At 61.0% G+C, this 113,581-nt stretch carries 105 protein-coding genes and 1 pseudogene; 55 read left to right on the forward strand and 51 right to left on the reverse strand.

What is annotated here, in order from left to right:
* Positions 1-382 precede the first annotated feature (382 nt).
* Genes BLL36_RS03100 through BLL36_RS03115 form a run of 4 tightly spaced genes read left to right on the forward strand, consistent with a single transcriptional unit; the run spans position 383 to position 3,090 of the window.
* Complete coding sequence (locus BLL36_RS03100) at positions 383-673, forward strand: hypothetical protein (RefSeq protein ID WP_076949998.1); 291 nt, start codon at positions 383-385, stop codon at positions 671-673.
* Positions 673-1,533 (forward strand): DUF72 domain-containing protein, encoded by an 861-nt coding sequence (locus BLL36_RS03105; RefSeq protein WP_076949999.1) that lies wholly within the window; start codon positions 673-675, stop codon positions 1,531-1,533. The genes BLL36_RS03100 and BLL36_RS03105 overlap by 1 nt, the downstream gene beginning before the upstream one ends.
* A gap of 27 nt (positions 1,534-1,560) precedes the next feature.
* Positions 1,561-2,388 (forward strand): isocitrate lyase/PEP mutase family protein, encoded by an 828-nt coding sequence (locus BLL36_RS03110; RefSeq protein WP_076950000.1) that lies wholly within the window; start codon positions 1,561-1,563, stop codon positions 2,386-2,388.
* 3 nt (positions 2,389-2,391) lie between these two features.
* Complete coding sequence (locus BLL36_RS03115; RefSeq protein ID WP_076950001.1) at positions 2,392-3,090, forward strand: extensin-like domain-containing protein; 699 nt, start codon at positions 2,392-2,394, stop codon at positions 3,088-3,090.
* A 3-nt stretch (positions 3,091-3,093) separates the two neighbouring features.
* Here BLL36_RS03115 and BLL36_RS03120 read toward each other — a convergent pair whose 3' ends face one another.
* Positions 3,094-3,714 carry an energy transducer TonB gene (locus BLL36_RS03120; protein WP_076950002.1) on the reverse strand — a complete coding sequence of 207 codons (621 nt, stop codon included), beginning with the start codon at positions 3,712-3,714 and terminating at the stop codon, positions 3,094-3,096.
* A gap of 96 nt (positions 3,715-3,810) precedes the next feature.
* On the opposite strand from BLL36_RS03120, the gene BLL36_RS03125 reads away from it, so the two are divergent.
* Positions 3,811-4,593, forward strand: coding sequence for a class I SAM-dependent methyltransferase (locus tag BLL36_RS03125; protein WP_076950003.1), 783 nt, complete (start codon positions 3,811-3,813; stop codon positions 4,591-4,593).
* A 214-nt stretch (positions 4,594-4,807) separates the two neighbouring features.
* Here the strand turns inward: BLL36_RS03125 and BLL36_RS03130 are convergent, their stop codons facing one another.
* Positions 4,808-5,443 (reverse strand): TetR/AcrR family transcriptional regulator, encoded by a 636-nt coding sequence (locus BLL36_RS03130; RefSeq protein WP_076950004.1) that lies wholly within the window; start codon positions 5,441-5,443, stop codon positions 4,808-4,810.
* A 93-nt stretch (positions 5,444-5,536) separates the two neighbouring features.
* Between BLL36_RS03130 and BLL36_RS03135 the strand changes: the two genes are divergently transcribed.
* The 3 genes from BLL36_RS03135 to BLL36_RS03145 all read left to right on the forward strand — a co-directional run bounded on the left by BLL36_RS03135 (position 5,537) and on the right by BLL36_RS03145 (position 10,067).
* Positions 5,537-6,637, forward strand: a complete 1,101-nt coding sequence (locus tag BLL36_RS03135; protein ID WP_076950005.1) for an efflux RND transporter periplasmic adaptor subunit — start codon at positions 5,537-5,539, stop codon at positions 6,635-6,637.
* Between the two features lie 6 nt (positions 6,638-6,643).
* Complete coding sequence (locus BLL36_RS03140; protein ID WP_076950006.1) at positions 6,644-9,709, forward strand: efflux RND transporter permease subunit; 3,066 nt, start codon at positions 6,644-6,646, stop codon at positions 9,707-9,709.
* 154 nt (positions 9,710-9,863) lie between these two features.
* Positions 9,864-10,067 (forward strand): hypothetical protein, encoded by a 204-nt coding sequence (locus tag BLL36_RS03145; protein WP_076950007.1) that lies wholly within the window; start codon positions 9,864-9,866, stop codon positions 10,065-10,067.
* Between the two features lie 66 nt (positions 10,068-10,133).
* Here BLL36_RS03145 and BLL36_RS03150 read toward each other — a convergent pair whose 3' ends face one another.
* The 3 genes from BLL36_RS03150 to plsB are packed head-to-tail and all read right to left on the reverse strand — an operon-like array spanning position 10,134 to position 13,835.
* Positions 10,134-10,823: a DUF4197 domain-containing protein gene (locus BLL36_RS03150; protein ID WP_076950008.1), complete on the reverse strand. Its 690-nt coding sequence runs from the start codon at positions 10,821-10,823 to the stop codon at positions 10,134-10,136.
* 39 nt (positions 10,824-10,862) lie between these two features.
* Entirely contained in the window at positions 10,863-11,264 is a 402-nt protein-coding gene (locus BLL36_RS03155) for a YbaY family lipoprotein (RefSeq protein WP_076950009.1), read from the reverse strand.
* 51 nt (positions 11,265-11,315) lie between these two features.
* Positions 11,316-13,835, reverse strand: a complete 2,520-nt coding sequence (plsB, locus tag BLL36_RS03160; protein WP_076950010.1) for a glycerol-3-phosphate 1-O-acyltransferase PlsB — start codon at positions 13,833-13,835, stop codon at positions 11,316-11,318.
* A 182-nt stretch (positions 13,836-14,017) separates the two neighbouring features.
* Here plsB and BLL36_RS03165 point away from each other — a divergent pair, with 182 nt between their 5' ends.
* Positions 14,018-14,227, forward strand: a complete 210-nt coding sequence (locus BLL36_RS03165; protein ID WP_076950011.1) for a cold-shock protein — start codon at positions 14,018-14,020, stop codon at positions 14,225-14,227.
* Positions 14,228-14,365: 138 nt separating this feature from the next.
* On the opposite strand, the gene BLL36_RS03170 is transcribed toward BLL36_RS03165, so the two are convergent.
* The 4 genes from BLL36_RS03170 to BLL36_RS03185 all read right to left on the reverse strand — a co-directional run bounded on the left by BLL36_RS03170 (position 14,366) and on the right by BLL36_RS03185 (position 19,590).
* Entirely contained in the window at positions 14,366-14,743 is a 378-nt protein-coding gene (locus tag BLL36_RS03170; protein WP_076950012.1) for a hypothetical protein, read from the reverse strand.
* A gap of 50 nt (positions 14,744-14,793) precedes the next feature.
* Positions 14,794-15,603: a putative RNA methyltransferase gene (locus BLL36_RS03175; protein ID WP_076950013.1), complete on the reverse strand. Its 810-nt coding sequence runs from the start codon at positions 15,601-15,603 to the stop codon at positions 14,794-14,796.
* Positions 15,603-16,754, reverse strand: coding sequence for a succinyl-diaminopimelate desuccinylase (dapE, locus tag BLL36_RS03180; protein WP_076950014.1), 1,152 nt, complete (start codon positions 16,752-16,754; stop codon positions 15,603-15,605). The genes BLL36_RS03175 and dapE overlap by 1 nt, the downstream gene beginning before the upstream one ends.
* 244 nt (positions 16,755-16,998) lie before the next feature.
* Entirely contained in the window at positions 16,999-19,590 is a 2,592-nt protein-coding gene (locus BLL36_RS03185; RefSeq protein WP_076950015.1) for a glycosyltransferase, read from the reverse strand.
* Positions 19,591-19,807: 217 nt separating this feature from the next.
* On the opposite strand from BLL36_RS03185, the gene tcdA reads away from it, so the two are divergent.
* Positions 19,808-20,617: a tRNA cyclic N6-threonylcarbamoyladenosine(37) synthase TcdA gene (gene tcdA, locus BLL36_RS03190; protein WP_394329469.1), complete on the forward strand. Its 810-nt coding sequence runs from the start codon at positions 19,808-19,810 to the stop codon at positions 20,615-20,617.
* Positions 20,618-20,732: 115 nt separating this feature from the next.
* Here tcdA and BLL36_RS03195 read toward each other — a convergent pair whose 3' ends face one another.
* The 4 genes from BLL36_RS03195 to BLL36_RS03210 all read right to left on the reverse strand — a co-directional run bounded on the left by BLL36_RS03195 (position 20,733) and on the right by BLL36_RS03210 (position 23,789).
* The gene (locus tag BLL36_RS03195) at positions 20,733-21,146 is read right to left on the reverse strand and encodes a SufE family protein (RefSeq protein ID WP_076950017.1); all 414 of its coding nucleotides are present in this window, start codon (positions 21,144-21,146) and stop codon (positions 20,733-20,735) included.
* Complete coding sequence (locus tag BLL36_RS03200) at positions 21,143-22,348, reverse strand: aminotransferase class V-fold PLP-dependent enzyme (protein WP_076950018.1); 1,206 nt, start codon at positions 22,346-22,348, stop codon at positions 21,143-21,145. Before BLL36_RS03200 ends, BLL36_RS03195 begins: the two co-directional genes overlap by 4 nt.
* A gap of 64 nt (positions 22,349-22,412) precedes the next feature.
* Positions 22,413-23,447, reverse strand: coding sequence for a 2,3,4,5-tetrahydropyridine-2,6-dicarboxylate N-succinyltransferase (gene dapD / locus BLL36_RS03205; RefSeq protein ID WP_076950019.1), 1,035 nt, complete (start codon positions 23,445-23,447; stop codon positions 22,413-22,415).
* Between the two features lie 33 nt (positions 23,448-23,480).
* Positions 23,481-23,789 carry an arsenate reductase gene (locus BLL36_RS03210; protein WP_231998992.1) on the reverse strand — a complete coding sequence of 103 codons (309 nt, stop codon included), beginning with the start codon at positions 23,787-23,789 and terminating at the stop codon, positions 23,481-23,483.
* A gap of 255 nt (positions 23,790-24,044) precedes the next feature.
* Between BLL36_RS03210 and BLL36_RS03215 the strand changes: the two genes are divergently transcribed.
* Complete coding sequence (locus tag BLL36_RS03215; protein ID WP_076950020.1) at positions 24,045-25,688, forward strand: Na+/H+ antiporter; 1,644 nt, start codon at positions 24,045-24,047, stop codon at positions 25,686-25,688.
* Here the strand turns inward: BLL36_RS03215 and BLL36_RS03220 are convergent.
* From BLL36_RS03220 to map, 4 genes are all read right to left on the reverse strand, one after another.
* Entirely contained in the window at positions 25,678-26,406 is a 729-nt protein-coding gene (locus tag BLL36_RS03220; protein ID WP_157697304.1) for a M12 family metallopeptidase, read from the reverse strand. The two genes, BLL36_RS03215 and BLL36_RS03220, sit on opposite strands and share 11 nt — an antisense overlap.
* Before the next feature lie 124 nt (positions 26,407-26,530).
* Positions 26,531-27,730, reverse strand: a complete 1,200-nt coding sequence (gene dapC / locus BLL36_RS03225) for a succinyldiaminopimelate transaminase (RefSeq protein ID WP_076950021.1) — start codon at positions 27,728-27,730, stop codon at positions 26,531-26,533.
* A 134-nt stretch (positions 27,731-27,864) separates the two neighbouring features.
* On the reverse strand, positions 27,865-30,567 hold the full coding sequence (locus BLL36_RS03230; protein ID WP_076950022.1) for a [protein-PII] uridylyltransferase: 2,703 nt from the start codon (positions 30,565-30,567) through the stop codon (positions 27,865-27,867).
* Positions 30,568-30,629: 62 nt separating this feature from the next.
* Complete coding sequence (gene map, locus BLL36_RS03235) at positions 30,630-31,412, reverse strand: type I methionyl aminopeptidase (RefSeq protein WP_076950023.1); 783 nt, start codon at positions 31,410-31,412, stop codon at positions 30,630-30,632.
* A gap of 386 nt (positions 31,413-31,798) precedes the next feature.
* Here map and rpsB point away from each other — a divergent pair, with 386 nt between their 5' ends.
* From rpsB to ispD, 23 genes are all read left to right on the forward strand, one after another.
* A complete protein-coding gene (gene rpsB / locus BLL36_RS03240) occupies positions 31,799-32,536 on the forward strand; it encodes a 30S ribosomal protein S2 (protein ID WP_003219330.1) in 738 nt (245 codons plus the stop codon).
* A 191-nt stretch (positions 32,537-32,727) separates the two neighbouring features.
* Positions 32,728-33,591: a translation elongation factor Ts gene (tsf, locus tag BLL36_RS03245; RefSeq protein WP_024073825.1), complete on the forward strand. Its 864-nt coding sequence runs from the start codon at positions 32,728-32,730 to the stop codon at positions 33,589-33,591.
* 210 nt (positions 33,592-33,801) lie between these two features.
* Entirely contained in the window at positions 33,802-34,545 is a 744-nt protein-coding gene (gene pyrH / locus BLL36_RS03250) for a UMP kinase (protein ID WP_003172271.1), read from the forward strand.
* A complete protein-coding gene (frr, locus tag BLL36_RS03255; protein WP_049709667.1) occupies positions 34,542-35,099 on the forward strand; it encodes a ribosome recycling factor in 558 nt (185 codons plus the stop codon). Before pyrH ends, frr begins: the two co-directional genes overlap by 4 nt.
* Before the next feature lie 17 nt (positions 35,100-35,116).
* Complete coding sequence (gene uppS, locus BLL36_RS03260; protein WP_016974405.1) at positions 35,117-35,872, forward strand: polyprenyl diphosphate synthase; 756 nt, start codon at positions 35,117-35,119, stop codon at positions 35,870-35,872.
* Positions 35,873-36,679, forward strand: coding sequence for a phosphatidate cytidylyltransferase (locus BLL36_RS03265; protein WP_076950024.1), 807 nt, complete (start codon positions 35,873-35,875; stop codon positions 36,677-36,679).
* On the forward strand, positions 36,676-37,866 hold the full coding sequence (gene ispC, locus BLL36_RS03270; RefSeq protein WP_076950025.1) for a 1-deoxy-D-xylulose-5-phosphate reductoisomerase: 1,191 nt from the start codon (positions 36,676-36,678) through the stop codon (positions 37,864-37,866). The genes BLL36_RS03265 and ispC overlap by 4 nt, the downstream gene beginning before the upstream one ends.
* Positions 37,867-37,920: 54 nt before the next feature.
* A complete protein-coding gene (gene rseP, locus BLL36_RS03275; RefSeq protein ID WP_076950026.1) occupies positions 37,921-39,273 on the forward strand; it encodes a sigma E protease regulator RseP in 1,353 nt (450 codons plus the stop codon).
* Between the two features lie 74 nt (positions 39,274-39,347).
* The gene (gene bamA, locus BLL36_RS03280) at positions 39,348-41,735 is read left to right on the forward strand and encodes an outer membrane protein assembly factor BamA (RefSeq protein WP_076950027.1); all 2,388 of its coding nucleotides are present in this window, start codon (positions 39,348-39,350) and stop codon (positions 41,733-41,735) included.
* 45 nt (positions 41,736-41,780) lie between these two features.
* Complete coding sequence (locus BLL36_RS03285; RefSeq protein ID WP_003219314.1) at positions 41,781-42,284, forward strand: OmpH family outer membrane protein; 504 nt, start codon at positions 41,781-41,783, stop codon at positions 42,282-42,284.
* Between the two features lie 3 nt (positions 42,285-42,287).
* Entirely contained in the window at positions 42,288-43,343 is a 1,056-nt protein-coding gene (lpxD, locus tag BLL36_RS03290; RefSeq protein WP_076950028.1) for a UDP-3-O-(3-hydroxymyristoyl)glucosamine N-acyltransferase, read from the forward strand.
* Positions 43,344-43,454: 111 nt separating this feature from the next.
* Complete coding sequence (fabZ, locus tag BLL36_RS03295; protein ID WP_003172281.1) at positions 43,455-43,895, forward strand: 3-hydroxyacyl-ACP dehydratase FabZ; 441 nt, start codon at positions 43,455-43,457, stop codon at positions 43,893-43,895.
* Complete coding sequence (lpxA, locus tag BLL36_RS03300) at positions 43,892-44,668, forward strand: acyl-ACP--UDP-N-acetylglucosamine O-acyltransferase (RefSeq protein ID WP_076950029.1); 777 nt, start codon at positions 43,892-43,894, stop codon at positions 44,666-44,668. Before fabZ ends, lpxA begins: the two co-directional genes overlap by 4 nt.
* Before the next feature lie 2 nt (positions 44,669-44,670).
* Positions 44,671-45,810, forward strand: coding sequence for a lipid-A-disaccharide synthase (gene lpxB, locus BLL36_RS03305; RefSeq protein ID WP_076950030.1), 1,140 nt, complete (start codon positions 44,671-44,673; stop codon positions 45,808-45,810).
* Complete coding sequence (gene rnhB / locus BLL36_RS03310; protein ID WP_076950031.1) at positions 45,807-46,439, forward strand: ribonuclease HII; 633 nt, start codon at positions 45,807-45,809, stop codon at positions 46,437-46,439. The genes lpxB and rnhB overlap by 4 nt, the downstream gene beginning before the upstream one ends.
* 106 nt (positions 46,440-46,545) lie before the next feature.
* Positions 46,546-50,067 carry a DNA polymerase III subunit alpha gene (gene dnaE, locus BLL36_RS03315; protein ID WP_076950032.1) on the forward strand — a complete coding sequence of 1,174 codons (3,522 nt, stop codon included), beginning with the start codon at positions 46,546-46,548 and terminating at the stop codon, positions 50,065-50,067.
* Positions 50,068-50,216: 149 nt separating this feature from the next.
* Positions 50,217-51,164 (forward strand): acetyl-CoA carboxylase carboxyltransferase subunit alpha, encoded by a 948-nt coding sequence (locus tag BLL36_RS03320; RefSeq protein ID WP_012722607.1) that lies wholly within the window; start codon positions 50,217-50,219, stop codon positions 51,162-51,164.
* A 174-nt stretch (positions 51,165-51,338) separates the two neighbouring features.
* The gene (gene tilS, locus BLL36_RS03325; RefSeq protein ID WP_076950033.1) at positions 51,339-52,658 is read left to right on the forward strand and encodes a tRNA lysidine(34) synthetase TilS; all 1,320 of its coding nucleotides are present in this window, start codon (positions 51,339-51,341) and stop codon (positions 52,656-52,658) included.
* Between the two features lie 273 nt (positions 52,659-52,931).
* On the forward strand, positions 52,932-54,563 hold the full coding sequence (locus tag BLL36_RS03330) for a CTP synthase (RefSeq protein WP_076950034.1): 1,632 nt from the start codon (positions 52,932-52,934) through the stop codon (positions 54,561-54,563).
* A 5-nt stretch (positions 54,564-54,568) separates the two neighbouring features.
* The gene (gene kdsA, locus BLL36_RS03335; protein WP_076950035.1) at positions 54,569-55,414 is read left to right on the forward strand and encodes a 3-deoxy-8-phosphooctulonate synthase; all 846 of its coding nucleotides are present in this window, start codon (positions 54,569-54,571) and stop codon (positions 55,412-55,414) included.
* 157 nt (positions 55,415-55,571) lie between these two features.
* Entirely contained in the window at positions 55,572-56,861 is a 1,290-nt protein-coding gene (gene eno / locus BLL36_RS03340) for a phosphopyruvate hydratase (protein ID WP_076950036.1), read from the forward strand.
* A 171-nt stretch (positions 56,862-57,032) separates the two neighbouring features.
* Entirely contained in the window at positions 57,033-57,311 is a 279-nt protein-coding gene (gene ftsB / locus BLL36_RS03345) for a cell division protein FtsB (protein ID WP_049709653.1), read from the forward strand.
* Positions 57,308-58,015, forward strand: a complete 708-nt coding sequence (gene ispD, locus BLL36_RS03350) for a 2-C-methyl-D-erythritol 4-phosphate cytidylyltransferase (protein WP_076950037.1) — start codon at positions 57,308-57,310, stop codon at positions 58,013-58,015. The genes ftsB and ispD overlap by 4 nt, the downstream gene beginning before the upstream one ends.
* Positions 58,016-58,133: 118 nt before the next feature.
* On the opposite strand, the gene BLL36_RS03355 is transcribed toward ispD, so the two are convergent.
* A complete protein-coding gene (locus BLL36_RS03355) occupies positions 58,134-59,030 on the reverse strand; it encodes a LysR substrate-binding domain-containing protein (protein ID WP_076950038.1) in 897 nt (298 codons plus the stop codon).
* A 109-nt stretch (positions 59,031-59,139) separates the two neighbouring features.
* Here BLL36_RS03355 and BLL36_RS03360 point away from each other — a divergent pair, with 109 nt between their 5' ends.
* From BLL36_RS03360 to rpoS, 8 genes are all read left to right on the forward strand, one after another.
* The gene (locus BLL36_RS03360; protein WP_076950039.1) at positions 59,140-60,252 is read left to right on the forward strand and encodes an S-(hydroxymethyl)glutathione dehydrogenase/class III alcohol dehydrogenase; all 1,113 of its coding nucleotides are present in this window, start codon (positions 59,140-59,142) and stop codon (positions 60,250-60,252) included.
* Between the two features lie 8 nt (positions 60,253-60,260).
* A complete protein-coding gene (gene fghA / locus BLL36_RS03365; RefSeq protein ID WP_076950040.1) occupies positions 60,261-61,106 on the forward strand; it encodes an S-formylglutathione hydrolase in 846 nt (281 codons plus the stop codon).
* Positions 61,107-61,160: 54 nt separating this feature from the next.
* Positions 61,161-61,634 carry a 2-C-methyl-D-erythritol 2,4-cyclodiphosphate synthase gene (ispF, locus tag BLL36_RS03370; protein WP_076950041.1) on the forward strand — a complete coding sequence of 158 codons (474 nt, stop codon included), beginning with the start codon at positions 61,161-61,163 and terminating at the stop codon, positions 61,632-61,634.
* The gene (truD, locus tag BLL36_RS03375) at positions 61,631-62,689 is read left to right on the forward strand and encodes a tRNA pseudouridine(13) synthase TruD (protein WP_076950042.1); all 1,059 of its coding nucleotides are present in this window, start codon (positions 61,631-61,633) and stop codon (positions 62,687-62,689) included. The genes ispF and truD overlap by 4 nt, the downstream gene beginning before the upstream one ends.
* Positions 62,677-63,426, forward strand: a complete 750-nt coding sequence (gene surE, locus BLL36_RS03380) for a 5'/3'-nucleotidase SurE (protein WP_076950043.1) — start codon at positions 62,677-62,679, stop codon at positions 63,424-63,426. The genes truD and surE overlap by 13 nt, the downstream gene beginning before the upstream one ends.
* Before the next feature lie 41 nt (positions 63,427-63,467).
* A complete protein-coding gene (locus BLL36_RS03385; RefSeq protein WP_010563544.1) occupies positions 63,468-64,103 on the forward strand; it encodes a protein-L-isoaspartate(D-aspartate) O-methyltransferase in 636 nt (211 codons plus the stop codon).
* 208 nt (positions 64,104-64,311) lie between these two features.
* A complete protein-coding gene (locus BLL36_RS03390) occupies positions 64,312-65,148 on the forward strand; it encodes a peptidoglycan DD-metalloendopeptidase family protein (protein ID WP_076950044.1) in 837 nt (278 codons plus the stop codon).
* Between the two features lie 109 nt (positions 65,149-65,257).
* Complete coding sequence (gene rpoS, locus BLL36_RS03395; protein ID WP_076950045.1) at positions 65,258-66,262, forward strand: RNA polymerase sigma factor RpoS; 1,005 nt, start codon at positions 65,258-65,260, stop codon at positions 66,260-66,262.
* A 234-nt stretch (positions 66,263-66,496) separates the two neighbouring features.
* On the opposite strand, the gene BLL36_RS03400 is transcribed toward rpoS, so the two are convergent.
* Positions 66,497-66,706, reverse strand: coding sequence for a cold-shock protein (locus tag BLL36_RS03400; RefSeq protein WP_002554837.1), 210 nt, complete (start codon positions 66,704-66,706; stop codon positions 66,497-66,499).
* A 516-nt stretch (positions 66,707-67,222) separates the two neighbouring features.
* On the opposite strand from BLL36_RS03400, the gene dcd reads away from it, so the two are divergent.
* Entirely contained in the window at positions 67,223-67,789 is a 567-nt protein-coding gene (dcd, locus tag BLL36_RS03405) for a dCTP deaminase (protein ID WP_076950046.1), read from the forward strand.
* A 108-nt stretch (positions 67,790-67,897) separates the two neighbouring features.
* Positions 67,898-68,095 carry a hypothetical protein gene (locus BLL36_RS03410; protein WP_076950047.1) on the forward strand — a complete coding sequence of 66 codons (198 nt, stop codon included), beginning with the start codon at positions 67,898-67,900 and terminating at the stop codon, positions 68,093-68,095.
* Between the two features lie 3 nt (positions 68,096-68,098).
* Here BLL36_RS03410 and pdeM read toward each other — a convergent pair whose 3' ends face one another.
* The 5 genes from pdeM to BLL36_RS03435 all read right to left on the reverse strand — a co-directional run bounded on the left by pdeM (position 68,099) and on the right by BLL36_RS03435 (position 74,018).
* Positions 68,099-68,749 carry a ligase-associated DNA damage response endonuclease PdeM gene (pdeM, locus tag BLL36_RS03415; protein ID WP_076950048.1) on the reverse strand — a complete coding sequence of 217 codons (651 nt, stop codon included), beginning with the start codon at positions 68,747-68,749 and terminating at the stop codon, positions 68,099-68,101.
* On the reverse strand, positions 68,749-71,229 hold the full coding sequence (locus BLL36_RS03420) for a ligase-associated DNA damage response DEXH box helicase (protein WP_076950049.1): 2,481 nt from the start codon (positions 71,227-71,229) through the stop codon (positions 68,749-68,751). The genes pdeM and BLL36_RS03420 overlap by 1 nt, the downstream gene beginning before the upstream one ends.
* A gap of 65 nt (positions 71,230-71,294) precedes the next feature.
* Complete coding sequence (locus BLL36_RS03425) at positions 71,295-72,707, reverse strand: ArnT family glycosyltransferase (RefSeq protein WP_231998951.1); 1,413 nt, start codon at positions 72,705-72,707, stop codon at positions 71,295-71,297.
* A complete protein-coding gene (locus BLL36_RS03430) occupies positions 72,704-73,639 on the reverse strand; it encodes a glycosyltransferase family 2 protein (protein ID WP_083735253.1) in 936 nt (311 codons plus the stop codon). The genes BLL36_RS03425 and BLL36_RS03430 overlap by 4 nt, the downstream gene beginning before the upstream one ends.
* Positions 73,611-74,018, reverse strand: coding sequence for a GtrA family protein (locus tag BLL36_RS03435; protein ID WP_076950052.1), 408 nt, complete (start codon positions 74,016-74,018; stop codon positions 73,611-73,613). Before BLL36_RS03435 ends, BLL36_RS03430 begins: the two co-directional genes overlap by 29 nt.
* Positions 74,019-74,122: 104 nt before the next feature.
* Here BLL36_RS03435 and BLL36_RS03440 point away from each other — a divergent pair, with 104 nt between their 5' ends.
* Both BLL36_RS03440 and BLL36_RS03445 read left to right on the forward strand, forming a co-directional pair.
* The gene (locus tag BLL36_RS03440) at positions 74,123-74,800 is read left to right on the forward strand and encodes a response regulator transcription factor (protein WP_076950053.1); all 678 of its coding nucleotides are present in this window, start codon (positions 74,123-74,125) and stop codon (positions 74,798-74,800) included.
* Between the two features lie 40 nt (positions 74,801-74,840).
* Positions 74,841-75,989 carry a sensor histidine kinase gene (locus BLL36_RS03445; protein ID WP_076950054.1) on the forward strand — a complete coding sequence of 383 codons (1,149 nt, stop codon included), beginning with the start codon at positions 74,841-74,843 and terminating at the stop codon, positions 75,987-75,989.
* Here BLL36_RS03445 and BLL36_RS03450 read toward each other — a convergent pair.
* The 12 genes from BLL36_RS03450 to BLL36_RS03505 all read right to left on the reverse strand — a co-directional run bounded on the left by BLL36_RS03450 (position 75,982) and on the right by BLL36_RS03505 (position 88,105).
* Positions 75,982-76,746 carry an ABC transporter ATP-binding protein gene (locus BLL36_RS03450; protein ID WP_076950055.1) on the reverse strand — a complete coding sequence of 255 codons (765 nt, stop codon included), beginning with the start codon at positions 76,744-76,746 and terminating at the stop codon, positions 75,982-75,984. The genes BLL36_RS03445 and BLL36_RS03450 overlap by 8 nt on opposite strands.
* A gap of 13 nt (positions 76,747-76,759) precedes the next feature.
* A complete protein-coding gene (locus BLL36_RS03455) occupies positions 76,760-77,878 on the reverse strand; it encodes a succinylglutamate desuccinylase/aspartoacylase family protein (protein WP_076950056.1) in 1,119 nt (372 codons plus the stop codon).
* A gap of 9 nt (positions 77,879-77,887) precedes the next feature.
* Positions 77,888-78,598, reverse strand: a complete 711-nt coding sequence (locus BLL36_RS03460; RefSeq protein ID WP_076950057.1) for an ABC transporter permease — start codon at positions 78,596-78,598, stop codon at positions 77,888-77,890.
* A complete protein-coding gene (locus tag BLL36_RS03465; RefSeq protein ID WP_076950058.1) occupies positions 78,595-79,323 on the reverse strand; it encodes an ABC transporter permease in 729 nt (242 codons plus the stop codon). The genes BLL36_RS03460 and BLL36_RS03465 overlap by 4 nt, the downstream gene beginning before the upstream one ends.
* A gap of 57 nt (positions 79,324-79,380) precedes the next feature.
* Complete coding sequence (locus tag BLL36_RS03470) at positions 79,381-80,160, reverse strand: transporter substrate-binding domain-containing protein (RefSeq protein ID WP_076950059.1); 780 nt, start codon at positions 80,158-80,160, stop codon at positions 79,381-79,383.
* A gap of 313 nt (positions 80,161-80,473) precedes the next feature.
* A complete protein-coding gene (locus BLL36_RS03475) occupies positions 80,474-82,108 on the reverse strand; it encodes an ATP-dependent DNA ligase (RefSeq protein ID WP_076950060.1) in 1,635 nt (544 codons plus the stop codon).
* Positions 82,105-83,109: a ligase-associated DNA damage response exonuclease gene (locus tag BLL36_RS03480; protein WP_076950061.1), complete on the reverse strand. Its 1,005-nt coding sequence runs from the start codon at positions 83,107-83,109 to the stop codon at positions 82,105-82,107. The genes BLL36_RS03475 and BLL36_RS03480 overlap by 4 nt, the downstream gene beginning before the upstream one ends.
* A gap of 649 nt (positions 83,110-83,758) precedes the next feature.
* Positions 83,759-86,200: a penicillin acylase family protein gene (locus tag BLL36_RS03485; RefSeq protein ID WP_076950062.1), complete on the reverse strand. Its 2,442-nt coding sequence runs from the start codon at positions 86,198-86,200 to the stop codon at positions 83,759-83,761.
* A 222-nt stretch (positions 86,201-86,422) separates the two neighbouring features.
* Positions 86,423-86,635: an SEC-C metal-binding domain-containing protein gene (locus BLL36_RS03490; protein WP_076950063.1), complete on the reverse strand. Its 213-nt coding sequence runs from the start codon at positions 86,633-86,635 to the stop codon at positions 86,423-86,425.
* Positions 86,632-87,114: an LEA type 2 family protein gene (locus BLL36_RS03495; RefSeq protein ID WP_076950064.1), complete on the reverse strand. Its 483-nt coding sequence runs from the start codon at positions 87,112-87,114 to the stop codon at positions 86,632-86,634. The genes BLL36_RS03490 and BLL36_RS03495 overlap by 4 nt, the downstream gene beginning before the upstream one ends.
* A gap of 18 nt (positions 87,115-87,132) precedes the next feature.
* Positions 87,133-87,603, reverse strand: a complete 471-nt coding sequence (locus tag BLL36_RS03500; protein WP_076950065.1) for a YchJ family protein — start codon at positions 87,601-87,603, stop codon at positions 87,133-87,135.
* Between the two features lie 4 nt (positions 87,604-87,607).
* Positions 87,608-88,105, reverse strand: coding sequence for a DUF6231 family protein (locus tag BLL36_RS03505; protein ID WP_076950066.1), 498 nt, complete (start codon positions 88,103-88,105; stop codon positions 87,608-87,610).
* Positions 88,106-88,320: 215 nt separating this feature from the next.
* On the opposite strand from BLL36_RS03505, the gene BLL36_RS03510 reads away from it, so the two are divergent.
* Complete coding sequence (locus tag BLL36_RS03510) at positions 88,321-89,079, forward strand: collagen-like triple helix repeat-containing protein (protein ID WP_076950501.1); 759 nt, start codon at positions 88,321-88,323, stop codon at positions 89,077-89,079.
* Positions 89,080-89,212: 133 nt separating this feature from the next.
* Here the strand turns inward: BLL36_RS03510 and BLL36_RS03515 are convergent, their stop codons facing one another.
* A complete protein-coding gene (locus BLL36_RS03515) occupies positions 89,213-89,677 on the reverse strand; it encodes a CopD family protein (RefSeq protein ID WP_076950067.1) in 465 nt (154 codons plus the stop codon).
* A gap of 99 nt (positions 89,678-89,776) precedes the next feature.
* Between BLL36_RS03515 and dinG the strand changes: the two genes are divergently transcribed.
* From dinG to BLL36_RS03545, 6 genes are all read left to right on the forward strand, one after another.
* Positions 89,777-91,921, forward strand: a complete 2,145-nt coding sequence (dinG, locus tag BLL36_RS03520) for an ATP-dependent DNA helicase DinG (protein ID WP_076950068.1) — start codon at positions 89,777-89,779, stop codon at positions 91,919-91,921.
* An 88-nt stretch (positions 91,922-92,009) separates the two neighbouring features.
* Entirely contained in the window at positions 92,010-94,307 is a 2,298-nt protein-coding gene (locus BLL36_RS03525) for a beta-galactosidase (protein WP_076950069.1), read from the forward strand.
* 82 nt (positions 94,308-94,389) lie between these two features.
* A complete protein-coding gene (locus BLL36_RS03530; protein ID WP_076950502.1) occupies positions 94,390-95,535 on the forward strand; it encodes a serine hydrolase domain-containing protein in 1,146 nt (381 codons plus the stop codon).
* A 143-nt stretch (positions 95,536-95,678) separates the two neighbouring features.
* Positions 95,679-96,845 carry an OmpA family protein gene (locus tag BLL36_RS03535; protein WP_076950070.1) on the forward strand — a complete coding sequence of 389 codons (1,167 nt, stop codon included), beginning with the start codon at positions 95,679-95,681 and terminating at the stop codon, positions 96,843-96,845.
* Between the two features lie 27 nt (positions 96,846-96,872).
* The gene (gene pdxH / locus BLL36_RS03540; protein WP_076950071.1) at positions 96,873-97,520 is read left to right on the forward strand and encodes a pyridoxamine 5'-phosphate oxidase; all 648 of its coding nucleotides are present in this window, start codon (positions 96,873-96,875) and stop codon (positions 97,518-97,520) included.
* A 263-nt stretch (positions 97,521-97,783) separates the two neighbouring features.
* A complete protein-coding gene (locus BLL36_RS03545) occupies positions 97,784-98,248 on the forward strand; it encodes an outer membrane lipoprotein (protein ID WP_003231137.1) in 465 nt (154 codons plus the stop codon).
* Positions 98,249-99,011: 763 nt separating this feature from the next.
* Here BLL36_RS03545 and nhaA read toward each other — a convergent pair.
* Entirely contained in the window at positions 99,012-100,199 is a 1,188-nt protein-coding gene (nhaA, locus tag BLL36_RS03550; protein ID WP_076950072.1) for a Na+/H+ antiporter NhaA, read from the reverse strand.
* A gap of 216 nt (positions 100,200-100,415) precedes the next feature.
* Here nhaA and BLL36_RS03555 point away from each other — a divergent pair, with 216 nt between their 5' ends.
* A complete protein-coding gene (locus BLL36_RS03555) occupies positions 100,416-101,510 on the forward strand; it encodes a PLP-dependent cysteine synthase family protein (RefSeq protein WP_076950073.1) in 1,095 nt (364 codons plus the stop codon).
* Positions 101,511-101,661: 151 nt separating this feature from the next.
* Here the strand turns inward: BLL36_RS03555 and BLL36_RS03560 are convergent, their stop codons facing one another.
* The 4 genes and pseudogenes from BLL36_RS03560 to BLL36_RS31230 form a co-directional block, all read right to left on the reverse strand.
* Positions 101,662-103,275 (reverse strand): NAD(P)/FAD-dependent oxidoreductase, encoded by a 1,614-nt coding sequence (locus BLL36_RS03560; RefSeq protein ID WP_076950074.1) that lies wholly within the window; start codon positions 103,273-103,275, stop codon positions 101,662-101,664.
* A 106-nt stretch (positions 103,276-103,381) separates the two neighbouring features.
* Positions 103,382-104,053, reverse strand: a complete 672-nt coding sequence (locus BLL36_RS03565) for a COG3650 family protein (protein ID WP_076950075.1) — start codon at positions 104,051-104,053, stop codon at positions 103,382-103,384.
* 96 nt (positions 104,054-104,149) lie between these two features.
* On the reverse strand, positions 104,150-104,749 hold the full coding sequence (locus tag BLL36_RS03570; RefSeq protein ID WP_076950076.1) for a short chain dehydrogenase: 600 nt from the start codon (positions 104,747-104,749) through the stop codon (positions 104,150-104,152).
* 26 nt (positions 104,750-104,775) lie between these two features.
* Positions 104,776-104,865, reverse strand: a pseudogene (locus tag BLL36_RS31230) (outer membrane lipoprotein carrier protein LolA); the annotation flags it as partial.
* A 101-nt stretch (positions 104,866-104,966) separates the two neighbouring features.
* Here BLL36_RS31230 and BLL36_RS03575 point away from each other — a divergent pair.
* On the forward strand, positions 104,967-105,875 hold the full coding sequence (locus tag BLL36_RS03575) for a LysR family transcriptional regulator (RefSeq protein ID WP_076950077.1): 909 nt from the start codon (positions 104,967-104,969) through the stop codon (positions 105,873-105,875).
* On the opposite strand, the gene BLL36_RS03580 is transcribed toward BLL36_RS03575, so the two are convergent.
* The 9 genes from BLL36_RS03580 to BLL36_RS03620 all read right to left on the reverse strand — a co-directional run bounded on the left by BLL36_RS03580 (position 105,872) and on the right by BLL36_RS03620 (position 113,564).
* A complete protein-coding gene (locus BLL36_RS03580; RefSeq protein ID WP_076950078.1) occupies positions 105,872-106,357 on the reverse strand; it encodes a DoxX family protein in 486 nt (161 codons plus the stop codon). The genes BLL36_RS03575 and BLL36_RS03580 overlap by 4 nt on opposite strands.
* Positions 106,354-107,130 carry an HvfC/BufC N-terminal domain-containing protein gene (locus BLL36_RS03585; protein WP_076950079.1) on the reverse strand — a complete coding sequence of 259 codons (777 nt, stop codon included), beginning with the start codon at positions 107,128-107,130 and terminating at the stop codon, positions 106,354-106,356. The genes BLL36_RS03580 and BLL36_RS03585 overlap by 4 nt, the downstream gene beginning before the upstream one ends.
* Positions 107,127-108,002, reverse strand: coding sequence for an MNIO family bufferin maturase (gene bufB, locus BLL36_RS03590; RefSeq protein ID WP_076950080.1), 876 nt, complete (start codon positions 108,000-108,002; stop codon positions 107,127-107,129). The genes BLL36_RS03585 and bufB overlap by 4 nt, the downstream gene beginning before the upstream one ends.
* 25 nt (positions 108,003-108,027) lie before the next feature.
* Positions 108,028-108,324, reverse strand: a complete 297-nt coding sequence (locus tag BLL36_RS03595) for a BufA1 family periplasmic bufferin-type metallophore (protein WP_076950081.1) — start codon at positions 108,322-108,324, stop codon at positions 108,028-108,030.
* 245 nt (positions 108,325-108,569) lie between these two features.
* On the reverse strand, positions 108,570-109,271 hold the full coding sequence (locus BLL36_RS03600; RefSeq protein WP_017844798.1) for an ABC transporter ATP-binding protein: 702 nt from the start codon (positions 109,269-109,271) through the stop codon (positions 108,570-108,572).
* A gap of 1 nt (position 109,272) precedes the next feature.
* A complete protein-coding gene (gene livG, locus BLL36_RS03605; RefSeq protein ID WP_076950082.1) occupies positions 109,273-110,040 on the reverse strand; it encodes a high-affinity branched-chain amino acid ABC transporter ATP-binding protein LivG in 768 nt (255 codons plus the stop codon).
* Positions 110,037-111,290 (reverse strand): high-affinity branched-chain amino acid ABC transporter permease LivM, encoded by a 1,254-nt coding sequence (locus BLL36_RS03610; protein WP_076950083.1) that lies wholly within the window; start codon positions 111,288-111,290, stop codon positions 110,037-110,039. The genes livG and BLL36_RS03610 overlap by 4 nt, the downstream gene beginning before the upstream one ends.
* Complete coding sequence (gene livH / locus BLL36_RS03615) at positions 111,287-112,210, reverse strand: high-affinity branched-chain amino acid ABC transporter permease LivH (RefSeq protein WP_076950084.1); 924 nt, start codon at positions 112,208-112,210, stop codon at positions 111,287-111,289. The genes BLL36_RS03610 and livH overlap by 4 nt, the downstream gene beginning before the upstream one ends.
* A gap of 226 nt (positions 112,211-112,436) precedes the next feature.
* A complete protein-coding gene (locus tag BLL36_RS03620) occupies positions 112,437-113,564 on the reverse strand; it encodes a branched-chain amino acid ABC transporter substrate-binding protein (RefSeq protein WP_076950085.1) in 1,128 nt (375 codons plus the stop codon).
* Positions 113,565-113,581: the final 17 nt, after the last annotated feature.

Below are 113,581 nucleotides of genomic sequence, written 5' to 3' on the forward strand. Positions count from 1 at the left end.
AATACTCATCAAGGGCCGAGCGTGTACCCGCGCTCACAAGGAGCCCGGATACATTAGCGCAAGCCTGATTTACCGTTCATCGTGACTGGATAGCAAAAGGTGGGCTGACCATACATTTGGTTACTTTGGGGCTCTTTTCCAAAGTGACCCGCTGTAAAAGCGGAACCAATAGTCGCCGTTACCGCAGAAATGGATATGTACTCATAAAGCCCCAACGACCTGGTCGGCCCGAAGGCCGCCACGGCAGCAAGTTGCACCAATCGTCAGAATCTGCCCCCGTTTTTAAACCTTTTTCAAATTATGTGTTCTAGTTATCACCAGAGCATTTGCGCGCAACGGAAGTCGCCACTAAAATGCCATCACTGATACCGAGTTCGCATATATGCGTATAGATGGATTTTCCTCACCGTCCTACCCCGTCAAGCGTAAGCCGCGAAAGGCCAACGTCACGGTAGACGAGTCCGTCGAGGATTCGCCGGACTTCATCGAAGTCCAATCCGAGGCGCAGGCCAACACTCAAGCACGTATCAGCGGTCTTCCCGCCCGTCAGCAAGACATGGTCTTCCCGCGCTCAATGAGCAAAAGCGTCGCCACCGCCCTGGCCAGCTATCTGACCACCGCCGGTTTTGTCGAATGGGATATGGAAGTGCTGGGTCTCGACATCCACATCTGATGCGTCTGCCTTACTACCTCGGTTGCCCGTCCTGGAGCGAAAACGCCTGGCGCGAATACCTGTACCCGGCCGATGCGCGTTCCACCGATTACCTCGCGCTGTATTCCCAAGTCTTCAATGCCGTTGAAGGCAACACCACGTTTTATGCCAGACCCTCGGCCGCCACTGTGCAGCGCTGGGCCGAGATCATGCCTGCCGATTTTCGCTTCACCGCCAAGTTTCCCGGCGATATCAGCCACAGCGGCAACCTGATTGAACAATTGCCGGCTGCCGAGAGCTTCGTCGGGCTGATGAGCCCTCTGGGTGAGCGGGTTTCGCCGCTCTGGCTGCAACTGCCCGCGACGTTCACGGCGCAGCGCCTGGGCGAGTTGGCAGGCTTCATCGATGGGGTCGAGCGTCCTATGGCCGTCGAAGTGCGGCATTCGGAATTCTTCGCCAAGGGCGATGCCGAACGCAGGCTCAACCGTTTGTTGCGTGACCGTGGCGTCGAGCGGATTTGCCTGGATCCACGTGCCTTGTTCAGTTGCACCTCCACCTCGCCGGCTGTGCTGCATGCGCAGTCAAGAAAGCCCAAGGTGCCAACCCGTCCGGCCGCGCTGACGCAGTTTCCCCAAGTGCGTTTTATCGGCCATCCCGACTTGGAAGCCAACGACCCGTTCCTCAAGTCCTGGGTCGAAAAGGTCGCAGGGTGGATCGAAGAAGGCCGCACCCCTTACGTGTTCCTGCACACCTCGGACAACCGCCTCGCCGCGCAACTGGCCCTGCGTTTCCACGATCAATTGATGGCACGCCTGCCTGGCCTGCCGCCACTGCCAACCCTGGATCGAGCTCCCGTAGCGGAGCAACTGGGGTTACTCTAGGGCTCCTTTTCCGCCCAGGAGCCCGACATGGATGCCCAAACCCTTCGCGCCGACACCTTCAAGGCCTTGCATGAACGCGGCCGTGCATTCGTGATGCCCAACCCGTGGGACGCAGGCTCCGCCGTGATGCTGGCCAGCCTGGGTTTTGAAGCATTGGCCACCACCAGTGCGGGCTACGCGTTCAGCTTGGCGCGGCCCGATGCGGAGGGGGCGTTGTCCCTGGAAGACACGTTGCTCAATGCCGGCATGATCGCCCAGGCCACTGCGTTGCCGGTGGCCGCCGACCTGGAAAACGGTTTCAGCGACACACCCGAAGGCTGCGCCCGGACCATCCTGCGTGCCGCTGCCAGCGGTATCGTCGGGGGCTCCATCGAAGATGCCACAGGCATTGCCGCCGAGCCGATCTATCCTTTCGAGCTGTCCGTCGAGCGCGTGGAAGCCGCCGTTGCCGCCGCCCGCAGCCTGCCATTCACCTTTACATTGACGGCCCGCGCGGAAAATCTCCTGCATGGGCGCCTGGATTTGCCGGACACCATCCGCCGGCTGCAAGCCTACGCCGAGGCCGGGGCCGACGTGTTGTATGCGCCGGGCCTGAGCACTGCCGAGGAGGTGCTCGCAGTGGTCAAGGCGGTGGCGCCCAAGCCGGTGAATGTGTTGATGTCCGGCGGCTTGAACCTCAGCGTCGCGCAGCTCAGCGCGATGGGCGTACGGCGGATCAGCGTCGGCTCGGCGCTGGCATTGGCCGCCTATGGTGAGTTCTACCGCGCGGCCCGGGAAATGTATGAGCTGGGCACATTCACGTTTACCGAGCGCAAGATGCCGTTCAGTCAGGCCAACCAGTTCTTCAAGGGGTAGGCGGTGCGTTTCTTCAACACGGTTGGCGTGCTGCTGATCCTGGTGGGTGCTTTTGCCGTTGGCGTCTGGCGCGGCTGGGTGCCGCTGCCTGCGCAGTGGAACCCGTGGGCGCCGCTTGATGTACGCGCCAACCCGAATCTGCTGACGCGCTATAAGCTGGGGCGCCTGCAGGACGACCCGGCACTGTGCGACCAGGTGCTGAAAACATCGGGCCTGCGCGTCAGCCACCAGGCCGATTCGCCTGCCGATACCGCTTGCCCGCTGCGCAACACCTTGCGCGTACAGGGCGCGGCGGTTGGGCTAAGCAGCAGCTTTCTCGCCAGTTGCCCGCTGGCGGTGGCCTTCGCCTTGTTTGAGCGCCACAGCCTGCAACCGGCGGCCCAGACGATCTTCGGCCAGGCGGTAACGCGGGTCGATCACCTCGGCAGCTTTGCCTGCCGCAATATGTATAACCGTGCCGACGGGCGACTCAGCCAGCATGCCTCGGCGAATGCGTTGGACATCGCCGGTTTCCGCCTGGCGGATGGGCGCAGCATCAGTGTGCTCAAGGATTGGCCGGGGGAGGGCGATAATGCACGGTTCCTGCGCCGGGTACGCGAGGGAGCCTGCGACAATTTCAACGTGGTGCTGGGTCCCGACTACAACGCGGCGCACCGCAATCACTTTCATCTGGACATGGGGCGTTGGTGGGTGTGTCGCTGAGGTTCAAGCGGCCAGGCGCAGGTTGTGAGCGACCAGCGGGCGTGCCCAGTAGCAATCGAAGTCCAGCGCCTTTTGTTGCGCGATCAGCTCTTCGGTCGAGTACGGCGTGGCGGCGGGAGGCAGCAGGTCCAACTCGAATTCGGCGATGGGCAGGTGCAATGGGCGTGGCTGCGGCGCCGGACCCGGTTCTGGCAATGGAAGGCCGGCGGTCAGTACGATCGGCCGTACCCAGCCGCTTTCGAAGTCCTGCTGGTGTTGCTGGGCGACGATTTCTTCTGCCGGGAACGGCGTGGCGGCTGGCGGCAGCAGTTCGGTCTCGAACTCGGCGATTGGCAGGAACAACGGCTCCGGCGGGGCGATCTCGGTATCTTTTACGTCGCACTCACGCTGGGTGAGGATCTGCGACAGCAGGTCGGCGCCTTCGCTGGGTTCTACTGCCGGGTCCACCGCAGCCGGTGCTCGAACCGTGAGCGCGTCCGGCGTATCGCCGAGCTGCTCGGCCAATGCCCGGGCGAAGAAGTCCTGCCACACATGACTCACCCCGGCCAGCGCTTGAGTATTGCGCAGGCCGTAGTGGTTGTGGGTCGGCAGTACACCGATGGTTAGGGGGAGAATGTCTGACATTTTTCTCGGTCGACGCTCAGCTCTGGCAAAATACCTGACTGTTGTTTTTATCGGCCGGTATTGGCCGATCCTTAATATTTTTGAGCGTAGCGATTGATGAGCGAACAACCAGCGGCCAGCCGCATCCAGGTCGAGGCTTTGGGCGAAGGGTTCAAGCACCGTGCCGAGCAATGGGCGCAGCAGCTTGGCTTGCCGTTAGCGGTAGCGGATGCGGAGTTTTCCTTGCAGGTTGGCGAACATGGGCTGCAATTGCAGCAGCTCGGGCCGGATGCGCCAGGGCCCGTGCGTGTGGACTTTGTCGAAGGCGGCGCGGCGCATCGACGCCTTTATGGCGGCGGCAGCGGGCAGATGATCGCCAAGGCCGTGGGCATCGCCCAAGGCGTGCGCCCACGGGTGCTTGATGCAACGGCCGGCCTGGGCAAGGACGCCTTTGTGCTGGCCAGCCTGGGCTGCGAGATGAGCCTGATCGAGCGCCAACCTCTGATCTGCGCCCTGCTCGAAGACGGCTTGGCGCGCGGTGCGCAGGATCGTGAGGTGGCGCCCATCGTCGCGCGCATGAAGTTGCTCAAGGGCAACTCCATCGACGTGATGCGCAGTTGGGAAGGCGAGCCGCCCCAGGTGATCTACCTCGACCCGATGTTCCCACACCGTGAGAAAACCGCCCTGGTGAAGAAGGAAATGCGTCTGTTCCGGCCGCTGGTCGGCGACGATCCGGATGCCCCCGCGCTGTTGGCCGCCGCCCTGGCCCTGGCCAGCCACCGCGTGGTGGTCAAGCGTCCACGCAAGGCGCCGTGCATTGAGGGGCCCAAGCCAAGCCATGCGCTGGATGGCAAGTCCAGCCGGTATGACATTTATCCCAGGAAAGCCCTCAAGCCTTGAGACTTCACTGGTCTTGAGAAGGCCTGGGTATCTGCACAACTTTCTGTAGTGAGCGGGCTTGTCCCGCGCTGGGTGGCGAAGCCGCCCCAAAACCAGACGCCTGAGTTCTGCCTGGAAGAATGCGCTGGCCGGATTAGGGCGGCTTCGCCCCCCAGCGCGGGACAAGCCCGCTCACTACAAATAATGTGTAGAGGCCTGGGCTCATCGCCGGGCTTCAAGGCCGATAAGCCCGCATAAACAACCCCACCACCTCCCGCACATGCTCCTCGGCGGCTTCTTCACTCAACTGCCCACCGCAGCCATATAACAAGCAGAAGTTCGCCGTGCCCTTGAGCAGGCAGAAGAAGTGCTCGGCCGCCGTAAACGGTTTGTCGATGCTCAACGCGCCGCTCTGGTCGATCTTGCCGAGCAGGCGCTCCATGCCCTGCAGCATGCGCATGGGCCCTGCCTCGAAGAAGATCTGCGAGAGTTTCACGTCCTGGTTGCCGGTGGTCATCATCAGGCGATGCAGGTTGACCGACTCTTCGCTGTTGATCAGGCGATGGAACCCCCGCGCGATATTCAACAACACAGTCTCTACGGGCATGCCCGCGGGCAGCTCGAAGTACATCACCGGCAGTTGCTCCTCACACTTGGCCACCACCGCAGCGGTAAACAGCGTCTCCTTGTCGTTGAAGTGGCTGTAGACCGTCAGTTTCGACACGCCGGCCTCCAGTGCTACGGCATCCATGCTCGTACTGGCGTAGCCATTGCTCAAAAAAAGAATTTTTGCGGCTTCGAGGATAGCCTGGCGTTTTGCCATGTCCTTGGGGCGCCCGGGGCTATTGGTGTTCACAGGATTGTCGGACATTTTCACCTTTAATACTGGACTGGTGAGTTTGGTATTAATAACATACCCGCCAGTATAATTATTCCTAGCTTCATTTGCGAAAGGTCCTACAGCATGCGCAGCACTTTCCTGCCCTTTGCGTTGCCTATCAGTCTGGTCTTCCTGCTGGCCGGTTGTGGCCATGAGGAAGCGGTCCAGACCGCCGTCCGCCCGGCAATGGTGGTGCAGCCACAGCCTTCTTCGCAGTCGATGGACAGCTATCCCGGCGAAGTGCGCGCCCGCTATGAGCCGGACCTGGCCTTTCGCATTGGCGGCAAGGTCAGCAAGCGCCTGGTGGAGGAGGGCGAGCGGGTCAAGGCCAACCAGGCGCTGGCGGAACTCGACCCGCAGGATGTGCGCTTGCAACTGGAAGCAAGCCGCGCCCAGGTCGCCGCCGCCGAGGCCAACCTGAGCCTGGTGCGTGCCGAGCGCGACCGCTACAAGACCCTGATGGACCGTCAGATGGTCAGCCGTTCCCAGTACGACAATGCCGAAAACCTCTACCGGGCAGGTGTTGCACGCCTCAAGCAGATCAAGGCCGAGTTCGACGTGGCCGGCAACCAGGCGGGCTATGCCGTGCTGCGTGCGCCACAGGACGGGTTGGTGGCCAGGCGCGCGGTGGAGGTCGGCCAGGTGGTGTCCGCCGGCCAGACCGTGTTCACCCTGGCCACCGATGGCGAACGCGAAGTGCTGATCAGTCTGCCGGAACAGGGTTTTGGTCGCTTCAAGATCGGTCAGCCGGTATCGGTTGAACTCTGGAGCCAGCCCGACCAGCGCTTTGCCGGACGTATCCGTGAGCTGTCGCCGGCGGCCGACCCGAAATCGCGTACGTTTGCTGCGCGGGTGGCGTTCACCGGCGGCAAGGTCCCGGCTGAATTGGGCCAGAGCGCTCGCGTGTTCATACAGGCTGACGGTGTTATCCCGCTGTCAGTGCCGCTGTCCGCCGTCAGCGCCGAGAACGGTGCGTCCTATGTCTGGCGGGTGCAGCGAGGCAACACCCTCGAGCGCGTGCCGGTTCGTATCGGCGCCTTTGGTGAAAAAACCGTCCCGGTGCTCGAAGGCCTGGCCCCGACCGATTGGGTCATCGCCGCCGGCGTGCATGTGCTCCACGAGGGCCAGCAAGTGCGCCCGGTGGATCGCTCCAACCGTGTGGTGAATCTGGCGGCCAAGGAGTAGTCCCCGATGGGTTTCAATCTTTCCGAATGGGCGTTGCGTAATCGCCAGATCGTACTGTTCCTGATGATCCTGCTGGCAGTGGTCGGCACTTTGTCCTACTCCAAGCTGGGACAAAGTGAAGACCCGCCGTTCACCTTCAAGGCGATGGTGATCAAGACCAACTGGCCCGGCGCGACGGCCCAGGAAGTCTCGCGGCAAGTCACCGAACGCATCGAGAAAAAACTCATGGAGACCGGTGAGTACGAACGCATTGTCTCCTTCTCGCGCCCCGGTGAGTCCCAGGTCACTTTTATAGCGCGTGACGCCATGCATTCGGCGCAGATCCCCGAGTTGTGGTACCAGGTGCGCAAGAAGATCAGCGACATCCGCCAGACCCTGCCGCCGGATATCCAGGGGCCGTTTTTCAACGATGAATTCGGCACCACCTTTGGCAATATCTACGCCCTGACCGGCGATGGGTTCGACTACGCCGTGCTCAAGGACTACGCAGACCGCATCCAGATACAACTGCAGCGTGTAGCGGATGTGGGTAAGGTCGAGCTGCTCGGCCAGCAGGACGAAAAGATCTGGATCGAACTGTCCAACCTCAAACTCGCCACCCTCGGCTTGCCCTTGGCGGCGGTGCAACAGGCGCTGCAGGAACAGAATGCGGTCTCCACCGCCGGCTTCTTTGAAACGCCGAGCGAACGCGTGCAACTGCGGGTGTCGGGTAACTTCCAGACCGTCGAAGAAATCCGCGACTTCCCGTTACGCGTAGGTGACCGAACCTTGCGCATCGGCGATGTGGCCGAGATCCACCGTGGTTTCAATGACCCACCGGCACCGCGCATGCGCTTCATGGGGGCTGACGCCATTGGCCTGGCCGTGGCCATGCGTGACGGCGGTGACATTCTGGTCCTGGGCAAAGCGCTGGAGGGCGAGTTCGCACGCCTGCAGAAGAACCTTCCGGCGGGCATGGAGCTGCGCAAGGTGTCGGACCAACCGGCGGCGGTGAAAACCAGCGTCGGCGAATTCGTGCAGGTGTTGGCCGAAGCCTTGGCCATCGTGCTGCTGGTGAGTTTCTTCTCCCTCGGCGTTCGCACCGGCATGGTAGTGGCCCTGGCGATTCCGCTGGTGCTGGCGATGACGTTCGCCGCCATGTATTACTTCGGCATCGGCCTGCACAAGATCTCGCTCGGGGCCCTGGTGCTGGCGTTGGGCTTGCTGGTGGATGACGCCATCATCGCCGTGGAAATGATGGCGATCAAAATGGAGCAAGGTTACGACCGTCTCAAAGCCGCCAGCTTCGCCTGGACCAGCACCGCGTTCCCGATGCTCACGGGTACGCTGATCACGGCGGCGGGCTTCCTGCCGATTGCCACCGCGCAGTCGAGCACCGGCGAATACACCCGTTCGATTTTCCAAGTAGTGACCATTGCGTTGCTCGCTTCCTGGGTCGCCGCCGTGGTGTTCGTGCCTTACCTGGGGGAAAAACTCCTGCCGGACCTGGCGAAAATTCATGCAGCCAAGCATGGCACCGATGGCCCGGATCCCTACGGCACACCCTTCTACCAGCGCGTCAGACGTGTGGTGGAGTGGTGCGTGCGGCGGCGTAAAACCGTGATCGTGCTGACCTTGCTGCTGTTTATCGGCTCGGTCGCTCTGTTCCGTTTCGTGCCGCAGCAGTTCTTTCCGGCGTCCGGCCGTCTGGAGCTGATGGTTGACCTGAAGCTGGCCGAAGGCACCTCGTTGAGCAACACCGCCGAGCAGGTCAAGCGCCTGGAAGCGCTGCTCAAGGAGCACGCCGGCATCGACAACTACGTGGCCTATGTGGGCACCGGTTCGCCGCGCTTTTACTTGCCGCTGGACCAGCAGTTGCCGGCCGCCAGTTTTGCCCAGTTTGTCGTTGTGGCTAAAACCATCGAGGAACGTGAAACCCTGCGCACCTGGTTGATCGAAACCCTCAATGAACAATTCCCCGACCTGCGCTCAAGGGTCACGCGCCTGGAAAACGGCCCGCCCGTGGGCTACCCGGTGCAGTTTCGCGTGACCGGCGAGCATATCGAAGAGGTGCGTGCCCTCGCACGCAAAGTGGCGGCCAGGGTTCGCGAGAATACCCATGTGGTCAATGTGCACCTGGACTGGGAAGAGCCCAGCAAGATCGTCTATCTCAATATTGACCAGGACCGCGCCCGTGCCCTCGGCGTGAGCACGGCCGACCTGTCGAAATTCCTGCAGCGTTCGTTGACCGGCTCCAGCGTCAGTCAATACCGGGAGGACAACGAGTTGATCGAGATTCTCCTGCGCGGCACTGTGCAGGAACGTACCGAACTGTCATTGCTGCCCAGCCTGGCCGTGCCTACCGCCAACGGCAAGAGCGTAGCCTTGTCACAGATCGCCACCCTCGAATACGGCTTCGAAGAGGGCATTATCTGGCACCGCAACCGCCTGCCAACGGTGACCGTCCGCGCGGACATCTATGGCAAGGAGCAACCGGCGACGTTGGTCCAGCAGATCCTGCCGACCCTCGAAGGCGTGCGTGCCGAGCTGCCGGACGGTTACCTGCTGGATGTCGGCGGTACGGTCGAGGACTCCGCCCGTGGCCAGAACTCGGTCAAGGCCGGCGTGCCGCTGTTTATCGTGGTGGTGCTGACCCTGCTGATGCTGCAACTGCGCAGCTTCTCGCGCACGGCCATGGTGTTTCTGACCGCGCCGCTGGGGCTGATCGGTGTGACCTTGTTCCTGCTGGTATTCCGCCAGCCTTTCGGCTTCGTGGCGATGCTGGGCACCATCGCGCTGTCCGGCATGATCATGCGTAACTCGGTGATTCTGGTGGATCAGATCGAACAGGACATCAAGGCCGGCCTGGCACCCTGGCAAGCGATCATCGAAGCCACCGTTCGACGTTTCCGCCCGATTGTACTGACCGCCCTGGCGGCGGTGCTGGCCATGATCCCGCTGTCGCGCAGTGTGTTCTTCGGGCCAATGGCCGTGGCGATCATGGGCGGGTTGATTGTGGCGACGGCATTGACGCTGTTGTTTTTGCCGGCGTTGTACGCGGCATGGTTTCGGGTCAAACCCCAGGCCGTGTAAAAGTTTGTCGTAGGGGTTTTCACAAAGGGATTCAGAAGCCGGGAACGTTTGCTGGGCAAGGGCCACTCATGCATTACCTGATTGCCAGGTCTTTTGCCGGCAGGGCTTCACCCCTGTTGGTGGGAGCTTAAATCTGATGATTCAAGGAGTGTTTATGAAAATTGATATCAATGTCAGCGCTTCCCGGCCAGCCTGCAGCAGCAACCCCTGCGAGCCTGGCAAACCTGAACCGGCCAAGCCGAGCAACCCCTGCAAGGATGCGTGCAAGCCCGGCAAGAGCCTGGCGATAGGCTTCGGCGTCATGCCTTTGGGTGCGATCGCTTTTGGTGGTATCGGTCTTCTAGGGAAGATTTTCTAATTACACGAGGACTTCTTGGGGCCGGGCAAGCGAGCATCCCGCGCTTGCCCGGACTCATGCGTGGCTTTACAGGGCGCCGAAGACTTTCTTCGCCAGGCTGGTCGCGGCAGCCGCAGGGTTCTCGCGGATGGTTTCTTCCTGCTTGGCTATCATCTTGAACAACCCATCCAGCGCCTGTTCGGTCACGTAGTTTTCGACGTTGGCGCTCTTGGCGTCCAGCGCGCCAAAGGCTGCGGCCTTGCCGGCCAGGGCATTGTACTGCTGGGCGACACCCACCTTATCGGTAGCAGCCTTGACGATCGGCAGGAACTTGGCGCGGATCTGGTCGCGGCTGCTTTTGTTCAGGTACTGTGTGGCGGAGTCCTGACCACCACTGAGGATGCCCTTGGCGTCGGTCACGCTCATGTTCTTGACGGCGTTGACCAGGATCGGCTGAGCCTGGGTCACGGCGGTTTCGGCCGCCTTGTTCATGCTGGTTTCCAACTGCGTGACCTGGTCACCCATGCCGAACATTTTCAGCTTGTCGGCGACCTTTCCCAGTTTGCCAGGCAGGCCGATCTTCACCTCCGGGTTATTGCTGAAACCACCGGGAACGCCCAGTTGTTTCACGGCGATCTGCGCACCTTGGGTCAATGCGTCCTTGAGGCCGCCGCTGGCGTCGCCCTGGGACAGGCTGCTCAAGTCCAGGGCCATGGCGTTGGCGCCGAACAGCAGGCCGGCACACAGGGCAGTGAGACGAAGGGATTTACGGAGCATGGGTGCTTCCTTTTGCTATGGCTTATGTTCTAGAGGCTATCAATGGGTCACAGCGTCAACGCGCACGCGCAACGGTTGCGGATCCTGGCCGTTGAGCTGCACGGCGTGGCGTTCGGTGGTGATGAACATTAGCTTGCCATCCACCTCGATGCGAGCGCTCACCGAATAACGGTGGCCGGGTTTGATTTGGGCCGGGTCATAGCTCAGTTGAAACGGCAGCGGCACCTGGCCTTTGACCGGGCCTTTCTGCTCGGCCAGGGTGACGGCCGGGGCGTCCATCAGCGACACATCCTGCAGGCTGACGCTCAAGGTCGCGGTCGGCGGCAAGGCGATGCGTTGCAGATAAAACACTTCGCCTGCGAGGCTGGCCTTGGGGGTAGGGCTCATGGACTGGCAGGCTCCAAGCAGGGCGGTGAGGCCCAGGAGGATGATCTTTTTCATGGTGCAGCTCCTTTTCAACGGCGCCGGCATTTCACCGGCTCCGGTTTAAATCTAGCGGGTTTCCTCAGGATCGAGCGCTTGTGGTTCCACCGGCGCTTCGGCTGCACCATCTACACGATGCAGGGCTACCTGGCGGATCGACAGGCGAATCTCCGCCGGCAATACGCGCTTGGCGGCGCCTTCGGCCAGTTCGCCGAGCAGGTCGTGGTAGCTCAACTTGCCGGCCTCATCGCGGCGCAGCACATCTTGCTCCAGCAAGGTCTGGATGAAATGTCGGAAAAGGCTCTTGTCGAAGAACTCCGGGGCATTGAGGCCATGCAGGATCGACAGTCGCTGGGCCATGATCGTGCACAGGTCTTCCAGTTCCTCGGCGCTGATGCTGTTCTGGCCGCTGTTGAGCAGCAGCGAAATCGCCATGTAGAAGCGTTGCAGGGTCTGGGCGATGCTCTTGGAGAGCAACGTCAGCAATACGAAATGCCGCGAACTCGGCGCCGGGCGCAGGTAGACGTCTTTCTCGAAACGCAGCAGGCCTTGCTCGACAAACGCGTCCAGCCACTGGTCGATCACAGTGTCCAGCTCCTCCAGCGACCAACGGATAAACAGCTCCGATTGCAGATACGGATACAGCGCGTGGGTGTAGCGCAGGACCTGGTCGCGGCTCATCCGCGAGCTGCTCTGGAAGAAGCTCGCCAGCAATGCCGGCAGGGCAAAGATGTGCAGCACGTTATTGCGGTAGTAGGTCATCAGGACAGCGTTCTGCTCGTCCAGGTACAGAATCTTACCCAGGGCATCACTCTGTTCCGACAGCAGGTTCATGTCTTTCACATACTTGATCAGCGCCAGGCCATCGCCCTCGGGCAGGGTGGTATGGGGCGAATAAGGCACGCGACGCAGCAAGGCCAGGTACAGATCCAACTGGCGCGCCATGGCTTGTTCGTCCAGCGCCAGGCGCGTGGTGGACAGCAGCGCCAGCGCCACCAGGTTCACCGGGTTCACCGCCGCGGCTTCGTTCAAATGGCGCGCTACTTGTTCGCTGAGGCGGTGGGTGGTTGCGTTGAGCCAGGCCGGCTTGTAGTTCGGGCCCAGCTCCTGCGTGCGCCAGTCCGGTTGCTCGGCGTCGAGGAATTCGGCCAGCTTGATCGGCTCGCCGAAGTTGACCGCGACCTGGCCAAAGCGCTGCTTGAGCGCGCCGACCACTTTGAAAATATCGAAAATCGACTCTTTCTTCTTGCTCGCGCCGCGCAGCTCACCCAGGTAGGTGCGGCCTTCGAGCACGCGCTCATAGCCGATATACACCGGCACAAACACGATGGGCATGCGCGAGGAGCGCAAGAAACTGCGCAGCGTAATCGCGAGCATCCCGGTCTTCGGCTGCAGCATGCGCCCGGTGCGCGAGCGGCCGCCTTCGACGAAGTACTCCACCGGAAAGCCCTTGGTGAACAGGGTGTGCAGGTATTCATTGAACACCGAGGTGTACAACGGGTTGCCCTTGAAGGTGCGGCGCATGAAAAACGCACCACCACGGCGCAGCAGGCTGCCGATCACCGGCATGTTCAGGTTGATCCCGGCGGCGATATGCGGCGGCGTCAGGCCGTTCTTGAACAGCAGGTAGGACAGCAACAGATAGTCGATATGGCTGCGGTGGCAAGGCACATAGATCACCTCGTAACCCTGGGCAACCTTTTGCACACCTTCGATGTTGTTGACCTTGATGCCGTCGTAGATCTTGTTCCAGAACCAGCTCAGCACCACCTCCAGAAAGCGGATCGCCGTGTAGGTGTAGTCCGAAGCGATCTCGTTGCCGTAGCGCAGGGCCTGGGACTTGGCTTTCTCCGGGGAGATTTTCTCCCGCTCGGCTTCGTCCGCAATGGCCTGGCGCACCAGTGGCATGTTGACCAATCCCTTCACCAGGTTACGCCGGTGGGACAGGTCGGGGCCGATTACCGCGGTCTTCAGGTTACGAAAGTGCACACGCAGGATGCGTTGGGCCATGCGCACCGTACGTTCGTGGCCTTTATTGTGCTCGATCAATTCACGCAGGTTGATAGGCGCGGAGAATTGCACACGGGTCTTGCGCCCGAGGATCAGGATGCTCAACAACCGGCGCAGACGCCCGGTGACCGCCCAGCTATCGGCAAACAACAGCTTCCACGGGCTGGACTCGCTCTCGGGAGATTGCCCCCAGAACACGCTGACGGGAATGATTTGTGCATTCTCTTCGGCGTGCTCGGCAAGGGTGTTGACCAGACGGGTCAGGGTTGGCGGTGCGCCGCGCTTGTCCTGGCGGCCGAGCCAGTCCGGTTCCGGCGTGAGGTAGAAGAACGCCGCCGGTTCCATCAGCGGCCCTACCGATACCGGCAGCACCGGGCGCGGCAGGCCGGCCTTGGTGCACTCGGCGTCGACCACGGCCAACTCGCTGAGGGAGGGCGATTGCAGGACGTAGAACACCGGCCGGCTGCGGTCCAGGTTGAGGGTTAGGGACGACTGGTTGATCGTCTCTGAGCGAACCCAGAGGTACAACAGTCGGCGCAAGGTGCCAAACACTAGACGGCGGAACGGAGAGCGGGTCATAGGCGTGCTGCTTCAAGTGGAAAAAACCGAGCAGGCGCTCGGGCGCGTAGTGTGCCGTATTCGCCGAAAATCGGCAAAAAAGCAGCGATGTAAACTTGAGTTGATCGTTTTTGAGCCTGTCTTATACTCGGCAGTTCAACACCGCTCACTCAACAATAAAAATGCATGTGGGAGTAAGACAGATGGCAGAGCGCGAAACCGGCAATGTGAAGTGGTTCAACGATGCAAAGGGCTATGGGTTCATCCAGCGCGAAGACGGCATGGATGTGTTCGTGCACTACCGCGCCATTCGCGGTGAGGGCCACCGTTCCCTGGCTGAAGGCCAGCAGGTGGAATACGCCGTGGTGACCGGCGAGAAGGGCTTGCAGGCGGAGGATGTGGTGGGCCTGTAAAGACCTCGGGCTGGTAACCCAACCCATGTGGGAGCTGGCTTGCCTGCGATAGCATCACTGCGGTCTTACTGACAGACCGAGGTGTCTGCATCGCAGGCAAGCCAGCTCCCACATTTCGATTGGGTTTGCAGGTTTGAGTCAGGCAGTTTTCCAGGTGATCTCTTCTTCACCGTCCGCGCTGATGCGCATCCAGCGATCGGCACTGTCCTCGCCTTCTTCCTCAACCCAGGTCCCCGGTGCGCAACGCACTTCCACGTTCAGTGCGGCAAAAGCGGCGCGGGCGCAGGCGATGTCGTCTTCCCATGGGGTCTGGTCGCTTTCCAGGTACAGGCTGTTCCATTTGCCTACCGCTTTGGGTAGCCAGGTTACCGGCACGTTGCCAGCCTTGCACTTGTAGGTCTGGCCCCTCTGGACCCAGTCGGTACACGGGCCCAGGGCGGCGCCCAGCCAGGCCGCGATGGCTTTGTGGTCGACGTCGGCGTCCTTCAGGTAAATCTCGATATCGGGTTGGCGCATGGATGTTCCTCGTTGCGGGATTCGAAAATCCATTCGCGGAAAAAAGTCGTTTATTGAAGCACGAAATAGTCATAGCGCATCGACACAGTGACCAGCAGCGGTTCGGCGGCCTCGATCACTTCCTTGCGGCGCTCGGCACTGGCGCGCCAGCCGTGAGGCGTCATGGCCAGCAGGTTGGCGCGGTCCTGGGGTTCGGCCAGGCTCAGCGTGAACGTCAGGGTTTCGCTGTGCGCCAGGCTCATGCCGTCCGGTACCAGGGCCAGGTGCTTATCGTCGGTGTACTCGCGTACTTCGTCGTAAAGGCGTTCGCGCAGTTCCATCAGGTGGCCGCTGGTCGGCCCGACCTTCATCAAGCCGCCGCCGGGGCTGAGCAGGCGCTTGGCCTCCTGCCAGTCCAGCGGGCTGAATACGCTGGCCAGGAACTGGCAGCTGGCATCGGCCAACGGCACCCGGGCCATGCTCGCGATCAACCAGGTCAGCGCCGGGTTGCGCTTGCAGGCGCGCTTGACCGCTTCCCTGGAGATATCCAGCGCGTAGCCGTCGGCGTGGGGCAGGGCCGCGGCGATTTGCGCGGTGTAGTAACCCTCGCCACAACCGATGTCGACCCAACGCGCCGGGGCACGTTCAGCGGCCAGCTCGGCCAGGCGCCTGGCCACCGGGGCGTAGTGCCCGGCGTTGAGGAAGTCGCGGCGGGCCTCGACCATGGCCAGGTTGTCGCCCGGGTCGCGGCTGTTCTTGTGCTGCACCGGCAACAGGTTCAGGTAACCCTGGCGCGCGCGGTCGAAACGGTGCCCGGCCGGGCAGGCCACGCCATTGTCCACCGCGTTGAGCGGTGCGCTGCAAAGGGGGCAGGCGAGCATCAGGCGAGCAACTTGATCAGGGTCTGGTAATAGATTTCGGTCAGCACATCGAGGTCGCTGGCGAGAATGCGCTCGTTGACCTGGTGGATCGTCGCGTTGACCGGGCCCAGCTCGACCACCTGGGTGCCGAGGGTCGCGATAAAGCGCCCGTCGGACGTGCCGCCGCTGGTGGAAGCCTTGGTTTCGCGCCCCGTAATGGCCTTGATGCTTGCCGATACCGCATCCAGCAGCGCACCCGGTTCGGTGAGGAAGGGCAGGCCCGACAGTGCCCACTCCACGTGCCAGTCCAGGCCATGCTTGTCGAGAATCGCCGCAACGCGTTGTTGCAGGCCTTCAACGGTCGATTCGGTCGAGAAGCGGAAGTTGAACACCGCTGCCAGGTCGCCGGGGATCACGTTGGTCGCGCCGGTGCCGGAATTGAGGTTGGAGATCTGGAAGCTGGTCGGCGGGAAAAAGGTATTGCCGTCATCCCAATGCTCGGCGGCCAGTTCGGCCAAGGCGGGCGCCGCCAGGTGGATCGGGTTCTTCGCCAGGTGCGGGTAGGCCACGTGACCCTGCACACCGCGTACGGTCAGGGTGGCGCCGAGGGAGCCGCGACGGCCGTTCTTGACCACATCGCCCACCAGCGTGGTGCTCGAGGGTTCGCCGACGATGCACCAGTCCAGGCGCTCCTTGCGTGCGGCCAGGCGTTCGATCACGGCCTTGGTGCCGTGATGCGCCGGGCCTTCTTCATCGCTGGTGATCAGGAACGCCACCGAACCCTTGTGGTCGGGATAGTCGCTGACGAAACGCTCCGCAGCGACCAGCATGGCTGCCAGGCTGCCTTTCATGTCCGCCGCGCCACGCCCGCAGAGCATGCCGTGTTCATCGATCAGTGCGTCGAACGGGTCGTTCTGCCATGCCTGCACCGGACCGGTCGGCACCACGTCGGTATGGCCGGCGAAGCACAGCACCGGGCCGTCGTGTTTGCCATGGGTGGCCCAGAAGTTGTCCACCTCGAAGATGCGCATCGGCTCGAGCGCAAACCCGGCGTCGCCCAGGCGCTGCATCATCAGCTTCTGGCAATCGGCGTCGATCGGCGTGACCGACGGGCGACGGATCAGGTCGATGGCAAGTTGAAGGGTCGGCGAAAGGTCGGCATGGGCCGTCATGGGAAAACTCCGGGAAGCGTGTAGTGGGCGCAGGACGAATATGGACTTGAAACGGCGCAGGTCCACTGTGGGAGCTGGCTTGCCTGCGATGCAAACGCCGCGGTCCGGCAGGTAAACCGCGGCGATGCCATCGCAGGCAAGCCAGCTCCCACAGGGAGCAGCGTCAGGCCAGGTCTCACAAACGGCCGTTATCTTATAGCAAAACGGCGGCCAGAGGCCGCCGTTTAGTGCATGGCGCAGGTTTTTACAGCGCTGTAACAGGCTCAACCTTCACCGAAGGTTTCGGCAGTGAAGACAGGAACGCCATGATCAACGCCGCCACGTAGGGCAGCGACTGCACCAGCAACATCACCACCCAGAAGCGCATGTCATTGCTTGGCAGGCCCTGCACCAGGTAGATCCCCAGCGCCGCGCCCCACAACAGCAGCATGATGAACATTTCTTCGCGGGCTTCGGAAATCGCCACCCAGAAGCCGTGGTTATCCGCGTTTTTCGGTGTGCGAAAGAACGGAATGCTGGTAGTGAAGAACCCATACAGCACCGCCTTGGCGATGGTGTGCGACAACGCCAGGCCGGCCAGGGCCGCACAGAACGCGTCCTTGAGATTCACGCCGACGGCGCGGCGGTACAGGAAGATGATCTTGCCCACCTTGAACACGAACAGCGCCAATGGCGGGATCGCGAAGATCAGCAGCGGTGGATCGACCCGCGTCGGCACGATGATCATCGCCGCCGACCACAACAGCGCGCCGACGGTGAAGAAGATGTTCATGCCATCCGCCACCCACGGCAGCCAGCCCGCGAGGAAGTGATAGCGCTGGCCACGGGTCAGCTCGGTGTCCTTGCCGCGCAGCAGGCTGGCGGTGTGGCGCTTGATGATCTGGATCGCGCCGTAGGCCCAGCGGAAACGCTGTTTCTTGAAGTCGATGAAGGTATCCGGCATCAACCCCTTGCCGTAGCTGTCGTGGTAATACGCCGCCGACAGGCCTTTCTCGAATACCCGCAGGCCCAGTTCGGCGTCTTCGCAGATACACCAGTCGGCCCAGCCCAGCTCCTCGAGCACCGAGCGGCGGGTCATGGTCATGGTGCCGTGCTGAATGATCGCGTCACGGTCGTTGCGGGTGACCATGCCGATGTGGAAGAAACCCTTATATTCGGCGTAGCAGAGCTTCTTGAAGGTGCTTTCGTTCTGGTCGCGATAATCCTGGGGCGATTGCACCACGGCGATCTTCGGGTCGGCGAAATGCGGCACCATGTGCTTGAGCCAATTGGGCGACACGCAGTAGTCGGAGTCGATCACTGCGATCACTTCGGCATCCTTGGCGGTGTGCGGGATCAGGTAGTTCAACGCGCCACCCTTGAAACCGGCCAGGGGTGCGACGTGGAAGAACTTGAAGCGCGGGCCGAGGGTTTCGCAGTAGTCGCGCACCGGTTCCCACACCGCCGGGTCCTTGGTGTTGTTGTCGATGATCAGGACTTCGTAGTCCGGGTAATCGAGGGCGGCCAGGGCGTCGAGGGTCTGTTTGACCATGTCCGGCGGCTCGTTGTAGCACGGCACATGGATCGATACTTTCGGGCGGTAGTCCGAATCCCCCACGACCGGCAGGAATTCACGCCGGCGCTTGTGGGTCCACACCGCTTCCGCCAGTTCGTGGGCCTCGGTCAGCAGCACGATAAACACGCCCAGGGCGCCAAGGGCCAAGAGAATGCCCACGGTGACGCTGAACCAGGTGCTGTATTGCTGGCTGTAGTCGTAGCCGATCCACACCAGCACCGAACCGCACAGGAACGCGATAAAGGTGAGGAAGGTCCGGCCACGCTGGCGCAGCGCCGAGCCGTCGATCATCAACAGCGTCAGGGACAGCAGCGCGAGTACCACCGAACCGATGGCCAATACGCGCCATTGCGGGATCGCGACCACCGGGCCTTCAAAATTGAATTTCTGCTGGCGCGCGGCGTTGAACACGCCCCAGTAAGCGCCCGCCGAGCCTTCGTCGCTGACTTTCCAGGGCTGGTCGAAGGCCTCGATCACGAAGTAGTTGAACCCCTGGCGGTTGAGCTTGTTCACCAGGGTGCGCAGATAAACCGCCTGGTCCGCCGGCGAGGTTTCATTGCCACCGCGCATGCGCCCGTTGCTCGGCCAGCCAACCTCCGACAGCAGCAGCGGCTTTTTCGGGAACAACTTCTTCAGGTCCTTGGCGCGGTCGAGCACGTACTGGCCGGCCTTGTCCATCGGGATGTATTCCCAGAACGGCAGGATGTGCGCGGCGATCAGGTCGACGTGCTTGGCCAGTTCCGGGTGCTTTTCCCAGATGTGCCATTGCTCGGACGTCGTCACCGGTACTTTCACGGCGGCGCGCACCCGGTCCAGCAGCACGATCAGCGCTTCGGGGGTAATCTCTTCACGGAACAGGGCTTCGTTACCGACCACCACGCGCACGACACTGCGCGAGCTGTTGGCGATGTCGATGGCGCGCTGGATTTCCCGCTCGTTGCGTTCAAGGTCCGGGCTGATCCAGATTCCCAGGGTCACACGCAGGCCGAATTCTTCCGCCAGCTTGGGAATATCGCCCAGGGTGCCGTCGACCGAGTAGGTACGGATGTTATCCGTCAGCTTGCTCATGATCTCGAGGTCGCGACGCATCTCGTCGTCGCTCGGGTACTGGGCTTTCTGTGGGTACTGGCCTTGCTGGAACGGCGAGTAGGAGAACCCGGAGATCTGTTCAGGCCAGTTGGGGGCGGTGACCGGGCGGTTGATCAACGCCCAGAAACCGGTGAAGAGCGCGGCAATTGCCAGCACGATCACCAGGTTGAGTCCAAATTTACGCGATGCCATGGCTATTTCGGGTTCCAAAGGGTGTGGAACGAAAAGAGGTGTCGGCCTGCGCCGAGCGGCGCGCATCCTACACCGGTCTTTCCCTGGGCGTACAGCAAGCAGAGAAAAACCGGACGTTAGTCCGCGAAAGGTCATCTAAGTTCTTCACTTGTAGCCTGTCGCTTCGAACTTGTCGCTGTGTAGTCCATAATGCGCGCCGGTTTTTAGGGTAATGGTCATGAGCACAGAAGATCCGCGGTTTGCAGGCGTCGCCCGCTTGTATGGCATTGAAGGCCTGGAACGCTTGAAAGCGGCCCATGTGGCGATCGTCGGCGTCGGCGGCGTAGGCTCGTGGGCGGCGGAAGCGATGGCCCGTTGCGGGGTGGGCGAGATTTCGCTGTTTGACCTGGACGACGTCTGCGTGAGCAACAGCAACCGCCAGTTGCATGCACTGGATAGCACTGTCGGCAAGCCCAAGGTCGACGTGATGGCCGAGCGCCTGCGCGGCATCAACCCCGATTGCACGGTGCATGCGGTGGCGGACTTTGTGACCCGCGACACCATGGCCGAGTACATCACGCCCAATATCGATTGCGTAATCGACTGCATCGACGCCGTCAACGCCAAGGCCGCGCTGATTGCCTGGTGCAAGCGGCGCAAGATCCAGATCATCACTACTGGCGGCGCGGGTGGGCAGATCGACCCGACGCTGATCCAGGTGTGCGACCTGAACCGGACGTTCAATGACCCGCTGGCGTCTAAAGTGCGTTCTACCTTGCGCCGTGATTACGGCTTTTCGCGCACCGTTACCCGCCATTACAGCGTGCCTTGCGTGTTTTCCACCGAGCAGCTGCGTTATCCCAAGCCGGATGGCAGCATCTGTTTGCAGAAGAGTTTTGTCGGGGACGGGGTGAAGCTGGACTGCGCCGGAGGGTTTGGTGCGGTGATGATGGTGACGGCCACGTTCGGCATGGTGGCGGCGACCAAGGCGGTGGACAAGATCGTGGCCGGGGTGCGCAGGCCGTCGGAGCGGGTCAAGCCCACCTAATCCTAAATATCTACACCGTTCAAAATGTGGGAGCTGGCTTGCCTGCGATAGCGGTGGGTCAGTCACTACTACTGTGACTGATAGACCGCTATCGCAGGCAAGCCAGCTCCCACATTCAATTTTGTGTAAGGCTCAATTCGCGCATACGTTGCAGGACGGCATTCAGGCCGTTACTGCGTGAGGGTGATAGCTGCCGCGACAGCCCCAGTTGTGCAAACCACTCCGGCAAATCAACCGCCTGCAACTCAGCCGCCGACAACCCGTTGACCCGCGCCAGCAGCAACGCCACCAACCCGCGAATCATCCGCGCGTCGCTGCTGGCGGTGAACTGCCAATGGCCATCCTGAAGACGACCCACCAGCCACACCAGGCTTTCACAGCCCTGCACCAGGTTGGCCTCGACTTTTTCCTCATCGGCCAAGGCGGGCAAGCGTTCGCCCCATTGCATCAGCATGCGCGCGCGTTGTTCCCAACTGCCGACAGCTTGAAAAGCCTCAAGCGCGTTGGCGGCTTCCCTGGGCAAGCTCATCGCAGCATGTCCAACGCCTGGTCCAGCGCCTCAAAGAAACGTTCCAGGTCATCGGAGTCGTTATACAGCGCCAGGGACACCCGAATGGCCCCCGACAGCTGCATCGCCTTGAGCAGCGGCATCGCACAGTGGTGGCCGGCGCGTACGGCAATGCCTTGCTCGGTAAGCAAGTGCGCAAGATCCGCGTTATGCACACCTTCGACGACAAAGCTGACCAGGGCCACCTGGGGCGACCCGAGCACGTGGACGCCATTGCGCGCTTTCAGGCCGCGTAGCAGGTAGTCGTGCAGGGACGCTTCATGGGCGATCACGGCCTGTTGATCAAGAGAGCTGAGATAGTCCAGGCTCGCACCCAGGCCGATCACGCCGGCAATCGGCGGGGTACCGGCCTCGAAGCCCAACGGCGCGGGGCGAAAACTCGCGCTGTGGTAATCCGCCTGTTGCACCATCTCGCCGCCAAACTGCCAGTGGCGCAGGTGGTGCAGGGCTTCGTTGCGGCCGAACAACACGCCGACGCCGTCCGGGCCGTACAGCTTGTGGCTGGAAAACACATAGAAGTCGCAGCCCAGGGCCCGCACGTCATGGCGGCCGTGGACGATGCCCTGGGCGCCGTCGACCACGCTCAACGCGCCGTGCGCCTGGGCCAGCGCCAGCAGGGCTGGCAGCGGCTGCCAGGTGCCGAGCACGTTGGACAGTTGGCTCACCGCCAGCAGACGGGTGCGTGGGCCGATCAGCTCGGCGGCCGCTTGCAGGTCAATCACGCCGTCATCATCCAGCTGCAATACCACCAGCGTCAGCGCGCGACGTTTGGCCAGTTGCTGCCAGGGCAGCAGGTTGGCGTGGTGTTCAAGGGCGCTGATGACAATCTCATCGCCCGCATTGAATAAGTGCTCCAGGCCGTAGGCCAAGAGGTTCAGCGCAGAGGTCGCGCCATGGGTGAACACGATCTGCCCACTGTCAGCTGCGTTCAACCACTGTGCGACCTTGCTGCGGCTGTCTTCGAACGCCTGGGTCGCATGGGCACCGGGCAAATGCTGGGCACGGTGCACATTGGCTGCGCCATTGGCGTAGTAATGGCTGATGGCATCCAGCAGGGCCTGGGGTTTTTGCGTGGTAGCGGCGTTGTCCAGGTAAGTCTGGTCTTGCCGTTGCAGGGTGGCGATGGCCGGGAAATCGGCGCGCCAGGGGGAGGGCACTAGCATGGTGTTCAAGACTCGTATAAGCGAGCCCCAGGGTCGGGGCCCGCCAGTGGCATCGAGTGGCTGCTTAGTTGTGAGCGTGCAGCGCTTCGTTCAGTTCGATGGCCGATTTATGGGTTTTGCATTCCACGGCACCGGTCTCGGAGTTGCGGCGGAACAGCAGGTCCGGCTGGCCGGCCAATTCGCGCGCCTTGACCACCTTGACCAGTTGGTTCTGCTCGTCCAGCAGCGCGACCTTGGTGCCGGCCGTGACATACAGGCCCGATTCCACGGTGTTGCGGTCGCCCAGCGGGATACCGATACCGGCGTTGGCGCCGATCAGGCAGCCTTCGCCGACCTTGATCACGATGTTGCCGCCGCCCGACAGGGTGCCCATGGTGGAGCAGCCGCCGCCCAGGTCCGAACCCTTGCCCACGAACACGCCAGCCGACACACGGCCTTCGATCATGCCCGGGCCTTCGGTGCCGGCGTTGAAGTTGACGAAACCTTCGTGCATCACAGTGGTGCCTTCGCCCACATACGCACCCAGGCGGATACGCGCGGCGTCAGCGATACGCACACCGCTCGGCACCACGTAGTCGGTCATTTTCGGGAACTTGTCCACCGAGAACACTTCCAGCAGCTCGCCACGCAGGCGTGCTTCCAGCTGGCGCTCGGCCAGTTCGTTGATGTCGATTGCGCCCTGGCTGGTCCAGGCCACGTTCGGCAGCTGGGGGAACACACCGGCCAGGCTCAGGCCATGGGGCTTGACCAAACGGTGGGACAGCAGATGCAGCTTGAGGTAGGCCTCGGGCGTGGACGTCAGCGCGGCGTCTTCGGCCAGCAGAGTCGCCACCAGCGGCGTGTGGCTTTCAGCCAGGCGGCTGAGCAGGGCGGCTTGGGCAGTGTCGACGCCCTTGAGCGCGTCAGCCATTTGCAGGGCCTGGGTCACGGTGAAGGTGATTGCCTGGTTGCCTGCGGTGTAGCCCAGGACCGGCGCGATGGCCGCGACGATTTCAGCCGATGGATTGAGCAACGGTTGTGCGTAAAACACTTCCAGCCAAGCACCTTGGCGGTTCTGAGTGCCGACGCCGAAGCCCAGGCTGAACAGGGAATTGGACATGCGTTTACCTCTACAAAAATGGTAAGGGCTGGCCTACTTGAGGGCCGCCGAATAACTATCTGGCTTGAAGCCAATCAGGGTTCTGTCACCGAGATCAAGCACCGGGCGCTTGATCATCGAGGGTTGCGCGAGCATCAATTCAATGGCTTTCGACTGATCGAGATCGGCTTTGCGTTCGTCTTCGAGTTTGCGAAAGGTGGTGCCCGCACGGTTCAAAACCACCTGCCAACCGTGCTCATTGCACCATTGGGTCAAGTGTTCGCGGTCGATACCGACTGTTTTGTAATCGTGAAATTCATAGCTCACAGCGTGTTCATCGAGCCAGGTGCGCGCCTTTTTCATGGTGTCGCAGGCTTTGATGCCGAAAAGGTGCAACGTTTTGCTTGAAGCGGTCAAGGAATTGCTCTCTTTGAGCGAAGGAAAACGAAAGGTCACGGATTATGCCACGACCAGCGGCGTTGGGTGCCGATCGTCATGTCGGGCGTGCGACTTATGTGTAAATGCCCGCCGGCAGCATAGGCCACTAATATGGCACTTCAACGGCCAGTTGTTGCCTGATGTGTGTCGTTGCTTGTTGATTGTCCTGGAACCTGCGTTATGCAAACCGCCTACACCGTGCTTATCCTGCTGATGCTGGTCAGCGTTTCGCGTCTGGTCGGACGTGTCATTCCCCTGCCGTTACCCTTGGTGCAGATCGCCGCAGGTGCCTTGCTGGCCTGGCCGACGCTGGGGTTGCATGTGGCGCTGGATCCGGAGTTGTTCCTCTTTCTATTCCTGCCTCCACTGTTGTTTTCCGATGGTTGGCGCATGCCCAAGCGTGAGTTGTGGCGCCTGCGCGGGCCGATCCTGACGCTGGCGGTGGGGCTCGTGCTCTTTACCGTGGTCGGTGCCGGTTACTTTATCCATTGGATTGTGCCGACCATCCCGCTACCGGTGGCCTTCGCTCTGGCGGCGGTGTTGTCACCGACGGATGCCGTGGCCGTGTCGGCCATTTCCCAGAACCGCTTGCCCAAGCCATTGATGCACATGCTCCAGGGCGAGGCGTTGATGAATGACGCGTCGGGCCTGGTGACGTTCAAGTTTGCGCTGGCGGCCGCATTGACCGGGGTATTTTCCCTGGCCGATGCAAGCCTCACGTTCGTCCTCGTCGCCGTCGGTGGCCTGGCGGTCGGCGTGGCATTGAGCTGGTTGGTCGGGCGCCTGCGTGCCTGGATGATTGCGCGGGGGTGGGACGATCCGGCGACTCACGTGGTGTTTATGTTGCTGCTGCCATTCGCAGCCTACGTGCTGGCCGAGCGTTTGGGCGCATCGGGTATTTTGTCGGCGGTGGCGGCGGGCATGATGCAAAGCTGGCTCGATCTGCTGCCGCGCCAGACCAGCACGCGCTTGCTCAATCGCAGCGTGTGGGCGTTGCTGGAATTTGCGTTCAACGGCTTGATCTTCCTGCTGCTGGGACTGCAATTGCCGGACATCATCAAGGCGGTGGTGAGCCACGAGCCGACATTGTGGCCGGCGTTGTTCTATCGCTGCCTGGATGTGATCGCGATCTTCCTGGTGCTGGTGGTGTTGCGGTTTATCTGGGTGCAAAGCATCTGGCGATTGTCCGGGCTGCTGCGCAGGTTGCGCGGCAAGAGTGAATTGACGCTGGTACCGACGGCCCGTTCCTGCTGGTTGTTGACGGTAGGCGGCGTGCGCGGTGCCGTGACCCTGGCCGGTGTGATGTCGGTACCTTTGCTGTTGGCGCCGGGCCAGGATTTCCCCGAGCGCGACCTGCTGATTTTCATTGCCGCCGGGGTGATCCTGCTGTCGCTGGTCGCCGCCTGCATTGCCCTGCCGTTACTGTTGCGCGGCATTGAAAAGAGCCCGGACGAAAAGCGCCATAACGAAGTCCGCGAAGCCTGGAAGAAAACGGCCGTGGCCGCCATCCACGCCCTGGAGGCCGAGGAACCTGCGCAAACCGAAACCCAGGACGCCGCCCAGGCCGCGCTCGCGACTGAGCTCAAGGCACGATTGATGTCGGAATATCGCCATCAGTTGGACGTGTTCAACGACTCGGCCGAAGCCCAGGCGCTGGCGCAGCAGATGGACCTCCTTGAACGCAAATTGCGCTTGAAGGCCCTGCGGGCGCAACGGTTGGAGTTGTACAGCCTGAGCCGTCACCACCAGATTGGTGATGACGTGTTGCGCGAGGTACTGGCTGAACTGGATTTGAGCGAGGCGAACCTGGGACTCAAGAAGTAGCGGGTACCGCTTTGGGGTAGGCTTTTTTTGCCCAGGCGATGTCGCCATCGCTCAGGGACCAGGATTCGGACTGGCCCCAGCTTCCGTCGGTCAGATGGGGACTGACTTCGTAGTGCATGACCGAGTCGCCATCGTAAGGCATGAAGTCGTATTGGCTGGAGCGAGGCAGCGGGAGCACGTTGTTTTGCACCTGTTGCCGGTCCAATCCGTAGGTACGTCCGAAACTCTCATACACTTTGCCCATATCCCATGGAATGTTGGCATCCGGATGTTGATGAGCGTGATGCGCGCCGAGCATGTGTCCGAATTCGTGTATCACCGTGTGTGCGAATGCAGGGTCCTGGTGGTCTCGTGGCAGTGACATGGTTGGGTGTGAGGGGAGGGCATCGAGTGCTTCCGTTCCTATTGAGGAGGAGCCACCCTTTTTGTTGTTTATATTCTGTGTGATGCGCACGTCGCCATCCTCTCCAGAAACAAACTCGAACTTGAGATTGATGTGGGGCAGCCATTCGCTGGCGGCTTTTTTGACAGCCTGCACGTATTCATCGTCCATGTCATACATGGCGATTTTTATCGTGCTGTTTTGCGGCCAGTATCTGGCGGGTTCGCCAATGTTGCGCCGGCTTCTGGAAAGGCGTTCCGCCGAAGCGACGGCATTTTCGGCGGATGAGACCGCCGGCGGGTACTGGAAGGTGGTTTGCGGGGTGGCGCTTATCATGAGGCTCTCCTGCGACGTGGGGGACGAATGTATGGATTTATTCGTCCAAGTCGCAGCAAAGTTCCGATCGTATTGCCTGGGCATGTAAGCCCGCGTTACCTGAGGTTAACGCAGGCCCGCGTGCTCAGCGGCGGCGCAGAATGAAATCCCGGATCCGCTGTGCGGCTTCCACGCATTCCGCCAATGGGGCAACCAGCGCCAGGCGTACACGCCCGGCGCCAGGGTTGACCCCATCCACTTCCCGTGACAGGTACGAGCCCGGCACCACAGTCACATGTTCTTCAACGAACAGGTCGCGGCAGAACGCGGCGTCGTCGCCATTCACCTTCGGCCACAGGTAGAACCCGCCATCCGGGCTCTGCACGTCCAATACAGGTTTGAGGATCGCCAGCACCGCGTCGAATTTTTCGCGGTACAGGTCGCGGTTGGCCAAGACGTGGGCCTCGTCCTGCCAGGCCGCGATGCTGGCCAGTTGGGTTTGCACCGGCATCGCGCAGCCGTGGTAAGTGCGGTAGAGCAGAAACGCCTTGAGGATTTCGGCGTCGCCAGCCACGAAACCGGAGCGCAGCCCAGGGAGGTTGGAGCGTTTGGACAGGCTGTGGAACACCACGCAACGCTTGAAATCCTGGCGGCCCAGTTCGACGCAGGCGCTCAGCAGGCCCGGCGGCGGGGTCTGTTCGTCGAAGTACAGCTCGCTGTAGCACTCGTCGGCGGCGATCACGAAGTCATGTTCGTCGGCCAGGGCGATGAGCTTTTTCAGGGTGTCGACCGGGATCAGTGCGCCGGTCGGGTTGCCGGGTGAACACAGGAACAGGATCTGGCAGCGTTTCCAGATGTCCGGCGAGACCGCATCGAAATCCGGATTGAAGCCATTGGCGTCCAGGCACGGCAGGTAGTGCGGCTTGGCTCCGGCCAGGAACGCGGCGCCTTCGTAGATCTGGTAGAACGGGTTCGGGCTGACCACCAGTGCGTCGTCGCCACGGTTGACCACGGTTTGGGTGAAGGCGAACAGGGCTTCGCGGGTGCCGTTGACGGGCAAAATATTACGCGCCGGGTCGAGCCAGCCCTTGGGCACGTGGAAACGGCGTTCGCACCAGGCGCCGATGGCCTCGCGCAATGCGGGAATACCCAAGGTGGTCGGGTAGACGGCCATTTGATCGAGATTGTTGCTCAGCGCTTCTGCCACGAACGTCGGAGATTTATGCTTGGGTTCGCCGATAGACAGTGCAATCGGGCGTTTATCCGGGTTCGGCGTGACACTGCCGAGCAGGGCGCGCAGTTTCTCGAAGGGGTAGGGCTGCAGTTGGTTCAGGGCGTTGTTCATGTAAACCTCTATTAGGGTAAACACAGACCTTGTGGGAGCTGGCTTGCCTGCGATTGCAGTGTGTCAGTCATTGGAGATGTTGACTGATCCACCGCTATCGCAGGCAAGCCAGCTCCCACAGGGATCGCGTTCAATCAAATGCTCAGGCGCGTCAGTTCGACGCCAGTTTCCAGGGTCACGCTCAACTGCTGCACGATCGCATCCTGCAGGCGGCGACACAGTTCCGGGTCGGACAACGGCTGGTTGTCGGCATCGGTAATGAAGAACACGTCTTCCACGCGCTCGCCGAGGGTGGCGATCTTGGCGTTCTGCAGCGACAGGTCGAACTCCAGGAAAATACCGCCGATGCGGGCCAGCAGGCCGGGGCGATCCGGGGCGCTGAGTTCCAATACCGTCACCGGGCGCTGGGCGTCATTGGAAATGGTCACCTGAGGCGCAAACGCAAAATGCTTGAGCTGGCGCGGCACCCGGCGCTGGATGATGGTCGGGTAGTCGTCAGGGTTGCGCAGGGCCTCGGTCAGGCCTTCGCGGATCTTTTTCACACGCGCCGGGTTGTCGCCAATCGACTCGCCCTCGGTGTCGAGCACGATGTAGGTGTCGAGGGTGAACTGGCTGCTGGAGGTGATGACCCGTGCGTCATGAATGTTGAGGTTGAGCTGGTCCATGGCGGCCACGGTCACGGCGAAGAAATCATGCTGGTCGGGCGCATAGATGAAGATTTGCGTACCGCCCTCGAACTCGCGCTGCGTGGTTTCCTTGATCAGCACCAGCGGGCCGCCATCGGCGGGCTGTTGCAGGATCGCGTCGGTGTGCCAGGCCACGTCGCCGGCGGTGTGGCGCAGGAAGTAATCATCGCCCAGTTGCGACCACAATTGCTCGACATCGTCCGGGTCGTTGCCGCCGCGCACCAATATATCCAGGGCCGCGCTTTGGGTGCGGCGGATCTGCTCTTCGCGGTCCACCGGGTTTTCCAGGCCGCGGCGCAAGGCGCGTTTGGTCTCGGTGTACAGCTGGCGCAGCAGGCTGGCGCGCCAGGAGTTCCAGAGCGTCGGGTTGGTGGCGTTGATGTCGGAGACGGTCAGCACGTAGAGATAATCGAGGTGAGTTTCATCGCCAACAATCTGCGCAAAATCGTGGATCACCTGCGGATCGGACAAGTCTTTGCGCTGGGCAGTGGTCGACATCACCAGGTGGTTCTGTACCAGCCAGACGATCAGGCGGCTGTCCCACAACGGCAACTGATGGCGCTGGCAGAAGGCCTCGGCATCCACCGCGCCAATTTCAGAGTGATCGCCATGCCGGCCCTTGCCGATGTCGTGGTACAGACCGGCCAGGTAGATCAGCTCGGGCTTGGGCAGCTTGGCCATGAGCTTGCTGGCCAGCGGGAATTTCTCTGACACCTGGGTGTATTGCAGCTTACGCAGGTGCTTGATCAGGTTCAGCGTGTGGGCGTCCACGGTATAAATGTGGAACAGGTCATGCTGCATCTGCCCGACGATAAAACCGAACTCCGGCAGGTAGCGCCCGAGGATGCCGTAGCGGTTCATGCGCCGCAGGTTGCGGTGGATGCCGATCTTGCACTTGAACAGCTCGATAAACAGGCTGGTGTTACGGATATCGTTGCGGAAGTCGTCGTCGATCAGGTGTCGGTTTTCCCGCAGCAGGCGAATGGTGTCGGCGCGCACGCCTTTGATCTCCGGCTGCTGGGCCATCAGCACGAAGATTTCCAGCATGGCGAACGGCGTGCGGCGGAACACGTTGTCGTTGCGTGCCTCGATATAGCCGTCGTGCAGCTGGAAGCGCGAATTGATCGGTTGCGGCGGTGCTTCGTCTTCGGGGGCGAGGATCACCTCTTCGAAGTGCTGGATAATCAGGTCGCTGAGCTGGGCAATGCTCATGACCACGCGGTAATACTGCTGCATGAAGCTTTCGATGCTGGTCTTTGCGTCTTCGCCCTCAAAACCCAACAAGGTCGCGATGGAGCGTTGATGGTCGAACAGCAGGCGGTCTTCGGAGCGCCCGGCAAGCATGTGCAGGGCGTAGCGCACTTTCCAGAGGAATTCCTGGGACGAGGCCAGCAGGGCGTTTTCGCTCTCCACCAAAAAGCCTTCGCCGGCCAAGGCGCGCAGGTTAAGGGTGCCGTACTGGCGCCTTGCAACCCACAGAATCGTCTGGATATCGCGCAGCCCGCCCGGTGAGCCCTTGACGTTGGGCTCCAGGTTGTACTCGGTGTCGTTGTACTTGTGGTGCCGGGCCTTCTGCTCGGCCCGCTTGGCCAGGAAAAAGTCTTTGCTCGGCCACATGTGCGCGGTGCTGGTGACCTCCAGCATGCGCTGGCGCAGGCGCTCGGGGCCGGCGATGGTGCGGCTCTCCATCAGGTTGGTAATGACCGTCAGGTCGGCGCGGGCCTCCTGGGCGCACTCGTCGACCGAGCGCACGCTTTGGCCGACTTCCAGGCCGATGTCCCACAACAGCGTGAGAAAACGCTCGATGGAATCGCGAAAGAGCTCGTGGTCGGCGCTTTCCAGCAGGATCAGCAAGTCGATGTCGGAGTAGGGGTGCAACTCACCGCGACCGTAGCCGCCGACCGCCACCAGCGCGATGTTGGCGTCTTCGCTCCAACTGAACTGCTCCCAGGCCTTCTGCAGGATGTTGTCAACGAACCAGGCGCGGTCCTCGATCAGCCGGCGGATGTCCCGGCCGCTGCGAAATCGCGCATCAAGCACCTCGCGGGCCTGGCGGATAGCCTTTTTGAATGCGGCGATGGGGCTTGCCTTCAAGGCCAGCTCGGCCTGGAACTGGCCACGGTCGAAGAGTTCGGGATCCACCTGGGGCATCGATCGGCTTTCCTTTCTATCTGTCAGTCAGTCATTACGCGGTGGGAAAACCTTTCCTGCCTTCACGCTGATACGCGTGGGATCGTGTCGTCGGCGCGCAGGGTGAAGATCTCATAGCCGGTTTCGGTCACCAGCAGGGTGTGTTCCCACTGGGCCGAGAGCTTGCGGTCCTTGGTGATGGCGGTCCAGCCGTCGCCCAGCACCTTGGTGTCGGCCTTGCCCTGGTTGATCATCGGCTCGATGGTAAAGGTCATGCCTGCCTTGAGCTCCATGCCGGTGCCGGCGCGGCCGTAGTGCAGGATCTGCGGCTCTTCATGGAATACGGTGCCGATACCGTGGCCGCAGAATTCGCGCACCACCGAGAAACCGTTCTTTTCCGCGTGCTTCTGGATCACTTCGCCGATGTCGCCCAGGCGGCAGCCGGGCTTGACGATTTCGATGGCCTTGTACATGCATTCCTGGGTGACCTGGGACAAGCGCTCGGCCCACGGCGCAACGGTGCCGACATGGAACATGCGGCTGGTGTCGCCGAAGTAGCGGTCCTTGATCACGGTGACGTCGATGTTCAGGGTGTCGCCGTCCTTCAGCGGCTTGTCAGCCGGAATCCCGTGGCAGACCACGTGGTTGACCGAGGTGCAGATCGATTTGGGGAAGCCCTTGTAGTTCAGCGGCGCAGGGATGGCGCCTTGCACGTTGACTATATAGTCGTGGCAGATCTGGTTCAGGGTTTCGGTGGTGACGCCGGGCTTGACGTGCTCGGCGATCATTTCCAGCACATCGGCGGCCAGTTTGCCGGCAATGCGCATGCCGGCGATGTCTTCGGCGGTTTTCAAACTCACGGTCATACAGGCTCTCTCTGGCGTAATACGCCGAAATCAATTCGGTTTACGGGCGTGCGACAAAAGGTTGCAGAATTCGCACAAGCCACAAAAAACGCGATTCTAACAGACGATGGCGTCAAATCATGAGCCTCTGATGATCGCTTCTCTCTATGAGGTAGGGGTATGTCGGCTCTATTCAAGGGGTTACATGAGGGCCGCCGGCGGCAAATGTGATTGCGTGTTCCGTTTTAACCGATGCTGTGGTATAAAATGCGCCGCTTTCCGGGGATACCCCGCAGAGCTTAAATCCACACACGTGTCGACACGATGACCTGGGTGCCGGAGGCTTGAAGCCGCTGGTTGGTCATTGGGATACGTGGAGGCCAAACCCGACTTATTAAGGAACTATCATGTCCCAAGTCAACATGCGCGATATGCTGAAGGCCGGTGTGCACTTCGGCCACCAGACCCGTTACTGGAACCCGAAAATGGGCAAGTACATTTTCGGCGCACGTAACAAGATCCACATCATCAACCTTGAAAAAACCCTGCCGATGTTCAACGAAGCTTTGACTTTCGTAGAGCGCCTGGCCCAGGGCAAAAACAAGATTCTGTTCGTCGGCACCAAGCGTTCCGCTGGCAAGATCGTTGCTGAAGAAGCAGCACGTTGCGGCTCGCCGTACGTCGATCACCGCTGGTTGGGCGGCATGCTGACCAACTTCAAGACCATCCGTGCTTCCATCAAGCGTCTGCGTGACCTTGAAGTGCAAGCCGAAGACGGTACCTTCGCCAAGCTGACCAAGAAAGAGGCGCTGATGCGCACTCGCGACCTGGAAAAGCTCGATCGTTCCCTGGGTGGTATCAAGGACATGGGCGGTCTGCCTGACGCACTGTTCGTTATCGACGTTGATCACGAGCGCATCGCGATCACCGAAGCCAACAAGCTGGGCATCCCGGTTATCGGCGTAGTCGATACCAACAGCAGCCCGGAAGGCGTTGACTACATCATCCCAGGCAACGATGACGCAATCCGCGCTATCCAGCTGTACATGGGTTCGATGGCTGACGCTGTAATCCGTGGCCGCAACCACGTTGCTGGTGGTACCGAGCAGTTCGTTGAAGAAGCTCCGGTAGCTGCCGCTGAGTAACTGACGCCCTGGCGTTGACTCAGTAAGCAAAAAGGGGGCTTGGCCCCCTTTTTGCCACCTCGAAAACCATTTGTCGGCAGCGCAGCTACATCATCTGTAACGTGCAGCGGCCTACAAGGGTGATTCGGGAAGAATTGATCGCCCGTTTGATCGGGTGGAATGGTTGAAAACCTATCCAAGAGGATTTTGAAATGGCAGAGATTACTGCAGCGTTGGTCAAAGAACTGCGTGAGCGTACCGGCGAAGGCATGATGGATTGCAAAAAGGCCTTGACCAAGGCCGGCGGCGACATCGAAAAAGCCATCGACGACATGCGTGCTTCCGGCGCCATCAAGGCTGCCAAGAAAGCAGGCAACGTAGCGGCTGAAGGCGCTATCGCTCTGAAAGAAGACGGCAAATCCGCCGTTCTGCTGGAAGTGAACTCCCAGACCGACTTCCTGGCTCTGCAGGACGACTTCAAGGCATTTGTTGCTGCAAGCGTTGAAAAAGCGTTTGCCGACAAACTGACTGACGCCGCTCCGCTGATCGAAGCTCAAGAAGCGGATCGCCTGGTACTGGTCGGCAAGGTTGGCGAAAACGTCAACATCCGTCGCCTGGTTCGCGTTGAAGGTGACGTAGTTGGTGGTTACCTGCACGGCAACAAGATCGGTGTAGCGGTTGTTCTGAAGGGCGGCACCGTTGAGCTGGCCAAAGACATCGCTATGCACGTAGCGGCCAGCAACCCTGAGTTCCTGCTGCCTTCGGAAGTGTCCGCTGACGCAATCGAACGTGAAAAAGCTGTGTTCCTGAGCCTGAACGCCGACAAGATCGCCGGCAAGCCAGAGAACATCGTTGAAAACATGATCAAGGGCCGTATCAGCAAGTTCCTGGCTGAAGCGAGCCTGGTTGAGCAGGCGTTCGTCAAGAACCCTGAAATCAAGGTCGGCGAACTGGCCAAGAAAGCCGGTGCTGAAATCGTTTCCTTCACTTACTTCAAAGTAGGCGAAGGCATCGAGAAGCCGGTCGACAACTTCGCTGAAGAAGTTGCCGCCCAGCTGGCTGCCGCCAAGCAATAAGACAGTTTCCAACTGTCGCCCGAAAGAGGCTGCCCGCTTACGCGCGCAGCCTCTTTTCAAATGGGAGGGCCGATTTTGATTGGCTTCCCTTCGGAACTGGCTTACAAAGCCGTGTTCCGATGGCGCTGTAGCAGCGTCCGCTGGAGTGAACGCAAGCCGTAAACGGCTCGCCATGAATTTTTAAAAAATACGCCGCAGGAGAGATTCGCAATGGCTCAGCAGGGCAGTGGTTATCAGGCTCGCTATAAACGCATTCTACTCAAGCTTAGCGGCGAGGCCCTGATGGGCTCGGAAGAGTTCGGGATCGATCCCAAGGTACTCGACCGCATGGCGCTGGAAGTCGGCCAACTGGTCGGCATCGGCGTACAGGTCGGCCTGGTGATCGGCGGCGGCAACCTGTTCCGTGGCGCGGCACTGAGTGCGGCCGGCATGGATCGGGTTACCGGCGACCACATGGGCATGCTGGCCACTGTGATGAACGCCCTGGCCATGCGCGACGCCCTGGAGCGTGCCAATATCTCGGCTATCGTGATGTCGGCTATTTCCATGGTGGGTGTGACCGATCACTATGATCGCCGCAAAGCCATGCGCCACCTGAACGCCAAGGAAGTGGTGATCTTCGCCGCCGGCACGGGTAACCCGTTCTTTACCACCGACTCGGCGGCGTGCCTGCGCGCGATCGAAATCGACGCCGATGTGGTGCTCAAGGCCACCAAGGTGGATGGCGTATACACCGCAGATCCGTTCAAAGACCCGCATGCCGAGAAGTTCGATCATCTGACCTACGATGAAGTACTGGATCGCAAGCTGGGCGTGATGGACCTGACGGCTATCTGCCTGTGCCGCGACCACAAGATGCCGTTGCGCGTATTTAACATGAACAAGCCCGGCGCCCTGCTGAATATCGTACACGGCGGCGCAGAAGGGACTCTGATCGAGGAAGGCCAACAATGATCAACGAAATCAAGAAAGACGCTCAAGAGCGTATGCAGAAATCCCTGGACTCCCTGAACCATGCATTTGGTCAGATTCGTACAGGCAAGGCTCACCCCAGCATCCTGGGTAGCGTGATGGTGCCGTACTACGGCGCAGATACCTCCATCACCCAAGTAGCCAACATCACCGTAAAAGACTCGCGCACCCTGCAGGTCGTGGCCTTCGAGCGCAACATGCTCGGCGCCGTCGACAAGGCCATCCAGAGCGCGGGCCTGAACCTCAACCCGACCAACCTGGGCGAGTTGCTGCTGATCTCCATGCCGGCGCTGACCGAAGAAACCCGCAAGGGCTTCACCAAGCAGGCCCGCAGTGCAGCCGAAGATGCGCGCGTTGCCGTGCGCAACATCCGTCGCGATGCGCTGGGCGACCTGAAGAAGCTGGTCAAGGACAAGGAGATCAGCGAAGACGAAGAGCGTCGTGCGGTTGCTGATATCGACAAGTTGACCAAGGACGCCGAGGCCCAGATCACCAAGGCCACGGAAGAAAAAGAAAAGGACCTGATGGCCGTATAAGGGGTCAGGAAGCCTTCATGGAAAAGACCAAGCAGACTGTACCCTCCGTGGTGCCGCGCCATGTCGCGATCATCATGGATGGGAATAATCGCTGGGCGAAGAAACGCTTCATGCCGGGCGTCGCCGGGCATAAGGCGGGTGTCGATGCGGTACGGGCTGTGATCGAGGTGTGTGCCGAGGCCAAGGTCGAAGTGTTGACCTTGTTCGCCTTCTCCAGTGAAAACTGGCAACGGCCGGCCGAAGAAGTCAGTGCCTTGATGGACCTGTTCTTCAAGGCCTTGCGTCGTGAGGCCAAGCGCCTCAACGACAACAACATCAGCCTGCGCATCATTGGCGACCGCTCGCGCTTCCACCCGGAACTGCAGGCCGCCATGCGTGAAGCCGAGGCGATTACTGCCGGTGCCAATCGTTTTGTGCTGCAGATCGCAGCCAATTACGGTGGCCAGTGGGATATCGCCCAGGCCGCACAGCGTCTGGCCCGTGAAGTGCAAGCCGGTCATCTGCGACCGGACGACATCACGCCCGAACTGTTGCAAACCTGCCTGGTCACCGGCGACCTGCCGCTGCCGGACTTGTGCATCCGTACCGGTGGCGAGCACCGCATCAGCAATTTCCTGTTGTGGCAGCTGGCCTACACTGAGCTGTACTTCTCCGACCTGTTCTGGCCGGACTTCAAACACGATGCCATGCGTAATGCATTGGCCGATTTCGCTTCCCGTCAGCGTCGCTTCGGTAAAACGAGTGAGCAGATCGAAGCTGGAGCCCGGGTTTAAATGCTTAAACAACGAATCATCACAGCCCTGATCCTGTTGCCGATCGCCTTGTGCGGGTTTTTCCTGCTCGAGGGTTCCGGCTTTGCGCTGTTTATCGGCCTGGTCGTCACCCTGGGTGCCTGGGAATGGGCGCGCCTGGCGGGTTTCAATGCCCAATTGCCGCGCGTGGTGTATGCCGCCGTCGTGGCCGTCCTGGCGTTTCTCCTGTACATCCTGCCGGACCTTGCGCCGTGGGTGTTGGGGGCGGCAGTCCTGTGGTGGGCGCTGGCGACATTCCTGGTATTGACCTATCCGCGTACCAGCGGCAAGTGGTCCAGTGTGGCCTGCAAGCTGGTGATCGGGCTATTGATCCTGCTGCCGGCGTGGCAAGGGCTGGTGGAGATCAAGCGTTATCCGATGGGTAACTGGCTGATCCTGGCGGTCATGGTGCTGGTCTGGGGTGCCGACATCGGTGCGTATTTCTCGGGTCGGGCGTTCGGCAAGCGCAAGCTGGCACCCGCGGTCAGCCCGGGCAAGAGCTGGGAGGGTGTGTACGGCGGCCTGGCATTGACGCTGGTGATCGCGTTGGTGGTCGGCGTTGTGCGTGGTTGGTCGGTGAAGGAGATCTTCCTGGCGCTGCTGGCCACCGCCATCGTCGTGTTCATCTCCGTAGTGGGTGACCTCACCGAAAGCATGTTCAAGCGTCAGGCCGGGGTCAAGGACAGCAGTAACCTGCTGCCGGGCCATGGCGGCGTGCTGGACCGTATCGATAGCCTGACGGCCGCGATCCCGATCTTCGCCGTGCTGTTGTGGATGACGGCTTCGTGAGCCGCCTGCAACAGGTGACCGTGCTGGGTGCAACCGGCTCGGTGGGGCTGAGCACCCTGGACGTGATTGCTCGTCATCCTGATCGCTATCAAGTCTTCGCCCTCACCGGTTTCAGCCGTTTGAGCGAGTTGCTGGCGTTGTGCGTTCGACATGCGCCGCGCTTCGCCGTAGTACCTGAGGCCGCTGCGGCCCGGGGGCTGCAGGACGATCTGCGGGCTGCCGGGCTGGCTACTCAAGTCTTGGTCGGGGAGGCGGGGCTGTGCCAGGTGTCGGCCGCTGCCGAAGTGGATACCGTGGTCGCCGCTATCGTGGGGGCTGCGGGCTTGCGCCCGACACTGGCCGCCGTCGATGCGGGCAAGAAGATTCTGTTGGCCAACAAAGAGGCGCTGGTCATGTCCGGCGCACTTTTCATGCAGGCGGTGCGTAAAAGCGGCGCCGTGCTGCTGCCCCTCGACAGCGAACACAACGCAATCTTCCAGTGCATGCCCGGTGACTATGCTCGCGGCTTGAGCCAGGTGGGCGTGCGTCGGATTCTGCTGACCGCCTCCGGCGGGCCGTTTCGGCAAACCCCACCGGCGGAGCTTGAGCATGTGTCGCCCGACCAGGCGTGCGCCCACCCGAACTGGTCCATGGGGCGCAAGATTTCAGTCGACTCGGCCAGCATGATGAACAAGGGATTGGAGCTGATCGAGGCGTGCTGGTTGTTCGATGCACGTGCGGAGCAGATTGAAGTGGTGATTCACCCGCAGAGTGTGATTCATTCCCTGGTCGACTACGTGGACGGTTCGGTCCTGGCGCAGTTGGGCAACCCCGATATGCGCACGCCGATTGCCAATGCCTTGGCCTGGCCGGAGCGGATCGACTCCGGCGTGGCGCCCCTGGACCTGTTTGCGGTGGCCCGTCTGGACTTCGAGGCGCCGGACGAACAGCGCTTCCCTTGTTTGCGCCTGGCGCGGCAAGCTGCGCAAGTGGGTAACAGTGCGCCGGCGATGCTCAATGCGGCCAATGAAGTGGCGGTGGCGGCGTTTCTTGAGCGGCGCATCCGCTTTCCGCAGATCGCGAGTATCATCGAGGACGTCCTGGCGCTCGAACCTGTCGTGCCGGTGGATGATCTGGGCACGGTATTCGAAGTCGACACCAAGGCCCGAGCCCTGGCGGGGCAATGGCTGAGCCGCAATGCGCGTTAGTTTGCAGGCGGGTTTTCAGCCGTCAGGCACTGGATTGGAATGCGGAGAAATTAGATGAGTGCGCTTTACATGATTGTCGGCACCCTGGTTGCTCTGGGCGTGCTGGTTACCTTCCACGAATTCGGCCACTTCTGGGTGGCGCGTCGGTGCGGCGTCAAGGTATTGCGCTTTTCAGTCGGTTTCGGCATGCCGCTGTTGCGCTGGCATGACCGCCGTGGCACCGAGTTCGTGATTGCGGCCATTCCGTTGGGTGGCTACGTCAAGATGCTCGATGAGCGCGAAGGCGAAGTGCCTGCCGACCAGCTGGACCAGTCCTTCAATCGCAAGACCGTTCGTCAGCGTATTGCCATTGTCGCCGCCGGCCCGATTGCCAACTTCCTGTTGGCGATGGTGTTTTTCTGGGTCTTGGCCATGCTGGGCAGCGAGCAGGTACGTCCGGTCATCGGCGCGGTCGAGCCGGACAGTATTGCCGCCAAGGCCGGTTTGGTAGCCGGGCAGGAAATTGTATCCATTGATGGCGAACCCACCACGGGCTGGGGCGCGGTCAATTTGCAGCTGGTGCGTCGTCTCGGCGAAAGCGGCACGGTCAATGTTGTGGTGCGCGAGCAGGATTCCACCACCGAAACCCCGCGGGAGCTGGCTCTCGATCAGTGGCTCAAGGGCGCTGACGAGCCTGATCCGATCAAGTCCCTGGGCATACGTCCATGGCGTCCGGCCCTGCCGCCGGTGTTGGCTGAGCTGGATCCGAAAGGTCCGGCCCAGGCCGCAGGCCTCAAGACCGGTGATCGCCTGCTGGCCCTCGATGGCCAGGCGCTGGGTGACTGGCAGCAGGTGGTCGACCTGGTTCGTGTACGTCCTGATACTAAAATTGTGCTGAAAGTTGAGCGCGAAGGTGCTCAAATCGACGTCCCCGTGACCCTGTCGGTGCGTGGGGAGGCCAAGGCGGCTGGGGGTTACCTGGGTGCCGGGGTCAAAGCAGTCGATTGGCCGCCATCGATGGTGCGCGAGGTCAGTTACGGGCCGTTGGCAGCGATTGGCGAGGGTGCAAAACGCACCTGGACCATGAGTGTGCTGACCCTCGACTCCCTCAAGAAAATGTTGTTCGGCGAGCTCTCGGTAAAAAACTTGAGTGGACCGATAACCATTGCTAAAGTGGCGGGCGCTTCTGCCCAGTCGGGTGTCGCGGATTTCCTGAATTTCCTGGCTTATCTGAGTATCAGCCTGGGTGTTCTGAATTTGTTGCCCATTCCAGTATTGGATGGGGGGCATCTGTTGTTTTATCTGGTCGAGTGGGCGCGTGGTCGTCCCTTGTCGGATCGGGTGCAGGGTTGGGGGATACAGATCGGTATCAGTTTGGTGGTCGGGGTGATGTTATTAGCCTTGGTCAACGATCTGGGTCGACTGTAACGCTTCGCTGAATTGCGAATCTGCCGCATTTTGCGGCAGTTTGTTTATTGCCAGTTGGAATAAGAAAGGACTTCATGAAACGTCTGCTGCTAACTGCGGTTCTCACCGTATTGATGATCGCCGAAGTTCACGCCGAGTCCTTCACCATCTCCGATATTCGCGTCAACGGCCTCCAGCGGGTTTCCGCGGGTAGCGTCTTTGGTGCCTTACCGTTGAACGTCGGTGAACAGGCTGATGACCGTCGCCTGGTGGAATCCACTCGTGCGCTGTTCAAAACCGGTTTCTTTCAAGACATCCAGCTGGGTCGCGAAGGCAACGTCCTGGTCATCACCGTGGTCGAGCGGCCTTCCGTCGCCAGTATCGAGATCGAAGGCAACAAGGCGATCTCCACTGAAGACCTCATGAAAGGCCTGAAGCAATCCGGCCTGGCCGAGGGCGAGATCTTCCAGCGCGCCACCCTCGAAGGTGTACGTAACGAGCTGCAACGCCAGTACGTTGCCCAGGGTCGCTATTCCGCGACCGTGGAAACGGAAGTGGTGCCGCAGCCGCGCAACCGTGTCGGCCTCAAGGTCAACATCAACGAAGGCACCGTGGCGGCCATCCAGCACATCAACGTGGTGGGCAATACCAAGTTCGCCGACGATGACCTGATCGACCTGTTCGAACTCAAGACCACCAACTGGCTGTCGTTCTTCAAGAACGATGACAAGTACGCCCGTGAAAAACTCTCTGGTGACCTGGAGCGCCTGCGTTCCTACTACCTGGACCGTGGCTATATCAACATGGATATCGCTTCGACCCAGGTGTCCATCACCCCGGACAAAAAGCACGTCTACATTACGGTCAACGTCAACGAAGGCGAGAAGTACAAGGTTCGTGACGTGAAGCTCAGCGGCGACCTGAAAGTGCCTGAAGACCAGGTCAAGGCGCTGCTGCTGGTGCAGAAGGACCAGGTGTTCTCGCGCAAGCTGATGACCACTACGTCCGAACTGATCACCCGCCGCCTGGGTAACGAAGGTTATACCTTCGCCAACGTCAACGGCGTACCGACCCCGCACGATGACGACCACACAGTGGACATCACTTTCGTGGTCGATCCAGGCAAGCGTGCCTACGTGAACCGCATCAACTTCCGTGGCAACACCAAGTCCTCGGACGAAGTGCTGCGTCGGGAAATGCGCCAGATGGAAGGTGGCTGGGCCTCGACGTACCTGATCGACCAGTCCAAGACCCGTCTTGAGCGCCTGGGCTTCTTCAAGGAAGTCAACGTCGAAACCCCGGCCGTACCGGGTGTGGATGACCAGGTTGACGTGAACTACGCCGTCGAAGAGCAGGCATCGGGCTCGATCACCGCCAGCGTGGGCTTCGCACAAAGTGCCGGCCTTATCCTGGGTGGTTCGATCACCCAGAACAACTTCCTGGGTACCGGTAACCGAGTGTCCATCGGCCTGACCCGAAGCGAATACCAGAGCCGATACAACTTCGGTTATACCGACCCCTACTGGACTGCAGACGGTGTGAGCCTGGGCTACAACGCCTTCTACCGCACCACCGACTACAAAGACCTCGACGTCGACGTTGCAAGCTATGCAATCGACAGCCTGGGTGCCGGTGTCAACGTGGGTTACCCGATCAGTGAGACCTCGCGCCTGACCTTCGGCCTCACTGCGCAACAGGATGAGATCAAGACCGGCGTCTACACCGTGGACGAAATCTTTGACTTCACCCGTCGTGAAGGTGACAAGTTCCTCAACTTCAAGGCGTCTGCCGGCTGGTCCGAGTCGACCCTGAATAAAGGTGTATTGGCGACCCGTGGTCATTCCCAGAGCCTGACCCTGGAAACCACCACGCCGGGCAGCGACCTGTCGTTCTTCAAGCTCGACTACCGCGGCCAGTTGTTCACGCCGTTGAGCGACAACTACACCATGCGCCTGCACACTGAACTGGGTTATGGCGACGGTTACGGCTCCACCAACGGTCTGCCGTTCTACGAGAACTACTACGCGGGTGGCTTCAACTCCGTACGTGGTTTCAAGGACAGCACCCTGGGTCCGCGCGGTACGCCTAGCCGTGGCGTTGGTGTAACCGGTAACCAGGGTACAAATCTCGACTCGGATAATGACCCGCTGCCATTCGGTGGTAACGTCCTGATCCAGGGTGGTGCGGAAATCCTGTTCCCGCTTCCATTCGTGAAGGACCAACGTTCCCTGCGGACCTCGGTTTTCTGGGATGTGGGTAACGTGTTCGACTCCAAGTGCGAGCAGATCACCAACCCTAGCGGCGTGAAGTCCAACACCAAGTGCAACGACGTGAGCCTCAGCAACCTGGCAAGCTCCGTGGGTGTGGGTGTGACTTGGGTGACCGCGCTTGGCCCATTGAGCTTTGCTCTGGCCATGCCGATCAAGAAACCGGATAACGCTGAAACCCAGATTTTCCAATTCTCCCTCGGCCAGACGTTCTAAGCGTCTGACCCAAGATAACGACAACGGATTCTGTAGGAGTACATCGTGCGTAAGTTGACTCAATTGGTTCTGCTGGCAACCGTGCTGGTAGCGACCCCGGCGTTCGCCGAAATGAAAATCGCCGTGCTGAACTATCAGATGGCGCTGCTGGAATCCGATGCGGCCAAGAAATACGCCGTGGATGCCGAGAAAAAATTTGGTCCGCAACTGACCAAGCTCAAGACGCTGGAAAGCAGCGCCAAAGGCATCCAGGATCGTCTGGTAGCCGGTGGCGACAAGATGCAGCAAGGCGAGCGCGAGCGTCTGGAGCTTGAGTTCAAGCAAAAGGCCCGTGACTACCAGTTCCAGTCCAAAGAGCTGAACGAAGCCAAAGCTGTTGCCGACCGTGAAATGCTGAAACAGCTGAAGCCGAAACTCGACAGCGCCGTGGAAGAAGTCATCAAGAAGGGTGCCTTTGACCTGGTGTTCGAGCGTGGCGCTGTGATCGACGTCAAGCCTCAATACGACATCACCCGTCAGGTGATCGAGCGCATGAACCAGCTGAAGTAAGCCATGACTGCGACTATCAAGCTCGGCGAGTTGGCCGAGTTCCTGGGGGCTACCTTGCGTGGCTCCCCGGAGAAGGAAATTACTGGGCTAGCCACCTTGCAGGAGGCTGGCCCAGCTCAGTTGAGCTTCCTCGCAAATCCTCAATACCGTAAATACCTGGTCGACAGCAGAGCCGCCGCCGTGTTGCTCAAAGCCGCTGACGCCGAGGGGTTTGCCGGGGAGGCGCTGGTGGTGGACGACCCGTACCTGGCTTATGCGCGGGTGTCGCACCTGTTCGATCCAAAACCCAAGGCCTGCGGCGGTACTCATCCGTCTGCGGTGATTGCCGATGATGCCCAGGTTGACCCAACGGCCAGCATCGGTGCCTTTGCGGTGATCGAGAGCGGTGCGCGCATTGCTGCGGGCGTCACGGTCGGTGCTCATTGCTTTATCGGTGCGCGCTGTGAAATCGGCGCCGACGGTTGGCTCGCACCGCGCGTCACCCTGTACCACGATGTGCGTATCGGTGAGCGTGTGGTCATCCAATCGGGTGCCGTGATTGGTGGCGAAGGCTTTGGCTTTGCCAACGCCAAGGGCATCTGGAACAAGATTGCCCAGGTCGGCGGCGTAGTGATCGGCGACGACGTGGAGATTGGCGTGAACACGGCTGTCGATCGCGGTGCCCTGGCCGACACCGTGATCGGCAACGGCGTGAAGCTCGATAACCAGATCCAGATCGCCCATAACGTGCAGATTGGCGATCACACCGCCATGGCCGCCTGTGTGGGCATCTCCGGCAGCACCCGGATCGGCAAGCATTGCATGCTCGCCGGTGGCGTAGGGCTGGTGGGGCATATCGATATTTGCGACAACGTCTTCATCACTGGCATGACCATGGTCACCCACTCGATTACCGAACCCGGGGCCTATTCTTCCGGTACCGCCATGCAGCCTGCGGCTGAATGGCGCAAGAGTGCAGCGCGGTTGAGGCAGCTCGACGACATGGCGCGACGTCTCAAACAGCTGGAAAAGCGTGTTGGGGACGTGACCCCTGGCGGTAATGCTTCATCAGAAGGCTGATACCATTTCCATATCAAGTGTGCACAGCCGCTAGACTGCCTCCTTGATTTGCTAGCGGGGCGTGCGTTTAGTTCGCCCGCCCCCAATCTTTATTACAGGCTTCCCCCCGAAATGATGGACATCAACGAGATTCGCGAATACCTGCCTCACCGTTACCCGTTCCTGCTGGTGGATCGCGTAGTGGACCTCAACGTCGAGGAAAAGCGCATTCGTGCCTACAAGAATGTCAGCATCAACGAACCTTTCTTCAATGGTCACTTTCCCGCGCATCCCATCATGCCGGGCGTGCTGATCATCGAGGCGATGGCCCAGGCTGCCGGTATCCTTGGTTTCAAAATGCTCGACCTCAAGCCTGCCGATGGCACGCTCTACTATTTCGTGGGCTCCGACAAGCTGCGTTTCCGCAACCCGGTGACCCCGGGCGACCAGCTGATCCTGGAAGCCAAGTTCATCAGCTGCAAGCGCCAGATCTGGAAGTTCGAATGCCAGGCCTCGGTGGACGGCAAGCCAGTGTGCTCCGCCGAGATCATCTGTGCGGAACGCAAACTATGAGTTTGATTGACCCTCGCGCAATCATCGATCCGTCGGCCGTACTGGCCGCCGACGTTGAGGTCGGCCCCTGGTCGATCATCGGCGCAGGTGTGGAAATCGGCGAGGGGACTGTCATCGGGCCGCACGTGATCCTCAAAGGTCCGACCCGCATTGGCAAACACAATCGCATCTACCAGTTCTCCTCGGTAGGCGAAGACACCCCGGACATGAAGTACAAGGGTGAAGAAACGCGCCTGGTAATCGGTGATCACAACATCATCCGTGAAGGCGTGACCATTCACCGTGGCACCGTGCAGGATCGGGCCGAGACCACCCTGGGTGATCACAACCTGGTGATGGCCTACGCGCACATCGGCCACGACAGCGTGATCGGCAACCACTGCATCCTGGTCAACAACACCGCGTTGGCCGGCCATGTGCACGTTGATGACTGGGCAATCCTGTCCGGGTTCACCCTGGTGCATCAGTACTGTCATATCGGCGCCCACAGCTTTTCCGGCATGGGCACCGCCATCGGCAAGGACGTTCCGGCGTTCGTCACGGTATTCGGCAACCCGGCCGAGGCCCGCAGCATGAACTTCGAGGGCATGCGCCGTCGCGGGTTCAGCGAAGAGGCCATCCATGCGTTGCGCCGCGCCTACAAGGTGGTTTACCGCCAGGGGCTCACCGTGGACCAGGCGTTGCTCCAACTGGCCGAGCCGGCAGCGGCGTTCTCGGAAGTTGCGGTGTTCCGTGACTCGATCCAGGCGTCGACTCGCGGCATCACCCGCTGATCATGGCTAATCTGCGTATCGCGCTGGTGGCCGGAGAAGCTTCCGGTGACATTCTGGGCGCAGGTCTTATGCGGGCCCTCAAAGCCCAGCATCCGGCGGTGGAGTTCATCGGGGTCGGCGGCCCGCTGATGCAGGCCGAAGGGCTCGTTTCCTATTTCCCCATGGAGCGCTTGTCGGTCATGGGGCTGGTGGAGGTGCTGGGCCGCCTGCGCGAGCTGCTGGCGCGGCGCAAGTTGCTGATCCAGACCCTGATCGAAGAAAAGCCCGACGTGTTTATCGGGATCGACGCGCCGGACTTCACCCTCACTATCGAACTCAAGTTGCGTCAGGCCGGGATCAAGACCGTGCACTACGTCAGCCCGTCCGTGTGGGCGTGGCGGCAGAAACGCGTGCTCAAGATCCGCGAAGGCTGCGACTTGATGCTGACCCTGCTGCCGTTCGAAGCCAGGTTCTACGAAGAAAAGGGCGTGCCGGTACGGTTTGTCGGGCATACCCTGGCCGACACCATTCCATTGGAGGCTGACCGCGCCGCGGCGCGCGCCGAACTTGGCTTGCCCGCCGGCCCGCTGGTCGCGCTGATGCCCGGCAGTCGTGGTGGCGAAGTCGGGCGCCTTGCCTCGGTATTCTTTGACGCTGCCGAGCGCCTGCAAGCCTTGAAGCCAGGCGTCCGTTTCGTACTGCCCTGCGCGAGTCCGCAACGTCGTGCACAGATCGAAACGCTGCTTGAAGGCCGCAACCTGCCATTGACCTTGCTCGACGGCCAATCGCACCTGGCCCTGGCGGCCTGTGATGCGGTGCTGATCGCTTCGGGTACGGCAACGCTGGAGGCCTTGCTGTACAAGCGACCGATGGTCGTGGCTTACCGCCTGGCGCCGTTTACCTTCTGGATCCTAAAGCGCATGGTCAAAAGCCCTTATATTTCCTTGCCAAACTTGCTGGCCCAGCGCCTGTTGGTGCCGGAGTTGTTGCAGGACGATGCAACACCCGAGGCCCTCGCGAAAACCCTACTACCCTTGATTGACGGCGGTGAAGAACAGACCCGCGGTTTTGACGACATCCACCGCACCCTGCGCCGTGATGCGTCGAATCAGGCGGCGGACGCCGTATTGACCTTGATCGGCAAAAAACAGGAAGCTTTATGACGACGCAAATGGGCCTGGATTTCAGTCTGGTTGCCGAAGCCCACGAGCTGGTGGCCGGTGTTGACGAAGTCGGTCGCGGGCCTTTGTGCGGCGCCGTTGTCACGGCGGCGGTGATCCTCGATCCGAACCGCCCGATCCTGGGTCTCAACGACTCGAAGAAACTCACCGAAGCGCGCCGCGAAAAGCTGTACGACGAAATTTGTGAGAAGGCCCTGAGCTGGCATATCGCCCGTGCCGAGGTCGAAGAGATCGACGAGCTGAACATTCTCCATGCCACCATGCTTGCCATGCAGCGCGCGGTGGAAGGCCTGCACATCACCCCCAAGCTGGCGAAGATCGACGGCAACCGCTGTCCGAAACTGTCGATGCCGGCCGAGGCGGTCATTCAGGGCGACGGCAAGGTACCTGCCATCGCTGCGGCGTCGATCCTGGCCAAGGTCAGTCGCGACCGTGAAATGGCGGCGTTTGAACTGATCTACCCCGGCTACGGCATCGGTGGTCATAAAGGCTACCCGACGCCCGTTCATCTGGAAGCCCTGGCTCGCCTCGGCCCGACGCCGATCCATCGCCGCTCCTTCGCCCCGGTGCGCCAGGCTTACGAGCTGCGCGAGAGCCTCATCGAGGTATAGCCGCAAGGCTGATGTTTTTGCCAGGGCCCGGTACAATCCGGGCCTTGCTGTCTTCAAAAACAGTTGTTTTCACCCAGTTGTCTCCACGTATAAGCACAGGATCATCATGCCGGCTTCATTCGTTCATCTACGCCTGCACACTGAATACTCCCTGGTCGACGGCCTGGTACGGATCAAACCGCTGGTCAAAACCCTGGTGGGCATGAATATGCCTGCGGTAGCGGTTACCGATCAGAACAACATGTGTTCCCTGGTCAAGTTCTACAAGAACGCCATGGGCGCCGGCATCAAGCCGATCTGCGGCGTCGACCTGTGGCTGTCGAACAAAGACCCTGACAACGCGTTGAGCCGCATCAGCCTGCTGGCGATGAATGGCGTGGGCTATCGCAACCTCACCGAATTGATTTCCCGTGGCTTTATCGACGGCCAGCGCAACGGCTCGATCATCATCGAGCGCGAATGGGTCGCCGAGGCCAGCGAGGGCGTGATCATGCTCTCGGCGGCCAAAGAGGGTGAGATCGGTCTCGCGCTGCTCGGCGGCAACCCGCACGAAGCCGAGGTGCTGGCCCGTGAGTGGATGCAGGTGTTCCCTGATCGTTTCTACCTGGAAGTGCAGCGCACCAACCGCCCCAATGACGAAGAGCACCTGCACGCCGCCGTGGCCCTGGCCGACAAGCTGGGCGCGCCGCTGGTGGCCACCAACGATGTGCGCTTCATCAAGAAGGAAGACTTCGAGGCCCACGAAACCCGCGTGTGCATCGGCGAGGGCCGGGCCCTGGACGACCCGCGTCGCTCGAAAAACTACAGCGAAGAGCAGTACCTCAAAAGCGCCGAAGAAATGGCCGAGTTGTTCAGCGACTTGCCCGAGGCCTTGGAAAACTCCGTCGAAATTGCCAAGCGCTGCAATATCGAAGTGAAACTGGGCAAGCACTTCCTGCCCAACTTCCCGATTCCCGATGGTATGACCATCGATGAGTACTTCCGCAAGGTGTCGTTCGATGGCCTGGAGGATCGCCTCAGCGTCCTGTTGCCCAAAGACACCACCGAAGACTACGAGGCCAAACGCCAGGTCTACGTCGACCGGTTGAATTTCGAGCTGGATATCATCATCCAGATGGGCTTCCCCGGTTACTTCCTGATCGTGATGGACTTTATCCAATGGGCCAAGAACAACGGCGTGCCGGTTGGCCCGGGCCGGGGGTCAGGTGCGGGCTCGCTGGTCGCCTATGTGCAGAAGATCACCGACCTCGACCCGTTGGAATATGACCTGCTGTTCGAACGCTTCCTGAACCCGGAACGGGTGTCCATGCCCGACTTCGACGTCGACTTCTGCATGGACGGCCGTGACCGCGTGATCGAATACGTGGCCGAGAAATACGGCCGCAACGCGGTCAGCCAGATCATCACCTTCGGTTCCATGGCCGCCAAGGCGGTGATCCGCGACGTGGCCCGGGTGCAGGGCAAGTCCTACGGCCTGGCCGATCGCCTGTCGAAGATGATCCCGTTCGAAGTTGGCATGACCCTCGAAAAGGCCTACGAGCAGGAAGAAATCCTGCGCGACTTCATCAAGGTCGATGAAGAAGCCGCCGAAATCTGGGACATGGCGCGCAAACTCGAAGGCGTGGTGCGTAACGTCGGTAAACACGCCGGTGGTGTGGTTATCGCCCCGACCAAGCTCACCGACTTTTCGCCGATCTATTGCGATGAAGAAGGCGACGGCCTGGTCACCCAGTTCGACAAGGACGACGTGGAGGCGGCCGGCCTGGTGAAGTTCGACTTCCTCGGCCTGCGGACCCTGACGATCATCGACTGGGCGCTCAAGACCATCAACCGCGACCGCGCCAAGGTGGGTGAAGCACCGCTGGATATCGCCTTTATCCCACTGGACGACAAGCCGACCTACAGCCTGTTGCAGAAAGCCGAAACCACTGCGGTGTTCCAGCTTGAGTCGCGCGGCATGAAGGAGCTGATCAAAAAGCTCAAGCCCGACTGCCTGGAAGACTTGATCGCACTGGTGGCCCTGTTCCGTCCGGGCCCGTTGCAATCGGGCATGGTGGACGACTTCATCAACCGTAAGCACGGCCGCGCCGAACTGGCATACCCGCACTCCGACTATCAATACGAAGGCCTCAAGCCCGTACTGGCACCGACCTACGGCATCATCCTGTATCAAGAGCAGGTGATGCAGATCGCCCAGGTGATGGCGGGTTACACCCTCGGCGGCGCGGACATGTTGCGTCGTGCCATGGGTAAGAAAAAACCCGAGGAAATGGCCAAGCAGCGCGGCGGTTTCATCGAGGGTTGCGCCACCAACAATATCGATGCGGACCTGGCCGGCAACATCTTCGACCTGGTGGAAAAATTCGCCGGTTACGGCTTCAACAAATCCCACTCCGCCGCCTACGGCCTGGTGTCGTACCAGACCGCCTGGCTGAAAGCCCACTACCCGGCGCCGTTCATGGCCGCGGTACTCTCGGCGGATATGCACAACACCGACAAGGTCGTGACCTTGATCGAGGAAGTGCGCACCATGAAGCTGCGCCTCGATGCGCCGGACGTGAACGCCTCGGAGTTCAAGTTCACGGTGAACGACGAAGGCCGCATCATCTATGGCCTCGGTGCGATCAAGGGCGTGGGCGAGGGCCCGGTGGAAGCCATCACCGAAGCGCGCCAGGACGGGCCGTTCAAGGACTTGTTCGACTTCTGCGCGCGGGTGGACCTCAAGCGCATCAACAAGCGAACCCTCGATGGCCTGATCCGCAGTGGCGCGCTCGACCGTCTCGGCCCGTATTTCCATGACGAGCCGAAGGCTTACCAGGCGAATATCGACCGCAACCGCGCGGTTTTGCTTGCCGCAATGGAAGAGGCGATCAAGGCCGCCGAACAGACCGCTCGCACCCATGACAGCGGCCACGCCGACCTGTTTGGCGGGTTGTTCGTCGAAGAAGATGCGGATGTGTACGCTAACCACCGCAAGGCCAAGGATCTGACCCTCAAGGAGCGTCTCAAGGGCGAGAAAGACACCCTGGGCCTGTACCTTACCGGCCATCCGATTGACGAATACGAAGGTGAAATCCGCCGGTTCGCGCGTCAGCGCATCATCGACCTCAAGCCTGCACGGGACACCCAGACCGTCGCCGGCATGATCATCGCCCTGCGGGTGATGAAAAACAAAAAGGGCGACAAGATGGGCTTCATCACCCTCGACGACCGCTCGGGCCGCATCGAAGCGTCACTGTTTGCCGACGCGTTCCACTCCGCCCAGTCGCTGCTGCAGACCGACGCCATGGTGGTGGTGGAAGGGGAAGTCAGCAACGATGATTTCTCCGGCGGCCTGCGCCTGCGGATCAAGCGGGTGATGAGCATGGAAGATGCGCGCACCAATTTGGCCGAGAGCCTGCGTTTGAAGGTCAAGACCGAAGCGCTCAAGGGCGATCAGCTACGCTGGTTGGGGGATTTGCTCAAACGCCACCGTGGCGCGTGCCCGGTGACCATGGAGTACACCGGCAACGACGCCAAGGCCATGCTGCAGTTTGGCGAGGCCTGGCGAATTGATCCCGCTGATGGCTTGATTCAGGCATTGCGTGACCAGTTCGGTCGTGACAACGTCTTCCTCCAATACCGTTGATGGCCAGGCGCTTTCTTTTTAAGCAGAAATCGCCTGATCTCGACGAAACATTTAATCTCGACCTGGACGCGCCTCTCCCTTAAGGTAAGGCGCGAACAGACAACCGGCTGGCCAGGCACCCCCTGGCCGTCGACCCAAGACGGACGCTTATGAACCCGAATTTTCTTGATTTCGAACAGCCGATCGCTGACCTGCAAGCCAAGATCGAAGAACTGCGCCTGGTCGGCAATGACAATTCGCTGAACATTGGCGATGAGATCGCTCGCCTGCAAGACAAGAGCAGCACGCTCACCGAAGACATCTTCGGCAAGCTGACCAGCTGGCAGATCGCGCGCCTGGCTCGCCACCCGCGCCGTCCTTATACCCTGGATTACATCCAGCACATCTTTACTGAATTCGACGAGCTGCACGGCGACCGCCACTTCTCCGACGACGCGGCCATCGTGGGCGGTATCGCTCGCCTGGACGACCAGCCGGTGATGGTGATCGGTCACCAGAAAGGTCGCGAAGTGCGCGAAAAAGTGCGCCGCAACTTCGGCATGCCGCGTCCGGAAGGCTACCGCAAGGCGTGCCGCCTGATGGAAATGGCCGAACGCTTCAAGATGCCGATTCTGACCTTCATCGACACACCGGGTGCCTACCCGGGTATCGATGCCGAAGAGCGCAACCAGAGCGAAGCCATCGCCTGGAACCTGCGCGTCATGTCGCGCCTGAAAACCCCGATCATCGCCACCGTGATTGGTGAAGGGGGTTCCGGCGGTGCACTGGCCATTGGCGTCTGCGACCAACTGAACATGCTGCAATATTCGACCTACGCGGTGATCTCGCCGGAAGGTTGCGCCTCGATCCTGTGGAAAACCGCCGAAAAGGCGCCGGACGCTGCCGAAGCCATGGGCATCACTGCCGATCGCCTCAAAGGCCTGGGCATTGTCGACAAAGTGATCGCCGAGCCACTGGGCGGCGCCCACCGCGACCCGGCCGCCGCCGCCGCGACTATCCGTGGTGAGCTGGCTTCGCAACTGGCAATGCTCAAGAAGCTGGATAACGAAGCGCTGCTGGCCCGTCGTTATGAGCGTTTGATGAGCTACGGTCTCTAAGACCAACGCAGGACCAAAATGTGGGAGCGGGCTATGTGGGAGCTGGCTTGCCTGCGATAGCATCACCTCGGTGCAACTGATAGACCGAGGTGCCTGCATCGCGGGCAAGCCCACTCCCACATTTGCTTGCATAGGCTGGGGTAGTGCATTCCAGATGGATGGCGGTACTTTGCTATGAAACCCACCTTAATCGCCCAACTCCTGCAAACCCTGGCCCCCTGGCGCAATGCCCCGGCCTGGCACGTCGCGTTCTCGGGCGGACTTGACTCTACCGTCCTGCTGCACCTCCTGGCCTGCCTGGCAAAAACCGAAACCCTGCCGCCCCTCGGCGCTGTCCATGTCCATCATGGCCTGCAAGCTGCCGCTGACGCCTGGCCGAGTCATTGCCAATCGGTCTGCGACAGCCTGCGCGTGCCTCTGCGCATCCTGCGTGTGCAAGTGCGGCCGGGTGGCAGTCTTGAGGGGGCCGCCCGTGACGCACGTTATCAGGCGTTCACTCAGGTGACCGGCGCAGGGCAGGTGTTGTTCACGGGCCAGCATCGCAATGATCAGGCTGAAACCTTGTTATTCCGTCTGCTGCGTGGGGCTGGTTTACGAGGATTAGCGGCAATGCCAGCACAGCGCCCCCTGGCCGCTGGCTATCTGGTGCGGCCTTTGCTGGATGTATCACGGGGCGAGTTGGAGGCCTACGCCAACGAGCATCAGCTCAACTGGATCGAGGACCCGTCTAACGCCGATTCACGCTTCTCACGCAACTACCTGCGTCATCAGGTCTTCCCTGTGCTGACGGAGCGTTGGCCGCAAGCCGTATCCGGCCTGGCGCGCACCGCCGAGCATCTGAGTGAAGCCCAAGGCTTGCTCGATGAGCTGGCGCAGATGGATTTGCACGCCGCTGACCAGTCTGCGCCGTTTCCCTGGCTGCACTTGCCGTCCCTGGCGCTTGCGCCGTTGCGCGAGCTATCCGACGCCCGTCAGCGCAACGCCCTGCGCCATTGGCTGGCGCCGCTGACACGCCTTCCCGACAGCGACCACTGGGCCAGTTGGCATTCCCTGCGCGATGCCAAGGGTGACGCACAGCCTGTATGGCGCCTGGCCGACGGCGAGTTGCACCGTAGCGGCGAGCGTCTCTGGTGGTTGCCCGCCACTTGGTCGGAATTTTCCGACGCATCGCTGGGCTGGCTCGATCCGCAAAACCCACTAGAGTTACCCGGCAACGGTCAGTTGAAATTCACTGGCAACGCCCCCGAAGGTCCGTTGCAGGTCCGTTACCGGCAGGGCGGTGAAGTCATCGAAGTGCCAGGTCGCGGCCGGCGCGACCTGAAGCGGCTGCTTAACGAAAGCGGGCTGCCGCGCTTCGTGCGTGGCAGATTGCCGCTGCTGTATCGGGGCGAGCAATTGCTGGGGGTGCCCAGCATCGCTGGACGCTGGGCGGTGCCGAGTGAGGGCTGGCAATTACATTGGATGCCACAGACCTGCGATCAAGGTTTGAGCTGATAGCGCCTTTCCGGTAGACTACGCTCCCTTCTTGATACAACTTCTGTGGATTCAACTGAATCGCAGCAGTTGCCGATTACCAAGCAGTCTTTGCTGGGCGATTCCAAAAAATGTGTAGCGATCAACGTACCGGTGTTCCATTGCTGGTCTGTCACCACGCGGCGGTTTTTTTGAAAGGTGCACTGTGATTAATGCAGGTGATCGGGGGCTTCGGCCTCTCTTCGCTTTCCCCGGCGGCTCGGACCGCTTTAACGCAGACTTCTAGGGTTTTTCATGACGCGCTACATATTCGTCACGGGCGGTGTTGTTTCTTCATTGGGGAAAGGCATTGCCTCCGCTTCATTGGCGGCCATCCTGGAGGCGCGGGGGCTTAAAGTCACCATGCTCAAGCTGGACCCGTACATCAACGTCGACCCGGGCACCATGAGCCCGTTCCAGCACGGTGAAGTGTTCGTCACCCATGACGGCGCCGAGACTGACCTGGACCTGGGCCACTACGAGCGGTTCATCCGCACGACCATGACCCAGAACAACAACTTCACCACTGGCCGTGTCTACGAGCACGTGCTGCGCAAGGAGCGCCGTGGCGACTACCTGGGTGCAACCATCCAGGTGATTCCGCACATCACCGACGAAATCAAGCGCCGCATCATCAAGGGTGCAGGCGATGCCGACGTGGCGATGGTCGAGATCGGCGGCACCGTGGGTGACATCGAATCCCAGCCGTTCCTCGAAGCCATCCGCCAGTTGCGTTTCGAAGTCGGCGCCAAGCGCGCGATGCTGATGCACCTGACCCTGGTGCCCTACATCGCCACCGCCGGCGAAACCAAAACCAAGCCTACCCAGCACTCGGTCAAGGAACTGCGTTCCATCGGCCTGCAGCCGGACGTGCTGGTGTGCCGCTCCGATCACCCGATCGACATTTCCTCGCGTCGCAAGATTGCGCAATTCACCAACGTTGAAGAACGTGCGGTGATCGCGCTGGAAGACGCCGACACCATCTACAAGATCCCGGGCATCCTGCATTCGCAAGGCCTGGACGATTTTGTGGTCGAGCGTTTCGGCCTGCAATGCAACGGTGCGGACCTGTCCGAGTGGGAAGCCGTGGTCGACGCCAAGCTCAACCCCGAGCACGAAGTCACCATCGCCATGGTCGGCAAGTACATGGAGCTGCTGGACGCGTACAAGTCGCTGATCGAAGCGATGAGCCACGCCGGCATCAGCAACCGTACCAAGGTCAACCTGCGCTACATCGATTCCGAAGACATCGAGAACCAGGGCACCGCGCTGCTCGAAGGCGTTGACGCGATCCTCGTGCCCGGCGGTTTCGGCCTGCGTGGCGTGGAAGGCAAGATCACCGCGGTGCAGTACGCTCGCGAAAACAAGGTGCCGTACCTGGGCATCTGCCTGGGCATGCAAGTGGCCGTCATCGAGTTCGCCCGTAACGTGATGGGCTGGAAAGACGCCAACTCCACCGAGTTCGACAGCAAGAGCGGCCACCCGGTCGTGGGCCTGATCACCGAGTGGGAAGATGCCACCGGTGCCGTCGAGACCCGCACCGAAGCCTCCGACCTGGGCGGCACCATGCGCCTTGGCGCGCAGGATTGCCTGCTGGAGCCGGGCTCGCTGGTGCACGACTGCTACGGCAAGGACGTGATCGTCGAGCGCCACCGTCACCGCTACGAAGTGAACAACAACCTGCTGCCGCAAATCAAAGAGGCCGGCCTGAAAATCTCCGGTCGCTCCGGTGATGGCGCGCTGGTTGAAGTGGTCGAGGCGCCGGATCATCCTTGGTTCGTGGCCTGCCAGTTCCACCCTGAGTTCACCTCGACGCCGCGCGACGGTCACCCGTTGTTCAGCGGTTTCGTTAAAGCAGCACTGACCCAACATCAGAAGAAGGCGTAACCCTGATGGCCCAGAAGATCATTCGCGTAGGCGACATCGAGATTGCCAACGACAAGCCCATGGTGCTGTTCGGCGGCATGAACGTGCTGGAAAGCCGTGACATGGCGATGCAGGTCTGTGAAGAGTACGTCAAGGTGACCGAGAAACTCGGTATCCCCTACGTGTTCAAGGCCAGCTTCGACAAGGCCAACCGTTCGTCCGTGACTTCCTATCGCGGGCCAGGCCTCGAGGAAGGCATGCGGATCTTCCAGGACATCAAGCAAGCCTTCGGCGTGCCGGTCATCACCGACGTCCACGAGCCTGAACAGGCTGCCGTGGTCGCCGAGGTGTGCGACATCATCCAGTTGCCGGCCTTTCTGTCGCGCCAGACCGATCTGGTCGTTGCGATGGCCAAGACTGGCGCGGTGATCAATATCAAGAAAGCCCAGTTCCTCGCACCCCAGGAAATGAAACACATCCTGAACAAGTGCGTGGAAGCGGGTAACGACCAGTTGATCCTCTGCGAGCGTGGTTCGAGCTTCGGCTACAACAACCTTGTGGTGGACATGCTCGGTTTCGGCATCATGAAACAGTTCGAGTACCCGGTGTTTTTCGACGTGACCCACGCGCTGCAAATGCCCGGTGGTCGCGCCGATTCCGCTGGCGGGCGCCGTGCCCAGGTACTGGACCTGGCCAAGGCGGGTATCAGCCAGTCCCTGGCCGGCCTGTTCCTGGAAGCCCACCCGGACCCGGACAACGCCAAATGCGACGGCCCATGCGCCCTGCGCCTGGACAAGCTGGAACCGTTCCTGGCCCAGCTCAAGCAGTTGGACGAACTGGTCAAGAGTTTTCCGACGGTAGAGACCGCGTAAGCGCGGTTTCTCCGGTAGACTTTCCTACGCTTTTCGCTCAGGCCCGAGGGCCTGGGTCTTGTCGCCTGCAAGCCTGCCCCGTTGTTCCACCCTTGCGGTCGGTCAAAAGATTTCCTTCAGCTGCGTCGTTTTCGTCAACTTTGGAGTGTTTACAACAATGGCAAAAATCGTCGACATCAAAGGTCGTGAAGTTCTCGACTCCCGTGGCAACCCCACCGTCGAAGCCGACGTGCTTCTCGATAACGGCATCATCGGCAGCGCCTGTGCGCCGTCCGGTGCTTCCACCGGTTCGCGCGAAGCGCTGGAACTGCGTGATGGCGACAAGAGCCGTTACCTGGGCAAGGGTGTACTCAAGGCGGTAGCCAACATCAACGGTCCGATCCGTGACCTGTTGCTGGGCAAGGACCCGCTGGACCAGAAAGTCCTGGACCACGCGATGATCCAGCTCGACGGCACCGAAAACAAAGGCAGCCTGGGCGCCAACGCCATCCTGGCCGTGTCCCTGGCCGCTGCCAAGGCGGCCGCACAGGACCAGGACCTGCCGCTGTATGCCCACATCGCCAACCTGAACGGCACCCCGGGTGTGTATTCGATGCCGGTCCCGATGATGAACATCATCAACGGTGGCGAGCACGCCGATAACAACGTCGACATCCAGGAATTCATGGTCCAGCCGGTGGGCGCCAAGTCGTTCTCCGAAGGTCTGCGCATGGGCACCGAGATTTTCCACCACCTCAAGGCCGTGCTGAAGGCCCGTGGCCTGAGCACTGCCGTGGGTGACGAAGGCGGTTTCGCACCGAACCTGGCGTCCAACGAAGATGCACTCAAAGTGATCTCCGAAGCCGTGGCCAACGCCGGCTACACGCTGGGCACCGACGTGACCCTGGCCCTGGACTGCGCGGCCAGCGAGTTCTATGAAGACGGCAAATACAACCTGTCCGGCGAAGGCCAGGTGTTCAACTCCGAAGGTTTCGCTGACTACCTGAAGGGCCTGACCGAGCGCTACCCGATCATCTCGATCGAAGACGGCCTGGACGAGTCCGACTGGGATGGCTGGAAAGTCCTCACCGACAAGATCGGCGAGAAAATCCAGCTGGTGGGCGACGACCTGTTCGTGACCAACACCAAGATCCTGAAAGAAGGCATCGATAAAAAGATCGCCAACTCGATCCTGATCAAGTTCAACCAGATCGGCACGCTGACCGAAACCCTGGAAGCCATCCAGATGGCCAAGGCCGCGGGCTACACGGCAGTGATCTCGCACCGCTCCGGCGAAACCGAAGATTCGACCATTGCCGACCTGGCCGTGGGCACGTCGGCAGGCCAGATCAAGACCGGTTCGCTGTGCCGTTCCGACCGAGTCTCCAAGTACAACCAGTTGTTGCGTATCGAAGAGCAACTGGCTGGCAAGGCCAAGTACAACGGTCGCGGCGAGTTTCGCGGCTGATCGATAAGTGATAAAAAGTCGGCGGATTGCGTCGGAAAACTCACGACAGTGTGGTTTTCGACGCTAATCTGAGGGCTACCATGCACAAGCCTGGTTCTTCCAGGCTTCGTGCTATCAGTTGCTTTGAAAGTTTTGCATGGCTGTCTTTTTTCACTGGATACCCGATATTCGATGCGCAGTCCCAATTGGTTGTTCCTCGTCTTGCTCTTGTTGCTGGCTGGCCTGCAATACCGCCTATGGGTGGGTAATGGCAGCTTTGCGCAGGTAAAAGACCTGACCGAGCAAATTGCTGCACAGCACGCCGAAAACGAAGTCCTGCTGGAGCGTAACCGCGTCCTCGATGCCGAAGTGCTTGAGCTGAAAAAAGGTACGGAGACCGTTGAAGAGCGGGCTCGTCATGAATTGGGCATGGTCAAGGAGGGCGAAACCCTCTACCAGCTGGCCCAATGAGCAACAGCTTGCCGGCCTTCTGGGCCGTGATTCCTGCCGCGGGCGTCGGTGCCCGTATGGCGGCGGACCGTCCCAAGCAATATTTGCAACTGGGCGGGCGCACTATTCTCGAACACAGCCTTGGCTGTTTTCTCGATCATCCATCGCTCAAGGGCCTGGTGCTCAGCCTGGCTGGCGATGATCCCTATTGGCCTACCCTGGCATGTGCCACAGACCCGCGCATCCAGCGTGCAGACGGCGGTTCGGAGCGTTCGGGCTCTGTGCTCAACGCGTTGTTGCACCTGCACGGGCAGGGTGCAAGCGATGACGATTGGGTGCTGGTGCACGATGCTGCACGGCCCAACCTCAGTCGGGACGACCTGGACAAGCTATTAAGCGAACTGGCTGACGACCCGGTCGGCGGCCTGTTGGCTGTGCCGGCCCGTGACACCCTCAAGCGCGTCGACAAGCACGGCCGCGTCGTCGAGACCGTCGACCGTAGCTTGATCTGGCAGGCTTATACGCCGCAGATGTTCCGCCTGGGTGCATTGCATCGTGCCTTGGCCGACAGCCTGGTGGCGGACGCGCTGATTACCGACGAAGCCTCGGCCATGGAATGGTCCGGCCAGGCGCCGCGCCTGATTGAAGGGCGCTCGGACAATATCAAGGTGACACGGCCGGAGGATCTTGAGTGGCTCAGGTTGCGGTGGGCTAATCGGCGGTAGCCAATTGCACCGAGTCGACTTCATCGCAGGCAAGCCAGCTCCCACCTTCGATCACCTTTTCTCGGTTACTGTGGGAGTCGGGCTTGCCCGCGATGGGGCCGGTACAGGCAACCCATGATCAACCGCTGTACTCCGGCCGCCCAGCCAACCCTTCCTTCAAGAAATCCACCAACTTCCTGACCTTCGGCGACAAATGCCGCTGTTGCGGGTACAGCGCCCACACCGCCGTATTCGGCGGCTGATGCGCCTCCAGCAACGACACCAGCGCGCCGCTGTCCAGATGTTCCAGCACATAATAATCCGGCAACTGGCACAACCCCACACCTTGCAACGCCGCGTCGAGCACCGCTTGCCCGCTGTTGCAGCGCCAGTTTCCCTGCACACGCTGGGAAAATTCGCGTCCGCCCTGGGCCAGTTGCCAGATATCCGAGCTGCCGATCAGACAGTTATGCCGACTCAATTCCGACACGCTATGGGGCCGACCATACCGCGTCAGGTAGGAGGGCGACGCGCACACATACATGCGTCTGGGCGCCAGTCGGCTGGCGACCATGCGCGAATCCTGCAAGCGCCCCAAGCGGATCGCCAGGTCGAGGCCTTCGTGCACCAGGTCCAGCTGGCGGTTGCTCAATTCGATATCCACGCGCAACTGCGGGTAAAGCCCCATGAAGCGGGTGACCAGCGGCACGATAAAGCGCTCGCCGTATGCCACGGCGCAGGTCATGCGCAACATGCCCTTGGGTTCGCTGGCCAGGTCGCCTACCGCGCGCAGGGCTTCTTCGCGGCCGTCTTGCAGGCGCTGGCAATGTTGCAGGAAGGTCTGGCCCGCTTCGGTCAGGGTGACCTTGCGCGTGCTGCGATACAGCAACCGTGTTTGCAGGCGCTCCTCTAAGCGCGCCACCTGCCGGCTGATATGGGACGACGACACGCCCAGCCGTTCCGCCGCAGCGGTGAATTGGCTGCATTCGGCGACGGCGACGAACTCATCGATGCCTTCCCAGCGGTTTTCCAGCATGTCGATTATCCCTGTACAGCAATAAAGTTTTGCTTTTGCCTGGATTATTAATCAATCGGCCATGTTTTACACTCACCGTCTCAGTTTTCAATTCCCTGGAGAAACTCGGATGATCAAGTCCCGCGCCGCCGTAGCCTTCGAAGCCAAAAAGCCCCTTGAGATCGTTGAAGTGGATGTCGCCATGCCCAAGGCCGGCGAGGTGCTGCTGCGGGTCGTTGCGTCCGGCGTGTGCCACACCGACGCCTACACCCTGTCGGGCGCGGATCCGGAAGGTATCTTCCCGTCTATCCTCGGCCACGAAGGCGGTGCGGTGGTGGAAGCGATCGGCGAGGGCGTGACTTCGGTGGCTGTTGGCGACCATGTGATCCCGCTGTACACCCCGGAATGCGGCCAGTGCAAATTCTGCCTGTCGGGCAAGACCAACCTGTGCCAGGCGATTCGTTCCACCCAGGGCAAAGGCCTGATGCCGGACGGCACCACGCGTTTTTCCTACAAGGGCCAGCCGATTTTCCACTACATGGGCACCTCGACCTTCTCCGAGTACACCGTGCTGCCGGAAATTTCCGTCGCCAAGATTCCTAAAGAAGCGCCGCTGGAAAAAGTCTGCCTGCTGGGTTGCGGCGTCACCACCGGCATCGGTGCGGTGCTCAACACCGCCAAGGTCAAGCCGGGCGACACCGTGGCCATCTTCGGCCTGGGCGGTATTGGCTTGTCGGCGGTGATCGGCGCGGTCAAGGCCAAGGCCGGCCGCATCATTGCTATCGACATCAACCCGGCCAAGTTCGAAATTGCCAAGCAACTGGGCGCGACCGACTGCATCAACCCGAAAGACTACGATCGTCCGATCCAGGACGTGATCGTCGACCTCACCGACGGCGGCGTGGACTTCTCCTTCGAATGCATCGGCAACGTGCACCTGATGCGCGCCGCCCTTGAGTGCTGCCACAAAGGTTGGGGCGAGTCGGTGATTATCGGCGTGGCCGGCGCCGGCCAGGAAATCGCCACCCGTCCCTTCCAGCTGGTGACCGGCCGCGTCTGGCGCGGCTCGGCCTTCGGCGGCGTACGCGGCCGTACCGAACTGCCAAGCTACGTGGAAATGGCCCAGACCGGCGAGATCCCGCTGGACACCTTCATTACCCACACCATGGGCCTGGAAGACATCAACAAAGCGTTTGACCTGATGCATGAAGGCAAGAGCATTCGTACCGTCATCCACTTCTGAGGTCGGCCATGAGTCTGGAAAACCTGTCGTGCCAGAAAAGCTTCGGCGGCTGGCATAAACGCTACAAGCATCATTCCGATGTGCTCGGTTGCGACATGACCTTCGCCGTCTACCTGCCGCCGCAAGCGGAGCAGGGCGGCAAGCTGCCAGTGCTGTACTGGCTATCGGGCCTGACCTGCACCGATGAAAACTTCATGCAGAAGGCAGGCGCCCAGCGCATGGCCGCCGAGCTGGGACTGATCATCGTCGCGCCGGACACCAGCCCGCGTGGACCGGGTGTGCCGGATGATCCGGATAACGCCTGGGATTTCGGTCTTGGCGCGGGTTTCTATCTGAATGCCACCCAGGAACCCTGGGCCAAGCACTATCGGATGCATGACTACGTGGTGCAGGAATTGCCCGCGTTGGTTGAAGCGCATTTCCCGGCTTCCGATAAGCGCGGCATCAGCGGCCACTCCATGGGCGGCCACGGGGCGCTGGTTTGCGCGCTGCGCAACCCCGGGCGTTACCAGTCGGTGTCGGCGTTTTCGCCGATCAGCAATCCGATGGATTGCCCGTGGGGCCAGAAAGCCTTCTCTCGCTACTTGGGCGAAGAGCGCTCCAAGTGGCGCGAATGGGACGCCTGCGTGTTGATCAGCGAAGCCACGGAAAAGCTGCCATTGCTGGTGGATCAGGGCGACCGCGACGATTTTCTCGCCGTGCAACTCAAGCCTGAAGCCCTGCAACAAGCGGCCAAGGCGGCCAACCATCCGCTGGAACTGCGCCTGCAACCCGGCTATGACCACAGCTACTTCTTTATCGCCAGCTTCATTGAAGATCATTTGCGACACCATGGCCGCGCTTTGCTCGGTTAATCTGCGGCAAAAGTAGGTAGAATCACGCCCTGAATTAAATCGGGGCGTTTTTTTATGCGTATTGGCCACGGCTACGATGTGCACCGTTTCGCTGAAGGCGATTTCATCACCCTGGGCGGCGTGCGTATCGAGCACCATCATGGGCTGCTGGCTCATTCCGACGGCGACGTTGTACTGCATGCCTTGAGCGATGCCTTGCTCGGCGCGGCGGCGTTGGGCGATATCGGCAAGCACTTTCCGGACACCGACCCGACGTTCAAGGGCGCGGACAGTCGTGTATTGCTGCGCCACGTGGTCGGCCTGATCCATGCCAAGGGCTGGAAGGTTGGCAATGTCGACAACACAATCGTGGCCCAGGCGCCGAAGATGGCCCCCCATATCGAGTCGATGCGCGCGCTGATTGCCGCGGATCTGCAAATAGAACTGGATCAAGTGAACGTGAAAGCCACCACCACCGAAAAGCTCGGGTTCACCGGTCGTGAAGAGGGCATCGCCGTGCACTCCGTCGCCTTGTTGCTGCGCGCATGAATGACTTGCAACTGCTGGGTCCGCGAGCCTATGGCGAAGCCTTGGGCAGCGCGGTGCTGAAGGCCACGGCTGAAGATTTCCAGGTTGACGAAGTGCTCGATATTCCACTCACGGGTGAAGGCGAGCACCTGTGGTTGTGGGTCGAGAAGCGTGGCCTCAATACCGAGGAAGCCGCGCGGCGTATCGCCAAGGCCGCCGGGGTGCCGTTGCGTACCGTCAGCTATGCGGGGCTGAAGGATCGCCAGGCGTTGACCCGCCAATGGTTCAGTGTGCAACTGCCGGGCAAGGCCGATCCGGACATGAGCGCAGCGCAAAACGACACCCTCAAGATCCTCAAGACCGCCCGCCACAAGCGCAAGCTGCAGCGCGGCGCGCATGCGGCCAATGGCTTCACCTTGCGCCTGACCCAACTGGCCGGTGATACCGCCGCCATTGACGCGCGGCTGCAACTGATTGCACAACACGGCATTCCCAACTATTTCGGCACCCAGCGCTTCGGCCACAACGGCGGCAACGTCGTCGACGCTCGGGAGTGGGCTGCGCGCAAAGCTTTGCCGGAGCAGCGCAACGTACGTTCGCGGCTGCTCTCCACCGCCCGTAGCTTGCTGTTCAACAAAGTGCTGGCGGCACGCGTGGCTGATGGTTCATGGCAGCGTGCCCAGGTCGGCGACCTGCTGGCCTTTACCGACAGCCGCAGTTTTTTCCCGGCGGGGGAGGCTGAGTGCAGCGACCCGCGCCTGGCAATCCTGGACCTGCACCCGACGGGGCCGCAGTGGGGCGAAGGCGACTCGCCCGCCGGTGGCGCAACCTTCGAGCTGGAACAGGCGGTTGCCGCCGGTGAAGCCGACCTGCGCGATTGGCTGGTGAATGCCGGCATGAGCCAGGAACGTCGCATTCTGCGACTGCCCATTGGCGGTTTGACGTGGCATTATCCCTCGCTGGACATTCTGCAATTGGAATTCGTCCTGCCGGCCGGATGCTTCGCCACTGTCTTGGTGCGCGAGCTTGTTGATCTGGTGCCGGTGGGGCAGACGGACAACCCATGCGTATTCTGATATCAAACGATGACGGTGCCACCGCACCCGGTCTTGCCGCGCTCTATGCTGCGCTGCAGGATTATGCCGAGTGCGTGGTGGTTGCCCCCGACCAGGACAGGAGCGGCGCCAGCAGTTCGCTGACGATCAACCGTCCGCTGCACCCGCACATCCTGGACAATGGCTTTATCAGCGTGGACGGCACGCCCACCGACTGCGTTCACCTGGCGATCAACAGCCTGCTGGAGCCGGCGCCGGACCTGGTGGTGTCGGGCATCAACCTCGGTGCGAACCTGGGTGATGACGTGCTGTATTCCGGTACCGTGGCGGCGGCCCTCGAAGGGCGTTTCCTGGGGCGTACCGGGTTTGCCTTTTCGTTCGCTTCGCGCCAACTGGATAACCTGCCGACTGCCGCCTATTACGCGCGCAAGCTGGTGGAGGCTCATGGTTCCCTGGAGCTGCCGCCGCGCACAGTGCTCAACGTCAATATCCCGAATTTGCCCCTCGACCGTATTCGCGGCATCCAGCTGACGCGCCTGGGCCATCGTGCCCGTGCGGCGGCGCCGTTGAAAGTGGTCGACCCGCGCGGCAGGGAAGGCTATTGGATTGCCGCGGCGGGGGATGCCGAGGATGGTGGTGAGGGAACGGACTTTCATGCGGTGATGCAAGGCTATGTATCGATTACCCCATTGCAGTTTGATCGCACCTTCAGTGATGCCTTCAGTGGTCTCGATGGCTGGCTGGAGGGGTTGCGCTGATGGGCCGTGAACAAGACGACTTGCTGCGTCGCGGTATCGGGATGACGTCCCAGCGTACCCGCGAACGCTTGATCCAGCGCCTTTACGAGGAAGGCCTGTCCAACGCCCAGGTACTGGAAGTGATCCGGCGCACGCCTCGGCATCTGTTTGTCGATGAAGCCCTGGCCCACCGTGCCTACGAAGACACGGCGCTGCCCATCGGCCATAACCAGACCATCTCCCAGCCGTACATGGTGGCGCGCATGAGCGAGCTGCTGCTGGCGGCGGGCCCCCTGGACAAGGTGCTCGAGATCGGCACCGGCTCCGGCTACCAGACCGCCGTGCTGGCGCAACTGGTTGAACGGGTGTTCTCCGTCGAGCGTATCAAGGTGCTGCAGGATCGCGCCAAGGAGCGCCTGGTGGAGTTGAACCTGCGCAACGTGGTGTTTCGCTGGGGTGACGGTTGGGAAGGCTGGCCTGCGCTGGCGCCGTACAACGGCATCATCGTGACCGCCGTGGCCACCGATGTTCCACAAGCGTTGCTCGACCAACTCGCTCCCGGTGGGCGCCTGGTGATCCCGGTTGGCTCCGGTGAAGTGCAACAATTGATGCTCATCATCCGTGAGGACGAAGGCTTTTCGCGGCATGTACTGGGCGCTGTTCGTTTTGTGCCGTTGCTCAACGGCCCGCTGGCCTGATCAATTTTTGCCTGCGGTGAATTCCGCTGGCGGGGATGTGTCTTACATCGGGGTCTATTGAGTCAACATCATCGGTGCGACGATTCAACACGCAGAATGATTCGTTTCAGGCGTGTGCCCGTAAAACTCCAATGCCCAGTTATACTTGCGTCATATATCAAGCCTGATACAGGCATTCCATGTTCAGCCACCACAAAGGGAGCGGCGGGTGAGTCTCACAGGTCTTGCGCAGCGTATGAGTAAAACAAGCTTTCAGCGACTGGTGCTTGGCCTCGTCTTCAGTTCTGTGTTGGTAGGGTGTTCCAGCTCGCCAAGCAGCGGCGCGCGGGTAGTTGACCGCAATAATGCGGCGCCGCAACGACCGACGGTCACCACCGGGCAATATGTGGTGCGCAAGGGCGACACGCTGTTTTCCATTGCCTTCCGTTATGGGTGGGACTACAAGGCGCTCGCGGCTCGTAACAATATTCCCGTGCCCTACACGATCCATCCGGGCCAGACGATTCGCTTCGACGGACGCACCGGTTCAGCGCCCACGGCAGTTGTGACAAACACTGGATCTTCGCCATCGTCCTCAAGCAAAACCACCATCATCACCCGCCCTGCCGGCACCGCCGCGCCGGCGCCTTCGAGCAAGCCCGCAGCCGCGCCGCTGCCACCTGCAGGGCCCGCGCCGACCGGCTGGGGATGGCCTTCAAACGGAGTGTTGATTGGAAAATTCTCTTCAAACGGTAGTTTGAATAAAGGCATTGATATCGCCGGGGATTTGGGACAGCCTGTTTTAGCTGCGTCTGATGGGACAGTGGTGTACGCCGGGAGTGGTTTACGGGGCTACGGCGAGCTGGTCATCATCAAGCACAGCGATACCTACGTCAGTGCCTACGGTCATAACCGCAGGTTGTTGGTTCGGGAGGGACAGCAAGTCAAAGTCGGGCAGACAATTGCCGAAATGGGATCAACGGGTACAGACCGGGTGAAACTGCACTTTGAGATTCGCCGTCAAGGGAAGCCTGTAGATCCGCTGCAATTTTTACCCCGTCGTTGATGTTGTTGTTGCCAGCCTGTTCCCTCACGTAGAAGGAACAGGCTCCAGCGTTGCCAAGGATAAAGGCGCCGCTTGAGCTTGAGGTCGAACTCACCAAAGGACTATAACAATGGCTCTCAGTAAAGAAGCGCCGGAGTTTGACATCGACGATGAGGTTCTCCTGATGGAGGCCGGTATCGATACGGAATCGATGTCGAATGAGGGACCTGCTGTACCTTCAGTTCGAACCAAATCCAAGAACTCCACCGCGTTAAAGCAACACAAATACATTGATTACACGCGGGCGCTCGATGCGACCCAGTTGTATCTCAATGAAATCGGTTTTTCCCCTCTGCTGACCCCCGAAGAAGAAGTCCATTTTGCGCGCTTGTCGCAAAAGGGTGATCCGGCTGGGCGCAAGCGCATGATTGAAAGCAACCTGCGCCTGGTGGTGAAAATCGCCCGACGCTATGTCAATCGTGGATTGTCCCTGTTGGACTTGATCGAGGAAGGCAACCTGGGCCTGATCCGGGCCGTGGAGAAGTTCGACCCCGAGCGGGGTTTCCGCTTCTCGACCTATGCCACCTGGTGGATTCGCCAGACCATCGAACGGGCGATCATGAATCAGACCCGCACGATCCGGTTGCCGATCCATGTGGTCAAGGAGCTCAACGTCTACCTGCGGGCGGCGCGTGAGCTTACCCAGAAACTCGACCATGAACCTTCCCCTGAAGAAATCGCCAACCTGCTGGAAAAACCGGTAGCGGAGGTCAAGCGCATGCTGGGCCTTAACGAGCGTGTGTCTTCAGTTGACGTCTCGCTGGGTCCGGATTCGGATAAAACCCTGCTGGACACCCTGACCGATGATCGTCCGACGGATCCTTGCGAGCTGTTGCAGGACGATGATCTTTCCCAAAGTATTGATCAGTGGCTGTCGGAGCTCACGGACAAGCAGCGTGAGGTGGTGATTCGCCGCTTCGGCCTGCGCGGCCATGAGAGCAGCACCCTGGAAGATGTAGGCCTGGAGATCGGCCTGACCCGGGAGCGGGTGCGGCAGATCCAGGTGGAAGGGCTCAAGCGCTTGCGTGAGATCCTGGAGAAGAATGGCTTGTCGAGTGAGTCGTTGTTTCAATAACGCCGCACCATGAAATGTGGGAGCTGGGCTTGTGTGGGAGCTGGCTTGCCTGCGATAGCATCACCGCGGTGTAACTGATACACCGAGGCGTCAGCATCGCAGGCAAGCCAGCTCCCACATAAAGCGCTTTTCCACTTTTTTTGTGCCGGGCATTTACAGTGGTTGACACCAAATCCCAGGCATAAAAAAACCCCGCTTTTGAGGGCGGGGTCTTTTCGACTAAGTCAGTACAAGTTAGATAACTTGAACTTCTTCAGCTTGCATGCCTTTCTGACCGCGGGTAGCGATGAAAGAAACCTGTTGGCCTTCTTTCAGGCTTTTGAAGCCGTCGGATTGGATAGCTTTGAAGTGAACGAACAGGTCGTCACCGGATTGTGGAGTGATGAAGCCGAAGCCTTTTTCATCGTTGAACCACTTAACGGTACCAGTTTGGCGATTAGACATGGTGTAACTCCTTGAACAAAGTTAACTGCGACTCAGGAAAAGCCCTGGCCGAGACTGAGTGCAAAGAGCAGGAAAAATTCTTGGAGATGGTTGGATCGAAATTCAACATATCGTGTAGAGATTCTCAGTGACACAAGCAACACAGTGACGTCACCTTAACCGTTTTTACCGGACGTGCCAATGGTATTTCCGAAGGTTTCTCTATTTTCGTGACTGGCGGTGGTGTTTGCGCACACCGTTCGCAGCGACGCGAGCCTTGTAGTGAGCGGGCTTGCCCCGCGCTGGGTGGCGAAGCCGCCCCAATCAAGACACCGCCGATCTCCAGATAGAATCAATCGCCTGGACTGGGGCGGCTTCGCCGCCCAGCGCGGGGCAAGCCCGCTCACTACAGGGTTCTTGCGCCCTATGGCAGAGTGCACGTTCATCAAGAAAAGGCCCAGGGCCTTTGAACCCCAACGCCTGCCCCGGTAAGATGCCCCACAGAATTTTTCCACCTCGCTATTCAGGACACACGCCATGAGCATCAAATCGGACAAGTGGATTCGCCGCATGGCGCAAGAGCACGGCATGATCGAACCGTTCGTCGAGCGCCAGGTTCGTGGCCAAAGCGATGCCCCGGTGATTTCCTACGGCGTTTCCAGCTACGGTTACGACGTGCGCTGCGCCGATGAATTCAAGGTGTTCACCAACATCAATTCGGCGATCGTCGATCCGAAGAACTTCGACGAAAAGAGCTTCGTCGACGTCAAGAGCGACGTGTGCATCATCCCGCCAAACTCCTTCGCCCTGGCGCGTACTGTGGAGTTCTTCCGTATTCCCCGCGACGTGCTGACCATCTGCCTGGGTAAGAGCACCTACGCGCGTTGCGGCATTATCGTCAACGTGACACCACTCGAGCCTGAGTGGGAAGGCCACGTGACCCTGGAGTTCTCCAATACCACCACGCTGCCGGCGAAAATCTATGCCAACGAAGGCGTGGCGCAGATGCTGTTCCTGCAGTCCGACGAGGCCTGCGAAGTGTCCTACAAAGACCGCGCAGGCAAGTATCAGGGCCAGCGCGGCGTCACCCTCCCACGCGCTTGATCGAAAGGTCTTACGTAGTAAGGGAATTAGTCTGCATAAATCGACTCTATCTAGGTGTACTGCCTCGGCGCGTGTAAAACGCGCCGAGCCACGCTTGAGGAGTACCCTATGAAGATCAACCCGCGAATCAGCGCTGAACTCGCCCGGCTTGAACCCAACCAGATCGGCGTTCTGGCCTGGTCCCTGATGGCCGACCCTGCTTATGCAGGCGGCATCCCCGGCCAACCCGAGCCGGATTACCCGCAGCCCGCCGAACCCGGTGAGCCGACCCTGCCGGATGAGCCGCCACCCGCACCTGTCGCCTGATAGTCAGCCCAGTGGCCAGACTTCACGGTCGCCGATCACGAATATTCGGCGATCATTGTCCTGTTCGACTGCAAAGCCACCGGTAAACGCACCAAACGCCGGCAGCAGGCTGATCCGCGGCCCGATCTGAAAGCATGACAAGCGCAGGCTTTGCCGGCCCTTGCCGCGCAAGCGATACACCGGATGCACATGCCCTGCCAACACGTGGTGGCTGGGATGTGCGTCCGGTTCGTGCTGCAGGGCGAAAGGGCCCATCAGCAGCGGCTCCGGGACGACCTCAACCCCCAAGTCGACCGGTGGGTCACCTGCGCGCTTGTCGTGATTACCGCGAATCAAGGTCATGCGCAGGCCCGGATTCAGCGCTCGCCAAGTCCTCAGCGCGCTGAGCGTGCCGCTGGCGTGTGAGCCGGGGCCGTGCAGGAAGTCGCCAAGAAAGATCACTTGGGCGCATGGATACGCCGATAGCACGCGGTCCAGGCGTTGCAGGTTCTCGGTGGTCGTCCCCTGTGGCACCGGTTGCCCGAGGCTGCGGTACGCCGAAGCCTTGCCGAAATGCGCGTCGGCAATCAACAGGCACTGGCGTGCCGGCCAATACACCGCCTTGTCCGCCAGCAACCAGAGTTCCTCTCCCTCAAGTATTACCGAGCAAACCATCAGCGCTTCCCGTTATCCGCGACTTTTTCCAGGTCTTTGACCATCCGCGCGATGCGCTCCGAAAGTTTTTCCGAACTCATGCTTTCGCGCATGCGCTCAACCAGCAGCGGAAAGGCCAGGGGCGTAGGCCGTTCGATGAGATGCAGGTCCAGTTCCAGCGCCGATAGCGTGCGCAATGTCTCTTCCAACCGACGAATATCCAGTTCGTCACGCAGGACTTCTTCCCCGGCCTGGGTCAGCAGCAGGTTCTGTGGGTCATACTGCTTGAACACCTCAAAGAACAACCCGCTGGACGCTTGCACCTGGCGCGTACTTTTAGGCGCTCCCGGATAACCGGCAAACACCAGCCCGGCGATACGCGCGATTTCGCGGAAGCGGCGCAGGGCCAACTCCCCGGCATTCAGGCTGGCGGCGACATCCTCCAACAGATTCTCGGGACTCAACAGTGCCTGGTTCAGCAGTACTGGCCAGTTCACTTCAGTGGCGCTCAGCAATTCCAGTCCGTAGTCATTCACCGCAATCGAGAAGGTCACCGGCTGTGCCTGGCTCACGCGCCACGCCAACAGACTCGCCAGCCCCAGGTGCACCTGGCGCCCGGCAAAGGGGTAGAGGAACAGGTGCCAGCCCTCGCGTGACTTCAGCGCCTCGGCCAGCAAATGCCCGCGTGTCGGCAGGCCGGACCAGCGCAACTGCGTCTGCAGCAACGGGTAAACCGCCTGCATTTCCGGCCCTTCATAGCGCCCCTGCGCCGCCGCATCAAAGCGCTCCACCACGGCTTGAGCCAGTTCATTGGAAAGCGGCATGCGCCCGCCATTCCAGCGCGGCACGGCGGCTTTTTTCGCGGTGCTGCGCCGCACATAAGCGGTCATGTTTTCCACGCGCACCAATTCCAGCAAGCGGCCGGCGAACAGGAATCCGTCCCCCGGCTTGAGCCGAGCGATAAAACCTTCCTCGACACTGCCAAGGTTTTTGCCGCCACCGCCTTTGCTCCAGAATTTGAGCTGGATACTGGCATCACTGACGATGGTGCCCACGCTCATGCGATGCCGGCGTGCCAGCCTCGCATCCGGAACCCGCCAGATACCGTGCTCGTCCGGTTCCACGCGACGGTAATCCGGGTAGGCGGTCAGCGACAGGCCACCATGGCGTACAAACCCCAGGGCCCAGGCCCAGTCGGCGTCGTTGAGGCCCTGATAGGCCCACGCGCCGCGTACTTCCTGCAACAATGCATCCGGCGTAAACCCGCCACCCAGCGCCATGCTCACCAGATGTTGTACGAGTACATCCAATGGCTTGTAGGGTGATTCGCGGGCTTCGATGCGTCGCTGCGCAATCGCATCCTGGGCCGCGGCGGCTTCAACCAGTTCCAGGCTATGGGTTGGCACCAGCGTCACCCGTGAAGGTCGTCCCGGCGCATGCCCCGAGCGCCCCGCACGCTGCATCAGGCGCGCCACGCCTTTGGCCGAGCCGATCTGCAGCACCCGCTCGACCGGCAGGAAATCCACCCCCAGGTCCAGGCTTGACGTGCACACCACCGCCTTGAGCTGACCGTCCTTGAGCGCTCGTTCCACCCAGTCACGGGTTTCCCGCGACAGAGAACCGTGGTGCAGCGCGATCACCCCGGCCCAATCGGCACGGGCCTCGAGCAACGCCTGATACCAGATCTCGGATTGCGCCCGCGTATTGGTAAACACCAGGCAACTGCTGCTGGCGTCCACCTCGGCCACCACTTGCGGCAGCATCTTCAAACCGATATGCCCGGCCCAGGGAAAGCGCTCGGTGACGGGTGGCAGCAGCGTGTCGATGAGCAACTGTTTGGCGGTTTGCCCCTGCACATTGATCCCCTCACCCTGTGGGACCAAGACCTCCAACGCGTGAGCCTGATTACCCAAGGTCGCCGAGATACCCCAGACGATCAACCCGGGATGCCAGCGCCGCAACCGTGCCAACGCCAGTTGCAGTTGCACGCCACGTTTATTGCCGATCAGTTCGTGCCACTCATCCACGATTACCATGCGCAGGTGGCCCAGGCTGGCTTCGCTGTCAGCGCGCGCGAGCATCAGCGTCAGGCTTTCGGGCGTGGTGACCAGGGCGGTGGGCTGGCGGCGGGTCTGCCGTGCGCGTTCGCTGCTGCTGGTATCGCCGGTGCGCAGGCCGACGCTCCAGGGAATCTGCAACGCTTCAAGCGGCGCCTGGAGCGCGCGCGCGGTGTCGGCGGCGAGGGCGCGCATGGGGGTGATCCACAGCACGGTCAGCGGTTCAGCGGGCGGTTTGCGTTTACCGGTAACGGGCGCTCGACTGATGGCGAAACGATTGAGCGCGGCAAACCACAGTGCGTAGGTCTTGCCGGCGCCAGTGCTCGCATGCAGCAACCCGGAGCGGCCCGATTTGACCGCCGCCCATACCTCCTTTTGAAAGGTAAACGGCTTCCAGCCCTTGGCGGCAAACCATGTCTTGGCGAAATTGCGGGAAGTTGCCATACAGCAGCTGATGCTCAGGAGGGCCTATCACACAGACCCTCCGGGCACGCCAAAGGTTTAACCCATCAGGGTGGCCCGACGCGGCAATAGTACATTTCGCTGGCATTGGCCTGGCCTACCAGGTCGCAACTGGCGTAGGCCGGCAGGGCCAGCGGTTGATCACCCAGGCGGTGGACCAGATAAAAGTTCTCCGAACGTGGCAGCTGCCTGGTGTGGCGTGCCCAGCCGCTGCTGTAGAACTGCGCCGAGAAGGAGCGCGAGCCTGGATAGATCAAATCGCCAGGCGCCGCCGCCTGTTGTGCCTTCCACAGCGCAACCATGGTTTTTTGGTTTTGCGGGCGATCATCGACTTTGCCGCTGAAGAGCATGGCGCAGCCCGCCACGGGAAGTGCCAGTGCCACGGCGGTGATAAGCGCGGTGCGCACCTTGCGCCAGACCACATCGGCCAGCAACAGCGCCCAGGCCGGCAGCGCGGGCAGCACATAGGTCCAGAGGATGTTGGTGGACATGGTAAAGAACAGCGGCGTCGAAACCGCCCATGCCAGCACGAAGAGCACATATTCACGCTGGCCCTGCAGCGAGGCGCGCCACTTCACCAGCAACGGCAAGAAAAACGCCCAGGGTAAAAGCCCACCCAGCAGGTGCACCCAGATCATCGCCAAGGGTTCGGCATGTGCGCTGCCGTAAAGGTCACCCTGCCAATTGCTGATGACATAGCGACTGAAATGTTCGCCGACGATGAAGTAGTGCAGGAACCCCGGGGTCTTCTGTTCCGCCAACCCATACCAAGGCAAGGCCACGGCGCTCATCAAGGCGATGCCAGGCAGCCAAGGCAAGCTGAGTAACCGTCGCCAGTGGCCAGTGAGCGCCAGCCACAGGGCGGTCGGCAACGCAATCAACACCAGTGCCAGGGGGCCTTTGGCGAGCAGGCCCAGTCCCAATCCGAAAAAACCGAGCAGCGCCCAGCCTCGATCCGCGTGCGCCAACCCACGCCACAGGCCAAGGTGTGCCAGCAGAAGGGCGAACGCCAGCGCGCTGTCGGTCAGGACCGCGCCGCTTGCAAAGAAGCCCAGGGAGCATGTCGAATAGATAACGGCAGCGGTCAAGCCGACCTGCAGGCTGCGTTCGCGGGCGGCGAGATGCACGATGAGCAAGCAGCTCGCGACATGCAGCAGCCAGGACGAGAAACGGCTGGCGAATTCGTTGATGCCCAATACCTTCATGCTCAACGCCTGTAGCCAGAATGACAGCGGGGGTTTGCCCCAGAACGGTACGTCATGGTCGAACATCGGCGTGATCCAGTCATTGGACACCAGCATCTTGCGGGCGATTTCCGCGTAGCGGGCTTCCGATGTGTCCATGATCGGATACAGGCCGAGCGTACCCAGGCGCACCAGCAGCACAGTCAACAGGATCGCCCAGAGCAAACGTATGGACGCGCGAGGGTTCATGCCGGCGGCCTTTATGGGTGGATTCATGGTTGATGACGTTTATGCAGGGCGTTGGGTCTTGGATTCACCACCGTCAGCACCCGGCCGACGTATTCGCCGACCACGGCGGTACCCAGGCACAACAGCAGGAGTGATTGCGCCAGAAGATGCAGTTGGGTCAGTTGGCTGAGCGTCGCGTCCACTGCGATCCACAGTGAGCCGAGCAGAAAGCTGGTGACGCTCAGGTAGCTGTACATCCGCAGCGGGCGTGTGGAAAAGGCGAGAATCGAGTCCACGCACAGGTCGAGCAATGACAGTGGGCTCCACTTGGTCCTGCCCGCCTGGCGCGGCTTGCGGTCGTAGTTCACTTCGGTGCTTGGGTAGCCAAGCCAGCTGACCAGCAGCTTCAACACCCCCGCGTTGTCATCCATGGCGCGAATGGCGGCCAGGGCGTTCGGCCCGATCAGCCTGAAATCACTGACTTGCCGGGGCACTTCGAAGTCGTCGATCAACTGGTCCATGGTGACGTAATAGAGCTGTGCGGCCATACGCTTTGCCCAGGAGTCGCAGCGCCGCGAGCGGCGTTGCATGTTCACGATCTCATGGCCCTTGCGCCATTCCTGCACCATCAGCGGGATCAATTCGGGCGGGTCCTGCAGGTCGCAGTCCATGATGATCACCGCGCCGCCTTGTACGGCGTTGATACCTGCGCGCATGGCCGCTTCCTTGCCGAAGTTGCGGCTCAAGTGCAGGCTGGTGACGCGAGGGTCCTGGGCAAATTGATCGATGATTGCGCCTGTCTGGTCTTGACTGCCGTCATTGATATAAAGCACTTCGGTGTTTGTATTTAACCGTTCAATGATCGCCATCAGGCGCGAATGAAATTCCGTTATAACGCACTGCTCGTTAAAGCAAGGGACCAGTATCGTAAGTTTCATGGCAGGCAACGGCTCAGCGCAAAGGCGCGCGCTTGATGTCATGTTTGAATACCCAGAAGTGATTAATCATAAACCCCTGAAGGGTCACGGCTGTCGTTGCCACTATTTGCGCGCTTAACGCGGGTGCGCCCCAGTGGGTCAGTAAGTTGACAATCAGTGTGTTGCATAAAACCTGGCTGGTGGCAGTTATCACGAACCGCCAGGAATTGCAGTCCCGCTGTGCAAAGACCCAATGCCTGGACAGGCAGTAGGCGACCAGTGCGCCCGTAATGGCGGCGCAGAGCGTGGATGAGGTCGGGCTGTAGTAACGCAGCAAACAGATAAACACCACGAAGTGAACCAACGTGGCAATGACGCCTGCGCTCAAGTAACGAATAAACAATCGAAGTATTTTTTGCATGGCCAAAGTGTATAAAATCAAATGTGAACCAGTTGTCACGTCATGAAATGAAATTTATGTTCGTGTTTTAGTTATTTGTTGAAGGAATTTTCTTAATTGTTTGTATGACTTTGGAGTTTGTACTAGTGGAAATATTACTGGTGGAAGATGACCATGAATTGGCGGGGTCGTTGGGGGATTATCTCGGCGAGTTTGGCTATGAAGTAGACTTCGCGCGCGATGGCCGAAGTTGCCTGGCGCGTGTGCAGCAGCAGGCATATGACCTGATTGTCCTGGATGTCGCCATGCCCCGGATGAGCGGTTTTGACACCTGTCGCCAATTGCGGCGCGAGCAGAATCACACCCCCGTTATATTCTTGACCGCGCGTGACGCACTGCCCGATAAACAAGAAGGGTACGAGGCCGGCGGCGACGATTACCTGGTCAAGCCCTTCGAGCCCCAGGAGTTGCTATGGCGCATTCGCGCGCTGATCCGGCGAGGCTCGCCGCGTCAGCCGCGCTGCGCGAAACAACTGGGTGACCTGGTGATCGATCCGGTCTCGCAGGCGTTGATCCACAACGGTGTGGTCACGGTTTTGCCCGCGTTGCCGTTCAGCTTGCTGAGCCTGCTGGCCGATGAGGCGCCGGAACCCGTCAGCCGACGCAAACTGGAGACGGCGTTGTGGCCCGATGGCGATCCGCCGGACAGTGATGCGTTGCGCACCTATATCTACCGGCTCCGGCAAGCCCTGGGGAAACCCTACGGTAACGATCTGATTCGCACCGTTCACGGTAAGGGCTATCGCCTTGCGATTCCCTACTGATTCCTTCTTTGCGCGAATCCTTTGCGCGCTGCTGCCGTTCATGGCAACCATCACCTTGTTTTACAGCGCCCTGATCTGGGCCACCGTCAATCTGACGGAGGACTACATCATTGCCAGTTATCTGAAGCTTGAGGCCCAGGCGTTCGAGGAACGGCACGCCCTGCAAGGGGCGGCTACCGCCATGCCCAACAGCATCTACCTTCAAGGCTACTGGTCGGGTGACGTTGAAGTGCCTGGCTTTGCGCGGCAATTGCCCGCAGGCCATCATGAAGTGGATGGCGAGGATGTGCATGTGTTCGTGAGTCAGGTGCCAGGGGCGTCGCAGCGCTTGATTCTGGTACTGAACGAGTCCGAGCTCAGTCAGACCGAAGGCTACCGCGCGCAGATTTTCGGCTTGTTGTGCGCGTTGGCCGGGTTGATCCTGATCCTGGGGACGGTTCTGGCCATCGCGATTGCCCGCGCCATCGCCCAGCCCGTCAGCCAGTTGGCGGCGGACATGGCGGCTGCACCGCCAGCTTCATCCCGGTTCAGCGGGTTTGACCGCCAGGATGAAATTGGCATGTTGAGCCGCACGCTGTCGTCGCTGGTGACCCAGCAGAACGCCGCGCTGCAGCGCGAGCGTGCGTTTACCCGGCACGTCAGCCACGAGTTGCGTACCCCCTTGAGTATCTTGAACAACAGCCTGGCGGTCCTGCGCTTGCCGGGCTGTGATGCCCAAAAGCATGCGCGCAGCCTGCTGCGCATGGAGGGCGCGCTGGCCGGGATGAAGATGACCATCGAGCTGTTTTTATCCCTGGCCCGTGAGCCGCGTAAAGTGCCTCATGAGGCGATTGACCTGGCCGCTGTCGTCACCGAGCAGATCGAAAAATACCAGCAGCTCTACCCCCTTGCGGCAGGCGCGCTGGTGTATGCCGGTGCACCGACAATCACCTTGCAGGTCCATGAAGCAATCGCCCGCAGCGTGGTGCAGAACCTGCTCGGCAACGCTGTGCAGCATGGCGCCGGAAAGATCCGGGTGGTCCTCACCGGGCAGCGTTTGGTGATCATCAATAACCGTGTGGAACAGCTAACGTCGCCAGGCTTCGGCTTCGGCCTGGAAATCGTCACCCGGGCCTGCACCCATGCCGGCTGGCGCCTTGAAACCCGGCGCGCCCTTCATACGTTCCGGGCGCACGTCACGTTCACTTGAGGTTGCCGCTGAGGAACTGCTGCAAGCGCTCGCTCCTGGGGTTGCCCAGTACCTCCTGCGGCGCGCCTTGTTCTTCCACCAGGCCCTTGTGCAGGAACAGCACCTGGCTCGACACCTTGCGTGCAAAGCTCATCTCGTGGGTCACCATGATCATGGTGCGGCCTTCCTCGGCCAGGCCCTGGATCACTTTCAGCACTTCGCCCACCAACTCCGGGTCGAGGGCCGAGGTGGGTTCGTCAAACAGCATCACCTCCGGTTCCATGGCCAGCGCGCGGGCGATGGCGACCCGTTGCTGCTGGCCTCCGGAGAGGAACGCCGGGTACTGATCGGCTACGCGCGCCGGCAGGCCGACCTTGTCCAGGTAGCGACGGGCCCGGTCCTCGGCGTCCTTCTTGCTGCATCCCAGCACCCGGCGCGGGGCCGTGGTGATGTTTTCCAGCACGCTCATGTGGCTCCACAGGTTGAAATGCTGGAATACCATGGCCAGCCGCGTGCGCAGGCGCTGCAGCTCGGCATCATCGGCCACGCGCATGCCATGGCGGTCGCTGACCATGCGGATCACTTGGCCATCGAGCGTCATGGCGCCGTCATTGGGGGTTTCCAGGAAGTTGATGCAGCGCAAAAAGGTGCTCTTGCCCGAGCCGCTGGCGCCGATCAGGCTGATCACGTCACCGGTCTTGGCCTTGAGCGAAACACCTTTGAGCACCTCATTGTCGCCATAGCTTTTATGCAGGCCTTCAACGGTCAATTTGTACATGGGGCATGCATCCTCAAGGCGAAAGTAGATAGCCGCTGCGGTAGGCTTCGGTGCCTGCGACATGGGCGATGACCATCCCGGCAGTGGCCATGCGACGTAGCGAACGGGCGTAAAGCAGGCCGGCCTTGCGGCAGTGCACGGGCGTTACGCGGTCGGAAATGGGGTCGATGATTTCGGCGATCAATTGCCCGGCTTCCAGGTACTCGCCAGGCAGGGCACTGAACACCAGCAAGCCGCCCACCGGGGTCGCTACCGGTTCAACGCCGGCCAGCGGGGTGGCCGGGTAAGGCAAGTCGGGCAGTGGTGCGGCATCCCCGGCAATGGCGCCGAAGCGAATCAGGTAATCGATGATCGCCTGGCAGTCGAGGCTGGCCAGGCCGTGGTTGACGTCCCCTTGGCCGCGCAGTTCGACGGTCACCGAAAAGCTGCCCATGGGAATCGGGAAGCGCTCGCCGAAGCGTTGCTGCAATTGCCACCACACCAGGGTGAAACATTCATCGAAGGATTGGCCGCCGGAATCGGTGGCCAGCAAGTTCGCCTCCGAGCCGATATACCGCGCCAGCGGCTCCACCTGCGGCCACGCCTCGGGTGTGGTGTACAGGTGCGCCACGGCTTCGAAATCGCAATGCAGGTCCAGCACCATGTCGGCATTGCAGGCCAGGCGTTGCAGCACCAGGCGCTGGGATTGCAGTTGGGTGTCGGCGGTTTGCGCGGCGAGGGCGGCGGCCAGCGCGGTGCGAATCAGAGCGACGTTGCGCCGCGGATCAGCCCCGAGCAGATCTTCGACGTGGTTCCCCACCTGTTCACTGAGGTCGACAAACAGCCGGTTGAAGTTCTGCCCGCTTTCCAGCTCGTAGCGGCCCAGCGGGATATCCATCAATACCTGTTCCAGGCCCACCGGGTTGGCGATGGGCACCAGCACGATCTCGCTGCGCAAGCGGCCGGCAGCTGCCAGCTCGGCCAGGCGCAGCTTGAGGTGCCAGGCCACCAGCATGCCGGGCAGTTCGTCGGCATGCAGCGACGACTGGATGTAAATCTTGCCCTCGGCCTGCTCCGGGCCAAAGTGAAAACTGTGGATCTGCCGCGCCGTGCCGGGCACCGGCGCGATCAGTGGATGGACCTGATGACGCATGAAGGCTCCTTAATGGCTCGGCCCGAGAAACGCCAGCCAGCGGCGCTCCGCCAGACGAAACAGACCCACCAAAGCAAAGGTCACGCTCAGGTAGATCAGCGCGGCGATACCGAATGATTGAAAGGTCATGAAGGTTGCGGAGTTGGCATCCCGCGCCACTTTGAGGATATCTGGAATCGTCGCGGTAAAGGCCACGGTGGTTGAGTGCAGCATCAGGATCACTTCATTGCTGTAGTAGGGCAACGAACGGCGCAGCGCCGAGGGCATGATCACGTAGGCGTACAGCTTCCAGCCGCTCAAACCGTAGGCCTTGGCCGCTTCGACTTCGCCATGGGCCATGCTGCGAATCGCCCCGGCGAAAATCTCCGTGGTGTAGGCGCAGGTGTTGAGGGCGAAGGCCAGGATGGTGCAGTTCATTGCATCGCGAAAGAACGCGTCCAGCAAGGGTTGTTCGCGCACGGCGGCGATGCTGTAGATGCCGGTGTAGCAGATCAGCAGCTGGATATAGAGCGGCGTGCCCCGGAACAGATAGGTATAGAACTGCACCGGCCAACGCACCAGGCGCTTGCGCGACACACGGGCGATGGACAACGGGATCGACACCAGAAAACCGATGACCAGGGCGGCGCTGAGCAGCCACATCGTCATGGCCAGGCCAGTAATGTGCTGGCCGTCGCTATAAAGGAACGGCCTCCAGTATTCCTGCAAAAGTTCGATCATCGCACGGCCTCCCGGGCACCAGCGGAGTAGCGACGTTCGAGGCGACGCAGGACGAAGTTGGACGCGCTGGTGATCATCAGATAGATCAGTGCAGCGAGTACCAGGAAATAGAACAGCTGGTAGGTGCTCTTGCCCGCATCCTGGGCCGCCTTGACCAGATCGGCCAGGCCGATGATCGACACCAGCGCCGTGGCCTTGAGCATCACCATCCAGTTATTGCCGATACCCGGCAGGGCGAAGCGCATCATTTGCGGAAAGGTCACGTAGCGAAACCGCTGGCCGCGCTTGAGGCCATAGGCCGTGGCGGCTTCCAGTTGGCCACGGGGCACTGCGAGGATCGCGCCGCGAAAGGTCTCGGTGAAGTAGGCGCCGTAAATAAAGCCCAGGGTGATGACCCCGGCGCTGAAGGGGTCGATTTCAATGTATTCCCATTCCATGAAATCGGTAAAACCGGAGAGCCAGGTTTGCAGGCTGTAGAAAATCAGCAGCATCAGCACCAGGTCGGGTACACCGCGAATCAACGTGGTGTAGAGCTGGGCGGGGATACGCAGGAAGGGCAGGCTGGAGAGTTTTGCGCTGGCGCCGAGCAGACCAAGCAATACGCTGACGGCCAGGGACAGCACCGACAATTTGATCGTCATCCAGGTGCCTTGCAGCAACAGCGGGCCGAAACCCTTCAAGCTGAACGCGCTCAGCCCGAGGGTTTGCAACAGATCTTCGAACATAAATCAGGACCTATGGCGATAAAAAAGCGCCCCTGCATTAGAAGGGGCGCCCGGGCATTATTTGCCGCTGTACAGGTTCAGATCGCCAAAGTGTTTCTTCTGGATGGTGGCGTAGGTGCCATCATCGTGTAACGCTTTGATACCTTTATCCAAAAGCGCCTTCAACTCAGTGTTACCTTGTTTGATACCGATGGCGGTTTTCGACGGCAGCAATGGGTCATCGATCGCGGCGCCCACTTCATAGCCGGCACCGGCTGGCGACTTCAAAAAGCCCAGTTCGGCTTGCAGCATGTCTTGCACCGAAGCGTCGAGACGGCCGGAAGTCAGGTCGGCATACACCTGATCCTGGTTGGCGTAGGCCTTGGTGGTCACACCGGCTTTATCCAGTACGGCCTTGGCATAGGCTTCCTGGATGGTGCCTTGCTCGTAGCCCACGGATTTGCCCTTGAGCGACTCTGGCGTCGAGTAGCCGGCGCCTTTCTTGAACACCAGCGAAGTAGGGCCGGAGAACAGCTCGTTGGAGAAGTCGATGGCCTTTTCACGCACCGGGGTCACGGTCATGGACGAAATCACGCCGTCGAATTTATTGGCCTTGAGGCCTGGAATCATGCCGTCGAAATCGCTTTCGACCCATTTGCACTTCACTTTCAGCTCGGCACAGATCGCATTGCCCAGGTCGATATCAAAGCCCACCAGGCTGCCGTCGGCCGCCTTGGATTCAAACGGCGCGTAGGACGGATCGACACCAAAACGCAGTTCCTTGTATTCCTTGGCCAGCGCGGTACCGGCGGCCATGCACAGAGCCAGTGCAGAAAGGGTCAGCAATGCTTTTTTCATTATGTAATCCCTGGAAACCAAGATAAGCGCTTGTGGCGCGTTTAGGACTGTTACTGAACGGTGTCAGACGCATCACCGGAAGCAAGTTCTGCACCATAGTTCCGAATGGGTGTTTTAAAAGGTGGGATAAGGGCGTGGTGAGTGTAGGTTATGCCCGAAAATGGGCGCTGAAAAATCAGTGCACCATTTCAGATCGCATGAAGATCTAAAACTGTGGGAGCTGGCTTGCCTGCGATAGCGGTATGTCAGCCAACCCATCTGTAACTGACCTGCAGCTATCGCAGGCAAGCCAGCTCCCACAGGGGAATCGTGTTCAGGCCAGCAGGTCCTGCAGTGTGGCCAGGTTGTCGGCTTCTTCCACAGACTTATCCTGGCGCCAGCGCAACATCCGCGGAAACCGCACCGCAATCCCGCTCTTGTGCCGCTTGGACAGTGCAATTCCCTCAAAGCCCAACTCAAACACCATGCTCGGCGTCACGCTGCTCACCGGGCCGAATTTTTCAACCGTGGTCTTGCGCACAATGGCATCGACCTTGCGCATCTCTTCGTCGGTCAGCCCTGAATACGCCTTTGCGAACGGCACCAAGGTGCGTTCGCTGCCGGGTGGGCCGTCCCACACCGCGAAGGTGTAGTCGCTGTAGAGACTGGCGCGTCGGCCGTGGCCGCGTTGGGCGTAGATCAGCACCGCGTCGACGCTGAACGGGTCGACTTTCCACTTCCACCACAGGCCCATGTCCTTGGTGCGACCCACACCATAGAGACCCTTGCGGTCCTTGATCATCATGCCTTCCACGCCAAGGCTGCGTGAGGCTTCGCGTTGTTCGGCCAGGTCCTGCCAGCTGCCGCCCGTCAGCAAGGGTGATTCGCGCAACACGGGCTGGTTGCACTGGTCGATCACCTGTTCCAGTTGCGTGCGGCGTTCAGCCTGGGTGTGGTTGCGCCAATCATCATTGGCATACTCCAGTAAGTCGTACGCCAGGACTGCGACGGGGGCATCCTCAAGCACTTTTTTGCTCAGGGTCTTGCGGCCAATCCGCTGTTGCAGCAGTGCGAAAGGTTGCACCGCGTCTTTCCACACGACGATCTCCCCGTCGATCACGGTGCCGTCGGGCAACCCACTCACCAGGCTGTGAAGTTCGGGGAAGCGCTCCGTCACCAATTCTTCGCCCCGGGACCAGACCCACAGGCGGCCTTCACGTTTGACCAGTTGCGCGCGGATGCCATCGTACTTCCATTCCACCTGCCAATCCGTGGGAGGGCCGAGCAGCGTGTCGAATTGCTCCACGGGTTGCGCCAACCCATGCGCAAGAAAAAACGGATAAGGCTGCCCGCCCCGTTGCGCATGTTCGTCGGATGATTCGGCGGCGATCAGCTTCAGGTAGCCTTCAGACGTAGGACGGTTGGACAGGTCGGTGTAGCCCACCAACCGCTGTGCCACGCGCTTGCTGTCCAGGCCAGCCATCGCAGCCAGCGCGCGGGTGACCAACAGCTTGGACACACCGACGCGGAAACTGCCGGTGATCAACTTGATGCACACCATCAGGCTGGGCTGGTCCAGTTGCGCCCACAGCGCGGGTAGACGTTCAGCCAACTCCAGGGGAGGCAGGCCACGCAGGGGCAGGAGTTTTTCTTCCAGCCACACCGCCAAGCCGTCCTGCGAGGTGTAGGTCGACTCCGGTAACAACAGGGAAATGGTCTCCGCCAAGTCCCCCACCGACTGGTAGCTTTCTTCGAACAGCCACGGCTCGATGCCGGACGCTTCGGTAGCCATGTCCCGCAGCAGACGCGTCGGCACCAATTGCCGAGGCCGACCGCCGGACAAGAAATACACGGCCCACGCGGCATCGTCCGGTGCCGCTTGCCGGAAGTAGGTCTGCAACGCGGCAAGCTTGGCGTTGCTGGAGGTGGTAGCGTCGAGGTTGGCGTAGAGTTCGGCAAAGGCCTTCATGTGCTGGGTTCCTCTTCGTCATCGCCGTATTCGGTGACGAAGCCTTGGGCATCCAGGCCTTTTTCCCGCAGATGACGCACCAGAACGCCGACAGAACCGTGGGTAACCATCACCCGTTCGGCGCCGGTTTGCTCGATGGCCCACAACAGGCCGGGCCAGTCGGCGTGGTCCGACAGCACAAAGCCCCGGTCCACACCGCGCCGCCGCCGAGTGCCGCGCAGGCGCATCCAGCCGCTGGCGAACGCGTCGCTGTAGTCGCCGAAGCGCTTGATCCAACTGCTGCCGCCCGCGGACGGCGGGGCGATGATCAAGGCTTGGCGCAACAGCGGGTCGGTCTTGTTGAAGTCGCCAGCATAGAGGGTTTCAGGGATGTAGACCCCTGCCTCGCGGTACACCCGGTTCAACGGTTCGACCGCGCCGTGGCTGAGGATCGGGCCGATGCTGGCGTCGATGCCATGCAGGATGCGCTGGGCCTTGCCGAAGGAGTAACAGAACAACACGCTGGCTTTGCCTGCCGCGATATTCGCCTGCCACCATTCGTTGATCCCGGCGAAGATCTGCGCCTGGGGTTGCCAGCGATAGATCGGCAAGCCGAAGGTGGACTCGGTGATGAACGTGTGGCAACGCACCGGTTCGAACGGCGCGCAGGTGCCGTCGGGCTCCACCTTATAGTCGCCGGATGCGACCCAGACTTCGCCCTTGTATTCCAGGCGCACCTGGGCCGAGCCGAGCACATGCCCGGCCGGGTGAAAACTCAAGGTCACGCCGTGATGAACCAATGGCTCGCCGTAGGCCAGGGTTTGCAGGTTGATGTCCTGGCCCAGGCGCGAACGCAGGATGCCTTCGCCCGGCGCGGCGGCGAGGTAATGCTCGTTGCCGGTGCGGGCGTGGTCGCCGTGGGCGTGAGTGATGACCGAACGTTCAACCGGGCGCCAGGGATCGATGTAGAAATCACCGGCGGGGCAGTAGAGGCCTTCGGGCCGGGCGATGACAAGGTCCATGGGGTGACCGGGGCGGTGGGCTTGTTACTTATGAGGCGGGGGTGGGCGCGGAAGTTCTATTTGAATGCATGCAGGACACAGGTGGGAGCTGGCTTGCCTGCGATAGCCATAGGTATCTACACAACTGCTTGCTGTTGCTGTTGCTGTTGCTCTGGCTTTTGATCTTGATCTCAGGCGCCCCGTCAAACACGCTGGCCGAACGCAGGCTTGAATCCGTGGGTAACCCGGCAGGACGCCGGGTTAGCCGCCCCGCGCCATGGATGGCGCGTGGCGGCGGCCCACGGATTCAAGCCTGCGTTCGGGCACACCGAGCCTAAGCGAGGTGCCGAGTGTTGGGGCAAGAGCGTTTTGCTTACTTTTGCGCTTTTCAAAAGTGAGCCGCCGTAAGGGCGGAACCAATAGCAGTCGTTACCGCAGAAATGGATATGTACTCGGTCAGATCCAAAAAAATAGTCGCCTGACAGACTGCCATCGCAGGCAAGCCAGCTCCCACATTTGGACCGGGATCGACATAAGAAATCGGTCGGCCCGAAGACCGCCACGGAAGATTTTTCAGCCTGAAAGATGTGTAGATACCTATGCTGCGATAGCGGTGTATCAGTGCCAAAGATGCAAGCTGACCCACCGCTTTCGCAGCTAGGGGGAACCGTTACTTGCCGGGCGTCAGCGTCAACCGAGCCTTGCCATACACCTTCTCAAAGTTCTGCGGCTGCATCGGGAAGCTCAGGTATTGCGCCTTGAGCGACGGGTCGATGCCATTGGCATAGTTCGGGCTGGCAGGGTTGCCGGACTGGCCGATGCCACCCTGGCCCATCATCGGTTCCACCTGGCCGAAGTCGACAATCATGCGCAGCGCCGGTACCTGGCTGGTGTTGAAGTCCTGGCCCCAGCGGTACGGTGCCGGGTTCAAGGTGTTGTGATCACCGCCCGACGCCATCGGGCCGCGAATCACCTGGCCATCGGCGCTTTTCCAGGTGGTCATGTGCAATTTGCCCCACTGCCAGGCTTTGTGATCGGCACCCAGTTGGCTGTCCCCGGCGCTCATTGCGGCGGCCAGGCTGCGGGCGAGGATCGCCGGTTTGTCTTCTTTCAGCGGGGTGCGCACATCGTCCCAGAACGGGCTGTCTTCACGGCCCAGCAAGTGGTCGGCCTGGGCGGCGTAGGACAGGCCGGCGTTGCTGACAAACGCTTTCCAGCTCGCGCTGTTTTCCGGGCCCAGTTCGTCGAGGAAGGTCTGCCGGGTGCTTTCCAGCAGGAACAGTTCGTAGATTGCGGCGTCGGCGGAGGTTGCCGACAGCCGGCCGTCGAAGGCCATCAGGCGATTCAGCGCTTCGCGCGCCTTGGCCTGCTCGGCAGACGGCAGCGCGTCGATCGCCTGTTTCAGCGGCTGGGCCATGCCCGGTGCCTGGAACATGGTCTTGAGCTTGGCGGCGAAGGGGGTGGTCTGGTCGTATTGCATGGCGATCATGCTGCGGCTGTCATGCTTGCCGGCATTGGCCAGTTGCGCCAGGCGCTCGCTGCGCTCCGGCGCATCCCAGGAATTGGATAACTGCATGCCGTAGCCACGTGGCGCGGTGCGTTGGTTGGCGGTGCCGATCCAGCCTTGGGCCGGGTCCTGGTCATAGGGGTGCAGCATTGCGTCGGCGTAACCGTCCCAGTCAAAGCGCGTGTCCCAACCCGGCGATGGCAGCAAGCCTTCGCCTTCGCGGCGGTTGGGGAAACGGCCGGTGACTTGCCAGCCAATGTTGCTGGCGTCGGCGAATATCATGTTCAGCGCTATGGCGCGAATCTCGCGGGTCGCGTCCGAGGCCTTGGCGACGTTTTGCGCGCGGGACAGGTCGAAGAACGCATCCAGGCTCTTGTCGTCTTTGAGGTCGGCGGTCTGCAGGGCCAGGCCCAGGCCGGTGGTCAGTGCCTGGCTGCTGTTGAGCAGGGCACCATGACGGGTTTCGTACACCACTTCACGAATGGAGCGCTGGCCCTTGATGAAGAAGGTCTCGTTACGTACGCCCGCAGGGAGCCATTTGCCGTTGTTTTCGTAGTACAACGCGCTGCCCTGGCGCCTGACTTTTTCCAGGAACAGGTCCTGGGTATCGCCCTTGACCGCGCTCATGCTCCACGCGACTTTGCCGTTGAAGCCCGAAAGCAGGGTCGGCAGGCCGGCAATCGAGGCGCCGACGGCCTGGTACTTCGGTGCACGGATTTGCACATAGCTCCAGGGCGACGGTGCCAGCGGCTGGGCGGCGAGGTCGCCAGCCAACAGGCTTTTACCGCTGCGGCTGCGTTGCGGGCCAATCGCCCAGTTGTTCGACGTGGTCACAGCCAGCGCGTTGAGGCTGCCCAGTTGCTGGCTGACCGCGTCCAGCCCGGCCAGGCCGGTGACCTGGCCGAGGTTCACGCCCTTGAGTTTCTCGGCCTCGGCCACGGGGATCGGTTCATCCGGCGCGCTGGGCGTGAGCCAGGCGAGTTTGTCGCTGCCGACTTTCTGTGCCAGCACCAGGGAGGCTATTTCTTCCTGCAGGTTGGCCGATTCGCTGAAATTCAGCAGGCAGAACAGCAGTGCCGAATCTTCTGGCTTCCAGTATTCGGGCTTGTAGCCGGTCTGGGCCAGGTCCGGCGGCAGCTTGTCGCGGTAGCGGAACAGGTAGGCGTTGACGCCACGGGCATACACTTCAAAGAAGCGCTTGAGGCGCGGGCTCGATGCGTTATACAGCTCGCCGGCGCTTTTTTTCAGGTTGACCGCGCGCATGAACCGGTCGACGTCCAGCACTTCAGGGCCAGACATTTCCGCCAGGCGGCCCTGGGCCAAGAGGCGCAGGGTGACCATCTGGGTGATGCGATCACTGGCGTGCACATAACCGAGGCTGAACAACGCGTCATGGAAGGTGTTGCTTTCGATCAGCGGCATGCCTTGGGCATTGCGTCGCACGGAAACATTCTGTGCCAGGCCCTTGATCGGCTGCACGCCGGCAATCGGCGGCAGGGTGTCCTGGGTGCTCTGGAGCTGGCAACCGGCCAGGCTTAACGCACTGGCCACTGCCGCGGCTACGCCGAACCGGGGAAGAAAACGTGAGAGGGCTGGCGAGGCCATGGCAAAGCTCCTGCGGGGGTGGCGTCAGTAAAGGCGCTACGTTAGTGAGCGCGGCGAAACGACGCAAGCGGGAGTTTTGGCAATTGCATGAGAACTTGAAACAGACACTGATCAATGTGGGAGCTGGCTTGCCTGCGATGGCGGCGGTTCAGTAACTGATGGGCTAACTGGCAGGACGCTATCGCAGGCAAGCCAGCTCCCACACTGACCGCATTCAAGAGGTTACGCCCCGTGGCACTTCTTGAATTTCTTCTCGCTGCCGCACGGGCAAGGGTCGTTGCGACCCACGTCCTTCAGGGCGTTGCGCACCGGCTCCTGGTGAGCGTGGCCGCAGTTCGGGCCGTGGACATGGCCGTGCTCGTGGTCGTGGCTGTGATCATGGTGATCGTGATCGTGGTTGCAGTCAGGACCATGGACATGGGGTTGCTGAGTCATCGATGTCGCTCCGGAATAAAATCGCCGGGGATTATCTCGCCATTGTGGTTCACCTGCACGTCATAACCGATGAATAATCCGGTTTTCAGTTCACCTTCCAGGCGATACGGCACAGGCTGGTCGGGATTTTTCAGCATCCGCACCACATCACGGATCTGCGGCCAGAGGTTGGTGCGCACCGAAACCCGAAAGAACTTATGGCCGCGCGGCGGCACGGTCAGCCACTCGTCGGACTCGCCCTCGGTCAACACGAAATCGCCCAGGGAGACCTTGTAGATCAGGCCGCGCACGGTCAGGTCGGCGTCGTCGCGGTTGTCCACGCGAAAGTAGAGCTTGAACTTCTGTTCCAGCAACTTGGCGCGCACCACTTCGACCTTCACCAGGGAGACATGGGGCGGTGGCGAATCGTCCTCGAACCACGACGTGCAGCCGGTCAGGCCAAGGGTTAACGCCAGCATCAAGCTGTACATCCGGAGCATGGCGTCAGTCCTGAGGGGTTAGAGGTAGCTGGAACAACACTTCTTGAATTTCTGCCCACTGCCGCACAAGCAGGCATCGTTGCGCCCGGCCTTCACTTCCACCGTCGGATCGATGAAGTACCAGCGCCCGTCATTCTGTACGAAAGACGAGCGTTCGCGGTGGCTATGTTCGCCGGTCGCGTCATGCCAGCGCGCGGTGAAGGTCACGAAGGCGTGTTCGGGCTGGCCGCCGAACACTTCGGAGCTTTCCACTTCAAGGCCGAGCCAGGTGCTCTGCGCGCTCCAGGCTCCGATGGCGTTGCGATCCAGGCCGGCTTGTTGCGCCGGTAGCGTCGTGGCGACCAGATAGTCCACCAGGCCCAGCACGTAGGCGCTGTAGCGTGAACGCATCAGCGCGGCGGCGCAGGGGGCCGGGTGCCCGGCGTGATAATGGCCGCAGCAGGCATCCAGCAGGTTGCCACTGCCGCAGGGACAAATGGATGTACTCATTGGGTTACCACCAGTACTTTCCGAAATTTTCCGGGTTGGCCCAGAAGCGGGCGTTGAGCCAGTCCGGCACCTGTTTATAGTCAAGCAGATCATAGGTAAACAACGTCAGAACCTGCTCATCACGCTGGAAACGTTCGCCGGCCTGCAAGGCCAGGGAGAAAAAGTCAGTGTCTTTCCAGTCGCAGGCGGCCAGGTCCACCAGCACCGCGATGCGGCTGGCATTGAGGTTGCGGATGCCCCCAAGCAGCGTCAAGCCTTGCGGTTTTGACAGGTGCTCCAGGCAGTCGACCACCAGCGCCAGGTCAAACCGTTGCGCGGCAAGCGCTGCCGGCAACGCGCCCGGCGCCGCGACCGATACTTGGGTATCCGGGTGGGCTTGTTGAAAAGCCTCCAGCGCCGGGAACTGGCTGGCACCCAACAGCAACAGGCGTTTTGGCCGGTGCAGATCAAGCAAGGCTGCCAAGGCTTGCTGGGGTGTACGGGCAGAAATACCAGCGGTCATCAGAGATCCTCGCATCAGGACCCAACAGACTAGCGCGGCTGAGCGTGCGGGCCTAGAGCCGGTGACTGCGAAAATCCTACAGGTTGCGCAGACCCGTCAGACAGAAGCCTTCCCTTTATTAACTTTTTTGATCCTTCACTGGCAAAGCGCCTGTGGAAGTCGTTACTGTGCGTCCAAAGAAAAAAATAGAAACTAAAAATTAGGGGAGCCCCATGATGCGTAAGGTTTTACTGTTGGCCCTGCTGGTCAGCCCCGTTGTCCTGGCCCAGAGCGTCAGTGTCGAAACCAATTCGTTGATGCGCCTGCCCAGCAGCACCAGCGTGCTGCAACTGGAACGACTGGATGTGGCGGACTACGGCACCTTGCTGATTCCCGCCACCATCAGCCAGGTCACGGTGGATGAGCTGCATCTTGGGCGCGACGCGCGCATCGCCATTGTGCCCGGTAACACCGCGCTGCAATTGCAGGTACGTCATGCGCAGTTGGACCAGGGCAGCCAGATCACCTCGCGCGGCGCGCCCGGTACCCACGAAAAGCCGGCGAAGGCCGGGCGTGACCTGACCTTGCGCATCGATTCGCTGAACGCTGAAGAACTTTCCGTGGACGCCCGGGGTGGGGCCGGTGCCAAAGGTTACGCCGGGCTGGACGGCGCCAACGGCGAAGACCCGGGTTGTACCTGGGGCTCGGCGGGACGTGGTTTCAATGGCGACAACGGTGGCGATGGCCTGCCGGGGGCTGCGGGCGCGACCGTGCGGGTTGAATTGCCACGGGACTTCCCTGCGGGTCAGATCAAGGTTTGGGTTGACGGTGGGCCCGGCGGTTTGGCCGGTACTGCGGGCAAACCGGGCAAAGGCGGGCAATCCAAAGGCTGTGTCGTGTACCGCGCCGACGGCGGCGAGAAGGGCCGCCCAGGCTTGGAAGGGCAACCTGGACCGGCGGGGCCAGCGGGTTCCGTGACCATTCAGCGGCTTTGAGTCGCCTGGCCTGACGCCATCGCGGGCAAGCCCGGCTCCCACATTTGACCGCGTTCCAAAGGGCGTACGCGGTTAAATGTGGGAGCGGCGGTGCGACGATTCGACTTGCTCGCGAAAGCGGTGTCCGGTCGCCTCAGAACATCGGCCGAGCCGAAGCAATTGCCACCACCACCAACCCCACAATCAAATTGATCCCCACCAACCTGCGAATCTGCCCCAGCACCGCGGCCCCCGCCGGCCAGTCCTCAGCCGCTACCGCATTGCGCAACGCCGGAAGCTTCAATGCCTGGACACGGATAAACAACGCCGTCATCACCAGATACAAACCCATCATCACCTGCACATAACGCGGCGCGGTCTCAAACCCATTGAAGCGCAACTGCAGCAGGCCGATGCCGCTGATCGGCAAAACCGCCACCGCAACCCACACCCACACGAAAAAACGTTGAAACACATTCGCCCATAGCTTTAGCCGTGCAGGGCCTTCAAGCGCCGCCCCGGCGGCGGGGCGCAGGATCATCCAGGCGAAAAACATACCGCCGACCCACACCAGGGCGGCCAATACGTGCAGCGTATAAGCGAGGTTGAACACGGTCATTGAAGTACTCCGTTCTGCGCGGGATTAATTAGCGGGGTATGATAGCGGCCGATCCGAACCACTGAAAATTTATCCAGCGTTTTTTGCGCCCGACTATCCATGATCAGCACTGAACTCAAAACCACGATCCAGGGTGCCTATTCGCGTTTTCTCGAAGCCAAGAGCTTGAAACCGCGCTACGGCCAACGCCTGATGATCGCCGAAGTGGCCAAGGTCCTCGGGGATATCGACACCGACGACGAAGGCCGCCGCGAGGGCGAGCCCGCGGTCGTGGCCGTCGAGGCCGGCACCGGTACCGGCAAGACCGTGGCCTATAGCCTGGCCGCGATCCCGACCGCCAAGGCCGCCGGCAAGCGCCTGGTGATCGCCACCGCCACCGTGGCCCTGCAGGAACAGATTGTCTATAAAGACTTGCCCGACCTCATGCGCAACAGCGGCCTGAACTTCACCTTCGCCCTGGCCAAGGGCCGCGGCCGCTACATGTGCCTGTCCAAGCTCGACGTGCTGTTGCAGGAAGGCCATGCGCAAACCGCCACGGCGTCGCTGTTCGAGGAAGAAGGCTTCAAGATCGAAGTTGATGAAGTCAGCCAGAAGCTGTTCACCAGCATGATCGAGAAACTCGCCGGCAATAAATGGGACGGCGACCGCGACAGCTGGCCCACCGCCCTGGAAGATGCCGATTGGGCGCGCCTGACCACCGACCACAGCCAGTGCACCAACCGCCATTGCCCCAACTTCGGCCAATGCGCCTTCTACAAGGCGCGCGAAGGCATGGGCAAGGTCGACGTGATCGTCACCAACCACGACATGGTCCTGGCCGACCTGGCCCTGGGCGGCGGCGCCGTGCTGCCCGACCCGCGCGACACCCTGTATGTCTTCGACGAAGGCCACCACCTGCCGGACAAGGCCATCGGCCACTTTGCCCACTACACGCGCCTGCGTTCCACCGCCGACTGGCTGGAAACCACCGCGAAGAACCTTACCAAGCTGCTGGCCCAGCACCCGCTGCCCGGCGACCTGGGCAAGCTGATCGAACAGGTGCCGGAGCTGGCACGGGAAATCAAGACCCAGCAGCAGTTCATGTTCAGCGCCTGCGAGCAGGTGGCCGACTTCAAGCCCGGTGAAGACGTCGAGGGCCGTGAGCGGCCACGTCATCGGTTCGTCGGCGGGTTGATCCCCGAGCATATGCGCGAGATGGGCATCGAGTTGAAGAAAGGCTTCTCACGCCTGACCGACCTGTTCACCCGTCTCACCGACCTGCTCAAAGAGGGCATGGATGGCGAGGTCAACATCGGCATCGCCAGCAACCAGGCCGAGGAATGGTACCCGCTGTTCGGCAGCCTGTTGTCCCGCTCCCAGGGCAATTGGGAGCTGTGGACCGCCTTCACCGTCGAAGACCCGGAAGACAACCCGCCCATGGCCCGCTGGCTGACCCTATCGGAAAGCGGTGCGCTGTTCGACATCGAGGTCAACGCCAGCCCGATCCTGGCGGCGGAAATGCTGCGGCGCAATTTGTGGAACGTGGCCTATGGCTGCCTGGTGACCTCGGCCACGCTGACGGCCCTGGGCACTTTCGACCGCTTCCGCATGCGTGCCGGCCTGCCGAAAAAAGCCGTCACCGCCGTGGTGCCGAGCCCGTTCCACCACGCCGACGCAGGCGTACTGCGGGTGCCGGACCTCAAGGCCGACCCACGGGACGCGCCAGCGCACACCGCTGCAATCATTCGTGAGCTGCCGGGGTTGGTGGAAGGCTCGCGCGGCACCCTGGTGCTGTTTTCGTCGCGCAAACAGATGCAGGACGTATTCGATGGCCTCGACCGCGACTGGCGCAAGCAGGTGTTTATCCAGGGCAACCTGTCCAAGCAGGAAACCCTGAACAAGCACAAGGCGCGCGTCGATGGAGGTGACTCCAGCGTGCTGTTCGGCCTGGCGAGTTTCGCCGAAGGTGTGGACTTGCCCGGCGCCTACTGCGAACACGTGGTGATTGCCAAGATCCCGTTTTCGGTGCCGGACGATCCGGTCGAGGCCGCGCTGGCCGAGTGGATCGAAGCGCGGGGCGGCAACCCGTTCATGGAAATCTCGGTGCCGGATGCTTCGTTGAAGCTGGTCCAGGCCTGCGGTCGTTTGCTGCGCACTGAGGAAGACCGGGGCACCATCACCTTGCTGGACCGCCGTCTGGTCACCCAGCGCTATGGCAAGGCCATCCTCAACGCCTTGCCGCCGTTCAGGCGCGAAATTTCTTAAGCCACCGTGGGCGAATGCGCCCATTTCGTGGTCTATCTCGATTATGTCATCAGGCCATTTATCGGCCGTCTGGGAGAACCTTGTCTGTATGATTCGCACGCTGCCCGCTCTTTTTGCCCTGCTGTTCACCGCGCCGTTGATGGCTGCGCCCGCTGGGCAACAGACCTTGTTCAACTTCGTCCGGCCTGCCGATGTGGTCAAGGTGGCGACCCAGGACGCCAGCCTGCCGCAATACAATGCCGAACAGACCGCCGAAGGCGAAGTGCTGCGCCGCATCACCTTCAGCCCGGCTGCCGAACCGAGCCTGGTGCTCAGCCCGCAAACCGGCACCTGGGACTGGTCCCAGTCGGGGGCCATGAGCCTGCGCATCCAAAGTGCGATGGACTGGGCGTTGACCCTCTACGTCAAGGTCCAGAGCGCTGACGGCCGTACCTTGGTCAGCCGCATCGACCTGCCTGCGGGCCCGGCCCAGACCCTGCTGGTCCCGCTGCAAGCCAACTCGCCGTTGAGCCAGGGCATGAAGGCCGGCCCGCCGATGCCGATCACCGTGGACGGCCAGCGCGTATTGCTGGCCAGCAGCGCCGGTGAAATCGACCGCAGCCAAGTGGTCTCGGTGACCTTGTCGATGATCAAGCCCAACGCCGCGCAAAGCATTCTGCTGGAGCGCTTTGGCGTGCAGGACAGCGAGCCGGTATTGAAAGCCGCCTACAGCGAGTTGGTGGACGCCTATGGTCAATCCACCCGCGCGCGCTGGCCGGAAAAAGTCAGCAGTGACGAGCAACTCAAGGCCGCCGCCGCCAAGGAGCAGCAACAGCTCCAGGCCTGGCTGGCGACGCGGGACAAATCCGCGCTGGACCCGTACGGCGGCTGGAACAAAGGCCCGGCGTTCGAGGCCAGCGGGTTTTTCCGCACCGAGAAGCGCGACGGGCGCTGGTACCTGGTGACGCCGGACGGGCATCCGTTCTATTCCTTGGGCGTCAACACCGTGGCGCCGGACAACAGCCAGACTTACGTGGCCGGCCGTGAATGGATGTTTGCCGCGTTGCCCAAGGCGGGCGAGCCTTTCGACAAGTACTACGGCAGCGGCGACCACCGCACCGGCAACGGCGCGGGTGAGGGCCGCAGCTTTGGCGCCGGCCGTTGGTACGACTTCTATGGCGCCAACCTGCAGCGTACTTACGGCGGGGAAGGGTTTGACCAGAAACGCTGGGTCGCCCACACCCTTGATCGCCTGCAGGCCTGGGGTTTCAACACCGTGGGCAACTGGAGTGAACCGGACCTGGCCGGCGCCGACCGCGTACCGTACACCTTGCCGTTGTCGATCGTCGGCGACTACGCCAGCATCAGCACCGGCACCGATTGGTGGGGCGGCATGCCCGACCCGTTTGACCCACGTTTCGCCATGGCCACCGAGCGCGCCGTGGCTATTGCCGCCCGCGACCATCGCGATGACCCCTGGTTGATCGGCTTCTTTGCCGACAACGAACTGGCCTGGGCGGGCCCTGGCGATGCGCCGAAATCCCGCTACGCCCTGGCCTACGGCACCTTGCGCATGACCACCGACGTGCCGGCCAAGCGCGCGTTCCTCAAGCAACTGCGTGACAAGTACCGTAACGAAGAAGGCTTGTCGAAAGCCTGGGGTATCCAATTGGCCGGCTGGGAACTGATGGAAGACCCGGGCTTCGAGCCGCCGCTGCCCAACCCCGAACATCCGGAAATCGAAGCTGACTTCAAACATTTCCAGAAGACCTTTGCCGATGCCTATTTCAAGACCATCTCCGACTCGCTCAAATGGCACGCCCCCAATCAACTGCTGCTGGGCGGCCGTTTTGCGGTAAGCACACCTGAAGCCGTGGCGTCCTGTGCGCAGTATTGCGATGTACTGAGCTTCAACATGTACACCCTCAAGCCGCAGGACGGTTACGACTTCGCGGCCTTGCGTGCGTTGGACAAACCGGTGCTGATCACCGAATTCAATTTCGGCTCCAACGACCGCGGGCCGTTCTGGGGCGGCGTGACGCAGTTGGCCAAGGAAGAAGATCGCGGCGCGGCGTATGCCAACTTCCTCAAGCAGGCCATGGCCGAGCCGTCGATTGTCGGCGTGCATTGGTTCCAGTACCTGGACCAACCCGTGACCGGGCGTTTGCTGGATGGCGAGAACGGCCATTTTGGCCTGGTGGGCATCACCGACCTACCGTTCCAGGGCTTTGTCGACAGCGTGCGCAAGAGCAACCTGGCAGCGGTCGATCAGTTGGGCAAGGAAGCGCAGAAAGCCAAGGCTGTCGGAGCCGTGCATGAAAGTGAAGGCGGCAAGGCCGGGCACGAAGGCAAAGGCCCGGGGCAGGGCGCCGGGCATGCCGGTGGGCACGCTGGGAATGGTCATTGATTGAGGTCTGACGGGTTCCCAAAAGCCACAATGGCTGGAACAATGTCGACCACTTTTTGCTGTGTTTTCCGAGGGTGTTCAGGTGCAGATCCAAGGTCATTACGAACTCCAGTTCGAAGCGGTACGTGAAGCCTTTGCCGCGTTGTTCGATGACCCGCAGGAGCGTGGTGCCGGGCTCTGCATCCAAATCAGCGGTGAAACTGTCGTCGACCTGTGGGCCGGCACCGCCGACAAGGACGGTCTCGAGGCCTGGCACAGCGATACCATCGTCAACCTGTTCTCCTGCACCAAGACCTTTACTGCCGTGACGGCCCTGCAACTGGTGGCCGAAGGCAAATTGCAACTGGACGTACCGGTCGCCCACTATTGGCCAGAGTTCGCCGCCGCTGGCAAGGAAACCATCACTCTGCGCCAGTTGCTCTGCCACCAGGCCGGGTTGCCGGCGATCCGCGAAATGTTGCCGGTCGAGGCGCTGTACGACTGGCAACTGATGGTCGATACCCTGGCGGCCGAAGCCCCGTGGTGGACACCGGGCCAGGGCCACGGCTACGAGGCGATCACCTACGGTTGGCTGGTGGGCGAATTGCTGCGTCGCGCCGATGGGCGCGGGCCGGGAGAGTCCATCGTGGCGCGGGTTGCGCGGCCGTTGGGGCTGGATTTCCATGTGGGCCTGGCGGATGCAGAGTTCTATCGCGTGGCACATATAGCGCGCAGCAAAGGCAATATGGGCGATGAAGCCGCACAACGTTTATTGCAAGTAATGATGCGCGAACCGGCGGCCATGACGACGCGTGCATTTGCCAACCCACCGTCCATTCTGACCAGTACTAATAAACCCGAATGGCGGCGCATGCAGCAGCCGGCGGCAAATGGTCACGGCAATGCGCGCAGCCTGGCGGGTTTTTATAGTGGACTATTGGACGGTAGTTTGCTGGAAGCCGACATGCTTGAGCAGTTGACCCGTGAACACAGTATCGGGCCGGATAAAACGTTATTGACCCAAACCCGTTTTGGCTTGGGTTGCATGTTGGACCAGCCCCGGTTGCCCAATGCCACCTTCGGCCTTGGCCCGCGTGCTTTCGGGCATCCTGGCGCGGGTGGCTCGGTGGGGTTTGCCGACCCTGAGCATGATGTAGCGTTTGGTTTTGTGACTAATACATTGGGGCCTTATGTACTAATGGACCCACGGGCACAGAAGTTGGTCGGAATATTGGCCGGTTGTCTGTAAACCCCTTGCTGTTTCACGTTTTTTTGTTACAAAGGCAACTATAAGAAGACGCTGAACGAAATGATGTAACTTTAATGTTCTGTAAGCGTCTGTTTAACGGGTCACCCAGACCCCCGTTTCTTTTCTCATTTTGTGGATACCTCATGTTATCGAACAAGTCCTTGGCACTGGCGCTATGCCTCACTATTACCGGTTGCGCACAAACTCCACAAAATGATGCCGAGGGCGGGCATTGGTGGTCATTTGGCTCTGACAAGGCCGCCACCAAGGACCCAGTGACCCAAGCCGATGCCAAGCCGGATGCCAAGCCCGACGCCAAGCCTGCTGCGGGCGCCAAGCCTGCCGCACCGGTAGCCGCCGCTGCTGCGCCTGCCCCGGCCCCAGCCGCCAAGGCTGATACCGGCTCCAGCTGGTGGCCGTTCTCCTCCAAGAGCGCCGACGAGAAGGCTGCCGATGCCAAGGCCGACCTGAAAGCCGACCTCAAGGCCGCTGAGCCGGCACCCGCCGTCGCCAAGACGGACACCGAAACCCACTGGTGGTGGCCGTTCGAAAGCAAACCCAAGCCCTTGGCCAAGGTCGACGTGACCAACGTGCCGATGCCCGATCCGAAAATCACCCAGGCCTGGCTGGACGACTATGAGCCACGCCTGCGCGCTGCCATCAAGGACAGCAACCTGCAGCTGGAACGTCGCGACAACGTGCTCGTCGTGATTGCCCCGGTCGACGGCTCCTACAACCCGAAACGCCCGGCCATGTTGCTGCCGGTCACCCTGGGCCCGTTCACGCGTGTGGCCAAGGCTGTTGAAGCCGATCCAAAGACCGCCGTATTGGTATTGGGCCACGTTGATGCCACCGGCACCGCCCCGGCCAGCCAGGCGTTGACCAAGGAACGCGCGCAATCGATCGCCTCGATCTTCAGCCTCAGCGGCCTCAAGCAAGACCGCCTGATGCTGCGCGGCATGGGCGACCTGATGCCCCGTGCCGCCAACGACAGCAATCAGGGCCGCGCCCTGAACCGTCGTATGGAAATCATGTTCACCCAGCGCTCGACCATGTTGGCCCTGTTGAGCAAGTACAATTCCGGCAAGACGCCGCCTGTGGCTGAAATGGTTGCCGTGCAGAATGTTCCTGCCCCGACGCCTGCCGCCAAGGCTCCGGCGAAAAAAGCGGCTGCCAGCAAGGCAACCACCAAGAAAGCCGCTGCCAAGCCTGCCGCCAAAAAGGCCCCGGCCAAGCCTGCCGCCAAGAAGCCGGCTGCGGCCAAAGCCAAGGCCGACGCGCCGGCCCCGAGTGACCAGGCAAAAAACTGATCCGCTGAACCAGAAGGATAAAGCCGCATGACCCAGGCACTGGCCGATATGCGCCATGATTACACACGGGACGGTTTGAGCGAGGCCCAGGCCCCGAGCGAACCGTTTGCCTTGTTCCACCAATGGTTCGGTGATGCGGTGAAAACCGAGCAGCCTCCGGTGGAAGCCAATGCCATGACCTTGGCCACGGTCGACCACGACGGTCGCCCACACTGCCGCGTCCTGTTGCTCAAGGGCCTGGATGCGCAGGGCTTTACCTTCTTTACCAATTACCAGAGTGCCAAGGGCCAACAGCTCGCGGCACGGCCGTTTGCGGCCATGACTTTTTTCTGGCCGACCCTGGAGCGCCAAGTGCGCATCGAGGGACGGGTGGTCAAGGTCACGCCTGAGGAGTCGGACGCTTACTATCAGGTCCGTCCGCTGGGCAGCCGCCTGGGCGCCTGGGCTTCGCCGCAGAGCCAGGTCATTCGTGACCGGGAAGAATTGCAGAATCTGCTCAAGGCCACCGAGCAGCGTTTCAGCGACACGCAGCCCGATTGCCCCGAGCATTGGGGGGGCTATCGTTTGCTGCCCGAGCGCATCGAGTTCTGGCAAGGCCGCGCCAGCCGCCTGCACGATCGCCTGAACTATCGCCTGCAAGGGGCCGATTGGACACGTGAGCGCCTGGCGCCCTGAGCTGCACCTTTCGTCACTTCACTGGAATGATGCCTGCCGAGCCGACGTCTCAATGCGAGAGACTTAGGTTGCAGGCTGCTGCGCGGCTACAATGAAGAAACAGCTGCTGCATTGCCTGGAACGCGAGCGGGCTACCCGTTGTGGAGTTTTCCGATACTGGCAGTCTGTACTCAGGCTGAATGAAAGCAATTTTCTGCGGTGCTTGCCGTGACAGGCGTCAAGCTGCAGCGTTTAATGAACACCTGTCCTTTGGAGTTGATGCTATGCGTAAGTCCGTTTTACTGGTTGCCTGCTTTACCACCCTGTCGTTGCTGTTGGGTGGCTGCGCCTCGAGTCTGACCGGCGACTCATACTCCCGTGACGAAGCGCGTCGTGTACAAACCGTGCGCATGGGCACCATCGAGTCCCTGCGTCCGGTGAAAATCGAAGGCACCAAGACCCCAATCGGCGGCGCTGCCGGCGCGGTCATCGGCGGCGTTGGCGGCAGTGCCATCGGCGGTGGCCGTGGCAGCATCGTTACCGCAGTGATCGGCGCTGTCGCCGGCGGCCTGCTGGGTTCGGCCACTGAAGAAGGCCTGACCCGCACCCAGGGCGTGGAAATCACCGTTCGCGAAGATGATGGCAGCACCCGTGCCTACGTGCAGGCCGTGCAGGAGAACGAAATCTTCCGCATTGGCGACCGTGTGCGCATCATGACCGTTGATGGCACCAGCCGCGTTACTCGTTAAGCGCAGGGTGTAAAAACAAAACCCCCAACCGGGTGACTGGTTGGGGGTTTTTGGTTTATGGGGCCAATATTCCAAGGCCGTATTGGGGGCTGAGTATCGGTGATTGAGTTGGGCAAAAAACAGACAATAAAAAACCGCCTTAGTAGGGCGGTTTTTTATTGCAAACCCGATTTTCATCAAGGCTTGCATCCTCAAGGACGCAATGACATGGACGGATACTACTGTTGCTTGGCGTTCGCCACAAGATGCGGCGATGAGCGGTGAGTAACCGTTCTGAAACATTTTTTGTCGGCGCTGGTGGCAAAAACTGGAAATAACTTAAGCGGCAATTTTTGGCGTTCTTCCGCCGTTGGACATACCTCAACCCACACGCTCAGTTAGTATCGACCCCGTTCTGCGATCGTCATTCTGTATGTCTGCTGGGTATTTACGCAGGATTTGGACCGACCGCCACGGGCTAGTAATCCGTGCCGGATTCATGCGGAAGGCCCATTAACCCAGCCGCCTCATAGGACGCAATGACAGCATTCGAAGGCTCACATGTTCCGGTAAGTGGGCTGGAGGTAAGGCCCAACATTTGGAGGGCCGAGTATGTCCAAGTTTGCACGACGTACGTGGAACCTCGTAGTGAATGCCCTGCGTGTTTATCACGTGTGGACATTCCTGCGGGACAGCTTCGATGACCTGTAAGGTCTGAAGAAGTGAAGCCGCCTCGGTTAACCCCAAGGCGGCTTTTTGGTTTTTGGCTCGCCAGTTCAAACTGTCAAACGGAAGGTATGACCTTCTTGCGACTCGCCATCGCCGTCACCGCATACCCGATACACGCCGCCAGTATCGACCCGGTCAGAATTCCCATCCGGTCTTCTCCGGCAAACTCGCTGGCACCCGGCACAAACGCCAGGGACCCGACAAACAGGCTCATGGTAAAGCCGATGCCGCACAGGATCGCCACGCCAAACACCTGGCCCCAATTCGCGCCGCTGGGCAGGGCGGCGATGCCGGTCTTGATGGCCAGCCAGGTGAGGCCGAACACGCCGATGGTCTTGCCAATCAGCAGGCCGGCGGCGATGCCCATCGGTACGTGGTGGGTAAAGCTTTCAAGACTGACGCCGGTCAGGGACACGCCAGCGTTGGCGAAGGCGAACAGCGGCAGGATGCCGTAGGCCACCCAGGGGTGCAGGGCGTGTTCCAGGGTAAGCAGCGGCGACGGCTCGGCGTTTTTGGTGCGCATAGGGATGCAAAACGCCAATGTCACGCCGGCGAGCGTCGCGTGAACACCGCTTTTGAGTACGCACACCCACAGGATCAGCCCAATGATCAGGTAGGGCCCAAGCTTGATAATGCCCAGGCGATTCATCGCGATCAGTGCGATCAGACAGGCCCCCGCACCCGCCAGGGCAGCGCCGGACAGGTCGGCGGAATAGAACACGGCGATGACGATGATCGCGCCCAGGTCATCGATGATGGCCAGGGTCATCAGGAACAGCTTGAGCGATACCGGTACGCGCTTGCCCAGCAAGGCCAGCACACCGAGTGCGAAGGCAATGTCGGTGGCCATGGGGATCGCCCAGCCCGACAGCGCGGCAGGGTAGTCCTTGTTAATCGCCCAATAGATCAGCGCCGGCACCACCATGCCGCCGATGGCCGCTGCGCCAGGCAGCACCACTTGCGAAGGCTTGGACAGGTGGCCGTCGAGCAACTCGCGCTTGACCTCAAGGCCGATCAGCAGGAAGAACAAGGCCATCAGGCCGTCGTTGATCCACAGCAGTGCCGGCTTGGCGATTTTCAGTGCGCCAACCTGTGCCACCACCGGTACGTCGAGAAACGCGCCGTACAGGTGTGACAAGGGCGAATTGTTGATGATCAAGGCCAGTGCCGCAGCCGCGATCAACAACAGACCGCTGGCGGCTTCCAGCTGGAAGAAACGGGTGAAAGTGCTACGCAGAGGCAAGGGACGCTCTCCAATCCGGATTCAATAGGTGGGTACCCTAACCCGTACCGTTAGTTGTTAAAACAAAAGTTATATTCTTATTTGTTATAAGCGTCGACCCGCGATGACGCTTCGGTTAAGCCTGGCAATTGTGTGTCCTATTGAGTCGGGACTGTATCTGTCTGGCTTGTAGGAAACCCCCTAAAATCAGGGCTTACACTCTCAGAGAAACACGCCATGAGCGACCACCGTCCCTGGGCCCGCGAAGCCATTCGTATCATTGAAGCAGACTTCCAGCGCAGCGCCGACACGCACCTGATTCCGTTGCCGCTGCCGGGGTTGCCGGGTATCGAGTTGTACTTCAAGGATGAGTCCAGTCACCCGACCGGCAGCCTCAAGCATCGGCTGGCGCGATCATTGTTTCTGTACGCGCTGTGCAATGGCTGGCTCAAGCCGGGCGCGCCGGTGATCGAAGCGTCCAGCGGCTCGACGGCGATTTCCGAAGCCTACTTTGCCCGTCTGCTCGGCCTGCCCTTTATTGCGGTGATGCCGGCGACCACCTCCCAGGAGAAGATCGCGCAGATTGCCTTCTACGGCGGTAGAAGCCACCTGGTACAGGACCCGACGCAAATCTATGCTGAATCCGAACGCCTGGCGCGGGACAGCGGCGGCCACTTCATGGACCAGTTCACCTATGCCGAGCGCGCGACCGACTGGCGGGCCAACAACAATATCGCCGAATCAATCTTCCAGCAGATGCGCTTCGAGCAGTATCCGGAACCGAGCTGGTTGATCTCCAGCCCCGGCACCGGCGGCACCACCGCGACCCTTGGTCGTTATGTGCGTTATCGCCAGCATTACACGCGCGTGCTATGTGCCGATGCCGAGCGTTCGGTGTTCTTTGATTTCTACCAGAGCGGCGACGCGAGCCTGCGCCTGGACTGTGGTTCGCGCATCGAGGGTATTGGCCGACCACGGGTTGAAGCGTCGTTCTTGCCAGCGGTGATCGACGCAATGATCAAGGTGCCGGATGCGCTCTCGCTGGCGGCCATGCATTACCTGGCGGATCGGCTGGGACGGCGGGTCGGCGGCTCCAGCGGGACCAACCTGATTGGCGCGCTGGTAGCGGCGCAGCAGATGAAGGCCGCGGGAGAGTCGGGATCGATCGTGGCGATCCTGTGTGATGGGGGTGAGCGCTATGCCACCACCTATTACGACCAGGCCTGGCTGGTGGGGCAGGGGTATGAATTGGGTGGTTTGATCAAAGACGTTGCGGCGAGTGTGGAGCGCGGTGAGCCGCTGCCGAACAGCATCAAGCGCGCTAATATCTGACACCACACAAAACTAAATGTGGGAGCTGGCTTGCCTGCGATAGCGGAGTATCAGTCGCCGAATTTATCGACTGAACCACCGCAATCGCAGCGATGCGGCGATCCGACAAGCCAGCTCCCACATTTGATAGGTGTTGTCAGGGAAAAAACTATCAGGCCTCGATGCCCAACATATCCCGCGCCAACGCCTCGGCAATCCGGATCCCATCCACGCCCGCCGACAGAATCCCGCCGGCATAACCGGCGCCTTCACCGGCCGGGAACAGGCCTTTTACGTTCAAGCTCTGCATCGATTCGTTACGGGTAATCCGCAGCGGCGATGAGGTGCGCGTCTCGATACCGGTCAACACCGCGTCATGCAGCGAGTAGCCCTTGATCTGCTTCTCGAACGCCGGCAGTGCTTCGCGGATCGCCTCGATAGCGAACGCCGGCAAGGCCAGGGCCAAGTCACCCAGGGATACGCCGGGCTTGTAGGAGGGCTCCACACTGCCGATCGCCGTGGACGGCTTGCCTGCGATGAAATCACCGACCAACTGCGCCGGGGCGTCGTAGTTGCTGCCGCCGAGGAGGTAGGCGTGGGACTCCAGGCGTTCCTGCAACTCGATCCCCGCCAGCGGGCCACCCGGGTAATCCACTTCAGGGGTGATGCCGACCACGATGCCAGAGTTGGCATTGCGTTCGTTACGCGAGTACTGGCTCATGCCGTTGGTCACGACGCGGTTCGGCTCGGATGTCGCTGCTACCACCGTGCCGCCTGGGCACATGCAGAAACTGTAGACCGAGCGGCCGTTCTTGGCGTGGTGCACCAGCTTGTAGTCGGCGGCCCCCAGTTTCGGGTGCCCGGCGTATTTGCCCAGGCGTGCGGCGTCGATCAACGACTGCGGGTGTTCGATACGAAAACCTACCGAGAACGGCTTGGCTTCCATGTACACGCCACGGCCGTGGAGCATGCGGAAGGTGTCGCGGGCGCTGTGGCCCAGGGCCAGGATCACATGCCTGGAAAGGATCTGCTCGCCGCCATCGACGACCACGCCGTTCAACTGCCCGTCTTCGATCAGCACGTCGGTAACCCGCTGCTCGAAGCGCACTTCACCGCCCAGGGCGATGATCTGCTCACGCATGTTTTCCACCACGCCGGTCAGGCGGAAGGTGCCGATGTGCGGCTTGCTGACGTAGAGGATTTCTTCCGGCGCACCGGCCTTGACGAACTCGTGCAGGACTTTGCGGCCGTGGAACTTCGGGTCCTTGATCTGGCTGTAGAGCTTGCCGTCGGAAAACGTCCCGGCACCGCCTTCACCAAACTGCACATTGGACTCGGGGTTGAGTACGCTTTTGCGCCACAGGCCCCAGGTGTCCTTGGTGCGCTGGCGCACCTCTTTGCCGCGCTCGAGGATGATCGGCTTGAAGCCCATCTGTGCCAGCAACAGCCCGGCAAAGATGCCACATGGGCCAAAACCCACCACGATCGGGCGTTCGACCAGGCCTTCCGGCGCCTGCCCCACGACGTGGTAGCTGACATCCGGCGCCGGATTGACGTTGCGATCATCGGCAAACTTGAGCAGCAGGGCGGCTTCGCCCTTCACGTTCAAGTCGATGGTGTAGATGAAGCACAGCTCCGAGGATTTTTTGCGCGCGTCGTAGCTGCGTTTGAACAGGGTGAAATCGAGCAGGTCATCACTGGCGATGCCCAGGCGCTGCAGGATGGCAGGGCGCAGGTCTTCTTCGGGATGGTCGATGGGCAGCTTGAGTTCGGTGATTCGTAACATGACAGGATCCGGTAGGCGGCGGGCTGAGTGGCCGGCTGTTTTGCAAACCGGCGATTATAAGCCCCAATGGCCGGTTCCCGTCATGTTAAAACAGCGCAGTGCCCAGTCAGTCGTCGCGCGAGCCGCCAAACGCTGCGCAGCCCCGTTGCACCTGGCCGTTGACGCGCAGCTCGGCGGTCATGTGTTGCAGGCTGCCGCTGACACTGTCGATGCAACGTTGCGGGGCGACCCACAATTCGACGTGCTGGTTGTTGGCTTCGGTCATCAGGTTGAAACGGCCGTCACCGATCTGTTCTTCCACATACGGTACCGCCAAGGGTGGCTGGCCTTCGCGCAGCAGCACCATGCCTTTGGCCGTGACGTTCATCGCCCAGGCGGGCTTGTGGCCGTTGGCGCGCAGGATCATGCGCTTGAAATCCGGGTCATCGCAGGCCGAGGTCGAGCGCTCGACGCGGTAGAGCTGCTGCAGGTCGACGCTGCCCTGGGTGCCGCTGGCGACCCCCGAGAATTTGCCACGCAGGTCGGCGAACAACGCACCCTGCTGGCCGGCCAGGGACGCCGCTTCCTGCAGGATGCTGGTGCCGCCCGTGTCGTTGACCACGTAGTTGCGTTTGTCATTGCACGGCTGGAACAGCAGTTTGCCGCCGACCGCCGTGAGTTCGCCCTGCATGCGGGTCAGCCCGGCCAGAGACGGCGTGGCCGGCTCCTTGTCGAACATCTGGCACGCGGCGAACAGGGGGAACAAGGCAAACAGAGCGAGGGTATGGGCGGCACGCATGATCGGGTCTCCAGACAAGTGCCGCCACGTTACGCAGGCCGGCGTCGCATCACAACCCCGCCCGGCAGCTTAAGGCGAATCTGACAGACGACGGGTTCAGCCAACGATAAAGGTCTGACCCGTTTGCAAGCCTTCGACACTTTTTGCATAGGCCAATGCCACGTCGGCGCCAGCCGCCGGTTTGAAGCCACGAAAGTACGGCGCGTAGCTGCCCATGGCTTCAAGCAGGACCGTCGGGCTCACCGAATTGACGCGCAAACCCCTTGGCAATTCAAGCGCCGCGGCCTTGACGAAGGCATCCAGTGCGCCGTTGACCAGGGCCGCCGAGGCGCCGGTGCGGATCGGGTCGCGGTTGAGAATGCCGCTGGTGAAGGTGAACGAGGCGCCATCGTTGGCGTACTCGCGACCGATCAACAGCAGGTTGACCTGGCCCATCAGCTTGTCACGCAGGCCCAATTCAAAATCGCTTTCGCTCATGTCGCCCAGCGCGACGAAGTTCACGCTGCCCGCCGCGCAGACCAGCGCGTCAAAGGTGCCGGTCTGTTCAAACAGTTTGCGGATTGATGCGCTGTCGCTGATATCCACTTGGAAGTCACCGCTGCTGCGGCCGATGCCGATCACTTCGTGACGCTGGGCCAGTTCGGCCTTGACCGCCGAGCCGACGGTGCCGCTGGCGCCAATCAACAGAATTTTCATGGTGCTGTTCCTCCGGGGGATTGGGAAACTGTAGGAGCGAGCTTGCTCGCGAAAAACTTGAGAGCGCCTCTGTGTATCAGGCTTACCGCGTAATCGTTGACGTTTTTCGCGAGCAAGCTCGCTCCTACAGGTAAGGTACAGGCATCAGTCTACGGTGGCTTTTTACGTGGATAAACGCGCTAATAGGCAACCTTTGGTTTTCATTTGGAAACAATCCATGAGCGAGATGGATGACCTGGCCGCCTTTGCCGTGCTGGTCGACGCCGGCAGTTTTACCGTGGCCGCCGAACAATTGGGCTGCAGCAAAGGGCAGTTGTCCAAGCGCATCAGTCAACTGGAGGCGCGGTTCAGCGTGGTTTTGCTGCACCGCACCACACGCAAACTCAGCCTGACGGCAGCCGGTGCGGCGTTGCTGCCCCAGGCCCAGGCTCTGGTGGTACAGGTGGAACGCGCCCGTCAGGCATTGGCCCGCCTCAAGGACGATCTGGCCGGGCCTGTGCGTATGACGGTTCCGGTGTCGTTGGGCGAAACCTTCTTCGACGGCTTGCTGTTGGAGTTCTCCAAGCACTACCCGCAGGTGCAGATCGAGCTGGAGCTCAACAACCGCTATCGCGATCTGGCGCGGGACGGTTTTGACTTGGGAGTACGCTCAGGCGCGATTGAAAACGAGCGCCTGGTGGCCAAGCCATTGCTGGCCTGGCATGAGGTGACCTGCGCGAGCCCGGCCTACCTCGAGCAATACGGCGAACCCGAGACCCCGGCTGACCTGGCCACCCACATCTGCTTGCTCAACAGCCACTACAGCGGCCGTGAGGAGTGGCTTTACCACCAGCAACACGAACTGCTGCGGGTACGGGTCAGCGGCACCTTCGCCTCCAATCATTACAACCTGTTGAAAAAAGCCGCGTTGGTCGGCGCCGGTATCGCACGCCTGCCGTCCTACCTGCTGCCGACTGAATTGGCTGACGGCCGCTTGCGCTGGCTCCTGCGCGATTACCAGACGCGGAGCATGCCGATGTACCTGGTGCACCCTTATCAGGGCGGCCTGCCGCGTCGCACCCAGGTGTTGGCCGATTACCTGGTGGACTGGTTCAAGCGCAGCGGCGAGGCCCTGGATCGGCTTTAAGCGTAGCGACGCGCGATCAAGTGATCGATGGACAGGCGCCCCGGACCCTTCGCCACCAGCAGCAACAGCAGCGCAAGCCAGGTGCCGTGGGTCGGGTAGGCGTCCGGGTAGACGAACAGCTGAATCACCAGCGTCATGCCGATCAGGGCCAAGGCCGAAAAGCGCGTGGCCAAGCCAACCAGGATAAGCACCGGGAAAAAGTGCTCGGCAAACGCCGCCATGTGCGCCGCCACCTCCGGCGACAGCAACGGCACAGGATACTCGCTGCGAAACAGCGGTAGTGTCGAGGCCGCCAGTTTCGGTTCGCCCAGTTGGAAGGTGCCGCTGATGATATCCACTGCGAAACCGTCGACTTTGGTTTGCCCGGATTTCCAGAACACCGCAGCAATCGAAAACCGTGCGAGAAAGGCAATCAGGCTGTAAGGGATTTGCTCGAAAAACGCGATGACCCGATTGATCAGGCCCGATGGATACGTGTTCATGGCGATACCTTTTGTTCTGGATACAGATGAGTGATGGCGTTGTGGCTGATCAGCAACGTCAGGCAGTGGTGCAGATCGAACTCGGCACTTGCTTCAAGTGCATGCTCCACGGCTTTTCCCAATGGACTGCCATGGGCCACGCTGTTGATAAACGTCGCTGAGCCACTGTCGATGGCAACCACCCGGACTTCCAGCCCCTGGCGCAATACCAGTGCAGCCTGGGCGTGCCAGGGGTTCACGGTGGCCAGGGCACCCTCGGATTGATGCGCGGCCCATACCGCCACCACCGCGAAGGCAGAATTCAAGGTGGCAAGGGATGGATGCAGCTGCAGGCGCAATTTTCCGACGTCTGTCTGGCCTTGCATGACTTGAAGAATCGCCTGCTGGTCCAGCGGCTGGGTATCCGCCGCGTGGTAGGCACGCACCCGCAGGCGTTCCAGGCGCGCGATATCGGCCAGGTAGGGCACGCTGGCGGCCGGCTCAAAGTCCTGGATAAACGCTGGGAACGCACTGCCGTACTCGCTGATCAGCGGGCTGGTGGGAGGGCAAGCCTGTACGAACAGGCCGGCCATCGCGCGGAAGAATTCCTCGCCCACCAGTTGCAACGTCACGGGGTAAGCGGTCGCCAACGCGTTGATCAACGAACTGTGCACATTGTTGCGATACACCGCGAAGCGACTGGCCGGGTCGGCACCGTTGCGGCTGACCAGGCCTTCGGGGCAGGCCTGGTCCGGCGCCAATAGGGCTGCGGCAAAGTCGTCATAGAGGCTCATGGGGCCACCTGCGACAGATGCCATTGGGCCTGTTGCGCCTCGGCCAACAATACGCTGAACGCCGGCACCTGGTTATCCCGTTCGATCAACGTTGGCACCGGGCCGACGCGCGCCAGTACCTTTTCGTACAGTTGCCACACCGCGTTATCGATCGGAGCACCATGATCATCGATCAACAGGCGATCACCGAGGCTGTCCGTGTCTTCGGCAAAACCGGCCAGATGAATCTCACCCACCACGTGCAATGGCAGCGCGTCGAGGTAGGAAAGTGCATCACGCTGATGATTGACGCAGGACACATAGACGTTATTCACGTCCAGCAGCAAACCACAGCCGGTGCGACGAATGATCGCGCTGATGAAGTCGGTCTCGTCCAGGGTTGAGCGCTCGAATTGCAGGTAGCTCGACGGGTTCTCCAGCAGCATTGGCCGCTTGAGGGCGCTTTGTACCTGGTCAACGTGTTCGCACACCCGTTGCAGGGTAGCGTTGTCGTAGGCCAGGGGCAGCAAGTCATTGAGACACACCGGGCCGTGGCTCGACCAGGCCAGGTGTTCGGAAAAAACGTGGGGTTGATAGCGCTCGATCAACCTGGCCAACCGTGCCAGGTGCGTACGGTCCGGCGGGCCTTCGCCGCCGATGGACAGGCCTACGCCGTGCAAGGACAGCGGGTACTGCTCGCGGATCAACCCCAGATAGTGATGAAACGGGCCGCCGGCCACCATGTAGTTTTCGGCGTGCACTTCAAAAAAACCGATGTCGGGTGAAGTGTCGAGCACTTCAGCGAAGTGCTCATGCTTGAGGCCCAGCCCGGCCCGGCGCGGGAGGCCGGGCGCCTGAGCCTGGGCGATGGCTTGCAGGGATGAAAGGGGCATCGTCTGTACTCAGGTTTCGCGAGGGTCAGGACTTGGCGGTGAAGGCCGCTTCCTGGCCGAAACCTGTCGGCGAGGTGGAGCTTGGTGTTTTGAGGCAGGTGCCGGCGGGGACGAGTTTCCAGGCATTGGCCTGGTCTTTGGTTTTCGAGGTGCCGGCGCAGGACGTGCCGGCGCCAGCGGCGCAGTCGTTCTTGCCCGCTTCGGCGACACCGAAGCATTTCTGCATGTCGTCGGCTGCGTGGGCGGTGGTGGTCAGGGCGGACAGGCTCAGGGCGGAACCGAGGGCCAGGACGAGGGCGGCGGCGGACAGTTTGGTGGTCATGGTGTGTCTCCAGTAGTGGCGGGCGTATTTGCCTGCTTGGACCACTAGAGACGGCGGGGTGAACTTTGTTACACGTCTGCCGAAAATAATTTCGGGTTTCGCCAATTATCAGTTCACACACAACAAATGTGGGAGCTGGCTTGCCTGCGATAGCATCACCTCGGTGTTACTGAAAAATCGAGGTGCCTGTATCGCAGGCAAGCCAGCTCCCACATGTTTAGGCCGGTTCCTACAGCAAATTTCTATTAACCGCCCAGGTACGCCTCACGCACCTTCGGATCCGTCAGCAACTGCTCGCCAGTGCCCTGCATCACCACCCGGCCGTTTTCCAGCACATAGGCGCGGTCGGCAATCTTCAGCGCCTGGTTGGCATTCTGCTCCACCAGGAACACCGTCACACCGTCCTTGCGCAGCTGTTCGATGATGTCGAAAATCTGCTGGATGATGATCGGGGCCAGGCCCAGGGAAGGTTCGTCCAGCAGCAGCAGCTTGGGCTTGCTCATCAATGCGCGGCCGATGGCGAGCATTTGCTGTTCGCCGCCCGACATGGTGCCGCCGCGTTGGCTGAAGCGTTCCTTGAGGCGGGGGAACAGGTGCAGCACCTTGTCCATCTGTTCCTGATAGTCGCCCTTGTCGGTAAAGAACCCGCCCATGGCCAGGTTCTCTTCCACGGTCAGGCGCGAAAACACGCGACGGCCTTCCGGCACTACCGCGATGCTCTTGCGCATGATGTGCGACGACTGTTGGCCCACCAGTTCTTCACCCATGTAGCGGATGCTGCCGCTGTGGGCCTGGGGCGAACCGCACAGGGTCATCAGCAAGGTCGACTTGCCGGCGCCGTTGGCGCCGATCAGCGTGACGATCTCACCCTGGCGAACCTCCACGTTGACGCTGTGCAGGGCCTGGATCTTGCCGTAGAAAGTGGAAACGTTTTCGAATTGCAGCATTTTACGCTTCCCCCAGATAGGCTTTGATCACTTCGGGATTGTCACGGATCTGCTCCGGGCTCCCGTTGGCCAGAGGCGTGCCCTGGTTGATCACGACGATGTGGTCGGAAATGCTCATGACCAGTTTCATGTCGTGTTCGATCAACAGCACGGTGGCGTTGTTTTCCTCGCGCAGCACGCTGATCAGCGCCTTGAGGTCTTCGGTTTCCCTGGGGTTCAGGCCGGCGGCAGGTTCGTCGAGCATGAGGATGCGCGGGCGGGTCATCATGCAACGGGCGATTTCCAGGCGGCGTTGCTGACCATAGGCCAGGGTGCCGGCCGGGCGGTTGGCAAACTCGGTGAGGTTGACCTTGTCCAGCCAGTACTCGGCATACTCCATGGCCTCGCGCTCGCTTTTGCGAAACGCCGGGGTCTTGAACAAGCCTGCGAAGAAGTTGGTGTTCAAGTGACGGTGCTGGGCGATCAACAGGTTCTCGACCGCCGTCATGTCCTTGAACAGTCGCACGTTCTGGAAGGTGCGCACCACGCCCTTGCGGGCGATTTCGTGACCGGCCAGGCCCTGGATCGGCTGTCCGTCCAGCAGGATGCTGCCGCCGCTTGGCTTGTAGAAGCCGGTGAGGCAGTTGAACACCGTGGTCTTGCCGGCGCCGTTGGGGCCGATCAACGCCACAACCTGTTTTTCTTTCACGGTCAGGGCCACGCCATTGACCGCCAGCAAGCCGCCGAAGCGCATGCTCAAGTTTTCGACTTTCAGGATCTCGCGGCTCATTTGCGCAGCTCCATGTGTGGACGTTGCATGGGCAGCAGGCCTTGAGGGCGCCAGATCATCATCAGCACCATGAGAGCGCCGAACATCAACATGCGGTATTCACTGAACTCGCGCATCATTTCCGGCAGCAGGATCATCACGATCGCCGCCAGGATCACGCCCAGTTGCGAGCCCATGCCACCCAGTACCACGATGGCGAGGATGATCGCCGACTCGATAAAGGTGAATGACTCCGGCGTCACCAGCCCTTGGCGCGCGGCGAAGAAGCTGCCGGCGAAACCGGCGAACGCAGCACCCAGGGTAAAGGCGGAAAGCTTGATGATGGTCGGGTTCAGGCCCAGCGCGCGGCAGGCGATCTCATCTTCGCGCAGCGCTTCCCACGCGCGGCCGATCGGCATGCGCAGCAGGCGGTTGATCACGAACAGTGCGGCCAGTGCCAGCAACAGCGCCACCAGGTACAGGAACACCACTTTGCTCACCGGGTTGTAGGCAATCCCGAAGTACTCGTGGAAGGTCTGCATGCCCTCTGCGGCGGTGCGGTCGAACGACAACCCGAAGAACGTCGGCTTGGGGATGCTGCTGATGCCGTTGGGGCCACCGGTGATATCGGTGAGGTTACGCAGGAACAGACGGATGATTTCACCGAAGCCCAGGGTCACGATCGCCAGGTAGTCGCCGCGCAGGCGCAGCACCGGGAAACCCAGCAGGAAGCCGAACGTGGCCGCCGCCATGCCCGCCAGTGGCAGGCAGATCCAGAAGCTCCAGCCCAGGTAATGCGAGAGCAGCGCGTAGGTGTAGGCACCCACGGCATAAAAACCCACATAACCCAGGTCGAGCAGGCCGGCCAGGCCGACCACGATGTTCAGGCCCAGGCCCAGCAACACGTAGATCAGGATCAGGGTGGCGATATCGACTGCGCCGCGCGAGCCGAAGAACGGCCAGATCAGCGCGGCCACGATCAAGCCGATGATGATGTAGCGCTGGGTGCGCGGCAGGGTCAGGAATTGGCTGACCTTGGGTGATACCAATGGGCGACGGTTGCCCTTGAACAAGGCCCCGACCTGCTGGGTGAACAGCACGCGCAGGAACAGCAGCACCGAACACAAGGCGATGATGGTCAGGGTCACGGGACCGGTGCCATGCACTTCCAGATTGATGCCGACAATGCTCAGCTTGAGGCCCAGTACCGGAAAGGCCACGGCCCACACCAGCAAGGCGCTGAAAAACGCCGATTTAAGATATCTGCTCATACTTTCTCAACCTCCGGACGGCCCAGGATGCCGGTCGGACGGAACAACAACACCAGAACCAACAGGCCGAACGCCACGACGTCCTTGTACTGGTCGCCGAAGATATCGGCGCCAAAGGCCTCGGCCACACCCAGCACCAGGCCGCCGAGCATCGCGCCCGGAATGCTGCCGATGCCGCCCAATACCGCCGCGGTAAAGGCTTTGAGGCCCACCAGGAAACCGGCGTTGGGGTTGATCACGCCGTACTGCATGCTCAGCAGTACCGCCGCGACGGCCGCCAGAGCGGCACCGATCACGAAGGTCAGGGCAATGATGTTGTTGGTGTTGATGCCCAGCAGGTTGGCCATCTTGATGTCTTCGGCGCAAGCCCGGCAGGCGCGCCCCAGACGGGAGCGGGAGATGAACAGGGTCAGGCCCAGCATGGCCACCAGGGTGACGACGAAGACCAGGATCTGCATATAGGAAACCAGCACTTCCTGCGCGCCACCCGGGCCGAAGGAGAAACTCCCCGGGATCAGGTTGGGGATGGATTTATCCTTGGAGTCCTGGGACAGCAATACGGTGTTCTGCAGGAAAATCGACATGCCAATGGCGGAAATCAGCGGGATCAGGCGGTTGCTGCCACGCAAGGGACGGTAGGCAACGCGCTCGATACTGTAACCATAGGCACTGGTCACGATGATTGACGCAAGGAACGCGGCGGTCATCAACAGCGGCAGGGAGTGGATCCCCATCATGGCCAACCCGGCAAGGGCGATAAAGGCCACGTAGGAACCAATCATGTACACCTCGCCATGGGCGAAGTTGATCATTCCAATGATGCCGTAAACCATTGTGTAGCCAATGGCTATCAAGGCATAGGTGCTGCCAATGGTCAGGCCATTAACCAGCTGTTGGAAAAAATGATAGAGCTCAGGCATTACAGCGCTCCTAAAAACCCGATACGCATTTCACTGGTGGAGTCATTTCCGGCCTGTGCCCTGTTCTATGACCAGGTTGCACAAAGCGTTTGCCAGCGAACCGCTGGTGACGGTTTTAAGATTTTCAGGTGAGCCAGCGCCCGGATCGCGGGTGACAGGCCCATAAACCTCGTAAAACAAAGCCCACTGCTCTCACAGTGGGCTTGCAGGACCAGTAACGCCTGGCTTACTGAGGGGATACTTCGGTTTTCGGTTTGCCGAAGTGCCATTCGTAGACCACGAATTTGAAGTCCTTCAGGTCGCCCTTGGCGTCGAAGCTCAGGTCGCCGGTCGGGGTCTTGAAGGTACCCGCGTGGATGGCTTCGGCCACTTTGGCGGTGTCTTCGCTCTTCGCGGCTTTGATACCGCCAGCGATCACTTCGATAGCCGAATAGGCCGGGAACACGAATGGACCGGTCGGGTCCTGCTTGTTCTTGGCGAACTCGTCAACGATGGCTTTGTTGGCAGGCTCCGTGTCGAAGGATTTAGGCAGGGTCACCAGCAGGCCTTCGGAAGCGCCTTGGGCGATTTGCGAGATGGAGTCGTTGCCGACGCCTTCAGGGCCCATGAACTTGGCGTTCAGGCCTTTTTCCTTGGCTTGGCGCAGGATCAGGCCCAGCTCAGGGTGGTAGCCGCCGTAGTAGACGAAATCGACATTGGCTTGCTTGAGTTTCTGGATGATCGAGGAGAAGTCCTTGTCACCGGCGTTCAGGCCTTCGAAGACCGCGACCTTGGTGCCTTTTTCTTCCAGGGTTTTCTTCACGGCGCTGGCGATGCCTTCACCGTATTGCTGCTTGTCGTGCAGGACGGCGACGATTTTCGGCTTCACGTGGTCGGCGATGTAGTTGCCGGCCGCTGGGCCCTGGGCGCTGTCCAGGCCGATGGTGCGGAAGATCAGCTTGTAGCCACGGGCGGTGATTTCCGGGCTGGTGGCGGCCGGGGTAATCATGATCACGCCTTCGTCTTCGTAGATATCGGACGCAGGCTGAGTGGAGCTGGAGCAGAGGTGGCCAACCACGAACTTGACGCCGTCGTTGACCACTTTGTTGGCGACGGCAACGGCTTGTTTAGGATCGCAGGCGTCGTCGTATTCCTTGGCCTCAAGCATCTTGCCATCAACGCCGCCCTTGGCGTTGATGTCGGCGATGGCCTGCTTGGCACCCATGAATTGCATGTCGCCGTATTGCGTCACCGGGCCGGTTTTAGGGCCGGCGATACCGATCTTGATGGTGTCGGCGGCGAACGAATGGCCGGCAACCCCAGCCAGGACCATAGCGGCAAACAGTTTGGAAATCTGCTTAGTAGCCTTGTTCATAGTGCTCCACTCTTACT

The sequence above is a fragment of the Pseudomonas cedrina subsp. cedrina genome (assembly GCF_001983175.1).
GTDB classification, from domain to species: domain Bacteria; phylum Pseudomonadota; class Gammaproteobacteria; order Pseudomonadales; family Pseudomonadaceae; genus Aquipseudomonas; species Aquipseudomonas cedrina.

What these genes read in the sequence shown, in the direction of transcription:
- ispF (WP_076950041.1), top strand. Translation starts at nt 61,161, where the DNA reads ATGCGTATTGGCCACGGCTACGATGTGCACCGTTTCGCTGAAGGCGAT.
- BLL36_RS03150 (WP_076950008.1), bottom strand. Translation starts at nt 10,823, where the DNA reads ATGCTCCGTAAATCCCTTCGTCTCACTGCCCTGTGTGCCGGCCTGCTG.
- lpxD (WP_076950028.1), top strand. Translation starts at nt 42,288, where the DNA reads ATGACTGCGACTATCAAGCTCGGCGAGTTGGCCGAGTTCCTGGGGGCT.
- BLL36_RS03565 (WP_076950075.1), bottom strand. Translation starts at nt 104,053, where the DNA reads ATGCGTGCCGCCCATACCCTCGCTCTGTTTGCCTTGTTCCCCCTGTTC.
- BLL36_RS03515 (WP_076950067.1), bottom strand. Translation starts at nt 89,677, where the DNA reads ATGACCGTGTTCAACCTCGCTTATACGCTGCACGTATTGGCCGCCCTG.
- BLL36_RS03470 (WP_076950059.1), bottom strand. Translation starts at nt 80,160, where the DNA reads ATGAAAAAAGCATTGCTGACCCTTTCTGCACTGGCTCTGTGCATGGCC.
- BLL36_RS03385 (WP_010563544.1), top strand. Translation starts at nt 63,468, where the DNA reads ATGACGTCCCAGCGTACCCGCGAACGCTTGATCCAGCGCCTTTACGAG.
- pdeM (WP_076950048.1), bottom strand. Translation starts at nt 68,749, where the DNA reads ATGGTTTGCTCGGTAATACTTGAGGGAGAGGAACTCTGGTTGCTGGCG.
- BLL36_RS03170 (WP_076950012.1), bottom strand. Translation starts at nt 14,743, where the DNA reads ATGCGCCAACCCGATATCGAGATTTACCTGAAGGACGCCGACGTCGAC.
- BLL36_RS03320 (WP_012722607.1), top strand. Translation starts at nt 50,217, where the DNA reads ATGAACCCGAATTTTCTTGATTTCGAACAGCCGATCGCTGACCTGCAA.
- fabZ (WP_003172281.1), top strand. Translation starts at nt 43,455, where the DNA reads ATGATGGACATCAACGAGATTCGCGAATACCTGCCTCACCGTTACCCG.
- BLL36_RS03195 (WP_076950017.1), bottom strand. Translation starts at nt 21,146, where the DNA reads ATGAGCTTGCCCAGGGAAGCCGCCAACGCGCTTGAGGCTTTTCAAGCT.
- BLL36_RS03165 (WP_076950011.1), top strand. Translation starts at nt 14,018, where the DNA reads ATGGCAGAGCGCGAAACCGGCAATGTGAAGTGGTTCAACGATGCAAAG.
- livH (WP_076950084.1), bottom strand. Translation starts at nt 112,210, where the DNA reads ATGCCTGAGCTCTATCATTTTTTCCAACAGCTGGTTAATGGCCTGACC.
- BLL36_RS03535 (WP_076950070.1), top strand. Translation starts at nt 95,679, where the DNA reads ATGTTATCGAACAAGTCCTTGGCACTGGCGCTATGCCTCACTATTACC.
- plsB (WP_076950010.1), bottom strand. Translation starts at nt 13,835, where the DNA reads ATGACCCGCTCTCCGTTCCGCCGTCTAGTGTTTGGCACCTTGCGCCGA.
- tilS (WP_076950033.1), top strand. Translation starts at nt 51,339, where the DNA reads ATGAAACCCACCTTAATCGCCCAACTCCTGCAAACCCTGGCCCCCTGG.
- rpsB (WP_003219330.1), top strand. Translation starts at nt 31,799, where the DNA reads ATGTCCCAAGTCAACATGCGCGATATGCTGAAGGCCGGTGTGCACTTC.
- map (WP_076950023.1), bottom strand. Translation starts at nt 31,412, where the DNA reads ATGACCGTGAGTTTGAAAACCGCCGAAGACATCGCCGGCATGCGCATT.
- BLL36_RS03620 (WP_076950085.1), bottom strand. Translation starts at nt 113,564, where the DNA reads ATGAACAAGGCTACTAAGCAGATTTCCAAACTGTTTGCCGCTATGGTC.
- dapD (WP_076950019.1), bottom strand. Translation starts at nt 23,447, where the DNA reads ATGTCCAATTCCCTGTTCAGCCTGGGCTTCGGCGTCGGCACTCAGAAC.
- BLL36_RS03610 (WP_076950083.1), bottom strand. Translation starts at nt 111,290, where the DNA reads ATGAGCAGATATCTTAAATCGGCGTTTTTCAGCGCCTTGCTGGTGTGG.
- BLL36_RS03135 (WP_076950005.1), top strand. Translation starts at nt 5,537, where the DNA reads ATGCGCAGCACTTTCCTGCCCTTTGCGTTGCCTATCAGTCTGGTCTTC.
- surE (WP_076950043.1), top strand. Translation starts at nt 62,677, where the DNA reads ATGCGTATTCTGATATCAAACGATGACGGTGCCACCGCACCCGGTCTT.
- BLL36_RS03480 (WP_076950061.1), bottom strand. Translation starts at nt 83,109, where the DNA reads ATGGACCTTGTCATCGCCCGGCCCGAAGGCCTCTACTGCCCCGCCGGT.
- rpoS (WP_076950045.1), top strand. Translation starts at nt 65,258, where the DNA reads ATGGCTCTCAGTAAAGAAGCGCCGGAGTTTGACATCGACGATGAGGTT.
- pdxH (WP_076950071.1), top strand. Translation starts at nt 96,873, where the DNA reads ATGACCCAGGCACTGGCCGATATGCGCCATGATTACACACGGGACGGT.
- frr (WP_049709667.1), top strand. Translation starts at nt 34,542, where the DNA reads ATGATCAACGAAATCAAGAAAGACGCTCAAGAGCGTATGCAGAAATCC.
- BLL36_RS03505 (WP_076950066.1), bottom strand. Translation starts at nt 88,105, where the DNA reads ATGACCGCTGGTATTTCTGCCCGTACACCCCAGCAAGCCTTGGCAGCC.
- BLL36_RS03545 (WP_003231137.1), top strand. Translation starts at nt 97,784, where the DNA reads ATGCGTAAGTCCGTTTTACTGGTTGCCTGCTTTACCACCCTGTCGTTG.
- BLL36_RS03455 (WP_076950056.1), bottom strand. Translation starts at nt 77,878, where the DNA reads ATGCGTCATCAGGTCCATCCACTGATCGCGCCGGTGCCCGGCACGGCG.
- BLL36_RS03510 (WP_076950501.1), top strand. Translation starts at nt 88,321, where the DNA reads ATGCGTAAGGTTTTACTGTTGGCCCTGCTGGTCAGCCCCGTTGTCCTG.
- BLL36_RS03475 (WP_076950060.1), bottom strand. Translation starts at nt 82,108, where the DNA reads ATGAAGGCCTTTGCCGAACTCTACGCCAACCTCGACGCTACCACCTCC.
- BLL36_RS03125 (WP_076950003.1), top strand. Translation starts at nt 3,811, where the DNA reads ATGAGCGAACAACCAGCGGCCAGCCGCATCCAGGTCGAGGCTTTGGGC.
- tsf (WP_024073825.1), top strand. Translation starts at nt 32,728, where the DNA reads ATGGCAGAGATTACTGCAGCGTTGGTCAAAGAACTGCGTGAGCGTACC.
- BLL36_RS03200 (WP_076950018.1), bottom strand. Translation starts at nt 22,348, where the DNA reads ATGCTAGTGCCCTCCCCCTGGCGCGCCGATTTCCCGGCCATCGCCACC.
- BLL36_RS03130 (WP_076950004.1), bottom strand. Translation starts at nt 5,443, where the DNA reads ATGTCCGACAATCCTGTGAACACCAATAGCCCCGGGCGCCCCAAGGAC.
- BLL36_RS03420 (WP_076950049.1), bottom strand. Translation starts at nt 71,229, where the DNA reads ATGGCAACTTCCCGCAATTTCGCCAAGACATGGTTTGCCGCCAAGGGC.
- BLL36_RS03445 (WP_076950054.1), top strand. Translation starts at nt 74,841, where the DNA reads ATGGCAACCATCACCTTGTTTTACAGCGCCCTGATCTGGGCCACCGTC.
- BLL36_RS03220 (WP_157697304.1), bottom strand. Translation starts at nt 26,406, where the DNA reads ATGATAAGCGCCACCCCGCAAACCACCTTCCAGTACCCGCCGGCGGTC.
- truD (WP_076950042.1), top strand. Translation starts at nt 61,631, where the DNA reads ATGAATGACTTGCAACTGCTGGGTCCGCGAGCCTATGGCGAAGCCTTG.
- BLL36_RS03140 (WP_076950006.1), top strand. Translation starts at nt 6,644, where the DNA reads ATGGGTTTCAATCTTTCCGAATGGGCGTTGCGTAATCGCCAGATCGTA.
- lpxB (WP_076950030.1), top strand. Translation starts at nt 44,671, where the DNA reads ATGGCTAATCTGCGTATCGCGCTGGTGGCCGGAGAAGCTTCCGGTGAC.
- BLL36_RS03465 (WP_076950058.1), bottom strand. Translation starts at nt 79,323, where the DNA reads ATGTTCGAAGATCTGTTGCAAACCCTCGGGCTGAGCGCGTTCAGCTTG.
- BLL36_RS03525 (WP_076950069.1), top strand. Translation starts at nt 92,010, where the DNA reads ATGATTCGCACGCTGCCCGCTCTTTTTGCCCTGCTGTTCACCGCGCCG.
- BLL36_RS03580 (WP_076950078.1), bottom strand. Translation starts at nt 106,357, where the DNA reads ATGAACACGTATCCATCGGGCCTGATCAATCGGGTCATCGCGTTTTTC.
- BLL36_RS03560 (WP_076950074.1), bottom strand. Translation starts at nt 103,275, where the DNA reads ATGTTACGAATCACCGAACTCAAGCTGCCCATCGACCATCCCGAAGAA.
- BLL36_RS03460 (WP_076950057.1), bottom strand. Translation starts at nt 78,598, where the DNA reads ATGATCGAACTTTTGCAGGAATACTGGAGGCCGTTCCTTTATAGCGAC.
- BLL36_RS03330 (WP_076950034.1), top strand. Translation starts at nt 52,932, where the DNA reads ATGACGCGCTACATATTCGTCACGGGCGGTGTTGTTTCTTCATTGGGG.
- BLL36_RS03495 (WP_076950064.1), bottom strand. Translation starts at nt 87,114, where the DNA reads ATGCTCCGGATGTACAGCTTGATGCTGGCGTTAACCCTTGGCCTGACC.
- BLL36_RS03570 (WP_076950076.1), bottom strand. Translation starts at nt 104,749, where the DNA reads ATGAAAATTCTGTTGATTGGCGCCAGCGGCACCGTCGGCTCGGCGGTC.
- BLL36_RS03215 (WP_076950020.1), top strand. Translation starts at nt 24,045, where the DNA reads ATGCAAACCGCCTACACCGTGCTTATCCTGCTGATGCTGGTCAGCGTT.
- tcdA (WP_394329469.1), top strand. Translation starts at nt 19,808, where the DNA reads ATGAGCACAGAAGATCCGCGGTTTGCAGGCGTCGCCCGCTTGTATGGC.
- BLL36_RS03400 (WP_002554837.1), bottom strand. Translation starts at nt 66,706, where the DNA reads ATGTCTAATCGCCAAACTGGTACCGTTAAGTGGTTCAACGATGAAAAA.
- dapE (WP_076950014.1), bottom strand. Translation starts at nt 16,754, where the DNA reads ATGACGGCCCATGCCGACCTTTCGCCGACCCTTCAACTTGCCATCGAC.
- BLL36_RS03485 (WP_076950062.1), bottom strand. Translation starts at nt 86,200, where the DNA reads ATGGCCTCGCCAGCCCTCTCACGTTTTCTTCCCCGGTTCGGCGTAGCC.
- BLL36_RS03230 (WP_076950022.1), bottom strand. Translation starts at nt 30,567, where the DNA reads ATGCCCCAGGTGGATCCCGAACTCTTCGACCGTGGCCAGTTCCAGGCC.
- rnhB (WP_076950031.1), top strand. Translation starts at nt 45,807, where the DNA reads ATGACGACGCAAATGGGCCTGGATTTCAGTCTGGTTGCCGAAGCCCAC.
- dcd (WP_076950046.1), top strand. Translation starts at nt 67,223, where the DNA reads ATGAGCATCAAATCGGACAAGTGGATTCGCCGCATGGCGCAAGAGCAC.
- BLL36_RS03100 (WP_076949998.1), top strand. Translation starts at nt 383, where the DNA reads ATGCGTATAGATGGATTTTCCTCACCGTCCTACCCCGTCAAGCGTAAG.
- BLL36_RS03175 (WP_076950013.1), bottom strand. Translation starts at nt 15,603, where the DNA reads ATGCTCGCCTGCCCCCTTTGCAGCGCACCGCTCAACGCGGTGGACAAT.
- pyrH (WP_003172271.1), top strand. Translation starts at nt 33,802, where the DNA reads ATGGCTCAGCAGGGCAGTGGTTATCAGGCTCGCTATAAACGCATTCTA.
- uppS (WP_016974405.1), top strand. Translation starts at nt 35,117, where the DNA reads ATGGAAAAGACCAAGCAGACTGTACCCTCCGTGGTGCCGCGCCATGTC.
- BLL36_RS03110 (WP_076950000.1), top strand. Translation starts at nt 1,561, where the DNA reads ATGGATGCCCAAACCCTTCGCGCCGACACCTTCAAGGCCTTGCATGAA.
- BLL36_RS03145 (WP_076950007.1), top strand. Translation starts at nt 9,864, where the DNA reads ATGAAAATTGATATCAATGTCAGCGCTTCCCGGCCAGCCTGCAGCAGC.
- BLL36_RS03425 (WP_231998951.1), bottom strand. Translation starts at nt 72,707, where the DNA reads ATGAATCCACCCATAAAGGCCGCCGGCATGAACCCTCGCGCGTCCATA.
- BLL36_RS03430 (WP_083735253.1), bottom strand. Translation starts at nt 73,639, where the DNA reads ATGACATCAAGCGCGCGCCTTTGCGCTGAGCCGTTGCCTGCCATGAAA.
- BLL36_RS03490 (WP_076950063.1), bottom strand. Translation starts at nt 86,635, where the DNA reads ATGACTCAGCAACCCCATGTCCATGGTCCTGACTGCAACCACGATCAC.
- ispD (WP_076950037.1), top strand. Translation starts at nt 57,308, where the DNA reads ATGAGCAACAGCTTGCCGGCCTTCTGGGCCGTGATTCCTGCCGCGGGC.
- eno (WP_076950036.1), top strand. Translation starts at nt 55,572, where the DNA reads ATGGCAAAAATCGTCGACATCAAAGGTCGTGAAGTTCTCGACTCCCGT.
- dapC (WP_076950021.1), bottom strand. Translation starts at nt 27,730, where the DNA reads ATGAACAACGCCCTGAACCAACTGCAGCCCTACCCCTTCGAGAAACTG.
- ftsB (WP_049709653.1), top strand. Translation starts at nt 57,033, where the DNA reads ATGCGCAGTCCCAATTGGTTGTTCCTCGTCTTGCTCTTGTTGCTGGCT.
- BLL36_RS03600 (WP_017844798.1), bottom strand. Translation starts at nt 109,271, where the DNA reads ATGCTGCAATTCGAAAACGTTTCCACTTTCTACGGCAAGATCCAGGCC.
- BLL36_RS03105 (WP_076949999.1), top strand. Translation starts at nt 673, where the DNA reads ATGCGTCTGCCTTACTACCTCGGTTGCCCGTCCTGGAGCGAAAACGCC.
- BLL36_RS03555 (WP_076950073.1), top strand. Translation starts at nt 100,416, where the DNA reads ATGAGCGACCACCGTCCCTGGGCCCGCGAAGCCATTCGTATCATTGAA.
- lpxA (WP_076950029.1), top strand. Translation starts at nt 43,892, where the DNA reads ATGAGTTTGATTGACCCTCGCGCAATCATCGATCCGTCGGCCGTACTG.
- dinG (WP_076950068.1), top strand. Translation starts at nt 89,777, where the DNA reads ATGATCAGCACTGAACTCAAAACCACGATCCAGGGTGCCTATTCGCGT.
- rseP (WP_076950026.1), top strand. Translation starts at nt 37,921, where the DNA reads ATGAGTGCGCTTTACATGATTGTCGGCACCCTGGTTGCTCTGGGCGTG.
- BLL36_RS03575 (WP_076950077.1), top strand. Translation starts at nt 104,967, where the DNA reads ATGAGCGAGATGGATGACCTGGCCGCCTTTGCCGTGCTGGTCGACGCC.
- BLL36_RS03155 (WP_076950009.1), bottom strand. Translation starts at nt 11,264, where the DNA reads ATGAAAAAGATCATCCTCCTGGGCCTCACCGCCCTGCTTGGAGCCTGC.
- BLL36_RS03500 (WP_076950065.1), bottom strand. Translation starts at nt 87,603, where the DNA reads ATGAGTACATCCATTTGTCCCTGCGGCAGTGGCAACCTGCTGGATGCC.
- BLL36_RS03585 (WP_076950079.1), bottom strand. Translation starts at nt 107,130, where the DNA reads ATGAGCCTCTATGACGACTTTGCCGCAGCCCTATTGGCGCCGGACCAG.
- BLL36_RS03265 (WP_076950024.1), top strand. Translation starts at nt 35,873, where the DNA reads ATGCTTAAACAACGAATCATCACAGCCCTGATCCTGTTGCCGATCGCC.
- bufB (WP_076950080.1), bottom strand. Translation starts at nt 108,002, where the DNA reads ATGCCCCTTTCATCCCTGCAAGCCATCGCCCAGGCTCAGGCGCCCGGC.
- BLL36_RS03595 (WP_076950081.1), bottom strand. Translation starts at nt 108,324, where the DNA reads ATGACCACCAAACTGTCCGCCGCCGCCCTCGTCCTGGCCCTCGGTTCC.
- BLL36_RS03210 (WP_231998992.1), bottom strand. Translation starts at nt 23,789, where the DNA reads ATGAAAAAGGCGCGCACCTGGCTCGATGAACACGCTGTGAGCTATGAA.
- BLL36_RS03355 (WP_076950038.1), bottom strand. Translation starts at nt 59,030, where the DNA reads ATGCTGGAAAACCGCTGGGAAGGCATCGATGAGTTCGTCGCCGTCGCC.
- bamA (WP_076950027.1), top strand. Translation starts at nt 39,348, where the DNA reads ATGAAACGTCTGCTGCTAACTGCGGTTCTCACCGTATTGATGATCGCC.
- kdsA (WP_076950035.1), top strand. Translation starts at nt 54,569, where the DNA reads ATGGCCCAGAAGATCATTCGCGTAGGCGACATCGAGATTGCCAACGAC.
- BLL36_RS03410 (WP_076950047.1), top strand. Translation starts at nt 67,898, where the DNA reads ATGAAGATCAACCCGCGAATCAGCGCTGAACTCGCCCGGCTTGAACCC.
- BLL36_RS03185 (WP_076950015.1), bottom strand. Translation starts at nt 19,590, where the DNA reads ATGGCATCGCGTAAATTTGGACTCAACCTGGTGATCGTGCTGGCAATT.
- BLL36_RS03450 (WP_076950055.1), bottom strand. Translation starts at nt 76,746, where the DNA reads ATGTACAAATTGACCGTTGAAGGCCTGCATAAAAGCTATGGCGACAAT.
- BLL36_RS03360 (WP_076950039.1), top strand. Translation starts at nt 59,140, where the DNA reads ATGATCAAGTCCCGCGCCGCCGTAGCCTTCGAAGCCAAAAAGCCCCTT.
- livG (WP_076950082.1), bottom strand. Translation starts at nt 110,040, where the DNA reads ATGAGCCGCGAGATCCTGAAAGTCGAAAACTTGAGCATGCGCTTCGGC.
- dnaE (WP_076950032.1), top strand. Translation starts at nt 46,546, where the DNA reads ATGCCGGCTTCATTCGTTCATCTACGCCTGCACACTGAATACTCCCTG.
- fghA (WP_076950040.1), top strand. Translation starts at nt 60,261, where the DNA reads ATGAGTCTGGAAAACCTGTCGTGCCAGAAAAGCTTCGGCGGCTGGCAT.
- BLL36_RS03120 (WP_076950002.1), bottom strand. Translation starts at nt 3,714, where the DNA reads ATGTCAGACATTCTCCCCCTAACCATCGGTGTACTGCCGACCCACAAC.